The sequence below is a fragment of the Syntrophales bacterium genome (assembly GCA_035363115.1).
In the GTDB taxonomy this organism is placed as follows: domain Bacteria; phylum Desulfobacterota; class Syntrophia; order Syntrophales; family PHBD01; genus PHBD01.
The window spans coordinates 1-101545 of the sequence record DAOSEM010000012.1; the positions used below are offsets into that span (position 1 = coordinate 1).

At 60.2% G+C, this 101545-nt stretch carries 105 protein-coding genes and 2 tRNA genes; 42 read left to right on the top strand and 65 right to left on the bottom strand.

Annotation, left to right across the window (positions count from 1 at the left end):
- Positions 1 to 56: 56 nt before the first annotated feature.
- A complete protein-coding gene (locus PLO63_16660) occupies positions 57 to 950 on the bottom strand; it encodes an MBL fold metallo-hydrolase (GenBank protein HOI75774.1) in 894 nt (297 codons plus the stop codon).
- 294 nt (positions 951 to 1244) lie between these two features.
- Between PLO63_16660 and PLO63_16665 the strand changes: the two genes are divergently transcribed.
- The 4 genes from PLO63_16665 (at position 1245) to PLO63_16680 (ending at position 3558) form a co-directional block, all read left to right on the top strand.
- A complete protein-coding gene (locus tag PLO63_16665) occupies positions 1245 to 2141 on the top strand; it encodes a fused MFS/spermidine synthase (protein ID HOI75775.1) in 897 nt (298 codons plus the stop codon).
- Between the two features lie 46 nt (positions 2142 to 2187).
- Positions 2188 to 2814: a fused MFS/spermidine synthase gene (locus PLO63_16670; GenBank protein HOI75776.1), complete on the top strand. Its 627-nt coding sequence runs from the start codon at positions 2188 to 2190 to the stop codon at positions 2812 to 2814.
- 235 nt (positions 2815 to 3049) lie between these two features.
- Entirely contained in the window at positions 3050 to 3250 is a 201-nt protein-coding gene (locus PLO63_16675; protein HOI75777.1) for a cold-shock protein, read from the top strand.
- 101 nt (positions 3251 to 3351) lie between these two features.
- Entirely contained in the window at positions 3352 to 3558 is a 207-nt protein-coding gene (locus PLO63_16680; GenBank protein HOI75778.1) for a hypothetical protein, read from the top strand.
- 9 nt (positions 3559 to 3567) lie between these two features.
- Here the strand turns inward: PLO63_16680 and trpA are convergent, their stop codons facing one another.
- The 19 genes from trpA to PLO63_16775 all read right to left on the bottom strand — a co-directional run bounded on the left by trpA (position 3568) and on the right by PLO63_16775 (position 22403).
- Positions 3568 to 4404, bottom strand: a complete 837-nt coding sequence (gene trpA, locus PLO63_16685; protein HOI75779.1) for a tryptophan synthase subunit alpha — start codon at positions 4402 to 4404, stop codon at positions 3568 to 3570.
- Entirely contained in the window at positions 4391 to 5605 is a 1215-nt protein-coding gene (gene trpB, locus PLO63_16690; GenBank protein ID HOI75780.1) for a tryptophan synthase subunit beta, read from the bottom strand. The genes trpA and trpB overlap by 14 nt, the downstream gene beginning before the upstream one ends.
- Positions 5602 to 6318, bottom strand: a complete 717-nt coding sequence (locus PLO63_16695) for a phosphoribosylanthranilate isomerase (protein ID HOI75781.1) — start codon at positions 6316 to 6318, stop codon at positions 5602 to 5604. The genes trpB and PLO63_16695 overlap by 4 nt, the downstream gene beginning before the upstream one ends.
- Entirely contained in the window at positions 6315 to 7088 is a 774-nt protein-coding gene (trpC, locus tag PLO63_16700) for an indole-3-glycerol phosphate synthase TrpC (protein ID HOI75782.1), read from the bottom strand. The genes PLO63_16695 and trpC overlap by 4 nt, the downstream gene beginning before the upstream one ends.
- A gap of 8 nt (positions 7089 to 7096) precedes the next feature.
- Positions 7097 to 8107, bottom strand: coding sequence for an anthranilate phosphoribosyltransferase (gene trpD / locus PLO63_16705; protein HOI75783.1), 1011 nt, complete (start codon positions 8105 to 8107; stop codon positions 7097 to 7099).
- Positions 8101 to 8691, bottom strand: coding sequence for an aminodeoxychorismate/anthranilate synthase component II (locus tag PLO63_16710; GenBank protein HOI75784.1), 591 nt, complete (start codon positions 8689 to 8691; stop codon positions 8101 to 8103). The genes trpD and PLO63_16710 overlap by 7 nt, the downstream gene beginning before the upstream one ends.
- Positions 8688 to 10193, bottom strand: coding sequence for an anthranilate synthase component I (gene trpE, locus PLO63_16715; GenBank protein ID HOI75785.1), 1506 nt, complete (start codon positions 10191 to 10193; stop codon positions 8688 to 8690). Before trpE ends, PLO63_16710 begins: the two co-directional genes overlap by 4 nt.
- A gap of 600 nt (positions 10194 to 10793) precedes the next feature.
- Positions 10794 to 11555: a prephenate dehydrogenase/arogenate dehydrogenase family protein gene (locus PLO63_16720; GenBank protein ID HOI75786.1), complete on the bottom strand. Its 762-nt coding sequence runs from the start codon at positions 11553 to 11555 to the stop codon at positions 10794 to 10796.
- Complete coding sequence (aroC, locus tag PLO63_16725) at positions 11552 to 12607, bottom strand: chorismate synthase (GenBank protein HOI75787.1); 1056 nt, start codon at positions 12605 to 12607, stop codon at positions 11552 to 11554. Before aroC ends, PLO63_16720 begins: the two co-directional genes overlap by 4 nt.
- Positions 12608 to 12617: 10 nt before the next feature.
- Complete coding sequence (locus tag PLO63_16730) at positions 12618 to 13169, bottom strand: shikimate kinase (GenBank protein HOI75788.1); 552 nt, start codon at positions 13167 to 13169, stop codon at positions 12618 to 12620.
- The gene (gene aroA, locus PLO63_16735) at positions 13166 to 14431 is read right to left on the bottom strand and encodes a 3-phosphoshikimate 1-carboxyvinyltransferase (GenBank protein HOI75789.1); all 1266 of its coding nucleotides are present in this window, start codon (positions 14429 to 14431) and stop codon (positions 13166 to 13168) included. Before aroA ends, PLO63_16730 begins: the two co-directional genes overlap by 4 nt.
- The gene (gene aroE / locus PLO63_16740) at positions 14418 to 15236 is read right to left on the bottom strand and encodes a shikimate dehydrogenase (protein ID HOI75790.1); all 819 of its coding nucleotides are present in this window, start codon (positions 15234 to 15236) and stop codon (positions 14418 to 14420) included. The genes aroA and aroE overlap by 14 nt, the downstream gene beginning before the upstream one ends.
- Positions 15223 to 15927 (bottom strand): type I 3-dehydroquinate dehydratase, encoded by a 705-nt coding sequence (locus tag PLO63_16745; GenBank protein ID HOI75791.1) that lies wholly within the window; start codon positions 15925 to 15927, stop codon positions 15223 to 15225. The genes aroE and PLO63_16745 overlap by 14 nt, the downstream gene beginning before the upstream one ends.
- Positions 15924 to 17021 carry a prephenate dehydratase gene (gene pheA, locus PLO63_16750; GenBank protein HOI75792.1) on the bottom strand — a complete coding sequence of 366 codons (1098 nt, stop codon included), beginning with the start codon at positions 17019 to 17021 and terminating at the stop codon, positions 15924 to 15926. The genes PLO63_16745 and pheA overlap by 4 nt, the downstream gene beginning before the upstream one ends.
- Positions 17018 to 18112 (bottom strand): 3-dehydroquinate synthase, encoded by a 1095-nt coding sequence (gene aroB / locus PLO63_16755; protein ID HOI75793.1) that lies wholly within the window; start codon positions 18110 to 18112, stop codon positions 17018 to 17020. The genes pheA and aroB overlap by 4 nt, the downstream gene beginning before the upstream one ends.
- Complete coding sequence (gene aroF / locus PLO63_16760) at positions 18109 to 19143, bottom strand: 3-deoxy-7-phosphoheptulonate synthase (GenBank protein HOI75794.1); 1035 nt, start codon at positions 19141 to 19143, stop codon at positions 18109 to 18111. The genes aroB and aroF overlap by 4 nt, the downstream gene beginning before the upstream one ends.
- A gap of 366 nt (positions 19144 to 19509) precedes the next feature.
- On the bottom strand, positions 19510 to 21192 hold the full coding sequence (gene ade, locus PLO63_16765) for an adenine deaminase (GenBank protein ID HOI75795.1): 1683 nt from the start codon (positions 21190 to 21192) through the stop codon (positions 19510 to 19512).
- A 44-nt stretch (positions 21193 to 21236) separates the two neighbouring features.
- On the bottom strand, positions 21237 to 21563 hold the full coding sequence (locus PLO63_16770) for an SdpI family protein (protein ID HOI75796.1): 327 nt from the start codon (positions 21561 to 21563) through the stop codon (positions 21237 to 21239).
- Between the two features lie 48 nt (positions 21564 to 21611).
- The gene (locus PLO63_16775; protein HOI75797.1) at positions 21612 to 22403 is read right to left on the bottom strand and encodes a TPM domain-containing protein; all 792 of its coding nucleotides are present in this window, start codon (positions 22401 to 22403) and stop codon (positions 21612 to 21614) included.
- A gap of 414 nt (positions 22404 to 22817) precedes the next feature.
- Here PLO63_16775 and PLO63_16780 point away from each other — a divergent pair, with 414 nt between their 5' ends.
- From PLO63_16780 to PLO63_16790, 3 genes are all read left to right on the top strand, one after another.
- Positions 22818 to 23018 carry a cold-shock protein gene (locus PLO63_16780; protein ID HOI75798.1) on the top strand — a complete coding sequence of 67 codons (201 nt, stop codon included), beginning with the start codon at positions 22818 to 22820 and terminating at the stop codon, positions 23016 to 23018.
- A gap of 225 nt (positions 23019 to 23243) precedes the next feature.
- Complete coding sequence (locus PLO63_16785; protein ID HOI75799.1) at positions 23244 to 23948, top strand: AzlC family ABC transporter permease; 705 nt, start codon at positions 23244 to 23246, stop codon at positions 23946 to 23948.
- Positions 23933 to 24265, top strand: a complete 333-nt coding sequence (locus tag PLO63_16790) for an AzlD domain-containing protein (GenBank protein HOI75800.1) — start codon at positions 23933 to 23935, stop codon at positions 24263 to 24265. The genes PLO63_16785 and PLO63_16790 overlap by 16 nt, the downstream gene beginning before the upstream one ends.
- Positions 24266 to 24280: 15 nt before the next feature.
- Here the strand turns inward: PLO63_16790 and PLO63_16795 are convergent, their stop codons facing one another.
- On the bottom strand, positions 24281 to 24832 hold the full coding sequence (locus PLO63_16795) for a phospholipase D family protein (GenBank protein HOI75801.1): 552 nt from the start codon (positions 24830 to 24832) through the stop codon (positions 24281 to 24283).
- A gap of 164 nt (positions 24833 to 24996) precedes the next feature.
- Here PLO63_16795 and PLO63_16800 point away from each other — a divergent pair, with 164 nt between their 5' ends.
- Positions 24997 to 25245 (top strand): hypothetical protein, encoded by a 249-nt coding sequence (locus PLO63_16800; protein HOI75802.1) that lies wholly within the window; start codon positions 24997 to 24999, stop codon positions 25243 to 25245.
- 15 nt (positions 25246 to 25260) lie between these two features.
- Here PLO63_16800 and PLO63_16805 read toward each other — a convergent pair whose 3' ends face one another.
- On the bottom strand, positions 25261 to 25800 hold the full coding sequence (locus PLO63_16805; protein ID HOI75803.1) for a hypothetical protein: 540 nt from the start codon (positions 25798 to 25800) through the stop codon (positions 25261 to 25263).
- Between the two features lie 202 nt (positions 25801 to 26002).
- Between PLO63_16805 and PLO63_16810 the strand changes: the two genes are divergently transcribed.
- Positions 26003 to 26947, top strand: coding sequence for a DUF882 domain-containing protein (locus PLO63_16810; protein ID HOI75804.1), 945 nt, complete (start codon positions 26003 to 26005; stop codon positions 26945 to 26947).
- 99 nt (positions 26948 to 27046) lie between these two features.
- Here the strand turns inward: PLO63_16810 and PLO63_16815 are convergent, their stop codons facing one another.
- The 10 genes from PLO63_16815 to PLO63_16860 form a co-directional block, all read right to left on the bottom strand.
- Positions 27047 to 28450, bottom strand: coding sequence for an MATE family efflux transporter (locus PLO63_16815; protein HOI75805.1), 1404 nt, complete (start codon positions 28448 to 28450; stop codon positions 27047 to 27049).
- A 339-nt stretch (positions 28451 to 28789) separates the two neighbouring features.
- Positions 28790 to 29086: a putative quinol monooxygenase gene (locus PLO63_16820; protein ID HOI75806.1), complete on the bottom strand. Its 297-nt coding sequence runs from the start codon at positions 29084 to 29086 to the stop codon at positions 28790 to 28792.
- A gap of 25 nt (positions 29087 to 29111) precedes the next feature.
- A complete protein-coding gene (locus PLO63_16825; protein ID HOI75807.1) occupies positions 29112 to 29582 on the bottom strand; it encodes a hypothetical protein in 471 nt (156 codons plus the stop codon).
- 152 nt (positions 29583 to 29734) lie between these two features.
- Complete coding sequence (locus tag PLO63_16830) at positions 29735 to 30649, bottom strand: matrixin family metalloprotease (GenBank protein ID HOI75808.1); 915 nt, start codon at positions 30647 to 30649, stop codon at positions 29735 to 29737.
- A 39-nt stretch (positions 30650 to 30688) separates the two neighbouring features.
- Complete coding sequence (locus PLO63_16835) at positions 30689 to 33478, bottom strand: PAS domain S-box protein (protein ID HOI75809.1); 2790 nt, start codon at positions 33476 to 33478, stop codon at positions 30689 to 30691.
- A 79-nt stretch (positions 33479 to 33557) separates the two neighbouring features.
- A complete protein-coding gene (locus tag PLO63_16840) occupies positions 33558 to 34334 on the bottom strand; it encodes a crotonase/enoyl-CoA hydratase family protein (GenBank protein HOI75810.1) in 777 nt (258 codons plus the stop codon).
- Between the two features lie 17 nt (positions 34335 to 34351).
- Positions 34352 to 34627 carry a TIGR04076 family protein gene (locus PLO63_16845; GenBank protein ID HOI75811.1) on the bottom strand — a complete coding sequence of 92 codons (276 nt, stop codon included), beginning with the start codon at positions 34625 to 34627 and terminating at the stop codon, positions 34352 to 34354.
- Positions 34628 to 34706: 79 nt separating this feature from the next.
- Positions 34707 to 35117: a TM2 domain-containing protein gene (locus PLO63_16850; protein HOI75812.1), complete on the bottom strand. Its 411-nt coding sequence runs from the start codon at positions 35115 to 35117 to the stop codon at positions 34707 to 34709.
- Between the two features lie 136 nt (positions 35118 to 35253).
- On the bottom strand, positions 35254 to 36702 hold the full coding sequence (locus PLO63_16855; GenBank protein HOI75813.1) for an amidase: 1449 nt from the start codon (positions 36700 to 36702) through the stop codon (positions 35254 to 35256).
- Positions 36699 to 37268, bottom strand: a complete 570-nt coding sequence (locus tag PLO63_16860) for an isochorismatase family cysteine hydrolase (protein HOI75814.1) — start codon at positions 37266 to 37268, stop codon at positions 36699 to 36701. Before PLO63_16860 ends, PLO63_16855 begins: the two co-directional genes overlap by 4 nt.
- Before the next feature lie 137 nt (positions 37269 to 37405).
- On the opposite strand from PLO63_16860, the gene PLO63_16865 reads away from it, so the two are divergent.
- From PLO63_16865 to PLO63_16875, 3 genes are all read left to right on the top strand, one after another.
- Positions 37406 to 37669, top strand: coding sequence for a hypothetical protein (locus tag PLO63_16865; protein HOI75815.1), 264 nt, complete (start codon positions 37406 to 37408; stop codon positions 37667 to 37669).
- A 133-nt stretch (positions 37670 to 37802) separates the two neighbouring features.
- Positions 37803 to 38678: a DMT family transporter gene (locus PLO63_16870; GenBank protein HOI75816.1), complete on the top strand. Its 876-nt coding sequence runs from the start codon at positions 37803 to 37805 to the stop codon at positions 38676 to 38678.
- 165 nt (positions 38679 to 38843) lie between these two features.
- Positions 38844 to 39194, top strand: coding sequence for a hypothetical protein (locus PLO63_16875; protein HOI75817.1), 351 nt, complete (start codon positions 38844 to 38846; stop codon positions 39192 to 39194).
- A gap of 80 nt (positions 39195 to 39274) precedes the next feature.
- Here the strand turns inward: PLO63_16875 and PLO63_16880 are convergent, their stop codons facing one another.
- Entirely contained in the window at positions 39275 to 41068 is a 1794-nt protein-coding gene (locus tag PLO63_16880) for an AMP-binding protein (GenBank protein HOI75818.1), read from the bottom strand.
- A gap of 304 nt (positions 41069 to 41372) precedes the next feature.
- Here PLO63_16880 and PLO63_16885 point away from each other — a divergent pair, with 304 nt between their 5' ends.
- Positions 41373 to 43613 (top strand): hypothetical protein, encoded by a 2241-nt coding sequence (locus PLO63_16885; GenBank protein ID HOI75819.1) that lies wholly within the window; start codon positions 41373 to 41375, stop codon positions 43611 to 43613.
- A gap of 174 nt (positions 43614 to 43787) precedes the next feature.
- Here the strand turns inward: PLO63_16885 and PLO63_16890 are convergent, their stop codons facing one another.
- Complete coding sequence (locus tag PLO63_16890; protein HOI75820.1) at positions 43788 to 44243, bottom strand: hypothetical protein; 456 nt, start codon at positions 44241 to 44243, stop codon at positions 43788 to 43790.
- Between the two features lie 131 nt (positions 44244 to 44374).
- The gene (locus PLO63_16895; GenBank protein HOI75821.1) at positions 44375 to 44746 is read right to left on the bottom strand and encodes a hypothetical protein; all 372 of its coding nucleotides are present in this window, start codon (positions 44744 to 44746) and stop codon (positions 44375 to 44377) included.
- 202 nt (positions 44747 to 44948) lie between these two features.
- On the opposite strand from PLO63_16895, the gene PLO63_16900 reads away from it, so the two are divergent.
- The 3 genes from PLO63_16900 (at position 44949) to PLO63_16910 (ending at position 47582) form a co-directional block, all read left to right on the top strand.
- Positions 44949 to 45146 carry a DUF2892 domain-containing protein gene (locus tag PLO63_16900; protein ID HOI75822.1) on the top strand — a complete coding sequence of 66 codons (198 nt, stop codon included), beginning with the start codon at positions 44949 to 44951 and terminating at the stop codon, positions 45144 to 45146.
- An 892-nt stretch (positions 45147 to 46038) separates the two neighbouring features.
- Positions 46039 to 47262 (top strand): site-specific integrase, encoded by a 1224-nt coding sequence (locus PLO63_16905; GenBank protein HOI75823.1) that lies wholly within the window; start codon positions 46039 to 46041, stop codon positions 47260 to 47262.
- A gap of 38 nt (positions 47263 to 47300) precedes the next feature.
- Positions 47301 to 47582: a hypothetical protein gene (locus PLO63_16910; protein ID HOI75824.1), complete on the top strand. Its 282-nt coding sequence runs from the start codon at positions 47301 to 47303 to the stop codon at positions 47580 to 47582.
- Positions 47583 to 47636: 54 nt separating this feature from the next.
- Here the strand turns inward: PLO63_16910 and PLO63_16915 are convergent, their stop codons facing one another.
- The 15 genes from PLO63_16915 to PLO63_16985 all read right to left on the bottom strand — a co-directional run bounded on the left by PLO63_16915 (position 47637) and on the right by PLO63_16985 (position 61091).
- Positions 47637 to 49967, bottom strand: coding sequence for a hypothetical protein (locus PLO63_16915; GenBank protein ID HOI75825.1), 2331 nt, complete (start codon positions 49965 to 49967; stop codon positions 47637 to 47639).
- 31 nt (positions 49968 to 49998) lie between these two features.
- Complete coding sequence (locus PLO63_16920) at positions 49999 to 51354, bottom strand: DNA methyltransferase (protein HOI75826.1); 1356 nt, start codon at positions 51352 to 51354, stop codon at positions 49999 to 50001.
- A gap of 155 nt (positions 51355 to 51509) precedes the next feature.
- Positions 51510 to 51812 carry a hypothetical protein gene (locus tag PLO63_16925; GenBank protein HOI75827.1) on the bottom strand — a complete coding sequence of 101 codons (303 nt, stop codon included), beginning with the start codon at positions 51810 to 51812 and terminating at the stop codon, positions 51510 to 51512.
- Between the two features lie 274 nt (positions 51813 to 52086).
- A complete protein-coding gene (locus PLO63_16930) occupies positions 52087 to 52389 on the bottom strand; it encodes a hypothetical protein (protein ID HOI75828.1) in 303 nt (100 codons plus the stop codon).
- Positions 52386 to 52880: a hypothetical protein gene (locus tag PLO63_16935; protein ID HOI75829.1), complete on the bottom strand. Its 495-nt coding sequence runs from the start codon at positions 52878 to 52880 to the stop codon at positions 52386 to 52388. The genes PLO63_16930 and PLO63_16935 overlap by 4 nt, the downstream gene beginning before the upstream one ends.
- A gap of 3 nt (positions 52881 to 52883) precedes the next feature.
- A complete protein-coding gene (locus PLO63_16940; GenBank protein ID HOI75830.1) occupies positions 52884 to 54131 on the bottom strand; it encodes an AAA family ATPase in 1248 nt (415 codons plus the stop codon).
- On the bottom strand, positions 54128 to 54643 hold the full coding sequence (locus tag PLO63_16945; protein ID HOI75831.1) for a CHC2 zinc finger domain-containing protein: 516 nt from the start codon (positions 54641 to 54643) through the stop codon (positions 54128 to 54130). Before PLO63_16945 ends, PLO63_16940 begins: the two co-directional genes overlap by 4 nt.
- Positions 54633 to 54908, bottom strand: a complete 276-nt coding sequence (locus PLO63_16950; protein ID HOI75832.1) for a hypothetical protein — start codon at positions 54906 to 54908, stop codon at positions 54633 to 54635. The genes PLO63_16945 and PLO63_16950 overlap by 11 nt, the downstream gene beginning before the upstream one ends.
- A gap of 2 nt (positions 54909 to 54910) precedes the next feature.
- On the bottom strand, positions 54911 to 55123 hold the full coding sequence (locus tag PLO63_16955) for a hypothetical protein (GenBank protein ID HOI75833.1): 213 nt from the start codon (positions 55121 to 55123) through the stop codon (positions 54911 to 54913).
- Between the two features lie 770 nt (positions 55124 to 55893).
- The gene (locus PLO63_16960) at positions 55894 to 57564 is read right to left on the bottom strand and encodes a DUF6178 family protein (GenBank protein HOI75834.1); all 1671 of its coding nucleotides are present in this window, start codon (positions 57562 to 57564) and stop codon (positions 55894 to 55896) included.
- Between the two features lie 128 nt (positions 57565 to 57692).
- Entirely contained in the window at positions 57693 to 59321 is a 1629-nt protein-coding gene (gene groL / locus PLO63_16965; protein ID HOI75835.1) for a chaperonin GroEL, read from the bottom strand.
- Between the two features lie 20 nt (positions 59322 to 59341).
- A complete protein-coding gene (gene groES / locus PLO63_16970; protein ID HOI75836.1) occupies positions 59342 to 59632 on the bottom strand; it encodes a co-chaperone GroES in 291 nt (96 codons plus the stop codon).
- Between the two features lie 173 nt (positions 59633 to 59805).
- Positions 59806 to 60204: an Hsp20/alpha crystallin family protein gene (locus PLO63_16975; GenBank protein HOI75837.1), complete on the bottom strand. Its 399-nt coding sequence runs from the start codon at positions 60202 to 60204 to the stop codon at positions 59806 to 59808.
- A gap of 711 nt (positions 60205 to 60915) precedes the next feature.
- Positions 60916 to 60992 (bottom strand) — tRNA-Arg (locus tag PLO63_16980).
- A gap of 23 nt (positions 60993 to 61015) precedes the next feature.
- Positions 61016 to 61091 (bottom strand) — tRNA-Ala (locus PLO63_16985).
- A 154-nt stretch (positions 61092 to 61245) separates the two neighbouring features.
- Here PLO63_16985 and rpsT point away from each other — a divergent pair.
- Positions 61246 to 61515, top strand: coding sequence for a 30S ribosomal protein S20 (gene rpsT / locus PLO63_16990; GenBank protein ID HOI75838.1), 270 nt, complete (start codon positions 61246 to 61248; stop codon positions 61513 to 61515).
- A gap of 9 nt (positions 61516 to 61524) precedes the next feature.
- On the opposite strand, the gene lptE is transcribed toward rpsT, so the two are convergent.
- From lptE to PLO63_17065, 15 genes are all read right to left on the bottom strand, one after another.
- A complete protein-coding gene (gene lptE / locus PLO63_16995; GenBank protein HOI75839.1) occupies positions 61525 to 62058 on the bottom strand; it encodes an LPS assembly lipoprotein LptE in 534 nt (177 codons plus the stop codon).
- Positions 62059 to 62076: 18 nt separating this feature from the next.
- Positions 62077 to 64665 (bottom strand): leucine--tRNA ligase, encoded by a 2589-nt coding sequence (gene leuS / locus PLO63_17000; protein ID HOI75840.1) that lies wholly within the window; start codon positions 64663 to 64665, stop codon positions 62077 to 62079.
- A gap of 102 nt (positions 64666 to 64767) precedes the next feature.
- Positions 64768 to 65265, bottom strand: coding sequence for a transcription antitermination factor NusB (gene nusB, locus PLO63_17005; protein HOI75841.1), 498 nt, complete (start codon positions 65263 to 65265; stop codon positions 64768 to 64770).
- Positions 65266 to 65295: 30 nt separating this feature from the next.
- Positions 65296 to 65760, bottom strand: coding sequence for a 6,7-dimethyl-8-ribityllumazine synthase (gene ribE, locus PLO63_17010; protein HOI75842.1), 465 nt, complete (start codon positions 65758 to 65760; stop codon positions 65296 to 65298).
- Between the two features lie 203 nt (positions 65761 to 65963).
- Positions 65964 to 67169 carry a bifunctional 3,4-dihydroxy-2-butanone-4-phosphate synthase/GTP cyclohydrolase II gene (locus PLO63_17015; protein ID HOI75843.1) on the bottom strand — a complete coding sequence of 402 codons (1206 nt, stop codon included), beginning with the start codon at positions 67167 to 67169 and terminating at the stop codon, positions 65964 to 65966.
- Positions 67170 to 67172: 3 nt separating this feature from the next.
- Positions 67173 to 67823: a riboflavin synthase gene (locus PLO63_17020; GenBank protein HOI75844.1), complete on the bottom strand. Its 651-nt coding sequence runs from the start codon at positions 67821 to 67823 to the stop codon at positions 67173 to 67175.
- Between the two features lie 24 nt (positions 67824 to 67847).
- A complete protein-coding gene (nrdR, locus tag PLO63_17025) occupies positions 67848 to 68318 on the bottom strand; it encodes a transcriptional regulator NrdR (GenBank protein HOI75845.1) in 471 nt (156 codons plus the stop codon).
- Positions 68315 to 68770: a cytidine/deoxycytidylate deaminase family protein gene (locus PLO63_17030; GenBank protein ID HOI75846.1), complete on the bottom strand. Its 456-nt coding sequence runs from the start codon at positions 68768 to 68770 to the stop codon at positions 68315 to 68317. Before PLO63_17030 ends, nrdR begins: the two co-directional genes overlap by 4 nt.
- Positions 68767 to 70023 carry a serine hydroxymethyltransferase gene (gene glyA / locus PLO63_17035; GenBank protein ID HOI75847.1) on the bottom strand — a complete coding sequence of 419 codons (1257 nt, stop codon included), beginning with the start codon at positions 70021 to 70023 and terminating at the stop codon, positions 68767 to 68769. The genes PLO63_17030 and glyA overlap by 4 nt, the downstream gene beginning before the upstream one ends.
- A 29-nt stretch (positions 70024 to 70052) precedes the next feature.
- Positions 70053 to 70514, bottom strand: coding sequence for a ribose 5-phosphate isomerase B (gene rpiB / locus PLO63_17040; protein HOI75848.1), 462 nt, complete (start codon positions 70512 to 70514; stop codon positions 70053 to 70055).
- Complete coding sequence (gene fabF / locus PLO63_17045; GenBank protein ID HOI75849.1) at positions 70511 to 71758, bottom strand: beta-ketoacyl-ACP synthase II; 1248 nt, start codon at positions 71756 to 71758, stop codon at positions 70511 to 70513. Before fabF ends, rpiB begins: the two co-directional genes overlap by 4 nt.
- 26 nt (positions 71759 to 71784) lie before the next feature.
- Positions 71785 to 72021 (bottom strand): acyl carrier protein, encoded by a 237-nt coding sequence (acpP, locus tag PLO63_17050; protein HOI75850.1) that lies wholly within the window; start codon positions 72019 to 72021, stop codon positions 71785 to 71787.
- 15 nt (positions 72022 to 72036) lie between these two features.
- Positions 72037 to 73002 (bottom strand): ACP S-malonyltransferase, encoded by a 966-nt coding sequence (fabD, locus tag PLO63_17055; protein HOI75851.1) that lies wholly within the window; start codon positions 73000 to 73002, stop codon positions 72037 to 72039.
- 31 nt (positions 73003 to 73033) lie between these two features.
- Positions 73034 to 73219: a 50S ribosomal protein L32 gene (rpmF, locus tag PLO63_17060; GenBank protein ID HOI75852.1), complete on the bottom strand. Its 186-nt coding sequence runs from the start codon at positions 73217 to 73219 to the stop codon at positions 73034 to 73036.
- An 18-nt stretch (positions 73220 to 73237) separates the two neighbouring features.
- Positions 73238 to 73771: a DUF177 domain-containing protein gene (locus PLO63_17065; GenBank protein ID HOI75853.1), complete on the bottom strand. Its 534-nt coding sequence runs from the start codon at positions 73769 to 73771 to the stop codon at positions 73238 to 73240.
- 200 nt (positions 73772 to 73971) lie between these two features.
- On the opposite strand from PLO63_17065, the gene PLO63_17070 reads away from it, so the two are divergent.
- The 25 genes from PLO63_17070 to PLO63_17190 all read left to right on the top strand — a co-directional run bounded on the left by PLO63_17070 (position 73972) and on the right by PLO63_17190 (position 101370).
- Positions 73972 to 75156: a CaiB/BaiF CoA-transferase family protein gene (locus tag PLO63_17070; GenBank protein HOI75854.1), complete on the top strand. Its 1185-nt coding sequence runs from the start codon at positions 73972 to 73974 to the stop codon at positions 75154 to 75156.
- Positions 75157 to 75314: 158 nt separating this feature from the next.
- Positions 75315 to 75920, top strand: coding sequence for a TetR/AcrR family transcriptional regulator (locus PLO63_17075; GenBank protein HOI75855.1), 606 nt, complete (start codon positions 75315 to 75317; stop codon positions 75918 to 75920).
- On the top strand, positions 75921 to 77723 hold the full coding sequence (locus PLO63_17080; GenBank protein ID HOI75856.1) for an acyl-CoA dehydrogenase: 1803 nt from the start codon (positions 75921 to 75923) through the stop codon (positions 77721 to 77723).
- An 82-nt stretch (positions 77724 to 77805) separates the two neighbouring features.
- On the top strand, positions 77806 to 78264 hold the full coding sequence (locus tag PLO63_17085) for a MaoC/PaaZ C-terminal domain-containing protein (GenBank protein HOI75857.1): 459 nt from the start codon (positions 77806 to 77808) through the stop codon (positions 78262 to 78264).
- 10 nt (positions 78265 to 78274) lie between these two features.
- The gene (locus PLO63_17090) at positions 78275 to 79153 is read left to right on the top strand and encodes a SpoIIE family protein phosphatase (protein ID HOI75858.1); all 879 of its coding nucleotides are present in this window, start codon (positions 78275 to 78277) and stop codon (positions 79151 to 79153) included.
- 39 nt (positions 79154 to 79192) lie between these two features.
- A complete protein-coding gene (locus PLO63_17095; protein HOI75859.1) occupies positions 79193 to 80332 on the top strand; it encodes an acyl-CoA dehydrogenase family protein in 1140 nt (379 codons plus the stop codon).
- A 255-nt stretch (positions 80333 to 80587) separates the two neighbouring features.
- Positions 80588 to 81232 (top strand): PHP domain-containing protein, encoded by a 645-nt coding sequence (locus PLO63_17100; GenBank protein HOI75860.1) that lies wholly within the window; start codon positions 80588 to 80590, stop codon positions 81230 to 81232.
- 84 nt (positions 81233 to 81316) lie between these two features.
- Complete coding sequence (locus PLO63_17105) at positions 81317 to 82780, top strand: AMP-binding protein (protein HOI75861.1); 1464 nt, start codon at positions 81317 to 81319, stop codon at positions 82778 to 82780.
- Positions 82781 to 83027: 247 nt separating this feature from the next.
- Entirely contained in the window at positions 83028 to 84593 is a 1566-nt protein-coding gene (locus PLO63_17110; protein ID HOI75862.1) for a class I adenylate-forming enzyme family protein, read from the top strand.
- A 169-nt stretch (positions 84594 to 84762) separates the two neighbouring features.
- Entirely contained in the window at positions 84763 to 85650 is an 888-nt protein-coding gene (locus PLO63_17115) for a 3-hydroxyacyl-CoA dehydrogenase family protein (GenBank protein HOI75863.1), read from the top strand.
- Between the two features lie 102 nt (positions 85651 to 85752).
- Positions 85753 to 86538: an enoyl-CoA hydratase-related protein gene (locus PLO63_17120; GenBank protein ID HOI75864.1), complete on the top strand. Its 786-nt coding sequence runs from the start codon at positions 85753 to 85755 to the stop codon at positions 86536 to 86538.
- A 12-nt stretch (positions 86539 to 86550) separates the two neighbouring features.
- Positions 86551 to 87735 (top strand): thiolase family protein, encoded by a 1185-nt coding sequence (locus PLO63_17125; protein HOI75865.1) that lies wholly within the window; start codon positions 86551 to 86553, stop codon positions 87733 to 87735.
- 136 nt (positions 87736 to 87871) lie between these two features.
- A complete protein-coding gene (locus tag PLO63_17130; protein HOI75866.1) occupies positions 87872 to 89017 on the top strand; it encodes a hypothetical protein in 1146 nt (381 codons plus the stop codon).
- A gap of 16 nt (positions 89018 to 89033) precedes the next feature.
- Entirely contained in the window at positions 89034 to 90203 is a 1170-nt protein-coding gene (locus PLO63_17135) for a hypothetical protein (protein ID HOI75867.1), read from the top strand.
- 10 nt (positions 90204 to 90213) lie between these two features.
- A complete protein-coding gene (locus tag PLO63_17140) occupies positions 90214 to 90720 on the top strand; it encodes a Zn-ribbon domain-containing OB-fold protein (GenBank protein ID HOI75868.1) in 507 nt (168 codons plus the stop codon).
- 17 nt (positions 90721 to 90737) lie between these two features.
- The gene (locus tag PLO63_17145) at positions 90738 to 91193 is read left to right on the top strand and encodes a Zn-ribbon domain-containing OB-fold protein (GenBank protein ID HOI75869.1); all 456 of its coding nucleotides are present in this window, start codon (positions 90738 to 90740) and stop codon (positions 91191 to 91193) included.
- Between the two features lie 17 nt (positions 91194 to 91210).
- On the top strand, positions 91211 to 92233 hold the full coding sequence (locus PLO63_17150; GenBank protein HOI75870.1) for a hypothetical protein: 1023 nt from the start codon (positions 91211 to 91213) through the stop codon (positions 92231 to 92233).
- A gap of 33 nt (positions 92234 to 92266) precedes the next feature.
- A complete protein-coding gene (locus PLO63_17155) occupies positions 92267 to 93793 on the top strand; it encodes an NAD(P)/FAD-dependent oxidoreductase (GenBank protein ID HOI75871.1) in 1527 nt (508 codons plus the stop codon).
- 406 nt (positions 93794 to 94199) lie between these two features.
- Positions 94200 to 95423, top strand: coding sequence for a thiolase family protein (locus PLO63_17160; protein ID HOI75872.1), 1224 nt, complete (start codon positions 94200 to 94202; stop codon positions 95421 to 95423).
- 85 nt (positions 95424 to 95508) lie between these two features.
- Positions 95509 to 96369: a 3-keto-5-aminohexanoate cleavage protein gene (locus PLO63_17165; protein HOI75873.1), complete on the top strand. Its 861-nt coding sequence runs from the start codon at positions 95509 to 95511 to the stop codon at positions 96367 to 96369.
- Positions 96370 to 96373: 4 nt separating this feature from the next.
- Positions 96374 to 96829, top strand: a complete 456-nt coding sequence (locus tag PLO63_17170; protein HOI75874.1) for a Zn-ribbon domain-containing OB-fold protein — start codon at positions 96374 to 96376, stop codon at positions 96827 to 96829.
- 165 nt (positions 96830 to 96994) lie between these two features.
- Positions 96995 to 98137 (top strand): thiolase family protein, encoded by a 1143-nt coding sequence (locus PLO63_17175; protein ID HOI75875.1) that lies wholly within the window; start codon positions 96995 to 96997, stop codon positions 98135 to 98137.
- Positions 98138 to 98145: 8 nt separating this feature from the next.
- Positions 98146 to 99306, top strand: coding sequence for a hypothetical protein (locus tag PLO63_17180; protein HOI75876.1), 1161 nt, complete (start codon positions 98146 to 98148; stop codon positions 99304 to 99306).
- A gap of 16 nt (positions 99307 to 99322) precedes the next feature.
- Positions 99323 to 99802 carry a Zn-ribbon domain-containing OB-fold protein gene (locus PLO63_17185; GenBank protein ID HOI75877.1) on the top strand — a complete coding sequence of 160 codons (480 nt, stop codon included), beginning with the start codon at positions 99323 to 99325 and terminating at the stop codon, positions 99800 to 99802.
- Positions 99803 to 99828: 26 nt separating this feature from the next.
- Positions 99829 to 101370 carry an AMP-binding protein gene (locus tag PLO63_17190; GenBank protein HOI75878.1) on the top strand — a complete coding sequence of 514 codons (1542 nt, stop codon included), beginning with the start codon at positions 99829 to 99831 and terminating at the stop codon, positions 101368 to 101370.
- Positions 101371 to 101545: the final 175 nt, after the last annotated feature.

The window sequence follows — 101545 nt, forward strand, 5'->3', positions numbered from 1 at the left end:
GTTCCTCGAAAAAAGCCCCGATGGGTCCCAGCCCTCGGGGCTTTCGAGTCTCCGGACTATTTCCCCTCCGCCACAACCCGAACTTTTGCCTGGAGGTTGATGAGATAGGGCCTCTCTTCCTGGAGGTTCGCTCCCGTCTCCAGGTAATCCTCCCGGTGGATCCGCTGGACGACCGCCTCCCGATCCCCGCCGGCATCGTTCAGGTAACGTACGATGCGTTCCCGGAAGGCTTTTGTCCTTTCCAGCGAACGGGCCACGTACCCCCGGGCGTCCTCGCCGGTGAGCGTGTAGTAGTGGCTCATCATGATGAGGTCCAGATTCAGGACAAGGAGCTTTTCGAGGGAGGCGGTGTAATCCCGGTAGCTCGCCAGGAACTCCGGTTGAATTGTGAAGTTCTGATCGAAGACGCCGACGGCCTCGCCGGTGATGAGGGCCTTCAGCCGGGGAATGTAGTAGCAGACGGAATCCCGGGTGTGACCGGGGGTTGCGATCACCCGGAAGGCCATGCCGCCGCCGGGATCCACTTCGGCCCCGTCTTCCAGCGGGATGTTCACGTCCAAGGAATCAAAGGAGATGTCCTCCCCGCCGACCCGGTCGCGATACAGTTCCTCGCAGTCCCGGCTCAGGCTCCGGATCAGATCGATGGCGCTCGCCTTCCTCAGGGTCTCCGCCGCGAGGCGGTGCGCCCCTATCTTCAGGCCCGGGATGTGTCGCTTCAGGTAAGGACATGCACCGCAATGATCGAAATGGGCATGGGTCAGGTAAACGGAGCGAAGCCTCCCGGCGTCTCCCAGGCGCTCCTGAAGGGCGTTCCGGTAGGCCGGCCCCATGAAAGTCATGCCTGCGTCAAACAGAACGGGCGCCACCCCGGTCACCAGATAGGCCGGCAGGTGCGGCCCCCCGATGGCATACAGTCCGTCGGCCAGCAATCCCCTGCTCTCGATGATCATGATTCCCCCCTCGTCAAAGGCTACTTGCGGCGCCGGCAGTCCCTGAATCCGGCCGAAGAACGGCATACAGAATCAAACGCCGGAAAACGATGCTTTGCATAACATGATCAAACATGGTTTGCCACCGGCCCGCAGCCGGGCGACCTCCTTTTCCAGGCAGTCCCGCCGATGGCGGAGGATCCCATCGGGGCGTGAGTTTTTCCATGGGAACCGACAATGCCGCTTGACCCGGGCAACCGGATGGGCAATACAGGATTCTCAAAAAAAAGGAGACCAGGCCCTGCCGACCCTGCCATGAACAAATCTTTCCACAGGCCTTTCCTGTCCCGCATCGCCATCCTCCTCTTCATTCTCATCGGGACACCGCAGGCGGCCATCGCGGAAAGCGAGAAAACCCTCTATGAAGGGGATTCGATCTACAACCACATTACCATCCGTCAGGCCGGCACGAACCGCTGTATGATCTTCGGACGGCATCGGGACCAGCGTCAGACCTGCATGAGCATCCCGCGACCCGACGAATCCGTCTTCGAATACACGGCCATGATGTTCGTCGGGTTCCGGTTCCTGCCGGACACACGGAACGTCTGCCTGATCGGTCTGGGAGGAGGCTATATACCGACCGTCTTCCGCATGCACCTGCCCCAGGTGCGGCTCCAGTCCGTGGAGGTGGATCCGCTGGTGGTCCGGCTGGCAAAGGAACACTTTTCGTTTCAGCTCGCGGCCGGCCATGCCCTGTCCGTTACCGACGGCCGGCAATATCTTCGCAGAACGCCCGAGAAATTCGATCAGATCTGGATCGACGCCTTCAATTCCGATTACATCCCGGCACACATGACGACCCGTGAGTTCCTCGAACTCTGCCGCTCAAGGCTGTCGCAGAACGGGATCGTCGTCCAGAACGTCCATAATTCGAACCAGCTTTTCGACGCCCAGGTAACGACCTTCCGGAGCGTCTTCCGCTACGTCTATGTTTTCGAGGGAGCGAACAGCAGCAACTCCATCATCGTCGCCGCCCGGGAACCCCTTTATGCGCCGCCCAGGTTCTGCGGAGAACAGTGCAGAGGCCGGATCGGACCGATCGACCTGGTCCGGGAATCCCGGAAATTCAACCCCACTCCCGCGATCCGGAAGGAAAGGATCCTGACGGACGATTTCAATCCGGCCAATCTGCTTCTGAATAGGAAATAATCAGCGATCCGGGACGGCCGGAAGCTTCTTGCAGGAAGGATTCACCATGGTACTTGTCTACTTGGCGTTTGCATTGCTGCTGTTCATGTTCGGAGCGGTCATCATGAGCCTCGAAATCCTCTCTTCGAACCTGATGTCCCCGTATTTCGGGGGCTCCGTCTACATCTGGGGGAGCATCATCAGTTCCTTCATGGTCCACTTCTCGATCGGATATGTCCTCGGTGGATACCTGGCAAAACGGGCCTTCAAGGTATCCCTTTTCACATTTCTCCTTGCCGTCAGTGCGGTCTGGGTGCTTTTCATCCCACAGATGCACGCCCCCGCATGCAACTTCATCGCCGACCGGATCGTCGATGTCCGCGCGGGTTCCCTCGCAGCCATGAATATCCTCTTCTTCTTTCCCATCACGATCATGGCCATGGTATCCCCTTACATCATCGGGATCCTGACGCACTATCACCGTGATTCGAGCTGGACGGCAGGATTGGTCCTCTTCCTGTCAACCCTCGGCTCCTTCGTGGGGACGAATCTGACGGCCTTTTTCCTGATCGACTGGTTCCCCGTGTCGAGGATCGTCGCCGGGCTGGGCTGGATCTGCCTTGCCGCTTCCCTGCTGGTTTTGTCGTTCCGCCTGGACAGGAAACTCGGCCGTGCCTCCCGGATTCGTCTGTAAACGCAATTTTTATAAATTATGTCTTGACATCCTCGGAGGATCATATTACGGGGTCTGACAATTCATAGAACGTGTTCGTCAGGTACGGTTGTTCTGCCGACACGGAAAAAGTTGGATCGAAACAATTGAAGTGCAGAGGTTGGCCACCGTGCTCTTCTTGAGAGTCCAGGTGGCTTTTTATTCTGCCCTCGTTCCATCCGACTTTGGGAAAATTTGAGAAAGGAGGGTGCAAACGATGGCAGAAGGCAAGGTGAAGTGGTTCAACGAGCAGAAGGGCTTTGGGTTCATCGAGAAGGATGAAGGCGGCGATGTGTTTGTCCATTTCAGCGCGATTCAGGGTGCCGGCTTCAAGACACTGGTCGAGGGTCAGCGCGTGAGTTTCGATGTCACGCAGGGCAAGAAAGGCCCCGCAGCGGAAAACGTAAAGCCCCTGTAGGAATTTCCCGTAAACAAAGAAGCACTCCCGTGCCGGATGCGGTGTGAGAGTGCTTCTTCATTTTTATCGTTCCCGTGCGGAGCGACAGCCAGGGGGTATTCATGGTCCGATCCAAGTACACATTCCAGAAGCGGGAAAAGGAAAGGGCACGTCAGAAGAAACAGCAGGAAAAGGTTGCCCGCCGGATCGAAGCGAAGGAGTCCAAAGCTTTGGCTCGCGAAGAAAACCCATCGGAAGATCCCGACATCGCAGGGATCGTTCCCGGGCCACAGCCGCTGCCCGAGCAGTGGAACGACACTGATCAGTAGGCCGACGGTTTACTTTCCCTCCCCAACACCAGCCGGTTCCTTCCGCCGCTTTCCATCGATGGCCATCCGGATCTCCCGGGCATAGGATGCCGCTGTTTCGACAAGATCGTTTCGGCCCGCCTTCTCTGCGATCAGCCGGACCAGCGCACTGCCGACGACGATACCGTCGGCCAAGGGCGCGATTCCGGCGGCCTGCCCGGCCGTGGCAATGCCAAACCCGGCAACGATCGGCAGGTCCGTCTCCGCCCGGAACCTCTGCAGATCGCGACGGATGTCAGCCTGTATCGGCGTGCTTGTTCCCGTCACCCCTGTCACGGAGATGGCATAGACGAACCCCGACGCCCGGCGGAGAATATTTCTTGCCCGCGCCGCGTCGGTCGTGGGCGCAACGAGCGATATGAATGCCAGGCTCGCCGGATCACTGTACCTCCTCAACTCTCCGGACTCCTCGAAGGGAAGATCAACGACGAGAAGCCCGTCTACACCAGCGGCAGCGGCATCCCGGGCAAACCGCTCGACGCCGTAGCTCAAAATGGGATTGAAGTATCCGAACAGCACCACGGGAATGTCGGACCGCCGGCGCAGGGAGGCGATTCGTTCGAGAATGCCCGCCAGGGTGGTCCCCCGCATCAGCGCCCGCTGGGACGCCGCCTGGATGACGGGGCCATCGGCTGTGGGATCGGAAAAGGGAACCCCGATCTCGAGGATATCGACTCCAGCGGCCTCCAGGGCCAGGGCCAGTTTTTCCGTCGTCTCCAGGTCCGGATCTCCCGCCGTCAGGTAGGCCACGAAAACCTTCCGTCCCTCCGCTTTTCTTTGGGCAAACGCCCTTTCAATGCGTACCATGGTCGTCCTCCTTTCCCTGCTTCTTCGCCATGACCTCAGCATCCTTGTCTCCTCGGCCGGAGAGGTTTACGATCATGATTCGGTCCTTCCCCAGCGTCGGCGCCAGCGTCATGGCATAAGCGACGGCATGGGCGCTTTCCATGGCGGGGATGATGCCCTCGATCCGGGACAGCAAGGAGAAGGCCGCCATGGCTTCCCGGTCAGGGACGGCGACGTAACGGGCGCGGCCGCCGGCATGAAACGCGCTATGCTCGGGTCCCACGCCGGGATAATCGAGCCCCGCGGCAATGGAATGGGCGTCCCGCACCTGGCCGTAATCGTCCTGCAGCAGGAAGGTCTTGTTTCCGTGGAGGACGCCGATCCGGCCGGCGGTGATGCTGGCGGCATGCATCCCCGTCGCCAGGCCCAGCCCCGCCGCCTCGACGCCGACCATCTCAACGGATGGGTCGTTCCGGAACGGATAAAACAGCCCCATGGCGTTGCTCCCTCCACCGACACAGGCCACCAGCAGGTCCGGCAGCCGCCCCTCCTTCTCCAGGATCTGCCGTCTCGTCTCCCGTCCGATGGCGCTCTGGAAGTCGCGGACCATCATCGGGTAGGGGTGGGGACCCGCCGTCGTGCCGATGACGTAGAAGGTGTCCCGGACGGAGGCGGTCCAGTATCGCATGGCCTCGTTCATGGCGTCCTTCAGCGTCGCCGTCCCGGAGGAGACAGGAACCACCTCGGCCCCGAGGATCTTCATGCGGTAGACGTTGGGCGCCTGGCGGCGGATGTCCTCCTCGCCCATGAAGACGCGGCATTCCATGCCGAAGAGGGCCGCCACGGTGGCCGTGGCCACGCCGTGCTGGCCCGCCCCGGTCTCGGCGATGACCTTCCGCTTGCCCATGCGCCGGGCCAGGAGGGCCTGCCCCAGGGTGTTGTTGATCTTGTGCGAGCCCGTGTGGTTCAGGTCTTCCCGTTTCAGGTAGATCCGCGCACCGCCGAGGGATTCCGTCAGGCGGGAAGCGAAATAGAGGGGCGTCTCCCGGCCCGCGTAGTCCCTCTGCAGGATCCTGAATTCCCTCCGGAACTGCGCGTCACGCCGGGCCTCCCGATAGGCCGCTTCCAGCTCGTAAAGGGCCGGCATGAGGGTCTCCGCGGCATAGCGCCCCCCGAAGGGGCCGAAATGGCCGCGCCGGTCCGGCTGCCTGTTCGTCTTCATGGCTTGTCCTTTCTCATTTCGGGAACATCGACGCTCCCGCTGTCCGTCCCGGGAAGCAAACGACGGAAGATCGCCCGTCCACCTTCCTCCCCCGGCTCCCCGGCCTCCCGGACACTAGCGATGATCCGCCGCATCCGTTCATGGTCCTTGATTCCCGGGGCGGTCTCGATGCCGCTGTTGATGTCCACCGCCCTGGGCCGGACGGCGGCCAGGGCCTCCCGGATGTTGTCTTCCCGGAGCCCTCCGGCGAGGACGAGGGGAAAGGTCCGCCCCAGCGCCGCCGAACGGTTCCAGTCGGCGGTGCGGCCTGTCCCGCCGCGGCGGTTGGCATCCCCGCCGTCGGCCAGAAAAGCATACACCGGATAGGCACCCAGCACACTGATGTCCATGGATTCCCCGGGCCACACGGCCTTGATCAGCCGCTCCCGGGAAAACCGGCGACAGTATTCCGGCGGTTCGTCACCGTGGAGCTGGATCATGTCCAGGCCGCAGGTCCCGGCGACATCCTCCACGAACGCCGCGTCCTGATTCACGAAAACGCCAACCGTAACGATCCCCCCGGGCAGACCGGCCCGGATCCGCCGGGCCTGCTCCGGGGAAACGCAGCGGCTGCTCGGCGGATAGAAGATGAATCCCAGGGCGTCGGCGCCCGAACGGGCGGCGCACAGGGCGTCTTCCAGGCGCGTGATCCCGCAGATCTTGATCTCCGTCATCGTCCTGTCAGCTCCTTCAGTTTCGCCGCCTGATCAGGGGCCTTCATCAGGGCCTCGCCGATCAGAAAGGCGTGCACACCCGCAGCGAGAAGAAGCTCCACGTCTCCCCGGGTGTGGATGCCGCTCTCCCCGACGACCGTCACGCCCGCCGGCACCCGGGGCGCCAGCTCCAGCGTCGTAGCCAGGTCCGTCCGGAAGGTGTCGAGGTCGCGGTTGTTGATCCCCACGAGAACGGCCCCGGCGCGGAGGGCCAGGTCCAGCTCCTCGCCGCCGTGGACCTCCACGAGGGCGCTCATGCCCAGCGAGGCAGCCAGGGCGGCGTACTCCCGGAGCCGGCCTTCCTCCAGGATGCGGGCAATCAGGAGCACCGCGTCGGCCCCCAGGAGCCGCGCCTCGACGATCTGGTATTCGTCGATGACGAAGTCCTTGCGCAGGACGGGAAGGGTCGCCTCTCGCCGCACCTCCGAAAGATGGGCGCCGGCGCCCTCGAAAAAGGTTTCGTCCGTCAGGACCGAGATGGCGGCCGCCCCGCCTCTCTCATAGGCGGCGGCGATCTCCCGGGGCCGGAAATCCTCGCAGAGGCGGCCTTTGGACGGGGATGCCTGCTTGATCTCGCCGATGATCGCGCAGGGATACCTGCGCAGCGCCTCCCGGAAATCGCGAACGGGCGGAGCCCCGGGAAGGGAGCGCTCCAGGACCTCAAGGGGCGTCCGCGCCTTCGCGAGGGCCACTTCCCGCTTTTTCACCTCCACGATACGGTCGAGTATCACGGGACACCTCAGGCGTGGCTCATCTCGATCAGGGCCTGGAGCTTCTTCACGGCCGCGCCGCCGTCGATGCATTCCCGGGCGACGGCGGCTCCCTCCGTAACCGTCCCGGCCTTCCCGCCGGCGACGATGGCGAAGGCGGCGTTCAGCACCACCACGTCGCGGCAGGGACCGGCTTCCCCCGTCAGGACGGCCCGGACGATGCGGGCATTGGCCTCGGCGTCTCCGCCCACGAGGGATTCGGCGGGATAAACCTCCCCGATGACATCCAGCGGATTGAAGTTGTAGGTCCGGACGAGGCCGTCCTTCAATTCCGAGACCCTCGTCTCTCCCGTCACCGTAACTTCGTCGAGACCGTCCAGGCCGTGGACGACGAAGGCCCGCTTCGTCCCCAGGTTTTTCAGCACCCCCGCGAAGGTCTCCGTGAGGTGGGGATCGTAGACGCCGATGAGCTGGGCCGTCGCGCCTGCCGGGTTCGTCAGGGGGCCCAGCATGTTGAAGATGGTCCGGATTCCCGTCTCCCGGCGGGGACCGGCGGCGTACTTCATGGCCCCGTGCAGGCGGGGAGCGAAAAGAAACCCGATGCCGATCTCCTGGATGCATTCCTCGACGATGTCCGGCTCCGCCTCGATGTTGACGCCCAGGGCCTCCAGGACATCGGCGCTCCCACAGCCGCTGGATACGGCCCGGTTGCCGTGCTTGGCCACCGTCAGGCCCGCCGCGGCCGCGACAAACGCGGCCGTCGTGGAGATGTTGAAGGTGTTGCTCCCGTCGCCGCCGGTGCCGCAGGTATCGACGATGACGCCGGACCGGGCGTCGATGCGCGTCGCCTTCTGCCGCATCACCCGCGCCGCCCCGGTCACCTCCTCGACCGTCTCTCCCTTCATGCGAAGGGCCGTGATGAAGGCGCCGATCTGGGCGGGCGTCGCCTTGCCCTCCATGATGGCATCCATCGCGGACATCATCTCCCCTTCCCGCAGGTCCTCCCGCCGGACGACCTTGTTCAGCACCTGCTTCAGCATGACCGATCCTCCTTCCGCACGTAAGTTTCGAGGAAATTCCGGAGCATCCGCTTCCCGTTCGGCGTCAGGATCGACTCGGGGTGAAACTGGAGCCCCTCGACGGGATGCGTCTGGTGCCGGATTCCCATGATTTCACCTTCCTCCGTCTCGGCGCTGACGGCCAGGCAGTCCGGGAGGCTTCCCCGCTCGACGACGAGCGAGTGGTACCGCCCCGCCGTCACGGGATTGGGCATCCCCCGGAAGGTCGTCCTGCCGTCGTTCACGACGGGGGACGTCTTGCCGTGCATCACCCGCTCCGCCCGGACCACCCGGCCGCCGAAGGCCTGCCCGATGGCCTGGTGGCCGAGGCAGATGCCCAGGATGGGGATCTCTTCGTGGAAGCGCCGGACGACGTCGAGGGTGATGCCCGCCTCATCCGGGGAGCAGGGGCCGGGGGACAGGACGATGGCCTCCGGCGCCATGGCCTCGATCTCCTCCAGGGTGGTCTCGTCGTTCCGCCGGACGACCACGTCTTCTCCCAGCTGGCCCAGGTACTGGACCAGGTTGTAGGTAAACGAGTCGTAGTTATCGATCATCAGGATCATTTTGCACCTCCGTTCAGCAAAAAGCCGTTTTCCGCCAGGGCGACGGCCCGAAACATCCCCCCCGCCTTGTGCAGCGTTTCCTCGTATTCACTCCGGGGGTCGGAATCGGCGACGATGCCCGCGCCCGCCTGGACCGACAGCATCCCGTTTTCCAGCATCATTGTCCGGATGGTGATGCCCAGGTCCATGTTGCCCGTGTAGCTGATGTAGCCGACGGCGCCGCCGTAAGGCCCCCGCGGGTATTTCTCCAGCTCGTCGATGATCTCCATGGCCCGGACCTTCGGCGCCCCCGTCAGCGTTCCCGCCGGAAAGGCCGCCCTGAGGACGTCGAAGGCGTCCCGCCCGTCGTCCAGTTGGGCCTGGATGTCGGAGACCAGATGCATGACGTGGGAATAGCGCTCCACGGCCATCAGCTGGCTCACCTGGACGCTCCCCGTCCGGGCGATCCGCCCCAGGTCGTTCCGTCCCAGGTCGACGAGCATCACGTGCTCCGCCTTCTCCTTCGGGTCCTGGAGCAGTTCGTCCGCCAGGCGCCGGTCCTCCTGCTCCGTGGCGCCCCTTCTCCGCGTACCGGCGATGGGCTTCAACTCGGCGATGCCCTCCTCCAGGCGAACCATGACCTCCGGGGAGGAGCCGATCAGGTGGAAGCCGTCGATCTTCAGGAAAAAAAGGTATGGAGACGGGTTGACGTACCGCAGGGCCCGGTAGAGGTTGACGGGATCGACGGAACAGGGCCGTTCGAAGCGCTGGGAGAGGACGACCTGGATGATGTCGCCGGCGATGATGTATTCCTTCGCCCGGACGACCATGTCGCGGAATTCCTCCTCCGTGACGGTCCCTTCAAACGAGCCGCCTTCGCCCGCCCGTTCCTGCGGCGGAATGATGGGGGCCGGAGCGGCCTTGAGGCGTGCAATCAGCTCTTCGATCTTCCCGGCCGCCTCGTCGTAGGCCTGCCGGAGACCGGCGGCTCCGTCCGTCCGGGCGCAGGAGACGACCTTGAGGGTATGGCGCACGTTGTCGAAAACGAGCAGGGTGTCCGTAAGCAGGAAGGCTGCCTCGTCGGTTCCGCTTTCTCGCCGGGGACGGCGGTCCAGTTTCTTCTCGAAGAAGCGGATCATGCCATAGCCCAGGAACCCGACGGCCCCACCGAAGAAGCGGGGAAGCTCCGGGAGACTGACCGGCCGGTACCGCCCCAGGATCTCCTTCAGGACGCGCAGTGGATCCCCGTCATGCTCCAGGACCCGGCTCGCCCCGTTCTCCTCTACGTGCACTTCTCGCCCCCGGACCCGGAAGACGAGGCGCGGCGACAGGCCCAGGAAGGTGTACCGTCCCCACTTCTCCGACCCCTCGACACTCTCCAGGAGAAACACGTTCCGCTCCTCCCGCAGCTTGAGCAGGGCCGTGACGGGCGTCTCCGTGTCCGCCAGGAGCTCGCGGTACACGGGAATCAGGTTGCCTTCCCGGGCCAGAGCCCGGAACGTGTCGAAATCGGGGAAAATCATGTCTTCATATCCTCTCTGTCGAAATAAAAAAGGCCGCTTTGCGGGCGGCCTTTTCGTAATCCGGTGTGCGAAACAAAAAAGCCGCGGGATCCCGAGGGGACCCCGCGGCTCGTGCATACTATGTCAGTACATCAGCGGCGGACGGACCCCTCTCCTGTGGTCCACCACCACCAGCGATTCAAAGTTGTCATGCTACGCGAACGGTTCATGCTCTTTTCCTCTTTTTCGGTCTCCCTAACAGGACGCCCCCGGCGTCGTCAACCTTTTTTTGCCCTCTTCCCTGTCCAGAAACAGAAACGGATTTCAAATCTGCACCCCTTCTCTTGTATTCCTTTCATACCAAGCTGGATCACCTTTCCTGTTTTAAGGAGCGTATCGGCACGGGGGCGCGACCGGGGGTTTCCAGAGGAGCGATTAGGACTTTTTTCCCATCCCTCCAACCTGACAGATCGTCGAAGAGGGAACGCGGGAAAAAACGTCCGCGACGGCGGAAGCCCCCGTGGCAGCCCCCGCGCCGATGCGTTGAATGCAAAGGAAAGGGGGCCGGCCTGTCAGGAAAGAAAAGAAAAAGGAAGGGGAGCGGATTTGAAATCCGCCTTTCTACACTCCGCGGCGGAGCCGTTCTTCGAGCCCCTCCGCGTCCTCCTCCTCGACAAACCGCTTCAACTGCGCCACCGCCTTCTCGTACGCCGCGATCACCTCCCGGGCGGAGGGATTCTTCGTCACCAACTCGGCAAAAAGCCGCGGGGAGGGACCAAAGACCTTCTCCAGCAAGTCCTGCTTTGTCCGGAAGGCCGGGGTCGACATCCGCTCCAGCATCTCCGGGTCTTCCCCCAGGGTCTCCATGGCCAGTCCCATGGCCATCGTGTTCAGATGGGTGAGCCCCTGGACAACGGCCATGACCCGGTCGTGCCTCTCCGGCGTGGTCTCGACGACCCTCGCCCCGCTGCGCTCCAGGATCTCCCGGAGCCACGCCTTCCCGGATTTGCCGCGGCCGGGACAGAGAACGACGTTCTGTCCCTCAAGATCGACCGCATCGGGTCCGAAGAGGGGATGGCAACCGACGACTTCCGCCGCCGTGGCCGCCAGCATTTCCCGGACAGGCTCCTCCTTGAGGGAGGTCAGGTCCATCAGGAGAGCACCCGGCTTCAGGTGCGGACCGACCCGGCGGATCACCTCCGTCGTCACCGCCATGGGCACCGCCACGACGACAACCCTGCAGGCGGCCACCAGCTCCGGAAGGGGCATTCCCGAATCCCGCTCGGAGATGTGGACGTCATATCCGCGGCCGGCAAAAAAGCGGGCGAACCAGCGGCCCATCCCGCCTCCGCCTCCGACGATGCCCACCGCACGCTTCCTCATCGCCCGACCGCCCTCTGCCTCAGGAGGTGGTCCGCCAGGACGATGGAGACCATGGCCTCGCAGACCGGCAGGATCCTCGGGATAACGCACCCGTCGTGCCTTCCCCGGACGGCCAGTACGACCGGTTTCCCCGAGACATCCACGGTCTGCTGCTCCCTGCCGATGGAGGGGATCGGTTTGCAGGCCACCCGGATCACGATATCCTGGCCCGTCGAGATGCCCGCGAGGATCCCTCCGGCCCGGTTCGACTGGAACCCGTCCGGTCCCAGGGCATCGTTGCTCTCAGAGCCCTTCATCCGGGCCGCCTCGAACCCGGCGCCGATCTCCACGCCCTTGACGGTCCCGATGCTCATGAGGGCTCCGGCCAGGTCGGCGTCGAGCTTGTCGAAGACGGGTTCGCCGAGACCGGGAGGACACCCCTGGACGACCACCTCCACGACACCTCCCAGCGAATCCCCTTCTTTTCTCGCCTCCTCCAAGAGGTCTGCCATCCGGGCGGCCGCCTCCGGATCGGGACACCGGAGGTCATTCCGGTCCATCTCCCCGGGCCGGGTGTCCGCGGCGGTGATCCCCCCAAGCTCCCTCGTGAAGGCAAACACTCGGATTCCCGATCCCGCCAGGACCTTCGCGGCCACGGCCCCGGCGGCGACCCGGGCGGCGGTTTCCCGCCCGGAGGCGCGCCCGCCCCCCCGGTAGTCCCGGATGCCGTACTTCTGCAGGTACGCATAGTCGCCGTGCCCGGGCCGGAAGACGTCCCGAAGATGTTCGTAGTCATGCGACGCGGCGTCCCGGTTTCGGATCAGAAGCGCGATCGGGGTGCCCGTGGTCTTTCCCTCGAACACGCCGGAGAGGATCTCCACGCGGTCGTCTTCCCGGCGGGGCGATGACGATCGAACACGGCCCGGCCTGCGCCGGTCCAGCCACTCCTGGACGTCCTGCTCGTCGAGGGCAAGGCCCGGCGGGCACCCGTCCACGACGGCCCCGAGGGCGGGACCGTGGGATTCCCCCCAGGTCGTAACGCGGAATAAGACTCCGATGGTACTGCCGGCCATGATCCCCCCCTTAAACGCCCGATTGCGGACAGGCCGCCGGAACGGAAAGCCGCCGCACGACGTATTCTGCGATCATTTCTGTTACTTCGATGGTGGAGCGGTGGGATGTGTCGATGGCCAGGTCCGCCACAAGGCGATAGACGGGAAGACGCTCCCGGAGCAGCCGCTCCACTTCCTCCCGGACGCCGCCCTCCGTCAGCGGAGGCCGCTGTTCCGCCGTCTTTCCGTCGGCGTCCAGCCGCTCCAGGATGACATTCGTTCCGGCGGTGAGCCAGACGAAAAAACCGTCCGTTTCCAGGGCTTCCACGTTCGCCCGGTCCAGAACGGCCCCGCCCCCCAGCGCGACGACGCATCGCTCATCCGGCAGTTCCGCGATGACCCGGCGCTCGAGGGCCCGAAACTCCCCCCAGCCCCCGTCGTCCACGATCCGCCGGACGGTCCGCCCTGCTAGTTCCTCGATCCGCGCATCGGTATCGAAAAAAGGCAGTCCCAGCTGCTCCGCCAGCAGCCGGCCGACAGTGCTCTTGCCACAGCCCCGGTATCCCACGAGGACGATTCTCATGCGTTCAGGCCCTCCAGCATCTCCCAGAAACGGGGAAACGATTTGGCCACACACCGCTCGTCCCGGATCGCCATTCCCGGCACGGCCAGCCCCAGGACGGCAAAGCTCATGGCGATGCGGTGGTCGTTGTAGGTCTCGATCTCGGCGCCCCGGGGCCGCCCCCCCTCGATGACCAGGCCGTCGGGCCTCTCCTCGGCGGAGATGCCCGTCTTCCTCAACTCCGCCGCCAGGGCGGCCAGGCGGTCGCTTTCCTTCACCCGCAGGTGCGCGACCCCGGTAATCACCGTTCGTCCGGGCCGCAGGGCCGCAAGCACGGCCAGGGTCGGAACCATGTCGGGCATGTTCCCGAGATCGAAGACACGATCCCCGTTCGCAAGAGCCCCGCCTGCGACCTCCACCTCGCCTTCTCCGCGCCGGACCGTGCAGCCGAACTCCTCCAGGATGCCCAGGATTCCAATGTCTCCCTGCCGGGTACGGGGGTTGATGCGTTCCACCCGGACGGTTCCCCCCGTGACTGCGGCGGCCAGGAAGAAATAGGACGCACTGGAGACGTCCCCCTCTACAAAATAGGTTCCCCCGGCATAGCGCTGTCCATGGGGAACGACGAACGCGCGAGCATGTTCGCGATGGACCTCGACGCCGAACTGCCGCATGGTCTCCACGGTGACGTCCACATACGGGAGCGATGGGACATGCCCTTCCAGGACCACGGTCACGTCCCCGGAAGCGTAGGGGGCGCTGATGAGGAGGGACGAGACGTACTGGCTGCTGTCCAGATCCCTGAGCACAACCCGTCCGCCCGGAAGGCCGCGGCCCCGGACCGTGACGGGAGGGCACCCCCGGTCCCCTTCCGTTGCGATGTCGACGCCCAGCGCGACCAGAGCCTCCTGGAGGGGGCCAACAGGGCGCTCGCAAAGGCGGCGGTCCCCTGTCAGCGTGAAGGTCCCGTTCCCAAGGGCGACCACGGAGGTCAGGAGCCGCATGGCCGTTCCGTTGTTTCCCAGGAAAAGCGCACTCCCGGGGGGGGTAAGCGTCCCTCCCGTGCCTGTGACAACCAGGTCCTCCCCTTCCCATCGGATCCCGGCTCCGAGGGAGCGAAGGGCCTGCACGAGGCGCACGGAGTCCTCCGCGTCCAGGGCGTTCCGGAGAACGGACCGCCCCCCCGCCAGGGCGGCCATGATCAGGGCCCGCTGGGTGTAGCTCTTCGATCCCGGAGCCGCGACGACGGCCCGGAGAGGACCGGCGGGTTCAATGCGTTTCATCGTTTTCAAGCTCCTTTTCCACGATCCGCCGCATGGTCTCCCGGGGCGGCTCCAGGCCCGTCCAGAGGCGGATCTGCTCCGCCCCCTGGTTTACGAACATGCCGACCCCCGACCGGACGGAGCATCCCGCGGCCTCCGCCTCCCGGAGCAGCCGGGTCCGGAGGGGCCGGTAGACAAGGTCCACCACGCGGGGAATCCGCGCGAGCAGGGCCGCGTCCACCGGCGTATTCTTCACATCCGGCACCATCCCGACCGGGGTGGCGTTGATCAGGCACCCCGCATCGATCCTTCCCAGTTCCCCCGGCGAGCAGGACGTGCAGCCGAACGCCGCGGCCAGTGTCTCGCGGCCGCTTTCCGACCTCCCCGCCACGACGGGCCTTCCGCCTTCCAGGATGGCCGCATAGACGGCGGCGCGGGCCGCCCCGCCGGTCCCCAGGACCGCGACGGTTATTCCCCGCAGGTCCGTCCAGTCGTGAAGGTCCCTGGCCAGGCCGCGCCCGTCGGTGTTGTGACCTACCCAGCGGCCGTCCTCGCAACAGACCGTGTTGACTGCTCCCACCGCCAGGGCGTCGCCGGCCACCTCGTCGAGGTAAGGGATGATGGCTTTTTTGAAGGGAATGGTCACGGCGATCCCCTTCACGTCCGATTCCCGGAGATCCCGGAGGGCCGCTTCCAGGTCCGTCACGCAGAGGGCCTCGAAGCTGGCGTCGATCCCGAGTTCCCGGTATGCCCCATTGTGCATCTGCGGGGACAGGCTCTGGCGGACGGGGTTCCCGATCAGGACGAAGCGCTTACCGTTCCTCATCCGCCCATCCTCCTCCCAGCAGCCTCAGCATCCGCCGCATCTCCCCGACGGCCAACTGTCCCGGCGCGGTCTCTTCGCCTTCCTCCAGGGAGGCATACGTCAGAAAGGAACCCAGGAGCGGCGCCATGACCCTGCTGATCCGTCCCGCCTCGCCCATGCAGAAGGCGATCATCCGCTGCCCGCATTCCCGTGCCCGAGGCAAAAGGCTGAGAACCCGGAGGTTGTCTTCCGGACGCTTCGCGAAGGGAACCAGTTTGATCACCGGCACACCCTCGCGTATCAGGCTCTTCAGAAGGTCCGCCAGCGCTTCCTCTCCGGGGGTTCCCACCGGCAGGTGACAGGACAGGATCGCCTCTGTGGCGTGGCCGCCGTTCCCGGCGATGGAATCGAGGAGAGCCCTCCGCAGAGACGGCTCGGTCCTCGCTTCCACGTCCACATAGTCCGCCCCCAGGGCGGCGGCCTCCATGAGAAATGCGATCCGTTGGTCTTCCGGCCCCTCGAAGCGTCCTCCTTCCTCCCGATGCCGGTTCGTGACGACAATCTTTCCCGCCTTCGCGGCCAGGAGCCTCGGCAGGTCCGGATCGGCCATGCCGTCAAGCCGGAGCTCCACAATTCCGGCCATGGCATAGGCCCGCTCCATCTTTTTCAGGGCCGCCTCCGTCGAGGCGGCGTTCACGGGAATGCAGATCACGGCTGTTCGTCCCCCCGGGGATAGGACCCGAGAATCTTCAAAAAAGCGGTCTGCTTCGCCAGCTCTTCCAGGCACCGCTTCGGCTTGGCCTCCTCCCGGTGCCCGGCGAAATCAGCGAAGAAGAGGTATTCCCACATCCGGTCGCGTACCGGGTAGGACTCGATCCGGGTCAGGTTCACCCCCTCCGACGCAAAGGGTGCCAGGGTCTTGTGGAGCGCCCCGGGCTGGTGGGCCGTCCCGAAGAGGATGGAGGTCTTGTCGTGGCCCGTCGGTGCGGCGGCCTTTTCCGCCTTCCCCTTCGTTCCCAGGACCAGGAAGCGCGTCGTGTTCAGCGGGCTGTCCTCGATCCCCTCGGCCAGCAGGCGGAAATCTCCTGTGTCGGCGGCGAGGCGGCTCGCCACGGCGGCGCCCGCCGGGTCTTCCAGGACCTTTCGCGCGGCCGTGGCCGTGCTCTCCGTCTCCACGAGCACCGCCCGGGGCAGGTTCCTCCGGAGCCAGCCCCGGCACTGGGCCAGGGCCTGGGGATGGGAGTAGACCCGCTCGATCCGGTCCGTCTCCTCTCCCCCGGAGACGAGGCAGTGGCGGATTCGGCCGTAGACCTCCGCCCGGATCGTCAGCGGCGTGTTAAGCAGGCCGTCCAGGGTCGATTTGACGGATCCCTCGGCGGAATTCTCGACCGGGACGATGCCCCAGTCCGTCGTTCCCCGCTCCACCGCGTCGAAGACGGCGGCAATCGTCGCCTGGGGTCGGAGAAGGGCACCCTGCCCGAAATGGCCGAGGGCCGCCTGGTGGCTGAAGGAGGTCTCCGGCCCGAGGAAGGCCGCCGTGACGGGAGCCTGCAGGGCCCGGGAGGCAGAAAGGATCTCCCGGTAGATCGCCCGGAGGGCCTCGTCCGGCAGAGGGCCCTCGTTCATCTCCTCGACACAGCGGCAGACCTGGCTTTCCCGAGCCGGGTCGTAGATCTCCCATCCTTCGAGGCGCTTGAGACGGCCGATCTCCACGGCCAGGGACGCCCGCTCGTTCAGGAGGCGGACCATGGCGGCGTCCTTCTCCTTCACCAGGGCGCGCAGGGCCTGCAGGCTGCTCTTACTCATGCTCTCAGCGCCTCCACGGTCTCCGCCACGATGTTTTCCGGAACGCCCCCGTTCAGGAAGGGAATCCCGAGTTTCTTCAGGAGGACGAAATGGATCACCGTCCCCGTCTTCTTCTTGTCCGCTTTCAGGTGGCGAAGGATCCGCTCCCGGGGAATCCCGCCGGGAATCGCCGTGGGCAGTCCGGCGCCTTCCAGCACCGCCACGAGCCGCTGCCGATCCTCTGCCGGCAGGTATCCCAGCCTCTCCGACAGGGCGGCTCCCGCGACCATGCCGATGGACACGGACTCGCCGTGAGACAGGGCAAATTCCGACGCAGCCTCCACGGCGTGGCCGACGGTGTGGCCGAAATTCAGGATGCGGCGGAGCCCCTTTTCCTTCTCGTCGATCTCCACGATGCCCTTCTTGATCCGGCAGGAGGCGGCGATGACCTCTTCCAGCAGGGAGGAGTCCCTGTTTTCCGCGTTTCCCAGTCCTTCCGCCACCCGGTCCAGAAGCTCCGGCTGCTCGATGGCGCCGTACTTGACGATTTCCGCCATCCCGTCCCGGTATCCCCGCTCGGGCAGCGTGTCCAGAAAGGCTGTGTCGATGAACACGCCCAGGGGCTGGTAGAACGTCCCCAGGAGGTTCTTCCCCGCCGCGGTATCGACGCCGGTCTTCCCGCCGATGCTGCTGTCCACCTGGGCCATCAGCGTCGTCGGGACCTGGACGCAGGGAATCCCGCGCATGTAGATGGAGGCCAGGAATCCCGCCAGATCCCCCACGACCCCGCCCCCCAGGGCGATCAGGGCGGAGGAGCGGTCGGCGCCCAGGGCGGTCAGCCGCTCCGCCGTCTCCAGGACCGTCCGGATGTCCTTCGAGGCCTCTCCCGGCGGGATCGGAAGCCGGTCCACCTTCAGCCCCAGTCCTTTCAGAACCGCCGCCACCCGCTCGCCGTGCAGGGTGTTCACGGTTTCGTCGGTGACGATGACATACCGGCTGATGCCGGCGTTTTTGGCCAGGATCAGTCCCATCCGGTCGAGGATGTCCCGTCCGATGTGTACGTCGTAGGAATGCGACGTCTTGTGTTCGAGATGAACGCGGATCCGGTTCATTGCCGCACCCCCGACCCGTTCCCGTTGCTCATGAAGGAGGAGAGCCGCCGAATCTCCTCCATCAGCTCATAGAACGACTCCGGCCGGAGCGACTGGGGCCCGTCGCAGACGGCCTTCTCGGGCTCCGGGTGCATCTCTACGATCACCCCGTCGGCCCCGACGGCGACAGCGGCCCGGCAGAGGGGGATCACGTATTTGGCGTGGCCGGAGGCATGGCTCGGATCGACGATCACCGGCAGGTGGGTCAGCTCCTTGAGCACGGGGACGGCGCTGATGTCGAGGGTGTTCCGCGTGGCCGTCTCGAAGGTCCGGATCCCCCGCTCGCAGAGGATCACCTCCTCGTTCCCCTCCGCGAGGATGTACTCCGCCGACATGAGCAGCTCCTCGATGGTGGTCATCATTCCCCGCTTCAGGAGAACGGGCTTGCGAGCCTTGCCCACCTTTTTCAGGAGCGCGAAGTTCTGGACGTTCCGGGCCCCGACCTGCAGGATGTCGGTGTACTCTTCCACCAGGTCCACGTCGGCGGGGCTCATGACCTCCGTCACGACGGGAAGGCCCGTCCGCTCCCGGACCTTCTTCAGGAGCTTCAGCCCCTCCTTTTCCAAGCCCTGGAAGCTGTAGGGCGACGTCCGCGGCTTGTAGGCCCCGCCCCGGAGGATGTCCGCCCCGCCTTTTTGGGCGATGTATGCCGACTCCAGGAGCTGCTCCTCGCTCTCGACGGTGCAGGGACCGGCCATGACCACGAATTTCGGACCGCCCACGACGGCCTCGCCGATGCGGATCCGGGTGTTTTCGTCCCGGAACTCCCGGCTGGCCAGCTTGTAGGGTTTCAGGATCGGCACGATCTTCTCGACGCCGGGCAGGTATTCCGCCGACTTCAATTGGGCCTTGCCCCGGTCGTCCCCGATGGCGCCGATGATCGTTCTCTCCACGCCCCGGGACAGGTGCGTGTGATAACCGACCGATTCGACCCAGGCCGTGACGTGATCGATCTGTCCTTCCGTCGCATTTTTTTTCATCAGGATGATCATGGTTCGCTGCCTCCGTAATAAAAAAGGCCGTGGAGCGTCAACACCGCCACGGCCCAAACAAAAAAGCCATGGGCGGCGCCTTTCGGACTGCCCATGGCTTGTTTTGGCTTGATTCGGTTTTCCTTACCTCCTCCCAAGCGCCAGGCAGACCTGTGGGCCGAAATAATAAAAACCAAACCAGTAAGTCAGATTCAGTTTCGGCGCCATGTCGGTTCTGCCTTTTCCTTTCCTTCTTCGCTCAAGAGGGTGCGAGAAAAACACACGGCCAATCTTCTTGTCAAGAAAATATTTTCGGGGCATCGGTCAGGAGCCTGTCCCGGGCCTTACCCGCAAAGGATTTCGTGGAATCGGCCATGGACGCCCCGGTCAATCGGACGCTTCCCCCGTGAAGAGGTCCAGGAACCGGAAGGCCCGGCCGTCGAAGAGCCCCCGGTCGCTGAGCTTCAAGTCCGGAATCACCAGGAGCGCCAGGAAGGACTGGGTCATGAAGGGTGCCCGGAGCCGTGAGCCCATCTCTTTCGCGCGGCGCGTCAGGGCTTCATACTTGCGGGCCACGCCGTATCCGTCCTCCGTCGTCATGAGCCCTGCCACGGGGAGGGGAAGGACATCCCCGCCTTCTCCGTCGGCCAGGGAGAGCCCGCCCCGGCTCCGGATCACCAGGTTGGCCGCCCGGGCCATGGCCTCGTCGGTCACCCCCACCACGACGACGTTGTGGGAATCATGGGCCACCGAGGAGGCGATGGCGCCCCGCTTCAGCCCGAAATTCCTCACGAATCCCACGGCCGGCGGCGTGTCCTGGTAGCGGTTGACGACGGCAACCTTCAGGACGTCCTTTTCAGGATCCGCGACGGCATGCCCGCCGGCGACACGAACCCGCTCCCGGCTACGGCCGGTGATCACCTGGCCGTCCAGGGCGTCGATGACGTTGACGAAGGGGCCCCGGACCGGGACGGCGAAATCGCCCGGCTTTTTCTCCCCGGCCCGGAAATCGTTCATCGCCTCGACCGGCAGGGATTCGAGGAGACTCTTCCCTCTGGACGCCACCAGGCGCCCGTCCACATAGGTCTCGAGCACCCGGAAATCATCGCCCAGGCTGTCCAGGACGACCAGGTCGGCGGGATCGCCGGGCTGGAGGAGTCCCGCCTTGAGCCCATAATGGCGGACCGGGTGGAGGGTGGCGCACTTCAGGACCGTCATCCGGTCATAGCCCAGGCGGAAGGCCTTCCGCACCATGGCGTCCATGTGCCCCTCCGCCAGGTCGTCGGGGTGCCGGTCGTCACTGCAGAACATGCAGGAGGACGGACTTTCCGCCAGGAGCGGATGGAGGGTGTCGAAGTTGTTCGCCGCGGATCCCCAGCGAATCTGCACCTTCATCCCCAGCCGGACCTTCTGCCGCCCCTCCTCCAGCATGTACGTTTCATGATCCGTCGTGATGCCGGCGGATGCATATCTTTCCAGGTCCGCCCCCATCAGTCCCGGCGCGTGTCCGTCGATGGGCTTTCCCCGCCGCCTGGCCGCCTGAAGCTTGGCCATGACCTCCGGATCCCGGGCGATGACCCCGGGATAGTTCATGGCCTCGCTCAGGTACAGGACCTCGGGCATGTCCAGGAGCGTCTCTACCTCCTCAAGATCGAGGCGGGCCCCGGCGGTCTCGAATCCCGTGGCGGGCACACAGGGGGAGGCCCCGAAGTGAAACTTGAAGGGGACCCGGCGGCCGCTGTCGATCATGAACCGGACGCCGGCCACACCCAGGACGTTTGCGATTTCATGGGGATCCGAGACGGTGGCGGTGGTCCCGTGAACGACTGCCAGGCGGGCGAACTCCGAGGGAACCAGCATGGAACTCTCGATGTGGACGTGGGCGTCCACGAACCCCGGGACAAGATAGCGGTCGCAGGCCCCGCCCTCCCGGACGATCCCGGCGATCCGGCCGCCCCGGATGACGACCGTGCCGGGATAGATCTCGGAGCGGACAACATCGACGATGTTGCCGGAAAGAATGAGGTCTTCCTGTGCAGCCGCCGGTGAGGCAGTGGAATCATTGGGCATGGTCATCCTGTGAACCGGCTCCGGTGTCCATGAAAAGAATCACCCTACCGTTTTCGGGCATACAGGACGGTCAGCAGGATCGGAATGACGACGGATACAAAGCCGGCATTCGAGACCGCCATGACATTCTCGGGCCGAACGTACAGGCAGGCCATGCCGATCACGGCCAGGACGACCGACCAGATCATCATGGCGCCCGCCCCGTACCGGTTGATGGCGTACCAGTTCTCCTCGGACTCGAAGGCCTTGGCAAGTCGAAAGCCGTAGATCGAGTTCCGCTTTACCTTGCCGAGGTAAAGGGGAATCGAGATCAGGAACAGCAGGATGCCGACCGCGAGCAGCGTGATGGCGGCCTTTTCATGGATGGTCATCAGGGGTCTCCATCTTTCGCATGCCGACCGGGGCGGCTTGGCGATGCCTCAGTCGTCGGTGCTGCATTCCGCACCACCGCCACCGCTGTCGCCGCCGTCAAACCCGCCGCTGTCGCTGCTCCCCGAATCGCTGCCACCGGTGTCGCTGGAGCTGAAGCCGCTGCTCGTGCTCATCGGCTCGTAGCGGTCGTCCGAGCGGACCATGCGCCGCCCTCCCTTTTTGATCAGGACGATCAGCAGGACGATCAGGCCGATGACGCCGAAAAAAACAAGCGTGGCCACGACAAAGACCGAGTGCGGGCTGACCGGAGCCTTCTTCGGAGTCGGCTTCACGCCTCCGGACGCCTTCGCGTCCTCCTCGATCACCCGGGAGACGGCAAGAAGGGCGTTCTCCAACCCGGTCCCGTAATCCTTCTTCTTCAGGTGGGGGGCCACATCGCGGCGGAGGATCTCGCCGACCTTCCCGTCCGGGAGGATCCCCTCCACGCCGTAGCCCGTCTCGATGCGGATCTTCTTTTCCTTCACGGCGAAGAAGATGAGGACGCCCTTGTTTTCCCCCTTCTTCCCGATGCCCCAGGCGCGGTAGAGGCGGTTGACGTAATCGGACAGGTAATTTTCACCGATCGTCGGCATCGTGACGACCACGACGGACGTTCCCGTCGTATTCAGCACCTGCCTCGCCTTCGCCTCCATCCTCTGTACCACGTCCGGGGGAATGAGGTTGGCGAAGTCGTTGATCTGTCCCCGGTGGGCGGGGAATTCATCCGCCCCGGGAACGGAAGAGACAAACATCCCGAGGAGCAAAACGACGAGCACAAAAGGGAGAAGCCGCTTCTTCATGATCGCCCCTTTCCTGCCTTTCCGTGTGGCCCGGATGCCGCCGTATCCGGACCCGTGACATCGGCCTAAACGATCTAGACCATCTCCGGCTCGTGACACTCCGTCGCCACGGGGATCCCCTTCCCGTCATTGCAATGCACGCTGTATAGCGCAGCACGACCGAAGATGCCACCAAAACCAAATTCATAAAAAATATTCAATAATAAAGCTTGCATTCCTGCAACCGAACCGGTAGGGTGCCCCCCAGTCGATGTTCAGTATCTGTTTGTAGCTCACAAATTGCAGAAAAGTCGACCGCACAGACCACCGAGATGGAATGTGCGGTTTTCATATGCACAGACGGCTACCATCCGATCGGACCGGCAACAAATCAGATGGTTCCATCGAGGAACCAAACACAAAGGAGCGTTAAAGATGTCAGAAGGAAGAGTGAAGTGGTTCAATGATTCGAAGGGTTTTGGCTTCATCGAGCAAGACGGGGGGAAAGACGTTTTTGTGCATCATTCCGCCATCCAGGCAGAGGGCTTCAAGTCCCTGGCCGAGGGTGATCGGGTAAGCTTTGATGTTGTTGCCGGCCCCAAGGGTCCGGCAGCGGAAAATGTCCGCAAGCTGTAAGAACTGAGGTTTGCCTCGCATACAAAAGCTCCCCCATTCCGGGGGGGCTTTTTTGTTGTCCGGTCATCTGCTCGCCCCACACCGCGGTCAATCTTCCATTGACACTCCGGACCGATTCCCGTATCGTCAGTTGGATACAAATCTCCAATAATCCTGGGCGATTCGAACGGTCTACGGCAGCGCAACCATGTTCTTCCATGCTCCCGGACACACGGATTTCCTCCGATGAACGCTTCACGCCTTGAATTCCTGTCCGGCGTCCGCGCCCAGTTGCCGCTTCTTCTCGGCGTCGTGCCCTTCGGTTTGATCTACGGCGCCCTCGCTGTCCAGGTGGGCGTCCCCGCGTCGATCGCCCAGGCCATGTCGTCGGTGGTCTTCGCGGGGTCCGCTCAGTTCATTGCGGCACCGTTGATCGTCGCCTCCACGCCCGCCCTGATCCTCATCCTGACCGTCTTCGTCGTGAACCTGCGCCATCTGCTGTACAGCGCATCGGTTGCTCCATACCTTGAACACCTGTCGCCTTCCTGGAAGGTGCTCCTCTCCTATCTCCTGACCGACGAGGCCTACGCGGTCAGTATCGCCCATTTCCAAAAAGCGGGGGACGGAACAAACCGGCACTGGTTCCTCTTCGGCGCGGGCATCACTCTCTGGGCCTCGTGGCAGATCAGCACCGCCGTCGGAATCTTCATCGGCGCGCGGGTGCCCCCGGAGTGGTCCCTTGATTTCGCCCTGCCACTGACATTCATCGCGATTCTGGTTCCCATGGTGAAGCACCGGGCCCACGCGACAGCCGCCCTCGTGGCCGCCGCCGGTGGCGTTGCCGCCTTCGTGCTTCCGTTCAAACTGGCCTACATCATCGCCTCGCTGGGGGGTATTGCGGCGGGAATGGCTGTTTTCGCATGGATGGAGAGACGATGGACGGCACGTTGAACATCTGGGCGGCCATCGCCGCCTGCGGAATCGTCACGTTCCTGACGCGGCTTTCCTTCATCGCCGTGCACGGCCGCGTGCACATGCCGGAATGGTTCCAGCACATGCTGACCTTCGTGCCGGTTGCCGTCCTGTCGGCCATCGCGCTGCCCGAGATCGTGATCCACAACGGCTCGATCAACTGGTCTCCCCTGAATCCGAAGCTGCTCGGGCCGGCCTTGGCGGTCGCGGTGGCCTGGCGCACGAAAAACGTCTGGGGAACAATTGCGGCGGGAATGGCGGCCATGTGGGGGCTCCGCCTTCTCATCGGGGCCTGACCTGATTTCCCCAGGTTATCGCTGATAGAACTCAGAATGTCCCAGGTGGTGGTCGAAATTCTTCCGGTACAGGTCCGCCACTTCTTCCGACCGGATGATCTGAAGGTTCTCGGCGTTCTTCTCCTCCGCCGCCTTCGTGAAATTGAAGGAGCCGGTGATCACCCGTTTCCGGTCGATGATCATGATCTTGTTGTGGGCGATGGCATGGACGCTGTCGATGTAGACCGGGATCCCCGCATGGACCAGGAAGGTGGCGGAGGTGTATTCCCTTCCCTGCTGGCTCTTGTCCATAATCGCCACGACCCTCACGCCCCGCCGGTGGGCACTCACGAGCGCCCGGGCGATGGGAGCGGAGGTGAAGGAATAGGCCTGGATCAGGATCTCCGAGCGGGCATCCTCGATCTCCCGGATGATGGCCTGTGTGCACCCGCCGCGCGGCGAGAAATAGATGTCCATCGAGGGGATGTGCCGGAACGTGTCCGCCGCGACGGCGGCCGGGGTGAGGCAAACGATCATCAGGCATGAGACAAGGCAAATGGCTGTGATGGAATCGACGATCCTTCTCATACATGATACCTATGGAGTGGCAGAGGTTGTCTCGTTATAGCGAAAAAAAAGGGCGATGCAATGACAAAAGTCCCGGAGAAGACGCCGGCCGTACGTCGGCGAAAGGCTCCATCGCCACCAACCAGGAAGATGCCGGTAGGCAGGGTACAAAGGGGAGGCACATCATGAAGGCGTTAAAGGTTCTGAAGCTGGGACTGTCGGGCGTTCTCTTCGCCATCGGCCTGACCGGCTTCCTGATCGTCCTGAAACAGGGGGTCCTGATTTCCGGAGACGTGCCGGGGCACGAACCTCTCTACACGACCGGCTGGTCCCTCTTCTTCTTTCTGATGCTGGGGGTCCCGTGCCTCCTGGCGACCGTGTTCGGAGCGCTGCCCTGGATCGCCTGGCTGCGGGAAAAACGGCAGGGGAACTAGGTCGGATGGGTTCTTCTAATCCTGCGTGTGGCGAAAGTTGGAGGGAAAGTCGTACCGAAGGCAGAGCTGGACGAAGATCTCGAACGATCCGTAGTCGCTGAGAATGTTTCCGGTCTTGTCGGGGGGGAGCATCGCGAATCCACGGATCCCGGGATCGAGGTACCGGAACATCTGCGGGACGATCGGGACCTCGCCGACACGGGGCCTGTCGGTGAAGCAGAACAATCCGAAGGGATCATTCGAATCCCCGCCCCACAGTTTCGCGGACAGCGCCGGATGGCTGGCCTTTCCCAGGATGAAGGATGCGGAGACGATGGAATGGTCCCGGCAGCCAAGGAGAAGATCCCCCGCCGCCACGGCCTTCCATGTTGCCAGGCTGTCGCCTTCCGTTTCCCGCACCGCCCAGATGTAGCAGCTACCATCGGGGTAGATCCGCTTCAGGTCCCCGCGCAGCGCCTCCTCCTCGACCAGGGAAGACAGGGTCTCCAGGTCGCGCACGGCCCCCTTCGACAGGCCCGCCGGCTCCTCGATGGAAAACAGGAACACATTCGACATTTCCGGCTCTCCGTATGACGCCCGCCCCCTCCACGGGAAGACTCCCGCAGGGGCGATGCCTTTGGTATTCGGGAAGTTCCTTCGTTATAGCGGAAAGACAGGGTGTTGCAACGGGAAAATGCGGGCGGTTCCATGGATTTTGCGCCCGGGAGGTGATATGGGGTTCGGGTCCTGCATCTGTTTGGGGGAGGAGATCGGGTTGATGAACGTGCTGTTCAGGGTCATGGTGATTGGTCTTTGCCTTCTGCCCGTTGTCTCCGCGGCGGCAGCGGAAACCGGGGCGGGCCGCTTCTTTCTCGCGGGCGACGGGAAGGTTCACATCCGGAACGCCTGGAACGGAAAAGAGGCCCGTGCGGACCTCATCAAGCCAGACGGGTCCCTCAGCGAGGAAGGGTTCACCAGGATCGACGACGTATTCGGGTTCCCCACCCGGCAAAAGGGGGAGCACATCTCTCCCCGGCTCATTTTCATGCTGGACTACTTCTCCGACCGGGTGGCCCCGGGACAGGCAATCATGATGGTCTCAGGCTACAGGAGTCCGGAATACAACGAAAAGATCCGGAGCGCGGGCGCAAACGCCGCCCGGACCAGCCAGCACCTGGACGGGATGGCCCTCGATTTCTACATTGAGGGGGTCAACGGCAAGGAATTGTGGGAGATCATCAGGAGCCGCAATTGCTGCGGCGTGGGCCATTACGGGGGAAAGACCATTCATCTGGACTCCGCCAGGCCCCGGTTCTGGGAGGCATCCACCTCCAGGACGAGAACGAGGGAGAGCGAACACAACCGGAAGATCTACCTCTCCACGGACTACGACCGGTACCGGGCGGGTGAGCCCGTGCGGCTCTCCTTCTCGACCGTCAGCGATTTCGGCTTCGGGATCCGGCCCCTTGCAACCGTCGTCACGGATCCGAAAGGAGCGAAGACGGCCGCCACCGCGCAGGCAAGGCTGGGGAGCGTCCCGGAGAAGGACCGTTGCCTGCGGATCGATGACCGGAAGACCTCCCGGTTCATCCACCTCGATCTGCCACAGGACCTGCCTCCGGGAAGATACAGGATCAAAATCGACTTCTGCGACCGTCCCTTCAAGGAAATGCCCGCCACGGCCGCCTCGAACGAAATCGAGGTTCTCGAAACCCTTCCCTGATGCGCCCGCGGCTTCCCGGCACCTTCCACGGAACCGACCCGAAGAGGCTCCGCTGGTCCCTGCAAGAGGAAAAGCAGGGACGCGGACTGCTCCCGCCGCTCAGGCCCTGCCGGGTCCGCAGGCCCCGGAACCCGGTATTTCTCCCGCCGCCGACCAGCACTCCGCGCGGATTTTCCCTGCATGCATCTTCAGCACGATCAGTGTAAGCAGGAACGCCAGGACGTCCGACACCGGAAGGGCCAGCCAGACACCCTCGAGGCCGAAGGCCCGGGAGAGGAGAAACAGCAGTGGAATCAGGAACAGGACCTGCCGGGAGAGGGAGAGAAAAATGGAGATCTTCGCCTTGCCGATGGACTGGAACAGGTTGGACGTGACCATCTGAAAACCCACCAGGGGAAACATGACAAGGGCCATGCGCATGCCCGTCACGGACAGGTCGATCAGTTCCCCGTGGGTGGTAAAGGCGCGGGCGATCAGCCCGGGGACAAGCTCCCCCATGAGGAAGCCGGCGGTGGTGATGCAGGTCGCCGCGATGGAGGTGCTCCGGAACGCCTTGAAAACCCGCTCGCCCTGGCGGGCGCCGTAATTGTAGCCGACGATGGGCTGCATCCCCTGGTTGAGGCCGATCACGACCATGATGAAAAACATCACGATGCTGTTGATGATGCCGAAGGCCCCGACGGCATAGTCTCCCCCGTACATCACCAGCCTCAGGTTCAGGAGGATGATGATGAAGCAGGCGCAGAAGTGCAGCAGAAACGACGGCATGCCGACAGAGAGAATGTCTCTGACAATGTCCGCCCGGAGTCCCATGCGCCCGCGCTCGAAACGCACCTGGCTCTTCGCGTTCATGAAGTGGAAGACAACCCAGACGGTTCCCACGACCTGGGAAAGCACCGTCGCCAGGGCGGCGCCCCGGATGCCCCACCGGAAGACAAAGATGAAAAGCGGCGCCAGCGCCAGATTGATCCCGATGGTGACAAGCGTCGTCACCATGGCCTTCCGGGGATAGCCGGAAGACCGCATGATGCTGTTCAGCCCCCAGTATATATGGGTGAAAATGTTTCCGATCAGGATGATCTGCATGAACTCTCTCGCATAGGGAAGCGTATCCCGGCTGGCGCCGAAGAGGAACAGGATCCGGTCGAGGCAGACCAGGAAAACGGCGGAGAATACGAGGCTGATGATGACGTTCAGGACGAGGGCATTGCCCAGGATCAGGTTCGCCTCGTCCCCCCGTTTCTCTCCCAGGCGGATGGACACCATGGCGGAGGCGCCGATGCCGATCCACGCGCCGAATGCCACGGCCAGGTTCATGATGGGGAGGGTGATCGCAAGCCCGGAGATGGCCAGCGCGCCCACGCCCTGCCCGATGAACACACGGTCGATGATATTGTAGAGGGACGCCGCCACCATGGCGATGATGGCGGGGATGGAATACTGAAGCAGGAGACCGCCGATTTTTCCAGTTCCCAGGTCGTCCGCCGTTTTTCGATCCAGCATCGATAAAACCTGCTTCCTTCAGGGAGCGCCGCCCCTCCGTCCCGGATGTCCGGCTCCCCGTTATGCACCCTGTCCCTTTTCAGCAACGGCACAGCCTCAGCCGGGCCATAGAGCCGCCGTCCCCGGGACAAAACGATTTTCTCTTTTCCACACGGCTGTTTTCGCGGGAGAAGGGACGAATCCTTACCGCATCGGGTCTCGGGCGGGAACGGCAGGCGGAATCAAAGGATGCGTCGTCCCTGCGGGGGATGCGAATCCCGGCCCCGATCATGTGACCGGGACCGGGTCTTGAGTTGATTGAGCAGATTGTGAAAACGGTTCGCTGTCTTCCCTCTGCGTCTACAGAATGGAGGCCACCTCTTCCAGGATGCTCATCTCCATCCCGCCGTCGAGAAGGCCGGCAATCTGCTTGGAAAAGGCGGCAAAGTGGGGTGTGGATGAATGAACCGTCAAGGCATCGGCATCCCGGTAGCGCTCCACGACCACGATGATGTTGGGATTCGCCGTGTCCTTGTTGACCGTATAGGAAAGTGTACCCTCCTCCGTCTTCACGTCCTTCACCAGCCCCTTGAACATCTCCAGGGCCTCCTCCATCTTTCCTTCCTTAATTTTCAGTTTTGCAATGAGTCCAAGCACAATCCTTCTCCTTTCATCAATTCCATTATAAAGCGCCGCTCTCGATCTGCATGATCGAGGACTTGTTGACGAACAGTGTATGGTGCAGCTCGCCGTTTGTATCCCGGGCATTGATCAAGACGAGGAACGGGGCGGTGCCCGTGTATCGCAGCATGTCGAAAATATTATCGAACACTTGGAGATTGATCCGCCCCTGGATGATGACGTTCTTGATGATTTTGATCAGGACCTCGACGTACTCCGTGGCACCGCCCAGGGGATTCTGGGAAGAGTGCATCACATCCCGGGGAGCGGCCCAGATGATCCGATCCTTGTTGATGTAAACCCTTTCCTTTTTCCTGCCCGCATCGTCCGTCGCATCATCCAGCACGATGAAACGGGCGGTGTCATCGTTGAACAGCTCCGACAACCGGCTCTTGTTGTACAGCAATGCCTTGCCTTCGATGATTGTGCCGTCATGCATTCCAACAGACAGGTGTTCCTGGTATTGTGCCATTCTGTTCCTCCTTGCTGGATAACCGGGATCCCGATGGCGGGCTTTCTCCACATCCGCCGGCACGTGCCGGAATGATGCCAGGGTCCCCATACCCCAATGATGGAATCCTGTCAATAACCGACAAGTTAGCATCGAAGGGGAGGCCACTGGCCTTACCGGGCCTGGCACCTCGACTTCAGGGCGGCGATGTCGTCCGCCGTCAGTGCAGCCGCATCGGATCGGTTCAGCCGGTACATGACCGCCTCGGGATTGCTGCTGTGGTCCAGCCCCAGTGCATGGCCGAACTCATGGACAAGCAGCCGGACCAGCCGGGCCTCGTTGTCGTAGTGGTAGATCATGATGGACTGCCTGCCGTCCTTATTCTTGAAGTAGCCCTCCTGGAACTCACCTCCCAACCGGCTGCCTACGTCCCGGTACTGATCCACGTCCTGGTTCTGCCGGCCGACGACCTCATTGAAGCTCTGCACCATGCTGTTGAGCTCGTCCGCCGTCCGCCGGGCATTGTCCTGGCGGACCCGGAGGCTTTCTCCCATGGCGGCCAGTTCGGCTTTCTCCGCTGTCAGCCGGCCGCGCTGCGACTCAGGCGCACCGCCCTGCCGGTTCCACGATTCGACCTCCCTGTTGAAGGCATGAATCCGGGCGTTGTAGGCTTGGAGGTCGCCCTCCAGGGAGGCGCGGGTCCGCTCATACTCCGACTTCATGACTTCATAGCGCGTCTTCATGCCTTCCAGGGACTCTTTCGTTCCCGACATCCGTGTTTGGATCTGCTTCAGATGCTGCGTCGTCTCCTGGCGGTAGTCGTACACGAGGCTGATCCCGATGACCCCGTTGGGATCCTCGCGAAACAACTCCCGGGAGAGAGGCTGTCTCCAGACCGCGGCAGCCTTTCTGACGGCTCCCGCAAATTCCGCATGGGTGAGGCCGAACCGGCCGTCGACATGGACGATCCGGTAGGTCAGGGGCTTCCCGCACGGCACGGGCGTTCGCAGGGTGTACACAAACAGGACCACCGCAACCCCCAGCAGCAGGAAAACCACAAAATTCAATAACTTTTTGAAGCTCAACATATTCACGTCCCCGGACGTCTTTGATGAAAAGCGCACCCTTCATGCCTTCGGCGGCCCCAGAACCTCCCTGATCTTTCTTGCCAGAGCCTGCATTGTATAGGGCTTCCCGATGAAATTCAGGCTGCTCTCCAGAATGCCGTGATGGACGATCACGTTTTCCGTATATCCCGATGTGAACAGCACGTTCAACGCCGGCTTGAGCTTGAGCAGCCGTTCGGCGAGTTCCCGGCCGTTCATGCCCGGCATCACCACATCCGTCATGAGCATGGCAACATCGTCGGCGTGCTTCTCCATCAGCAGGAAGGCCTCGCCGCCGTTGGCCGCCGTCAGGACCCTGTACCCCAGATGTTCCAGCATGTTCAGGGCTACATCACGGACGTTTTCATCGTCTTCCACCAGCAGGATGGTCTCTTTTCCCTTGACCGGCTCAGCGGCATGGGTCTCCGCGACCAACCGCGCGGCCTCCTCCCCGACCAGTGGCAGGTAGATCTTGAAGGTGGTTCCCCGCCCCACCTCCGAATAGGCCTCGATGGCCCCTCCCGCCTGCTTCACGATGCCGAAGGTCGTGGCCAGTCCCAGGCCGGTTCCCTGTCCTTTGCGTTTCGTCGTAAAGAACGGCTCGAAGAGGTGCCGCTTCACGTCGTCGCTCATGCCATGCCCCGTATCGCTGACGGCCAGCAGAACGAACCGGCCGGGCCGCACCTCCGGATGACGGGAACAGTATTCCTCGTCGAGCTCGCAGTTCGATGTCTCTACGACCAGCCTGCCGCCTTCCGGCATGGCGTCGCGGGCGTTGACCGACAGGTTCACCAGGACCTGCTCGAACTGACCTGGGTCCACCTCGACGGAACCAAGCTCCTCCTGCAGAACGGTATCGAGCTCCACATCCTCTCCGATCACACGGGTCAGCATCTTCGCCAGGCTGCGGATCAGATCGTTGAGGTTCACGACCCTCGGCTCGATGATCTGCCGTCGTGAGAATGCAAGGAGTTGCCGGGTCAGGGCCGCTGCACTCTCGGCGGCCTTCTGGATCCCCTCAACCGTTCTGTACAGCGGGTCCAACGGCTTCAGCTTGACCCTGGCCAGCTCGACATACCCGGTGATGACCGTGAGGAGGTTGTTGAAGTCGTGCGCCACGCCACCCGCCAGCCGTCCCACCGCCTCCATCTTCATGGCCTGCTGGAGCTGCTCCTGGAGTTTCAGCTTCTCCAACTCCGCATTTTTCCTCTCCGTCACATCCCGGACATTCAACACGACGCCCCTGACCACGGGATCCTTGAGCAGATTGGTCGCCACGGACTCCACAACGGCCCAGTTTCCGTTTCTGTGCCGGAGCCGGTACTCCGCCCAGTGCGTGGAGCCGGTCTTCTGGGTCAGGGCGTTTTGGAAAAAGTCCATCGTCCGCGCCCGGTCTTCGGGGTGGACAATATCGAATGCCCTTGTGCCGGTCACTTGCTCGGCCTGATAACCGAGAACGCCTTCCACCGAGTCGCTGACGGAGGTAATCATCCCTTCCTCGTCCATCACGGCGATGATGTCGCTGGAGTTCTGCACGAGCCGCTTGAACCGCTCCTCGCTGCTCCGCAGGGCCTCCTCCGCCTGCCTCTGCCCGGAGAGATCCCGGGCGGCGATGATCCAGGCCTTCCCGCTCCGAAGCGTGATCGTCTTCCCGAACAGCTCCAGGGGAAAGACGGATTTGTCCTTCCGGACCCCCAGCGCCTCGGCATATGTTTCTTCCTGACCGAGCATCTTCACGGCGGGTGTCACCGACTCGGGCACCAGAAAATCGAGTACATTCCTTCCGACCGCCTCGTGAAGCCCGAAGCCGAACATCCTGCAGACGGCCTCGTTGGCCTCCAGGATGATGCCCCCCTGCTGGATGATGATTCCCTCCTGCGCCGCGTTGGCGAGGCGGCGGAACCGCTCCTCGCTTTCCTGGAGCTGCGCCTCCGCATGCTTGCGCTCGGTGATGTCATGGAGCACCCAGATGGACCCCTCACCCGGGTCCCGGGGATTGACGGCCTGCCCCGTAATGCTGCACAAAATGGGGGTCCCGTCCTTTTTCATCATGGGTGCTTCCGTTGCATATACACCGCCCCCGCCGATCCGGGCATATCCCTCTTCACCCACACGCCGGTAGTCCTCCGGATTCGAATAGAAGACGCCGGTATCCGCATTCTCCAGTTCGCCGGGTTCATAGCCGAACATCGACGCGAACGACGGATTGGTCCACTGCACTTTGCGATTCCTGGTGAAGCAGATGCCCATGCCGATTGTGTTGAGAATCGCCCGCTGCTCGTTGCTGAGCTGCCGGATCTGCTGCGTGCGGACCATCCGCTCGGTGATATCCAGACACTGGACGATCGCGTGGACGATCCGCCCCTGCGAATCCGGGACCGGAGATATCGTCGCTTCCAGGACTCTCTCGCCGGCGGCTTCCGGCTGAAGCGAACGGAGCTGCGCGCTGTCGTACCGGAGGGTGAAGCGGACGGTTTCCCCCTTTTCGAAGACGCTTCTCACCAGGGGCATCGCCCCCTGCCGCTCAACGATGCGGTCCTCGAAGACATTGTATTTCCCGACCAGCTCTTCGTCCGAGGCATGCAGCAGGTCCCGGCATGCCTGGTTCATCCGGATCATCGTCCCGTTTTCATCGGAGATCCAGATGGCGGAGGGACTGTTCTCGACGATGCCCTCCAGGACCGCCGCCGTGATCCGGAGTGTATCCATCGTCTGCCTCCGTTCCGTCTCCGCCTGCTCCAGCACGCGGATTTTCTGTTCCAGCGCTGCGATCTCCCGGTTCCGTTCCGCTGCTCTTTCGCCTTCGTTCATGATGCCCCCTCTCCGTCGGGACAAAAAGGCCTACCCGGCATGTCGGCCGGCCTTTCACAGCACGGGCTTGCACCACGTCTCAGAAACGGCCGTGCTTTCCGATTCCCTCGGAGAAGCGCTTCGCACCCTCCAGAACCTCCCCGCTGGCCAGCACGTCCATACCCTGGCGGAATTCCAGAATCATCGCCTCATCCATGGGAAGGTCGAATCCGCGGTACACGGCCAGCCGGTCGCTGCGCATGCAGATCCGGGGAAAAGAGGCAATCTGGGCAGCCAGCGCTTCCGCCTTCTCCCGGGCCTTGCCCGGTTCAACGAGCCGGTTGGCGAGTCCCATGGCAAAGGCCTCCTCCGCTCCCACCGGCCGTCCCGTGAGGATCATGTCCAGGGCACGGCTCATGCCGATCAGCCGGGGAAGGCGCTGGGTTCCGCCGTCGATCAGGGGAACGCCGTAGCGCCGGCAGAAGACCCCGAAATAGGCGTCCCGCTCGACGACCCGCAGGTCGCACCAGCAAGCCAGCTCCAGCCCTCCCGCCACGGCATGGCCCGATACGGCTGCGATGACGGGCTTCGTCATCGTCATGCGGCTGGGACCCAGCGGACCGGGTTTGGACATGTCCCATTCCAGGCTGTTGATTTTGTTCAGATCCCCGCTTGTTATAGCCTTGAGGTCCGCCCCGGCGCAGAAGTTTCCTCCCCGGCCCCAAAGGACGGCGGCGAGCAGGCTGTCGTCCCGCTCGAACTCCTCGAAGGCCGCAACGAGCTGCTCCGCCGTCTCCCGATCGACGGCATTCCGGCTCTCCGGCCGGTTGATGATGACCGTACAGACACTGTCTGTCTTTTCGACCTGCACTTTCACGGGTAAACCCTCCTTTGTCAGCGATCCAATCTCTTCAGTTCCATGGTTACCAGATTATAAGAGTCCGGACATTGCACTTGAATCGTATCGCCTTCCCACCAGGGGAGGCCTCCCCCGAACTGAAACGTCGAAAGGCTTGGGAAAATATCGTGGTAAAAAAATCCGCACAGCCCGCCCGGATTGTGACAACTGATTTCGAACACGTCTCCCGACTTGTGACCGGCGCTGCATTCCCCCTTGACGCTCAAAACCCTGGCGACGACCTTTTTCCCGATTCCCGGATCCGCTGCCATACGATCACCTCCCTTGTTTCCTGGAATGTCAGAAAACGAAACAGGAAAACCTTTGATTCTCAAATTTTGACAAGGCCGTTCAGGTTGGGTTATCCGAACGATTGATTACCGCGATCTGGTCGTTGAGGGTCCAGTAATCGTAGATGTACCCGATTCCCAGGAGTCCCAGCGTACAGAGATACAGGATGCCCGTGATCCACTTTCCCATGTACATGCGATGAATCCCGAGCACGCCGACAAATGTGAGCAGAATCCAGGCGACGTTGTAGTCGACCTTCCCCTCCAGGAACCGCAGGTTCGCCTTGCGCGCCATGGAAGGGATGAAGAAAACGTCGATGAGCCAGCCGATTCCCAGGAGGCCCAGGGTGCAGAACCAGATCGTCCCAGTGACGGGCTTTCCGAAATAGAACCGGTGGGATCCGGTGAAGCCGAAGATCCACAGGACATACCCGATGAATGGACTGTGAGGTTTCAGAACGCCTTCATTCATTGTCTCCCCCCTGATGGCGCCGGATCGAGGACCTGACGGGATCCGCGTCTGCTCCTCCTCCGCGCCCCTTCCTCGATAGCCTGGCGCCTCGGAGACAGGGTGCATCCTCTATGCACCGGAGTGAACAAAGACCGCTCTATCGCTTCGGCCGGACCCGGTCCATGGCCTGTTCGTATGCGTAGGCAAGCTGGAGGACGGTAAGGTCCGCCCCCGGTTTTCCGATGACCTGCAGGCCCATGGGGAGTCCGGTGTCATTGAAACCGACCGGCACGCTGATCGTCGGCAGTCCGGCCAGACTCGGCCCGATCACCACCTCCATCCAGCGGTGGTAGGTGTCCATCGTCCTTCCGGCGATTTCCTTCGGCCAGTGCACGCCGGCGTTGAACGGAAACACCTGGGCGCTGGGCAGGAGCAGGCATTCGTATTTCCGGAACAGGGCGTCGAGGGCCAGGTACCAGGCGCTCCGGTCGACGGTGGCCCGGTAGACCGCATCGCCCCTGATCTCCAGGCCGTTTTCCACCTCCCAGACGGCCTCCGGCTTCATCAGTGCCCTCCACTCGGGCACGCGGTAGAAGGGGCCGGCGATCCCCGCGAGGAGGAATCCCCTCAGGGTCAGCCATGTCTCCCACAGGCGCTCGGGAGAAAAAGCGGGAAGCGCCTCCTCCACGATGCAGCCGATGGCTTCGAAGGTTTTGATGGCCCCGCCGCACAGATCCAGGACGCCCGGCTCCATGGCCAGATAGCCGCCGACATCGCCCATCCAGGCCACCCGGACTCCCTTGAAATCCCTTTCCAGGGACCGGGTAAAAACATCCGGATTCTCCCGGATGGAAAGGGGGGCCCGGGAATCGAAACCGGCCTGCACGGACAGGAGCATGGCGAGATCCGAGACGTTCCGGGCCATGGGGCCCTCCGTTGCCAGCTGCTGGTAGAAGACGTCGAGGGTCGGGCCGTAGGGAACGCGGCCGAAAGAGGGGCGGAAGCCGAAGACGTCGTTGTAGGCCGCGGGGTTGCGCAGGGAACCCATCATGTCGCTGCCGTCGGCGACGGGGAGCATGTGCAGGGCCAGGGCGACCGCCGCGCCTCCGCTGCTTCCGCCCGCCGTTTTCGTCCGGTCGAAGGCGTTGAGGGTCGTGCCGAAGACCTCGTTGTAGGTCTGAGAGCCCAGGCCGAACTCCGAGGTGTTTGTTTTGCCGATGACAATCGCGCCGCTCCGCCTGGCCCGCTCGACGATGAAGGCGTCCTGAAGAGGGATGTTGTCTTTCAGGATCGGGGATCCAAGGGTGGTGGGAATGCCGGCTGTGAGGGCCAGATCCTTGGGAGCCTGGGGAAATCCGTGCATCCAGCCCAGGTATTCCCTCCGGGCGAGCTGCCGGTCCCGCTCGTCGGCCTGGTCGAGAAGCTCCTCGCGGTCCTGGAGAGAGACGATGGCGTTGACCTCCGAATTGAGGCGGTCGATCCGGTCGAGGAAGGCCTCCATGACTTCCCGGCAGGAGACCTGCTTTTCCCGGATGGCCCGCGACAGATCGACGGCGTCCATGGCCGTGATTCCCTCTCCCGTGTCCACAAGCGGTTTTCGGATCATGATGCCTGCCTCCACTCCGCCAGCAGGTCGTCCAGCTTCAGGATCCGGACCAGGGGATCCAGCGGCATCATTTTCAGCGCGGCAAGAAAGGTCTCGTGGATTTCCGGCCGATGGGCGGCGCAGCAGTCTTCAAGAATGACAGACCTGAAGTCGCAGGACAAACCGTCCATGGCCGTCATGTAGACGCATCCGGGCGTGGCGATGCCGGTGACGACGATCGTGTCCACCTTCCAGAGACGCAGCGTCATGTCCAGGTCCGTCTTGAAGAAGGCGCTCAGGCGCCGCTTTTCCAGGACGGTGTCCCCGGGCTCGGGCCCCAGTTCCTCGATGACCCGGACCCCGTCGGTACCCCGGATTGCATGGGGCTTCATCCGCCCGCTGAAGAGGAGGTCGCCCTCCAGGAAACTGTCATTGGCAAAGACGACGGGGATCCCCCGCGTGCGGCACTCCTTCAGCAAACGCTGGAGATTCGGGATGATCTTCATGAATTCGTTCGACCTGCCTGCCGACAGGTGCATCCCCACATTGTCCCTGATCATGTCGACGACGATGAGAGCGGGTTTCATGCCTGCATTCTCCATTGGGTTTTTCGGGAAAGAGATAGCACAGCAAGGCACTTCATTGCTATAGACGGTCGAAGGGCGGAGAGATCCGCATCCCGTACCCGTCCATCACACAACCGCTCTCCGGAGAAGGAACAGACATGCAGGCATACAGAATTTACAACCTGGTCATTGCCGCCGACGTAGACGAAGAAGCCCGCGAGTTTTACCGCCGGGAAATCGGCGGCACCCCTCCCGACGCGATGGAAGAACTGTCCCCTTCGGTGGATGTCCGCTGCAAAGACGGAACCGTGAAAACGATCCGGGACCGCATCAACGAAGAGATGGACGCCCGCAACGACTGGCTGAGAATGGGAATCCCCTGCGAACTCCACTGGCCCTTCCTCATCGGGGAGCTGCCGTGAATTGTTCTGCGGAATTGCGTCCCGAGGAAAATCGGAGGTGTGGATCGTTCCTCCCTTAGGATTTGATTTAATTTACATGGCATTCTAAGAGGGGCGATTCTTGGAGGAGGGCGGATTCCGGGATCGACAGCGTATGTCTGGTTACTTCAAGCTACTCTTCGCCTGCGTCATCTGGGGCACGGGCTGGACGACAGCCCGCTATTCGGTCGTTCACCTGGGGCCTTTTCTCACGGGAGAGTACCGGTTCATCCTTTCCTTCCTGTTCTCCCTGCCGTTCCTTTTCTTCCTGAAATCGTTCCGCTTCTCTTTCAGGACCGTTCTTTACATGATCCCCCTGGCCCTGACGGGCTATTACCTGAACAACCTGATGGCATACCTGGGCCTCAACTACACGACCGGAACAACGGCCTCGATCATCGTCATGACTAATCCGATGAACATCGCGGTGCTCTCGTACTTCATCCTCAAGGACAGGCTGAACGCGGCGGGCGTTCTTTCCATCCTCCTCTCCGTCGCGGGCGCCCTCATCGTCGTCGTCAAGGGAGACTTCATGTCCATCGTCACTATGGACGTGAACGTCGGGAACCTGCTCATCGTCGGCTGCGCCCTCAGCTGGTCCATCTACTCGATCCTGATCAAGATATTGGAAGACAAGGTGACGTCGGTCGAAAACATCACCTATGGCACCCTGTTTGCCGCCATCGGATTCCTTCCGTTCAGCCTTGAACCAGCCTCGGCGGGAAGCATCAGCGCTGCATTGGTTGCTGCGCTGATCTTTCTCTCCCTTTTCAATACGAACCTGGCCTTCTACTTCTGGAGCGAGGGCATCAAGGACGCCAACCCGAACTCCGCCGCCGTCTTTTTCGGGCTCATTCCCCTGTCCGCCGCCGTTACGGAAAACATCGTTTTCGGAGAGCGCATGGCCCTTTACCACGTCATCGGGGCGCTGCTCATCTTCCTGGGCATCCTCCTGTACGTGGTCACGAAGCGGAACGATATCAAGATGTAATCTTTTTTATTTTTCACAGGATAGTACGAGCCCCGATTTGCACATTGTTTGATAAACCGAAAGGGGGGCTTATTGAATATGACCATTTATCGAATGCATCATGGAATGAAACGTGTTACGTATCCTCGTCGTAAAGATGAAAGAAAATTATAAAGGAGAAAGAACATGGAGAAGATTGGTTTGGCGATTTTGATGGTTTTCATAATGGCAACATCTTCCTTTGCATGGGACCCATCTGGAACGTGGGGCATTGAAGGCCGTACCGATGCCAACTTGAAGGTAGATTGTAAAGGACATTCTTGTTCATGTACATTTCAGTCGGCCTATGGAAAATTCGAAGCAACCGGCTATGTAAGAGACAACAAACTGATCCTCGCTTATAATTATCTAACGGCAGTGAGCAGCAATAGTTATGGCTTTATAGTCTATGAACGAAAGGCTGATAACAGGATGGCAAAAAAGACTTATGATCTTAATGGAAAGTTAGTTGTCACCGACAATTGGTTCAGGAAATAAGAATCATTATTCCAATGGGAATAAAAAAGCCGTACCCCATGGCGGGTGTACGGCTTTTTTTCGGGTGTATCCGGAAGGTCTCAATAGAGAGCCAGAAGCGGTTCTCTATATTGTTTCAGGACATTGCTTCTTTTGAGCTTCATGGTCTGGGTCAGCATGCCGTTCGCGACCGTGAAGTCTTCCGCAACAAAAAGGAACTTCTGCGGCACTTCATAACCGCCGAATGACTTGCGCAAATACTCGATAATTTTTTTGGACAGATGGTCCTTTAACGCTTCGCTTTGGAGTGTCTCTTCCAGCGTGTCCTTGACCCACGCCTGGGTCTCGGGATCGGCTTTCAGGGCGGCAAAGTCGGGAACGACAACGGCCACGTTGAACTCTTTCCCCTCGCCATAGATGATGGTGTTGGCGACCCAGGGCATAAGCTTCATTTCATTTTCAATGCTTTCGGGATGCACATACTTGCCGTTGGCCAGCTTGTACTCGTCCTTGAAGCGGCCGGTAATATGCAGAAAGCCTTCCTCGTCGAACCAGCCGCGGTCTCCCGTGCGAATGCCCGCAAAGCCGTTCCACTGGTCCGGCATCATGACCTCTTCGTTGATCCTGGGCTTGTTGTAGTAGCCCATCATGACCTGGGGCCCGTAAACGCAAATCTCGCCGTCGAGGCTGCCCTCCTCCACGCGGGATTTGTCGATCACGACATTCGTGTGCTTGATGGGCCTGCCTACCGTTCCCAGCTTGTTGCCGAATTCGGTGCAGTTGAGGGTAATGCCGGCCGATGTCTCCGTCATGCCGTAGCAATCGTAGGTCGGCTGGCCGATATCCCGGAAGAAAAGGGCGATTTCCGGCTTTAGAAGTGCGCTGGCGCTCACGATGAATTTCAGATTGCCGCCGAAAATGGCACGGACCTTGGAAAAGACCAGTTCATCATAATCTTTGAATTCTTTTGTCTTCTCGGGCAGATCTCGGTTTTTGGCCGCTTCCGCCAGCGCCGCGTCAAAAAACTGCTTTTTCACGGGATCGGCACTCACGGTCTGCATGATGGCGTCGTAAATCCTGGTAATGATGCGTGGAACGGCGTTAATCGCCGTGGGCTTGGATTCCTGGACGTTCTGCATGAATTTTTCCAGCGATTCGACAAAGGCGATCCCGCCACCGCAGTAAAGATAATTGTGCAGGTCGCAGTTCTGTCCATAGACGTGCGCCCAGGGCAGGATCGAGATCACCTGCGACGTCTCGTTGAGCTCGAACGTATCGATGCTGGATCTGGCGGCCCAGGTCGCATTTCCATGGGAGAGCATGACGCCCTTGGGATCGCCCGTGGTGCCGGAGGTGAAAATGATGTGTGCGAGGTCCGACCAGTGGGGCTTTGCGGAAGGAGCGGGGTTCTGCCTCCCCATCTCCTCCAGGGCGGAAAGGCTGTTTTCCCCGTCGCCGTAAACAGTGAAAATGTTTTTCAGCGTACTGATCTCCTGCGGGAAGTCTTTGACTTTTTCATAAACGCTCTCGTCCCGGACAAACAGGAATTTGATCGCTGCATCGCTGATGATGTATTTCCAGATTTTCGGGAGCTCCTGCAGATACATGGGTACGAATACCCCGCCCAGCCCGTGGACCGCCTGCTCGCAGACAAACCACTCGACGCAGTTGTTGATGATGATGCCGACTTTGTCACCTTTGGACAAACCGAGTTTCGCAAGAGCACCGCGGAGGTGATCGACCCGGTTGGCAATCTGCCTGCGCGTCAGCCATTCATACTGTCCGGATTCCTGATTTTTGACGCCGAAAAATCGGATGTCCGGCCACTTGATTACGCTTTGTTCAAATAAATCGACCAAGTTGTTCGGGCTGTCATGAATTTCATCCGGGTTCATGTTCTCTCCTTTAAATCTGTATCGACGTAACTCTTCCGCCTTTTCAAAAACTTGCATTCTTCAAAAAGGCCACCCAATCCGCCTGAATAATCAGATGCTTGCCTGGTCAGTCCTTCAGAAATTTTTTAGGCTGATTCTATAAACACTGGTCATAAAGCAGTCAATTTGATATGTCGCTTCACGAAAAATAATGAATTATCCATAAATCATGGATTTGCCATTGTGCCGGCCCGTGGAGCAGCCGCCAATTCAATAATCACGCGAAAACGCCATAAGTCATTTATATAATGGGGGATTGCGAAACATGAATCAAACGGAGAAGGCGATATCCGCTATTTTGTCCACATTTCCAACGGCGGAATCTTTCGAATGGTTTTATCAAATGAGCGATAATTCAGAGATCTGTGATTCATTCATTTCGTTTGCCGTCCGAAACGGCGTCATCGACAGCCCGGACATGGAAAGCCTCGAACAGTTTATTCGTACCCATACGGACACCGCGGTGAAATTCAGGGTGCCCGAGAACATCAATTTCGAGGAGCTGCTGAATCGTAAAAAAGAGAGCCTGAACCTGAATCTGTCGCTGCGGGCCTTGTGCAACCGAATCAACACAATCCTGACATCGCACCGGATAGCCTTGCCACACGTCACCAATTCCATGCTCATACGACTGAAAAAAGAGCCCCTGGACACGCCGCACAAGCTGAATGTCCTGAGAAGCATTGCGTTCTGGCTGGGATATGAGCGGGCGGATATTGCCAAAAAGTGGAACTATGACGCTTTAACAAAACTGTTTCCCGAAAACCGCCGATCCCACAAATACAGCGAATACAGCGAAGGCGTCCGGATCGGCTTTTCCCTCACGAGCCGGGGTGAAGTCATTGATCATGAAATCATCGGGTGGCTGAAGAAAACGATCAAGAATTACATCCATGAGGAAATCGGCCACTTCCTTTATGGGAAATGGGGCAAAGTAAAAGCCTACGATATCACAACATTATATGTGGACTTCCCGAAAGAGAAGGAGGGCGGCAATCTCGAGCATTACAGGCAATGCCTGTGGAGCGCCGTCAGGCTGGCCCATCAGGTCGCCGTATGCTGGGCGCTTTCGAAATACGCCAGCAACAGCCGGTTTCTGTCCATGGCCATCGTCTCGGGAGATTACGCGACCCTGGACAAGCATCTCCTGCCGATCTTGAATGCCAAGCTGCCCGACGATCCGGTGATCCGCCTGTCGGACTATGCACGGCATGGCCTGCTCATCAACGATATCCGTGTCATCCTCTGCCAGAAACCCGCGGAAACCGGTTTATACAGCGGAGAATCGCTGCCCATCTGGTGGATAACCTCCCTGTGGACAACGCATTATTTCGATTTTGTGTCCGATCTGCTCCACGATGAGACGTTGCAAAATACCCCCGCTTCGATTGAAAAGCTGAACCAGTTGCTCTGGCCCACGGAAGACGCGGATTCCGCATCCTCCAAAATGACGGAGGATAATGCGATCACCACGTTCTTCAAATATCCCCACAATTCCATGCTGGGGGTTGAGATCGCGAAAACCCTCTATTATCGAAAACGTTATTCGGAAGCGGCGGAGATCCTCCGAATCGTTCTGTCGATTAACGCCAAGGACCTGGTTGCGCGGACACTGCGCATGATGGTGCTGAGAAGCATGGCGATCGATACGCCTTCGCACCGGACGGCGGCCGCCGTGTATCGCCAGGCCAGACAGGAAGCCGACAACGTCCTGGAATATTGCGACTGCCGGACGGAAGATTTCTATTGTGAATATGCCATCGTATTCATGACCGAAGCCTTGTCCACCGTCCGATACACACGGGCGCACCCGGAAGCCGTCTCCGATCCCAGAGAATTTCGAAAAATCAAACATGCCGTCTTTAAGGCGCTGGACCAGGCAAAGCATCTTTTTGAAAAGGGAATATCCATCTCCTCTTCCGCAACCCGCTCTTCCTATTTATTGAAAAGCGCCATTATGGTTCAGGCGATCTTGAGAAGCGATGACGAGCTGTTTATCAACCCGGACAAGCCGCTCGCCGCCGCCCTCGAAGTCGGCCAGCAGGATTCCATGGATGTGCAGTGGCAGGTCGGCCTGCGCCGCGCTGAGCTGCCCGTGCAGAAGCAGGATGAGCTGGTTGTAAAGCTGACAATCCAAAAAGGCGCCATTCATGATGTTTCAAGCGGCCTGTTCAGTTATCGGCCGACAACCCAATTCTGCAATGCCGTCGTGTTGTGGGATTTCTTCACGGTACACACGGTACAGACGGCAAAACTGGTTCGGGAAAAACTGGAGAATGCCATAACCATTGCCCGGCGGGCACAGCAGGAAAATGTCTGCATCTATTCGTTTACCCGCTCTTACGGCGAGATGGTTACGGCTCAGGAATACATTGAGCACATGCAACGGGCGTTGAAAATGATCGATGAAGAAGTCGGCGGGGATTTGAGTGGTCGTGAAGATTCGGAAATCATTGTGGGACCGGCACGGGACAAACCGCCCAAGCTCTTTACCCTCAATTTTTAACCGGTCGGATCACGCTGTGTCTCCCGGGCGGACAGGAATTCCAATACATCGCGTTTTTCAGGGCCAACTGCTTACTTTGCTTTCCGACAAAAAAGCGGCTGAAGAGCAACCTCCAGCCGCTTGAAAATCAGAACCATATGAAATCGAGGATACTGAAGTCCCCCCGCTTTCTATTTATTTCACGCAGTTTTTGTTGCCGTCATAACGGAAGCCGGCCTTTTCATCACAGCGGACGCAATTGTCCTTTCCATTGTACTTCGAATAATGGAACCCGGCTTTCTCATCACATCGGACACAGTAATCTTTTCCATTGTACTTCGTATAACGGAAGCCCGCCTTCTCATCACAGCGGACGCAGTAATCTTTCCCGTTGTACTTCGTATAATGAAAACCCGCCCTCTCATCACAACGGACGCAATAGTCTTTTCCATTATACTTCGTGAAATGGAAGCCATCCTTGGTACTGCAAAAATTCTTGGGACCGGGATTTGAGATGCCGGGATTGGCAATCCCTGGATTGGCTATGCCGGGATTTGCCAACCCGGGGTTTGCAACACTGCCGGCGAGAGCCAAGGTGGCCGATAAACACAGCGACACCGTTAAAAAAATGACCATTGCGATTCGATTCATGCCTTTCCTCCTTAATCGTAAGCTATTATTTTTTCCCCACGCAACCCTAAGGTGGTGGGACTCACGATCCATGGACAAAATGCGATCCGGCACAACCAGAAAACCAGACGCCTTGGGAAGCATTTCCCGATTTAATATCGACGTTGAGGACGCCTTTGCGTATCGTGACGCTCCCGATAAATGTCCCTCCGGAGTTGTGCAAATTCGTGTTCAAGGCGGGTCATTTCCTGGTGGTTGAACCCGTCTTGCCCTGCCCGGTCCATGTGGGCCCTGATTCGGTTCAGCTCGTTTCGTAAACGACTCGCCTCGGGAGGTGTGAGCGAACCATCGCGCACGCCCGCATTGATCTTTGAATGTGCGTCATGGATCTCCCCTCTGAGATGATGCCATCTCTCCCGCTGTTTTTGATCCTGATGACGACCCGGCTGGGCATTGGCAATACAGGATGAGAAGCAAAACAGGACGAAAACCATGACTGCGCATACATTCCAGAATTTCTTCATGTTCCTCCTCCCGCCTTCTGGGTTGACATCTTTGTTTTTCATTGTTCCCGCCGATAGGTTATAAGGGAATTCATTCTATAATTAAACAGAAAATACCGTCCAGGCATGCAAATATCACAACTCGATCATTGATCACGATCTGAGCTACGCCGGCAATTTATTAAGGGAATTTTGGCTGAAAAATACTCGGGAGGAAATGCGCATGGAACGAAACGTTGGAACGATTGACAGGGTCATCCGGCTCGTTATCGCCATTGTTCTCATCGCAGCCAATGCCGCGGGCTGGATCACGGGAATTACCGGTCTTGTCCTTGCCGTAATTGCCGGGATGCTTCTCTCGAGCGTTGCGTCGGGATACTGTCCTCTCTACACGAGGCTTGGAAACAAAAAGTCAATATGACCCAATATGATCTTCTGCAAATATTGTTGCTCACGAAAAGATAAGAATTAGCCTTCTCGCCAATGTATTCAGATATTAAGATGTCAGCGTTGACAACGCTGTGCTCATTCAATGCGATTGATCGTCTTTATCGCCATGGAAATAGATATCCAGAGACATCTGCTGGACTTTTCGGCACGTATTTGCCCAATCCAAGAAAACGTTTTTCCCTTCTACGGGAAGCACAGGGACCTGAGCGACATACATTCTGATCATACGCTCCATTTGCTCCTGTATAATGGTTAATGAATTAAAAGTATTGCTAAATGCCATCTTGTTAATCTGAAGCTGTCTCGAGATCATGTCCTGGTCCATTATCCACATCCTCCTTCGCGATTGATAGAATGGCAATTTGCTTTATTGTCTGCTTTTACATGATCCATGCCAACAGAGACGCTTGATTGATCGTCAGTCAACGATTTAATTATTGCCTGGGGCAAGTAACGGCGCCACGCGAGACATCAAGTCCTGTCTGCTCTCATCGCATTGATAATATTTATGATTTTTAAATAGATAAGGGCTGTTTCCGATGTTATGTCGAATGGAGCGAAACGGAATTATTAAAACAAGATATCAAGGAGAGATTTGACGGTGATGTCAATGGTGTGACGTTTAAATAAATGGTGCCCCCGGAGTGACTCGAACACTCGGCACCCGGATTAGGAATCCTTTCTATCTGCCAGCACCATGTAGCACCTTGTACAATTTATCCATTGACATATAAAGAGTTTTCTTCTACTGTACCCTCACGATTTGGCATCTTGAAGATCGATATTTCAGCCGAAAAGTGGGGAGAGGGTGGGGAGAGCCAGAGTAACGGATTTCCCACATGGTACCCCAGGAAGGAGACACCATGCCAGTCCAATGGAAGAAAACAAATTTCCCCGGGGTCAGGTATTATGAGCACCCTACCCGAAAGAACGGAATTCAGCGGGACCGATATTTTGCGATCCGTTACCAAGCAAAAGGGCAGCGGAAAGAGGAAGGTCTGGGATGGGCTACTGAAGACTGGACGCTTGAAAAGGCAGCCCTTGAACTTGCGAGATTGAAGGAAGCGGCAAGGAAGGGTGATGGGCCGGTTCGTCTCTCAGAAGCACGTGAACTGGCTGAGCGTGAACGGCAGGAAGCCGAGGCCGAAAGGGAACGAAAAGCACGTGAGGCTGTAACTTTTGGGGAATACTTCAACAGAGTCTATAAGCCGCAAGCGGAAGCCGACAAGAAACCCGAAAGTTACAAAAGAGAAGATCAATTGTTTACCCTTTGGATCGAGCCGGTGATCGGAGGAGTCGCTTTGTCCGAAATTGCCCCCTTCCATCTTGAGCGACTCAAGAAGAGCATGACCGATGCTGGCAGGAGCCCCAGGAGCATTGAATATGCCCTGGCTGTAGTCCGACAGGTTTTTCGTTCAGCACAACGAAACGGCCTCTTCCAGGGAGAGAGCCCGACAACGAAGGTCAAATGGCCAAAGACTGACAATGCACGGATGCGTTACCTATCTGCCGAAGAAGCACATCGACTTCTGGAAGCCCTGAAGGAGAAGAGTGTTGATGTGCATGACATCACCCTTTTGGGCCTCCATTGCGGTTTGAGATTCGGGGAGATCGCGGCCCTAACTTGGGCTGATGTGGATATGGGAAAGGGCCTCCTTACCATCCGCGACGCAAAGGCAGGATCCCGCTTTGCACGATTGACAGAGACTGCGAAGGAAATGCTCAAGAACAGACCGAGGAAGAATGGAACGGATCTTATCTTTCAAGGCCGGGGCGGACAGAGGATGAAAAAAATATCACACACCTTCTGGCGTGTGCTTGATAATCTGGGACTGAATGATGGTTGTCAGGATCAGAAATTACGACTGTCCTTCCACAGCACGAGACACACTTTTGGAACCCTCCTATACGAGCAGACTCAAGACCTGTACGTCGTTCAGAAGATGATGGGGCACGCGACAAGCACTATGACTGCCCGATACGCGAAGATGACAGAAAACCGCTTGAAGGAAGCCACAGAGGCCATCGAAAAGGCCTTGGAACCGAAGAAATCGGCTGAAGTTGTTAATTTTGGCAACACGCAGTAATCAATCAAGTGGTATAATCAAGGCTATAGGAGGTACGTATGGCAAGGGTCGCCGTAATCGTTGTTTCCGTAATTTTGATCTTAACCGGTTGTGTGCATGATCGCTGGCGTTCCAGCGAATTTACGGTACCCGAGGGGAAGACTCAGGCCGATTATGAGGCCGCGAAAGCCGACTGCAAGCATAAAGTAGAGAACGCCATCAGCAAGGGTGAGATGATTCTGACGGGTGCTGTCATTTATAACCGGAACATGGGCAGACTATATCAGTCTTGTATGGAAGGGAAGGGCTTCCCTTGCAAAGGCAATGATTGCTATTATTAATTATTACCTTATTAACACCACCGCCGGAAATAGAAATCTATACTAACTATCAGTTTACATTTTCCCCACTTCTTTCTCTTTTCCCAGTTGGAAAATTATCGGTATGATAGTAATTGCAAGCCCCTTCGACGCTTGTGCGATGCTGTTAAATATTGTCTCCACATCATCAGTTGACTCACCGTTGTCAGCAATATCATCTTTTTCGCTAATTGCCCGTTGGCTTTGACGAAGCATTCCGAGAGCAAGAAAGTACAACCCCCATTTGAACCAACTCTTCAATAGGTCTGGATCGAGAGTCCGACGACGAAACATTTCGTTTCGTAGGTGAATATTGTCCATGTTAATATAGATATCGATAGATTCTTCATCACCATGCTTAAGTTTAAGGGCCGATGTTTCGTTGAAATCGTGAATTGCCCACTTGTCCTGATGAACAGGGATTGGAGGGTTGAATTCATTTTCAGAGGCACCAGAGGGTGGGGGCTTTGTTCCGGGTTTTGCTGGCGGTGCTTCTTGTTCAACTTGCATCAAAAAACTTGATTCAAAAGGGCTCACCCGTGATATATCAGAAACGTACACAGTTACGCGGAGTTGATCACTAGGGCTGCAGGTTCTTGGAGGAGCAAATCTTAACGTCGCTCTTCCATTCCAAAGATGAACAGATCCAACACGATTAGGTGCCCCTCTTATCTCGAGCCTCCCGGGATCGGTCGTCCTCGAGAAGTAGTCATTGTTTGCATCTGTCTCAAAATCGATACGACACGTACGGTTAACAGGGCATTTCTTCGTCACTCCGCCTTTGGGTTCATTTGCTATTCTAAAAAAGGTTGGAAAATGTTTGCCTATGAATGGTTCCGGTTCAGGTATTGGCCCTATTGGTGTTTTAATCTTTTGTCCTTTACCGAACAAATTAGCAAGAGTTGGGTCGCTCTTAATTAGTGCTTTAAATATTTCCGAAGAATCTTCTTGGACTTCAGTCGCCAGACTTGACTGTCGTCGTCTTGCATTGAGTTCTTTCAAGCCGGCGTGATCTTTCAAATACTCTATAATAGAATCCTCCAATATTATTCTTTCCGGTATCTGACGCATTCGATCACGTGACGCAAGGAACAGATCCTCACGTACCCTTTTATCGAGTGCAGTACAATCAACAATTACTAACATATCTTTTGCTACATAATCCATTCTGGTCCGGCGTTCAATGTAGTCGCTTTCACGTGAACTATGGAGTTGCCCGTTTACAGTATAGAATATTCCGCCGACAAATCTTTGGTCAGTTCCTGTAGGTGAGCGGTCAATTCTTTCTTTAACAACAACAAGACGAACCTGAACTGTCCCCAAATCAGGTACTTCCATTGGACCACCTGTATCGAAGCCAGGCTCAATAAGATCCCTTCTATCCGCCAAGACGGAACACAGTCCAGCCATGGTAGTGTCGTAAGAGTGGGCTTTGTATCCTGCTCTTCTTTCTTGGAGTCGAATGGGAATTCCTGGCTCCATGAGATGTCTTTCTAATTCATACCGAAGATCCAATGTAATGGGGCCTTTTAAGCGTCCAGGAATCTTATAATCCCACAACTTTATACATGTACCAGCAGTAAGAAAATCTTCATATAGTTGCGGATACCGGCTCCCGGGTAGAACGGGGATCTCGTCACTTTCAAAAGACAGGACATTTCCTTCTGGGGCCAAATAAACATACATTGTATGTGGTTGTGTTGGACCAGGATCAAGTCGCCGGATTATCGTAAATCCCCACCGATTTCCAAGTATTGGTGTTCTTGCTGGCAGATCCGGTTGACGCTTTGAAATAATCAATTGGAAACTATGTCTTCCCGAAAACTGTAGCACTCCCGTCCCTCCCATGTTGAACGTTCCCTGAACAAATGGGACGGCAGTTTTGTTTTGTTTTAGAAGAGATAAGAAAGTTTCTGGAAAGTCGTCTGGCGACTGCCCCTCGCCATTGTCAATAATAAGAAAAGCTGGATTCTTCTTGGTACCACACGCAACAAGTCGAATGCGTTCGGCATACTGTGTTCGAACACTCGCATCTAAATTTTGTACTCGTCCATCACGTATTCCAAGAAAACGCTTAACGGCCTCCTGCATGGTCGTTGGTGCTTCTGTTCCTTTTGGATCTATACCTAACTTAATGCATTCTGCTGTCAATATTGCATCTATTGAATTAACTAACTTTTCCACTAATGAGGCAACCGGCGAACTCTGCTGATTCCCAACAATTCCACGATTATTGGCGGTGTCACCATATGGCCGCCAAATTGTTCGATCATCCCATAAGCCGCATTCCTGAAGAATGAACACAACTTCCTCTTCAGTTTCCGCTCTTAATAAATTGAGACAAAAATCTCTCGGTTGTAACTTCATCTGCGTTGACCTCCCCTTAATAATCAGGAATCTACTGGCAAGGACGATGCAGTAACACAAACTCGTGACTGTTTATTTGATTAGATTTCACTTCAACATACCACTTACGATGAGGGACAATCCTTTTTATTATGCCATCTGTTGAATTGGGTTTCATGACCTCTTCAAAACCTGCCATCTCCATTGTAGACCGGAAACGCGGCAACTGTTGTTTCGGGTCTGAAAATCCAACAACTTGTGCCACAATAGTAGATGGAGTTATAATACTTTTAAGTGACTTAAAAACAGTATATAATTTAGTGAAATAGTGACCATCGGGTCTCTTGCGTGATCCAAAAGTATAATGGCTTTCTCCTGCTCCATCAGTCAGTTGAAGGATTTGATACGGTAAAGAAGTTTCTTTTCTTCCTAATAGTTGCCAGCGGTGATAGAGTACATGTACACATGGATAAGGTGGTGATGTAAGTATTAAGGATACAGGGGGCAGTGGATCCAAGACCACATGATCTGGTAGATTTTCCGCATCTGACTCAAAAACTTTGAAGTTCTGACGAAAACCTCCTGGCCATTTATATTTCCTACAGACTTTAGAGTATACTTTCATCTGTTTCAAAACTTCCTTTGAAACAATACGAATTTTTTGAATTAAATCCCATGGTGAAGGGAACACACGACGACAATCGTAACAGAGTTGTCCGACACGAAGAACCGTAAATAAGGCAAGTCGACGGGCACCAGGATTCTCCAAACAAAGTGCCTTTGTTCTCAAGAATAGTAGAAGCGATTCTGTCAATTGCGAGAATTCTGTTGTATTTGGTGTCGATAATAAAACAGCAACATACTGAGAATGTAGGATATTACTAATCAACGAAGAACTCCACATCTGGTATTCATGTAGAGCCTTATTATCAGCAGGCCACGCTTTCGCTCGAGTTACAAAACAAGCAAGTGGATTCAGATCAGAGCAAATTACTCGTCGACCTGTCGAGAGGGCTTCGATAGCAGTTGTCCCACCGCCAACGAAGGGATCGAGAACAAGATCACCGGGTCGTGTTAATCCAAGGATTAAAGCACGTGCTAACTGTGGTGACATACGTGCGGGATATCGATAAAGCGGGTGTGTCAGGCTTGTGGCAGAATCTCGTGACTCTGCCGCTTCAAGAAACGACTGCCAAGGTAATGTTTCCGAATCAGTATATTTCTGATCCTCATCAGTTAAAGTATTCATTGTTTTCCGAAAACATCCATTTAAGAAGATTACTACGGGCCATAGTAATTCTGATGGCCCTTTACTTTTAAAACAAGGGTTGGTGCTGATAATTTGATGGTTCTTTGTAGACTGAAAAGCAGGATAAAAATGAGGATTGCAGAGAAGCCGCAGGAACAATCATAACTCTTCCCTCATTCACATGATGGAGAGCACGGTCCAGAATTGGAGACCTAAAAAACTTTTTTTATTCGTTAAGGAAATATTTATGGACTGTCAAGAGGAATATTCAATGTAATGTAATGAAGCAACAAGAAATTTTAGAGAATTATAATTCATGCTTTAATTTGTTTTCTTTCATGAAATTTACTTTTCCGGCTCCGCATCATAGCCGCGTGTTCGCGGAGCCGCTGTTTTCTTTCCGGCATTTTTTCCAAATTCTCATGCACGAGCAACATCCAGCGAACAAGCTCGTGCTTGATACCGAGAGGCCTTCCATTGACCCCGTACCGCACCGGCAGCCCCCTGGTGTCGTACCAACGTCGTGCCGTGCGTCCACTCTTCCCCAGCACCGCCCCGATCGCCTTCCACCCGTGCACGAAGACCTGCTCGTCTTTCAAGACGTCGTCAATGTTCATAGTAATGCCTCCTAAATGCCACTGATTTCCGCGACTCCTTGTTGCCATCTATCCGGCCAGCCGTGTTGATGATACCTCTTTCAGCGGATCCTGCCTGAGGAAACTTCAGTCAGGTCTCTTGAGGGCACTTGATGATTTCATGCAGATCCCAGACTACGATTTCGGCCTCTGAATTACTCGCGTCGACCGCAGACGGGTGATCCGTCGTTCCCTCCGGTGATCGTTAAAAATAGACGCCGAAAACCCCTCTCACGGCCGGTTTTCGGGGCCGATTTCAAGCCGCCAGCCGAATCCCGACCCGATTCGGGTTGGCCCCCATGCGGAAGGGGTGGAGGGAGCAGGATGTCGACATGCATTCCCGCACGAAGTCGGCTCTTCCGCCCTGGCACTCCAGGCAGAACTCCCGGATCCGCCGGACCGACGGGCGGCCATGACCAAGCCGGTACGGATGTAAAGGACAGGACATGAAGCCCATTTCGCCTGCCGACTCATCACCGTCGCACCCGGCAACCGCCCTTACGTTGCCGCCGCAACACCCTGCACAGTACCGCCCGATCGCATCCAACGGACTCGTCATTTGGCCTCCTTCTTCTTGGATTCGCTTATTGCCCCACGTGCTTGCATGCACGAGGCTTCCCACTCATCAACGGCCTCCCTGAATTCCGCCAGGGAGGCTTCCCCGGTTACTACCCTGCCCTGCAACTCCTCGATCCGACGCTCGGCCTGTGACGTGATGTCGTTGACCCTAAAGGAACTGCCCCTGTACCCACCGACCACACGGTCCCTGGCGGATAGCATCGAGGAATCCATGACGATCAGCAGAGAACTCCTCGCGGCCTCGACCGAACCCTGCCGGAATGGATTCACCCATACGCATTCATTCGAGCCGACGACTCTCAAGTGCTCCAGTACTTGCTGCTTATTCTCCTTCAACGCCCTAATGAGAGGGGCAGCCCGAATAGGGTCCGGCTCTCCTTGGCCTTTGTAATTTGCCCGCACCTTGCTCCCGGCAACGCTCAAGTCATAACCGAGGCTCCGCAGTCCCTCGATGATCAGTTTCGCCGTCATGCTTCAGACCTCGAATGACCGGATGTCAGCACCCGAGGGTTGTTTCGCAGTTTCGCCAAGGGGGGGTGCAAAACTGCCAAACTCTTTCTGGACAAGGGGTTCATAGGGTATCGCTGGGTTAGTTTGGCCATCCCCGTTCGGTTCAGCAACGGCAGTTTCGCAGTTTTCCGCTCTATATAGGGAAGCAAAACTGCCAAACTGGATCGGAACGATCCGCTGGGCGTTCTTCGTCCCCAATTTCTCGATCGCCCAGTACCGACCCTGCCCCTGCCCGATCAGTCTCATGACCTTCTTCTCCGATACCCCCAAAGCGGCAGCCCCCCTCCGGGCAAGTTCGGTCTTCAAAAGCGACCCCTGCTCGAGGAGGATGTTGAGAATGACCTTGAGGTTCATCTCCTGTGGATCCGGGGCAAGATCGAAGCCCCGGTCAGGATTCAATGTAAGGTACACGGCGTAGGGCTCAAACCGCGTCTTTTCACACCACCCGAAGCGGTAGACCGTGTCGGGGTCATCATCGTCATCCTGGACGACCTCGTCCGGCCCTCCGTTATTCTTCTTCACCTTGGTCAGCCCGAGCAGATGATCAGCCTGGTCGGCAATGGATGTGGAACCCTTGTAGCGGTCGCTGTTCTTCGAGGTATGATGCAGGACGACGATCGTGAAGCCGAGATCCCGCAGTTCCTTGAGTCTCCCCATGATGTCGCCCATGTCCCGCGAGTCGTTTTCATCCCGGCGTTGCGAAGCCCGGAGCGTATCGAAGATGAGCAACGCCCCCGGCGGCAGGGCCTTGTAACGCTCCCATTCCGGAGAGTCGAGCCTCGGTGCTCCGAGGAGTTCATGGTTGGCCCTCCAGAATAAGAAGTTCTCGGCGGGTCCCAACTTCTTTGTCCGCTGATTGAGAACGGGAAGCGGGTTCTCGAAGTCGACGTAAACAACCGGGGTCTTGACCGTCTTCAGCCCGAGCCAGGGGATTCCCCCGCTAATACAACGAGCAATGTCCATTGCGAGCCATGTTTTCCCGATCCCCCCCTTCCCGAAGAGGACCGTGATCGCCCCCTTCGGAATGAGCCGGTCGAGGATGTAATCAACATTGATTTCCATCGCCCGGATGTCATTCCAGGGCTCCAGACAAGATTCTATATCGAGCGGCTGGTCGGCCTTCGGCCCGGCGGGACTCCTCTCCTCGAGGCTTCGTGTTTCCCGGCGGTTCTTCATGTCCTCGTACAATTGATCAGCGAGATTGAAGGTCATCCCCCAGTAACCTCCTTACACAATTGATATTTTTCCTCATCACTCCCATTCTGAAGAATATCCAGGTGATGATCGACGAGAGGAAGCAAGTGATAGTCGTCGGCATATTCCTCCATTTCCTCAATCGTCTGGAAGCGACCCTGAAGGATAAACAGATCTTGGTGGTATCGCGTCAATTTGTCGCGGTACAACCGCTCCCACTCTCGGAAACGCCGCACGAGTTCCGACTTGGTCTTCCTGACCGGGTCCATCTTCGGTTCCTTGCCAGGGGCCATCCCCAGGAAAGCAATGGCATCGCGGAAGGAGAGGCCGTGAAGCCTCTGAACGAATGAGATGACATCTCCCTTTTCTCCACATCCGTAGCAGAGGTATCGCTGGCGATCCGGGTCGACCACGAACGAGGGGACCCTGTCTTCGTGGAAGGGACAACAGGCCCAGAATTTGCGGCTCTTTTGATGCACCTCCACACCGAGCGATTTGATTACCCCCAAGAGGTCCGGCTTATTCTCCATCACCGGCCCCCAGAGGTCTTTTCCGCTCGATCGGCTTCATGCGTTCTCGTAGCCACTCGATCACCGAGGCTCGAGGGTAGCCCGTGACCTTCCCTGTCGTGATCCGCTCTTCGGGACCCAACCCCTTCACGTCGAGATTCGACATCGTGCGGGGGCTGACTCCGACCCACTCCTTGAAGCGAGGATGGTTGCGGTAAAGAACAGGAGGAAGGACGACTTCGAGGTCGGCAAGAACTGCGTCAACCATCTTGGTCGGATTAGCCATGACTACACCTCCAAGCCATCCAGCAGTTCCAGGGCCTCTTTCGGAACCGTTCCCCGGACACGCTGGACGTGGTCCACTAGGGCCTTCACCTGTTTGACCGTTAGAAAGCCACGCTGGGGACTTCGCGGGACAATACCCCTGGCCTGCAGGGCATACAGGTGGCTCGGATAGAGATAGAATTTTGTTAGGGTTTCACCGACGGGAAATCGTTGCATAGACTCCTCCTGTGTGTTTTTCCCCAGGGAGAGTCCTGCAAGGTGGAGGGATATTCACTTGACATCCTCTGTGCGTCTGTTGCAGAAGTGTCAATACAGCCCCGAAACCATCCTCCAGCCGCCAAGCATAGTATGGTTTCGGACCCTCGACCCCGGGTCCTCCGACCTGGGGTTTTCTTTTTTTTTATTCATACAACACTCAACCTCCATAATCAAGGGGAAAAACGCTCTATACCGTTGATATTACTGGTGTATAATTGACACCATGCTTTCGCACAAAGCCAATAATCGCGACAAATACGCATACACGTTTTACACAAAAAACCTCCCGTCCATCCCGAATCGAAAAAAAAAATTTTTTTTGGTGGAACCCCAGCATCAAAACCTTGTTGATCACTCCAAGATTTCAATAACTTGGTTGAGATGAGCCCAGTTTTTCTGTTTTGCTTCCCTATAGGGAAGAGAAACTGAAAATCCCGGCATTCATGCAAGGAGCACCTGACAAAAGAGTGTTTCGGCCGCAATGGGGTATGAAAATTTGAGCAGGCAGGGGCAACCGAAGCTTGACACCCCATTCCGGGAAAACGCTATAGAATCGAGTGGTTGCAAAGAATGGTCGGTCCGGTTTCGCACTGTCAAAGTTGGGGGGCAATCAGCCTGGGGAGATCGAAAAAGATCTATGTATCTTTATTGATGGGTTATTGGTGGGTCTTTGATGGGTTATTCTTCTTGACCGAGTCATTGCATCCAACATGGATTCAAAGAATCGATTATGTAATTCCGAGAAATCGAGAGTACCGGGCGTCCAGGCTGTCGGCGGGGACATGTTCATACTCTGTTCGGAATTCTTCCCAGGTTACGGAAAGGGCTTCCCGCAACGCGTCTTGAGCATCGGCGTTCAAGTTGTAAGCCCCTGTCAGGAAGTCGGCAACAAACATTTCGCCGTACCCGGGCATATGATAGGGTGGTCCCGCGTCGCCGCGGCGGATGATTCGAAAGAACTGCTCAGCATCCACTCGCGAGAGGGGGGTGGTGGAGACCTCTATTCCCAGGATTCGGCGAGCCCATCGGTTGAACAAAAGCGGATGGTACGTCTGGACTCCGCTGTTGACAAAATCTCCTTCCAGCCTCGCAATGATCCTATCCAGCTCCTGCAATTGGCGGAGGACGCGGCGGGCTTGGTTCAAGTCGTCCATTGTCTGGAAATCTCGGTATGGTTCCTGTGCTCCCTGATTGACGAAGAATCGGGGCCGGGGAGCAAGAAGGCCGTTCAGGATTTCCTCTCGGGGGCTGCCCCAGAAGTCGTTGCCGAACCCCTGTCGAATGAACCAGCTTTCCCGTCGCCAACAGTTTGCATCCCGGTGTAACCGGGCTGCAAATCCATATCCGACTCGGAATATCGTCTGCATGGGATTGTTCCATAGCAATTCCACAGCGGATTCCGCTCTCTCGCCACAGATATACTCCAGTGCGATATTCAGGAACCCCGCCGCTTTTCGCATGGTCGTTTCAAGATCGGAGGGATCATCGATTTCCGGGAAGCCCTCGGCAGCGATCAACTGGTTGCACAATCCTGATAATTCCACGAGAATCCTGTCGAAAAACAATGGATCGTTGATCTTGGAAAAGGCTGCGGAGAGAAGACTCCGTCCTTCCCCCAAATGAACAAGCGGGAATCGGGGGACGAGGCTCCCCGTATCCTCGTCGGCGATCCGCCCGGGAAGCAGCGGGGGGGATTTCCCTTCAAGAACCCCTGGTTCGAGGGGGGAATAGACCGCGATTGCTTCTTCCTGGGGGAGAAATCCGTATTCGGCAATTCGTCCGTTTCTGAGCCTGTATAATTCTTCCTCTGCCTCGGCGGGGAGCAGGGAGGCGAGGGAGGAAAGTGTTTCCTGCATGCGTTCAGGATCGTCAGCAGCTAAGAACCGGAGCAGACGTTCGACGTTTTCCTCGTCCTCCTCCCGGAACGTCCGGAAGAAAAACGTTCCATCCAGTGAGAGGAAACCGGGTGGGGGCACTACATCAGCCGTTTCGTCTACGACCAGAACTTCCGTTGTCCGGTACAGCAAAAGGCGAAGCAGATCTTCACCATCGTCCATAAGCAGAGAAGACAGCTTTTGAGGATCTGCCTCAGCCAATCGGTTCAGCCAGATGAGGGCCTTTCCCGGGTCGATCTGGTCTTTCCGCCAGATTTCCAGATCCAGAATGTATTGTACCTGGTTTTCTGTGGCAAGGGCCAGGACCGGAAGGCTGTCTTCCGTACCGATTCGCTTGATGACCCAGAAGAAATCATCATCGGAGAGCTCCCGGACCAAATTTTTAGGTTGCGGATCATCAAGGATGCTCTGAAGGAGGACACCGCCGCTGAGCGAGAGGGTTTCACGGCTGGCTGGGATGGCTTTGTCCAGCTTCCTCTTGGAGGTCGACAATGAAAGATTCATGGTGAGCCTGAGGATATCTTGGAATCGAGGAAGGATGTTTCATAATCGGAATCAGGGCAGGCCGGTCCTGCTCCTGTCGTCAAACCAGGAAGCAGGACCGGCTGTTCCGTATTTGAAAAACCGATATTTTAATCGAATTCGCCCATGTCCGGCGGCATGCCGGGTACAGCAGGCGTCTTCTTTTGCGGTTTGTCTGCTATCATCGCCTCCGTCGTCAACATAAGAGAAGCAACGGAAGCAGCGTTCTGAAGGGCGAAACGGGCAACCTTGGTTGGATCGATGATCCCGGCCTCGAACATGTCAACGTACTGTTCGGAGTCGGCGTCGAAACCATAAGAGCCTTTTCCTTCCCGGACCTTCTCAACAACGATAGAACCTTCACAACCCGCATTTGCTGCGATCTGGCGGAGCGGTTCCTCCAGGGCACGACGCACAATATCGAGACCATGCTTCTGTTCCTCTGGAAGTGTTGCATTCTCCAAGGCTTTGAGCGAACGGATGAAGGCGACACCGCCTCCCGGAATGATGCCCTCTTCGACGGCCGCCCTGGTTGCATTCAAGGCGTCCTCGACACGAGCCTTCTTTTCCTTCATCTCTACTTCCGTTGCTGCCCCGACTTTGATCACGGCAACACCGCCGATGATCTTGGCCAGACGCTCCTGAAGCTTTTCCCGATCATAGTCCGATTTCGTGTCCTCGATCTCCGCCCGGATCTGCTTCACCCGGCCTTCGATGTCGGCACGATCACCCGCACCGTCAACAATGGTGGTGTTGTCCTTATCGATGGTGACCTTCTTGCAAGTCCCGAGATCGGCCAGCCCCACGTTTTCCAGTTTGACGCCAAGGTCTTCCGAGATGAGCCTGCCACCGGTCAGGATTGCAATGTCCTGAAGCATGGCCTTTCGCCTGTCACCGAAACCGGGGGCCTTGACGGCTGCGCATTTCAGCGTTCCTCGCATCTTGTTGACAACCAGCGTTGCCAGGGCTTCACCCTCGATATCCTCCGCAACGATCAGGACGGGCTTTCCTGTTTTGGCGATTTGCTCGAGAATGGAAACAAGGTCCTTCATGCTGCTGATCTTCTTTTCATGCAGCAGGATGTAAGGGTCTTCCAGGTTGACTTCCATCTTCTCCGGATCTGTGACGAAATAGGGGGAAATGTAGCCCCGATCGAACTGCATACCATCGACGACTTCCAGGACGGTTTCCATTCCCTTCGCTTCTTCGACGGTGATCACACCCTCCTTCCCGACCTTCTCCATCGCTTCGGCGATCAGATTGCCGATGGTGCTGTCATTGTTCGCGGAGATGGTTCCAATCTGGCCGATTTCTTTCTTGCCGTCTACGGTTTTGGATATCTTCTTCAGTTCGTCGACAACCAGGGATACCCCCTTGTCGATACCAAGTTTCAGTGCCATGGGGTTCATGCCGGAAACGACGAGCTTGGACCCCTCCCGGTAGATCGCCTGGGCCAAAACTGTTGCGGTCGTGGTTCCATCACCCGCCTTGTCGGATGTCTTGGAAGCCACTTCCTTGACCATCTGAGCGCCCATATTTTCAAACTTGTCTTCCAGTTCTATCTCCTTGGCCACGGTTACGCCGTCCTTTGTAACCAGTGGGGCACCCCAGGATTTGTTGATGATGACGTTTCGTCCTTTCGGCCCCAGGGTTACCTTGACCGCGTTTGCCAATGTATCCAGGCCCTTCATGATCTTGGCCCGGGCTTCCATGTTGTATTTGATTTCTTTCGCAGGCATGCTTTTTCTACCTCCTTCCGCTACGACTCAATGACGCCGAGGATGTCTTCTTCCTTCATGATCAGGTACTCTTGTCCATCCATCTTGAAATCCGTACCGGCCCAGCGGGCCATCAGGACCCGGTCACCCTCTTTCAGTTCCATTGGAATCCGTTTCCCCTCCTTGTCCAATCGTCCCGGTCCCACGGCAATTACCTTTCCTTCCTGGGGTTTCTCCTTGGCCGTGTCAGGGATGATGATCCCGCCGGCGGTTTTCTCTTCCGCCTCGACGCGAGCCACGACGATCCGATCATGCAGCGGTACAACCTTCATTCCTGTAACCTCCTGTTTGAAAAAAATTCCGGACAGGAACACCGCTCCGCCTGTAGTCTGGTTTTGGAGGACTCACGAGGCGGGAGGGGATCCCACCCATGTTACTAAATCATGGTATCCCCCGCCGGGGAGGCAGGGGATACCGTATCTACACGGAGTAGGCTGAAATGGACCTACTCTGTCTTGATCTCGATCTTTTTCATCTTCGCTTTGGCCTCTTCCAGTCGGGGAAGGCTGATGGTAAGAACCCCGTTCTTGAAACGGGCGTCCGCCTGCTCGGCATTGAGACCCTCGGGAAGCGGGATCACTCGGACGAAGGAGCCGTAGCTGCTCTCCCTGTGCCAGTAATCCTTCCCCTTGTCTTCCTTCTCCTCTTTCTTCTCACCGCGGATCGTCAGAGCGTTGTCGGTGAGATTCACTTCCACGTCCTTCTCGTCCAGACCAGGGAGTTCCGCCTTGATGCTGACCTGTTTTTCATCCTCCATCACATCAATGGAGGGAGAAAACGCCCCGAAGGCCGACCTGCCGTCCGTGGGGGCAAGGTCAAAGCCCCGGAAAAAGTTGTCGAACATCTGGTTCATCTCCCGCTGAAGGGCGAAGAAGGGGTGATCGTCTGTTCGGGCGATCGGCGATTCGCTTCTTCGCCATACGCTTGGCAAAAGACTCCTAAACATGGATTTTTCCTCCTTTCCCTTTTTTTTGTTTTCTGACAACTCTTTGATATTGTTGTCATATCCAATTCTGTGCGAAAAATAATCATGAGGTTTAAAAATGTCAAGGGGGCGGATTTTCAAAATGGGATCTTGTGGCTGGCACTCATCAGAGATCTGAATTAAAAACTTTTTTCATGGATACCCTTGTATACGCTCGGCACCACTTTCGGATATTGTCCGTGTGGGTAATCCAGCCTGTCCGGACCCGAACGTTTCCGCCATCGAACCAGGGAAGAGGGATCAAAGTGTAATCTATCCCTTCTGTTTCCTTCCCCGGCCCTCACCACCGCATCCCGGAAATACCCAAGGGTCTCCTGCTGAAAGACCTTATTGAAATCAGTTTTTCAGTTTTTCTCCCCTATAAGATGGAAAAACTGCAAAACTGGTTGGATGGGTGGGTGGGACCCCCGTCAACGACAAGGGCCAGGGGGCTTGTTCCCACCCCCCCATAGGGGGGGCCTTGGGCATTTTTTGAAGGCAATGGGCCCTGAAGTGGGGAGAGTGTGGGGAGAGAAAGACTAACAAGAGGCAGGGGACTACAGACAGCGATCTGCAACCCCTTGAAATAAATGGTGCCCCCGGAGTGACTCGAACACTCGGCACCCGGATTAGGAATCCGGTGCTCTATCCGCCTGAGCTACGGGGGCAAACAAAGAAGTGGAAAAAGAAATGGTGGAGATGAGGGGGATCGAACCCCTGACCTCGGCATTGCGAACGCCGCGCTCTCCCAGTTGAGCTACATCCCCACGTCTTGGTCGGATTGGTTTGTTGCGGAGGGCACCATATCCAATCGGCAACATCAAGTCAAGCGATTGTTGACGACTTTTGGCACTTTAACCTTGACAGGGAGGGGCATTTCGGATAAATGTCTCAACCTTAATTTCCCAAGGAGGAAGGCAGTTGGCCACACACGTATCCGCGATCAAGAGAAGCAAGCAGAATGAGAAACGGCGCCTTCGGAACGCCATGGTGAAGTCCAGTGTCAAGACGTCGGTCAAGCAGGTCCTCGGGGCCGTGGACAGCAAGGACAAGGAAGCGTCCCTGGCCGCGCTGAACGAAGCGATCCCGGCGATCCAGAAGGCCGCCGCCAAGGGCGCCTTTCACAAGAAGACCGCTTCCCGCAAGGTCTCCCGCCTGACCAAGAAGGTCAACACGATTCAAGCAAAGTAACCCGGCCTTTCAGAAACCGGACAGGATCATGGAATAAGCCCTCTCGGCTGAGTCACTGGCCAGCTTGATGAGGGCTTCCTTTCTGTTGCGCTCGGTTACCGAAAGGCTCGTCGGGCTCACCTTGTAGTCTCCCGTCAGGCTGAAGTCGCTGTTCGCCCAGAGAACCTTCCCCGTCTCCCTCTCCTCAAAGGACAGGTCCACGATTGCAGTCCAGCGCTCTTCCGACGCCAGGTTTCCCGCGGTATAGGCCAGGGGCGTCCGGATAAGGGTCTTGATATTGCCCTTCAGGACGGCATCCGCCTGGGCCGCCTGGTCGACGACCTGGAAGCGCCCACCCTGGATGATCCGGTCGATGAAGGCCGACCGGAACGTGCTCTCCACATTGGGCTCGGTGGTGGCATTCCCGAAGGTTGTGACGTGGACCCGTTTGATGGCCGGATCGACGCCGTCGCCGCCGGTGCCCACGAAATGATAGCCGCAGGCCCACAGGGATGTCAGGGCCAGCACGATGAGCCAGAAGATCTGCCGTCTCGAAAGCCGCATGGTCGCCAATCCTCCCCGTCAGCCCTTGATCACGATGTTGACGAGCTTGCGGGGAACATAGACCTCCTTGACCACCTGCTTCCCCTCGATCATCTTGGCGATTTTCTCGTCCGCCCGGGCGAGCGCCTTGATCTTGTCCTCCTCCTCGTCGGCCGGCACGGTGATGCGGCTGCGGACCTTGCCGTTGACCTGGAGCACGACGGTAATCTCCTCCTCGGAAGCCACTTCCCGGTCCCACGCCGGCCAGGTCATGTCAGCCAGGGGCGTCTTCTGGCCGAGCGTTTCCCACAGCTCCTCGGTGATGTGGGGAACGATGGGGGCCATCATGAGAAGCACCGCCTCCACGGCCTCCCGGACCACCGAGAGGGCCTGCGTATCGCTCTTGTCCGGCCTGTTGAGCAGGTACAGGGCGTTCACCAGCTCCATGACGGCGCTGATGGCGGTATTGAAGCGGAAGCGGTCTTCCAGGTCGGCCGTGACCTTGCGGATCGTCTGATGAGTCTTCCGGCGGAGGTTTTTCAGGTCTCCGTCCAGGGGCGTCTTCCCGTCGAAGGGGGCCACGTCCCGGATGTCTTCCAGGTATTCCTCCATGACGATCCGCCAGATGCGGCTGAGGAAGCGGAAAGAGCCTTCCACGCCCTGGTCGCTCCATTCCAGGTCCTTCTCCGGCGGCGACGCGAACAGGCAGAAGGCCCGGGCCGTGTCGGCGCCGTATTTCTTGACGAGGTAGTCGGGATCGACGATGTTCCTCAGCGATTTCGACATCTTCTCCGTTTTCCCGATGATGACGTCGCGGTTGCAGGAAGCACATTTCCCGTCCTTGACTTCTTCCGGGAAGAGGAAGCCGTGCTCGGGGCATTTCATCGTTTCCTTGCAGACCATGCCCTGCGTGAGCAGGTTCGCGAAGGGCTCGTCCACGCCGATGACACCGAAGTCCCGGAGCATCCGCGTATAGAAGCGGGAATAGAGAAGGTGCAGGATCGCATGCTCGATCCCGCCGATGTACTGGTCCACGGGCATCCAGTAGTCCAGGGCCTTCCGGTCCAGGCCGGGCTTGACGTCGTGGACGGCACAGCAGAACCGGTCGAAATACCAGGAGGATTCCACGAAGGTGTCCATTGTGTCGGTCTCGCGCCGGGCGGGGCCGCTGCAGCCGGGACAGGTCGTCTCGGCGAAGGCCTTGTGCCGCGCCAGGGGCGAGCCGCCCTCTCCGGTCAGCTCCACGTCCATCGGCAGGACCACCGGGAGGTCTTTCTCGGGGACCGGCACGGTGCCGCACTTCTCGCAGTAGATCATGGGAATCGGAGCGCCCCAGTAGCGCTGGCGCGAAATTCCCCAGTCGCGGAGGCGGTACTGGATGGTCCGCTGGCCCCGCTTCAGGGAGATCAGGTGGTCCGCGATGGCGTCCAGGGCTTTCATGTTCTCCATCCCGTTGAACGGTCCGGAGTTCACGAGGATCCCCTCGTCGACGTAGGCCTCCGTCATGGTCTGGACGTTGAGCGCCCGGTTCGGCGGCTGGATGACCACGATGAGCGGAAGGTTGTACTTCTTGGCAAACTCGAAGTCGCGCTGGTCGTGGGTCGGCACCGCCATGACGCAACCCGTGCCGTAGTCGGCCAGGACGAAGTTGGCGGCAAAGATGGGCATCTTCTTGTGGGTCACGGGGTTCAGGCAGTACGACTCCAGAAAGACGCCTTCCTTCTCATAATAGTCGGAGGTGCGGAGGTTCTTGTCCTGCCGCTTGATCTTCTCGACGAACTCCTGGACCTCCTTCTCGCACTCCTTGCCTTTCGCCAGCTCCAGGACCAGGGGGTGCTCCGCGGCGACCAGCATGAACGTGGCCCCGTAAATGGTGTCCTGCCGGGTGGTGAAGACCTTGATCTCGCCGTTGCCGTCGGCCATGGGAAAGATCATCTCGAAGCCGTGGCTCTTGCCGATCCAGTTGCGCTGCATGGTAAGAACCCGCTCGGGCCAGCCGGACAGCCGGTCGCAGCCTTCCAGGAGCTCCTCCACGTAGGCGGTGATCCGGAAGAACCACTGGTCCAGGGTCTTCTCCACCACCTCGGTGGAGCAGCGCCAGCACAGCCCCGCCTCCACCTGCTCGTTGGCCAGGACCGTCTGGCACTTGGAGCACCAGTTCACCGAGGAGGTCTTCTTGTAGGCAAGGCCCTTTTCGTACATCCACAGGAAGAAGAGCTGCTCCCACTTGTAGTAGAAGGGCTCGCAGGTGGAGATCTCCCGGTCCCAGTCGTAGCTGAAGCCCATACGCTTGAGCTGCTTCTTCATGTTGGCGATGTTGTCGTTCGTCCAGACGGCGGGATGGATGCCCCGCTCGATGGCGGCGTTCTCGGCGGGCATGCCGAAGGCGTCCCAGCCCATGGGGTGCAGGACATTGAACCCCCTCATCCGCTTGTAGCGGGACACGACGTCGCCGATGGCGTAGTTGCGGACGTGGCCGATGTGGATCCGGCCGGATGGATAGGGAAACATCTCCAGGAGGTAGTACTTCTTCCGCGAGGGGTCCTCATGGACGTGGAACGTCTTGTTCTCCTCCCACTTCGTCTGCCATTTCTCTTCGATTTCCCAGGGGTTGTACTTGATGTTCATGGCGGGCTCCCTTAGCGTAGAGATGTTGTCCCTCCGTAACACAACGGGTCTGTTCTTTCAACAGGATTGGGGAAAAACGGGCTGTTGCGGGGCGGCAAACCCTCAGTCCGGGCTCGACTCCGGACCGGGCGGCTCTTCCCCGCCGGACGGTTCCGTACCGGGCTGGGGTTCCGGGGGCTTTGGCTCTCGTCCGAAGCGGCCGTGCAGGGCGTCGAGGATGCCGTTGATGAAGGCCCCCGAGTTTTCGGATCCGAAGAGCTTTCCCAGGTCGATGGCCTCGTTGAGGGCCACCTTGGGGGGAATGTCCGGGCAGAACCGGAGCTCGTAGACGGCCATCCGGAGGATGGCCTTGTCGACCTTGGACATGCGGGGAAGGGACCAGTGCTCGGAGCAGCTCCCGATGAGCCCGTCGATCTCGTCCCGCCGCTCCCACGTCCCGGTCACCAGGTCCGCGGTGAATTCGCGTGCGTCCGCCGGCATCTCCGAACGGTCGAAGTTCTGCCAGTAGTGTTCAAGAGCTTCCCAGGGGTCCCGTTCCTGGACATCGAGGCCGTAAAGGATCTGTACGGCCGCTTCCCGGGCCTTTCTTCTGACTTGCATGGGTATTGATGCCGCCTTCCGGCGGGCCTTTCAGATTTTCCGGAAGAGGTCGACCATCTCGATGGCCGTCATGGCCGCATCCCAGCCCTTGTTGCCCGACTTCGAGCCGGCACGCTCGATGGCCTGCTCGATCGTGTCGGTCGTGAGGACTCCAAAGGCGACGGGAACTTCCGTCTCCAGCCCGACCATGGCGATTCCCTTGGTCGTCTCGGCGCTGATGTACTCGAAGTGGGGCGTGGCCCCCCGGATGACCGCCCCCAGGCAGATCACGGCATCGAACCGGCCGCTCTTGGCTATCTTCTTCGCCGCCAGCGGCAGCTCGAAGGCCCCCGGGACCTTGTAGACCTGGATGTCCTTCTCGTCGGCGCCGGCCCGGACGAGGGCGTCTAGGGCTCCCTCGATGAGGCGGCCGCAGATGAAGTCGTTGAAGCGGCTGGCGATGATCCCGAACCGCATTCCCTTGGCAACGATCTTTCCTTCCACCGTTTTCGGCATGGCTTTTCTCCATTCCCGTCCAGGGCCGTTGAAAAACGGCTGCCTGCTGCATTTCCCTCTTCCTTCGCCACTCGACGTACGAAACGAAATGACTCGCGGCTCAGGATTTCGGGCGTCTTGCATCCAACCCTTTTTGAACAGCCCGGGGCAAAGGTCTTGTCCTCTCCAAGAGGGGACGGGTTTCCATCCGTCCCCGAATCCGTCTACACACCGTTGAGCATGTGCCCCATCTTCTTCTTTTTCACCGCCAGGTACCGGATACTGCTGTCCGTCGGCTCGATCTCGATGGGGACCCGCTCGGTGATGGTGATGCCGTATCCCTCCAGGCCGACCACCTTGCGGGGATTGTTCGTCATGAGCCGCATCTTGCGGACTCCCTGGTCCGCGAGGATCTGGGCGCCGATGCCGTAGTCCCGGAGGTCCGCCTTGAACCCCAGATCGAGATTCGCCTCCACGGTGTCGCGGCCCTGTTCCTGCAGCTCGTAGGCCTTGATCTTGTTCACCAGGCCGATGCCCCGGCCTTCCTGGTGCATGTAGACGATCACGCCCTTGCCTTCTTCCTCCACCATTTTCATGGCCGTCTGGAGCTGATCGCCACAGTCGCAGCGGAGGGACCCGAAGATGTCGCCGGTGGCGCACTCGGAGTGCACCCGGACGAGGACCTCGTCTTCCGGCGTGATCTCACCCTTGACGAGGGCGATGTGGAGGATGTCGTCCACGTCGTTCTCATAGATGGTGATGCGGAAATCGCCGCCGAACTTCGTCGGCAGCATGGCCGAGGCGGAGCGGTGGATGAGCCGTTCGTGCTGCATGCGGAACTCGATCAAGTCCGCGATGGTGATGATCTTGAGCCGGTGCTCCGCGGCGAAGATTTCCAGGTCGGGCATGCGGGCCATCGTCCCGTCATCCTTCATGACCTCACAGATGACGCCGGAAGGCTTGAGTCCCGCCAGGCGGGCCAGGTCGACGGAACCCTCCGTCTGGCCCGTTCGTACGAGGACGCCGCCCTTGCGGGCCCGGATCGGGAAAATGTGGCCCGGGCTGACCAGGTCCTCCGGCCGGGCGCTGTCGTCCACGGCCGCCCGGATGGTAGTGGCCCGGTCGGCCGCCGAGATCCCCGTGGACACCCCGTGCTTCGCCTCGATGGAGACGGTGAAGGCCGTGCCGAAGCGGGACCGGTTGTCCCGCACCATGGGGTACAGGTGGAGCCGGTCGGCGTGGTCTTCCGTCAGGGTCAGGCAGATGAGGCCCCTTCCATAGCGGGCCATGAAATTGACGGCCTCCGGCGTGGCGAACTGGGCCGCCATGCAGAGATCGCCCTCGTTTTCGCGGTCCTCGTCGTCGACGAGGATGACCATCCGGCCATTCCGGATGTCTTCCAATGCTTCCTTGATCGAACTGACAGCCATGTCTCAATGTCCCTTGCCGAAGCCGTGCTCCGCCAGGAAGGCCAGGTCGATCCCCCGGCCGCCCTTTCCTCCCGGCAGAAGCTTCTCGATGTATTTGCCCAGAATGTCCGTCTCGATGTTCACGGCGTCGGCCACTTTCCGGAATCCCAGGGTGGTCTGCCCCGCCGTGTGGGGGATGACGTTAACATAGAAACGGTTATTTTCACAACGGTTTACCGTCAGGCTGATGCCGTCCACCGCGACGGAGCCTTTTTCGACGATGTACTTCGCCAACTCCCCGGGAATCTCGAAGCCGAAGACGATCGAGGTGCCCCGGTCGGTCTTCTCGACGATCCGCCCCACGGCATCCACGTGGCCCAGGACGAGGTGCCCGCCGAGGAAATCCGTCAGGCGCAGGGCCTTCTCCAGGTTCACCCGCGCCCCCGTCCGGAGTCCCTTCAGGGTCGTCCGCTCCAGGGTCTCCGCCGAGACGTCGGCGGAGAAGCGGTTCCCGTCCCGTGTCGTCACCGTGAGGCAGGCCCCGTTGACGGCGATGCTGTCGCCGGTCTTGATGTCCGAAAGATCCAGGGCGGAATCCACTTCCAGCCGACCCTCGGGACCCTTCTTCGCAAGCCCCCGGACGGTGCCGAACCCCTGGATGATCCCCGTGAACATGATCCGCAATCCCCGGCCTTCCGGCTATTTCTGATTCTTCTTGTTGACCTGGAGGAAGTCCTGCAACTCCTCCATGAAGTCCCCAACGTCCTTGAAGGACCGGTACACCGAGGCGAACCGAACGTAGGCCACGCCGTCGAGCTCTTTCAGCTCCCGCATGACCTGCTCCCCGATGTCCGTCGAGGGGATCTCCTTTCCCTGGTACTCCTGGCAGGCCTGCTCGATCCGCTCGATGATCGCCTCGATCGCCTCCGTGGGGATGGGCCGCTTCTCGCAGGCCTTCTTGATGCCGTTTTTGATCTTCAGCATGTCGAAGGGCTCCCGGCGGCCGTCCTTCTTGACCACCACCGGCAGGACTTCCTCGACGTACTCGTAGGTCGTAAAGCGCTTTCCGCAGCCCAGGCATTCCCTGCGGCGGCGGATGGAGTTGCTGTCCTTGCTCACCCGGGAATCGATGACCTTGTTTTCCGCGTTTCCGCAGAACGGGCATTTCATGTTCTGGACACCTCGATGCCCGCCTCCTGGAGCATCTCCGCCGCCAGGCCGTCCTGGTAGCCGTCGCGGATGACGATCCGGATGATCCCCGCGTTGATGATCATCTTCGCGCAGATCACACAGGGCTGGTTCGTGCAGTACAGGGTCGCTCCCCGGACGCTGACGCCATGGAGGGCCGCCTGGATGATGGCGTTCTGCTCCGCGTGCAGCCCCCGGCACAACTCGTGGCGCTCCCCCGAGGGGACATTCATCTCCAGCCGGAGACAGCCCCGGTCGAGGCAGTGGGCCATCCCGGAGGGGGCGCCGTTGTACCCCGTGGACAGGATCCGCCGGTCCCGGACCAGGGCCGCCCCGACCTTGCGCCGCACACAGGTGGAGCGCCGGGCGACGACCCCGACGATGTCCATGAAGTACTCGTCCCAGGAGGGACGCTTCGCCCCGTCTTCCGTCATGACCCCGCCCGGATCCGCTCCGCGTAGAGAGGGAACCGCTCGCAGAGGGCCGAGACATCCGCCCGGACCTCCGCCACCAGGGCCTCGTTTGCGGGATCCCGGAGGACCCGGGCGATCCAGCCCGCGATGAGGCGCATCTCGTCTTCCTTCATCCCCCGGGTCGTCAGGGCCGGCGTGCCGATCCGGATCCCGCTGGTCACCATGGGACCCCTCGTGTCGAAGGGGATGCCGTTCTTGTTGACGGTGATGCCGGCCCGGTCGAGGACTTCCTGGGCGTCCCTGCCGGTTACGCCCGCTTCCGTCAGGTCCACCAGCATCAGGTGGTTGTCGGTTCCACCGGAGACAAGGCGGAAGCCTTCCTTCATGAGCGTATCGGCGACGGCCTTCGCGTTCTTCACGATCTGCGCCTGGTAGTCCCGGAAGGCCGGCTGCAGCGCCTCCTGGAAGGCTACGGCCTTCGCCGCGATGACGTGCATCAGCGGCCCCCCCTGCATGCCCGGAAAGACCCGGCTGTTCAAGGCCTGGGCGAAGTCCTGGCGGCACATGACGAGTCCGCCGCGGGGGCCCCGGAGGGTCTTGTGGGTCGTCGAGGTGACGAACTCGCAGACGGAAATCGGCGAGGGGTGCAGCCCCACGGCCACGAGGCCCGCGATGTGGGCGATGTCGGCCATGATGAAGGCCCCGACCGAGTCGGCGACCCGCCGGAAGGCCTCGAAGTCGATGGTCCGGGGATAAGCGCTGGCGCCGACGACGATCAGCTTCGGCTTGTGCTTCTTCGCCTGGTCCTCCACCTCGTTGAAGTCGATGGTTTCCGTGTCCTTCCGGACACCGTAGGCCACGACGTTGTACAGTTTCCCGGAGAAGTTGGCGGGGCTGCCGTGGGAGAGGTGCCCGCCGTGGGAGAGGTTCATGCCCAGAACCGTGTCGCCCGGCTGGAGGGTGGCGAAGTAGACGGCCATGTTCGCCTGGGTGCCCGAGTGGGGCTGGACGTTCGCGTGGTCGGCGCCGAAGAGCTTCTTGCAGCGCTCGATGGCCAGCGTTTCGGCCACGTCCACGTACTCGCATCCGCCGTAGTAGCGCTTCGCAGGGTAGCCCTCGGCGTACTTGTTCGTCATGATGCTGCCCTGAGCCTCCAGAACGGCCTCGCTGACGAAGTTCTCCGAGGCGATCATCTCCAGTTTGCCGGCCTGCCGGACCGTCTCCTGCAGAATGGCGTCGGCGATCTCCGGATCGGTCTTTTTCAGGTTCGTCATGGGTTCCGTCTTCCTCCCGTTCTCGTGGTTTATTTGAGGTGCAGGGTTTCCTCGATCCCGCGGATCTTGTCAAGGCGCTGCGCGTGGCGCCCCCCTTCGAATTCCGTCAGGAGCCATGTCCGGACGATGCGCCGGGCCGTCTCCGGATCGGTCTTGCGTCCCGCCAGAACGAGGACGTTGCTGTCGTTATGGAGGCGGCTCATGCGGGCCGTCTCCTCGTCCAGGCACAGGGCCGCCCGGACACCGGGATACCGGTTGGCGGCAATGGCCATGCCGATGCCGGAGCCGCAGACGAGGATCCCCCGGGGAAACCGGCCCGCCGCGACGGCCTCCGCCACGGCGCGGGCGAAGTCGGGGTAATCCACGGGCTCCGGGCCGTTCGTGCCGGCGTCCGTTACGGGGATGTTCCCCTTGACCAGGATCGCCTTGACGGCTTCCTTCAGGTCGTAACCAGCGTGGTCGGCGCCGAGAATGAGGGGCTGCATGTTCATGGTGCAAACTTTCGCAGGACAATCACGGCGTTGGCCCCTCCGAACCCGAAGGTGCTTGACAGGGCCGTCCGGATCTCCTGACGGCGGGCCTTGTTCGGCACATAGTCCAGGTCGCACGCCGGGTCGGGATTGTCCAGGTTGATGGTTGGAGGCAGGATTCCCTCCTCCAACGCCTTGGCCGTAAAGATCGCCTCGACTCCGCCGGTGGCCCCGAGCAGGTGCCCCGTCATCGATTTCGTCGAGCTGACGGCGATTTTCCTGCTGTGCTCTCCGAAGACGTCTTTGACGGCCTCTGTTTCATAGACGTCGTTCAGGGGTGTGGAGGTCCCGTGGGCATTGATGTAATCAATGTCTTCCGGCCGGAGCCCGGCGTCGCGGATGGCCTCCCGCATGCACCGGGCCGCTCCCGCGTGTCCCGGCGGGGGCGCCGCCAGGTGAAAGGCGTCCGCCGTGGAGCCGTAACCAACGATTTCAGCATGGATCGGGGCGCCCCGGTCGAGGGCCCGGTTCATCTCCTCCAGGACGACGAGTCCGCATCCTTCGGAAATGACGAATCCGTCTCGATCCCGGTCAAAAGGACGGCTGGCCTTTTCCGGCTCGTCGTTGCGGAGCGACATGGCCCGCATGACGTTGAAACCGCCGATCCCCAAGGGCGTGACGGCCGCCTCGGCACCGCCGGCAAGCATGACATCCGCCCAGCCGCCGGCAATGATCCGATAGGAGTCCCCGATGGCGTGGTTCCCGGCGGAGCAGGCGGTGGTGGTGCAGTTGATGGGTCCCCGGAGGCTGTACCGAATGGACACGTGACCCGCCGCAAGGTTGCCCAGGGCCGCCGGAAGCGCGAACGGGGAGATCTTCCGGGGGCCTCCCCGGTCGAAGGCCTCCTTCGCGGTCTCCATGCTGGAGAGGCCTCCGATGGCCGATCCAATGATCGTTCCGGCCCGGTCTCCCCCGGCCGTGTCCCCCGTCAGCGCCGCGTCGGCCATGGCCATGTCGGAGGCGGCGAGTGCATAAATGATGAAGAGGTCGAGGCGGCGGAGCCACTTCGGATCAACAAAGGCCAGCGGATCGAAGTTCTTCACCTCGCCGGCAATCCTGGTCTGGTGGCTCGTGGTGTCGAACCGGGTGATGGGTCCGATGCCGGACCGGCCTGCGCAGATGTTTTCCCAGGCCTCCCGGGCGGAGTTGCCCACGGGGGTGACGGCCCCCAGGCCCGTGATGACAACCCTTCTCCTGTTCGTCATGAAATCCGCCTGCGGTCGATGATTGATCAGGAAACACCCTTGCTCTTGAGGAAGTCGATGGCGTCCTGGATGGTGCGGATTTTTTCCAGTTCGTTATCGGCGATGGTGATGCCGAAGTTTTCTTCCATCTCCATGATCAGTTCCACCAGGTCCAGGGAGTCGGCGCCGAGGTCCTCGATGAAGGCTGCCTCGGGAACACACTCCTCGCGCGTTACGCCGAGTTGCTCCATGATGATGTTGATGACCTTTTCCTCCAGTGTCATGAACCGTTTCCTCCTTCAGGATTGCAGTTTCGGCTCCATCTCCTCCGCGAAGAGCGCCGCGGTTTTCCTCAGGGAATCCGCGTTCTCCACGCTCAGCAGGCGGAACCTCCGGTCGATGCGTTTGATGAGGGCCGACAGGGTGCGCTTGGGCCCCATCTCCAGGATCGTATCCAACCCCAGGTCGGCCATTTTTTCGATGGTCTCTTTCCATCGGACCGGCTGGACGATCTGCCGGCACAGAAGATCCCTGGCTGTTTCGCGGGTATAGAAGACGCCGGGATCGCAGTTCGGGATGACGGGCACGGCAAACTCCCCGAAGGGGATCCCCTCCAGGTCCTCCCGGAGGCGCTCCGAGGCCGGGGCAAGCAGGCTGCAGTGGCAGGGAACGCTGATGGGCAGCTTCACCGCCTGGGCTCCGCCGGTCCGCCGAATCTCTTCCACTGCCCGCTCCACCGCCGCGGAATGCCCGGAAACGACGGTCTGACCGGGAGCGTTGTGGATGGCCAGGGTAACCTCCTCCCCGTCGGAGCAAACCCTGTTGCAGGCTTCCCGTACGTCATCCTCTCCGGGTCCCAGGATCGCCGCCATGGCCCCTTCCCCCAGGGGAACGGCGTCCTGGTGGTATCTGGCCCGGGCCCGGACGAGGGGGAAAAGGTGTTCCAGGGACAGGGCGCCGGCGGCATAGAGGGCCGCGTATTCTCCCAGGCTGTGGCCGGCCAGGACTTCGGGAGCCAGCGGCACCTCGCGGCGGAAAGCTTCGTAGATGGCGATTTCCAGCGTCAGAACAACCGTCTGGGTGTTGACCGTAAGGTCCAGAGCTTCCCGGGGTCCCTCGAAACAGAGGGAGGCCACATCGAAGCCAAGGATGTCCCGGACCCGGTCGAAGACTTCGCGGGCGGCGGCGTACTCGCGGTACAGGTCGCTGCCCATTCCCACATACTGCGATCCCTGTCCGGGAAAAACCAGTCCCAGTCGGAACATGGACGGCCCTCTCCTGAACGGCCGGCTCGGACTACGACAGTTTTTCCGCCGGCACGACCTCGCGGCCCTTGTAGGTGCCGCAATTGGGGCAAACGCGGTGGGGAAGTTTCGGCTCGCCGCACTGCGGGCAGGCGGACGCCTGGGCCGGGGTCAGGAAATCGTGGGATCTTCGCTTGTTCCGGCGGGTTTTGGAGTGTCGCTTGACTGGGTTTGGCATGACCGATGTTCCTCGTTTTCAAGAATTTTTCAACTTCAGTTTTTTCAGCACGGCGAGGCGCTCGTCCCCCCCGCGGGGGGGGCATGTACAGGCCTCCCGGTTCAGGTTGGCCCCGCAGGAACCGCACAATCCCCGGCAGTCGTCCCGGCAGAGCATCTTCATCGGAACCTGAAGCATGATCTGCTCGTAGATCACCGGGTCCAGATCGATGATCTCCTCCCGGTAATACACACAATCCAGGTCATCCCGGGACAGCTCTTTTTCCTCCGCGTGTATATCCGGTTCGGGCAGAAAGATATAGCGGAATTCGCACTGGATTGGCAACCGTGCTTTTTCCAGGCAGCGGCAGCACTCGCCCTGAACCTCCGTTACCAGGGAGCCCTCCACGTAAATCGCCTCACGGACCTTCTTGAGGGTGCAGGAGACCTGGACTCCGCCGACCGTGAACCCCAACGGCCCGCTTCCGCCCGGCAACTCCTCCAGCCAGCCCTCCCCTTTATGAAAGGAACAGGCTCTGCCTTCCTCGGGAATCTGTCCGATGGGGATTTGCATGGAAACACCTCATCCGGAAGAAAGGGCTGAATAAAGGACAAAACCCGTACCTTGTCAAGCAATTTCTCGGCGGAGGATCCGTGAAAAAAATCCCTTGACAAGGCAGCGGGATCTCGTTAATCGTCTTGTGACTGACTGGTCAGTCACTTTTTGCCACATCACAGGATCATCCTGTAAAGTCAAAGGGAAAGGAGAGAATGATGAAACCTTTGAAAGGCGTGAAGGTAATCGATTTCACCAGTTCCATCTCGGGGCCGTACTGTGGCGCCCTTCTGGCGGACTACGGCGCAGAAGTCTACAAGCTGGAGCGGCCGGGCCGGGGAGAGGACTCGCGGCTGTTCCCCCCCCAGAAAGATGGCGTACCCCTGGGCTTCGTCAGCATCAACCGGGCCAAAAAAGGACTCTCGATCGACCTGAACAAGCCGGAGGGACAGGAGCTCTTCCGCAAGCTGGCCGCAAAAGTGGATGTTATCCTTGAGAATTACACCCCTGGCACGATGAAGCGCTGGAACATCGACTACGAGACCATCAAGGCCATCAACCCCAAGATCGTGTACTGCTCCATCTCCGGATTCGGCCAGTTCGGCCCCCTCTCCCCCCTGCCGGGTTACGACGCGGTCATCCAGGCCATGAGCGGCATGATGATGTCCACGGGCTTCCCCGACGGCGCCCCCACGAGAACCGGCAATGCCGCCGTGGATTACCTCAGCGGGACCTTCGGAGCCCTTGGAATCGTGATGGGCGTCCTCCAGGCCCGGACGACGGGCCAGGGCATGCACGTGGACGTCGCCATGCTCGACTGCGTCCTCAACACCCAGGACGTTCCGTTCCTCAGCCCGATGAACCTGGGCAAGGAAGTGCAGCGCTTCGGCAACCGCCTCGCCTACGTCACCCCCTTCGACACCTTCAAGACGAAGGACGGCTGGCTCATGATCGCCACGGCGAACAACAACAACTTCGGCGCCCTCGCCAAGGTGATGGGACGCGAGGACCTGATGGAAGACCCGAAATTCGCCGACAACTATCAGCGCTGCGTGAACGAGGCCGCGCTCCGGGAGATCATTGTCGGCTGGACGGTTCAGCATGGGACCATGGAACTGCTCGGCATGCTGATGAAAAACGGCGTGCCCTGCTCGCCCATCCAGAATGCGGGCGACATGCTGAAAAATCCGCATTCCGAGGCCCGCGGCCTGGTCGCGGAAGTGACCCACTCCAGCGGCCTCAAGGTGAAGGTCCCCGGTGTGGCCATCAAGATCGACGGCCAGATCCTCCCCGTCGAGGGAGCGTCCCCGGACGTCGGCCAGCACAATGCGGAAGTCTTCGGCGAGCTCTTGGGAATGGGAGAGGCGGAGCTTGCGCCTCTGAAAGAAAAGGGTATCATCTGACGGACGGAAGCACCCATGACGACCAATCGGCGGGAAAAGCGCTTTTGATTCCGGGCCGTAACGTCCGGCCGCCGCGGATGAAAGATCCCGCGGCGGTACCGGACCGCCGGCCCCGCCCGTCGTCGACCAATCCGCTTCCGTACAAGGAGGAAACCGATATGGCGGAGAAGACGCAGACCAAACGCGACACCATCCTGGAAGCCGCCGTCCGGGTCTTCGCCGAGAAGGGGTACTACTCCAGCCGGACCCTGGACATCTCGACGGAGGCCGGGGTGGCCTATGGCTCCCTCTACCACTACTTCTCCAGCAAGGACGACATCCTCCTTTCGATCTTCCGGGAGCGGTGGCAGGTGCTCCTCGAGAAGATGGCCGAGATCAATCAGGCCGTCTCCGATCCAAGCGAGAAAATCCTGGCCATCATCGACTTCATCTTCCGGAGCTATCAGCACAATTCGGACATGATGAAAGTGCTCATCATGGACGTGCCCCGCCACTCGCAGTTCTACTCGCCGGAAAACTGGAAAGTATACAACGCCTTCCTGAAAAACCTGGCGGACGTCTTCCGTGAGGGACAGGAGCAGGGCATTTACTGCAGGGAGATCTCACCCCTGATTGCATCCTATATAATTTACGGGGCCGTGGACATGACGATCCGTCAGTACGTCTACAACCCCGAATTCAACCATGAGGAATTCCCCATCGAACAGGCCAAGGAACAGATCGTTTCAGTAATCAAGCAGGGGCTTTCCAAGAGGGAGGTTTGAATGGGCCAGAACTTTTACAAGCGGGACGACCGGGATCTTCGGTTCGTCCTTTATGAGCAGCTGGGAATCGAGCGGCTCCTCGAGCTGGAGGCCTACCGGGATTTCACCCGGGAGGACTTCGACATGATTCTCTCGCAGGCGCAGAAGATCGCCGCCGACGTCATGGCGCCGACGTTCCAGGACGGGGACCGGGAGGGAGCCCGGTTCGAGGGCGGCCGGGTCACGGCACCCAAATCATTCCATGAAGTCTGGAAGGTGTTCCAGGAGGGCGGCTGGTTCGCCCTCGCCACGAAGCAGGATTTCGGCGGCCAGGGCCTCCCCCTGGTCATCGCCGAGGCGGCCCAGGAATTCTTCATGGCCGCCAATTTCGCCTTCGGCTGCTACGCCGGCATGGGACCCGGCAACGGGGCGATGATCGAGAAGTACGGAACGCCGGAGCTCAAGGACCGCTTCCTGTGGAAGATGTACGACGGGACGTGGAGCGGCTCCATGTGCCTCACCGAGCCGGCGGTCGGCTCCGACGCCCACATGGTCTCGACGAAGGCAACGCCGGACGGGGACCTGTACAGGATCCAGGGTACGAAGATCTTCATCACCTCCGGCGAGCACGACCTGGTGGAAAACATCATCCACCTCGTCATCGCCCGGATCGAGGGGGCCCCGGCGGGCGCCAAGGGCGTATCCCTCTTCGCGGTGCCCAAGATCTGGGTGAACGAGGACGGCTCCCTCGGAGAGCCCAACGACGTGTCCTGCATCGGCATCGAGCACAAGATGGGCCTCAACGGCTCGGCCACCTGCGTCATGAACTTCGGCGAGAACGGGAACTGCCGCGGCTACCTGATCGGCCAGGCCGGCATGGGCCTGGCCTACATGTTCGACATGGTGAACCTGGCCCGGATGGCCGTGGGCCTGGAGTCGGTGGCCTTCGGGACGAACATCTACGCCAACGTCCTGGCCTACGCCAGGGAGCGCATCCAGGGTGTGCCCTTCGGCAGGAAGGGAGAGCGGGTGCGGATCGTGGAGCACGCGGACGTCCGGCGGATGCTGATGAACATCAAGTCCATAACGGAAGGCATGCGGGCCCTGGTCTTCAAGGCCTACTACATGGAGGACCTGTCCAAGTCGGCGGCCACGGAAGAGGAGCGAAAGACCGCCCTGGGCAGGCTGGAGTTCCTGACACCCCTGGTGAAGGCCTACGGCTCCGACCGGATCTTCGAGCTGGGCCGGGAAGGCATCCAGATCCTCGGCGGCTACGGCTTCACCAAGGAGTACCCGGTAGAGCAGTACACCCGGGACTGCAAGATCCTCTCCATCTGGGACGGCACGAACTACATCCAGTCGGTGGACCTCATTGGCCGGAAGCTGAACATGGAAGGCGGAAAGGTCTTCCGGGACTGGATGGACGAAGTCATGGACCTGATCCGGAAGGGGCAGAAGGTGGGTGTTCTCTCCGGCGAATTCACCCTCCTGGAGGAGGCCCTCGAGACGGTCATGGAGCTGGCCCTGCTCTACGGCTCCTTCCTCAAGGAAGGGAACGTGGACCTGGTTCCCCTGACCTCCACCCGCTTCCTCGACTGTGTCGCCGAGGTCGCCATTGCCCATCTGCTCCTGGAGCAGGCCCTCATCGCCAGGGACAAGCTCCAGGCCGGGGACCTCAGTGAAGTGGACCGGGCCTTCTATGAAGGAAAAGCGCACACCGCGGCCTACTATGCAAACAACCTCCTCCCCCAGGTCTTCGGGCGGGCCCGCATCATCCGGCTCCGGGACGACTCGGCCGTCCGCATCCCGGAAGACAGCTTGTAGGAGGAAGAGGAAAAGGGATATAAAGGCCGATGCCCTTTATATCCCGGATAAGGGGAGACACCATTTCAAGAGAGGAGAAGTCATGGACAAGCTGTTTTTGGAAGATTACGCAGTTGGAGAAGTTCTGAAATCGCCCGCCCGCACCATCACCGAGACGGACATCACGTTCTTTGCCATGCTGACGGGGGACTGGCACCCCATTCATACCAACGTCGAGTTCGCCAAGAAGGCGTTTTTCGGCGAGCGGATCGCCCACGGCATGCTGAGCCTGTGCATCGGCAGCGCCCTCATCTTCCGGCTCGGCCAGTACGTCGCCCTGCCCAAGTCTTTCATCGCCTTTTACGGAATGGATTCGGTCCGGTTCACCGGCCCCGTCAAGATCGGGGACACGATCCACTGCGAAGTCACCGTGGATAAAATCGACATGAAGGACGACAAGACGGGCGTCATCGTCTCGAAGAACGCCATCAAGAACCAGCGGGGCGAAGATGTCGTGATCTATACGACGAGGGCCCTCTGCGGGAGAAAACCGAAAGGCTGAGCAGGGTACCTTGCAAGACCCGGGCTATCTTTTTAATCATCACCGCCGTTCGGTCCGCCGCCCCGGTCTTCTCGGGGCGCGGATCCGGGCGGGATCGACGGGATCGTCGCCGGCTGCGGGAGTCGGCGACGGAATCCTGATTTACCCCGACAAGGGCTTCTTCGCCGTCGGGGACGGATCCGACCGGAATCCCCGGGCGGTCCGGCGGATCATGGAAGGCTTCAATACGATCCTGGACGGGCTTCCGGATCTGCGGGCTGACCGGGTTCTCCGGGAGGACGAAGCGGCCATCCTCCGGGAACGTGTGCTCCTGGCTGCAGCAATGCTGATCCGGGATCTTTACCCGTCCGACGGCTGCACCTTTACGGGAGTCCTGCTCTTCCGGATGGAAACGGGCCTTCAGGGCCTGTTGTTTCACGCGGGCGACAGCCTGCTGTACCGGATCGACATGGAAAACGGCACGGTGCGGAGGCTGACGGAAAACAACTTCTGGTTCGTCGGCCGGGCCGACCGGTTTTCGCAGGTCGAGGAAATTTCCCTGGACGCCTCGTCCCGCCTGGTCTTCGCCACGGACGGCTTCGCCACCCTGCTCCCGTCGGGGGAGGACGACGCCGGGGAGCTCGGCGAGGTCTGCAGGCGGCATCCCGTGGAAGAGCTCCCGGACATCCTGTTCGAGCGGTACGACCGGCCCGGGCAGGTCCTGGACGATGCGGCGGTCCTCTGTCTTTCCCCCTCCGGAGGGACGGGCGACGGCCCCCCCTTCATCCTCGGGGGAACCAGCGCCGCGGAAGAGCAGCGGAGAACAAGGGATTTCGAGGGGCATCCTCCGGGAGACGGCTACACAATCCACGTTCCGGGCACCGGAGACGGCCACCCGGCCATATACTGAACGGAATCAAGAGGATTCCAGAAGCAAAAGGACAGATCCATGTACAACGACTATTTCGGTGAATCACACGACATGCTGAGGGACAGCGTCCGGCGGTTCGTCGCCCGGGAGATCGCGCCACACCTCGAAAAGTGGGAAGAGGAGGGGATCATCCCCCTGGAGCTGTACAAGAAGGCCGGGGACGCCGGTTTTATCGGGCTCGGCTATCCCGAGGAATACGGCGGAACGCCGGGAGACATCTTTCACCAGGTGGCCTACACGGAGGAGATCATGCGCTGCGGCGCCGTCGGCCTCCCGTCGAGCCTCGGCTCCAGCGCCATCGCCGTGCCCCCCATCCTGGCCCTGGGCACGGAAGAGCAAAAGCAGAAGTTTGTCCCCCCGGTCCTGGCGGGCGACAAGATCGCCGTCCTGGGCGTGACGGAGCCGAGCGGCGGCTCCGACGTGGCGAACCTCCTCACCCGGGCCGTCCGGAAAGGCGACAAGTACATCGTCAACGGCTCGAAGACCTTCATCACCAGCGGCAGCCGGGCGGACTATGTAACCACCGCCGTCCGGACCGGCGGACCGGGCCACGGCGGCATCAGCCTCCTCATCATCGAAAAGGGGACGCCCGGATTCACCTGCTCGAAGAAGCTCGAGAAGATGGGCTGGTGGTCCTCCGACACGGCGGAGCTGAGCTTCGACGACTGCGAGGTCCCGGCGGAGAACCTCCTGGGAGTCGAAAACAAGGGGTTTGTCGGGATCATGGTGAATTTCCAGAAGGAGCGCCTCTACCTCTCGGTGGAAGCCCACGCCGTGGCGGAGATGGCCCTCGAAGAATCGATCAAGTACGCCAAGGAGCGGATCGCCTTCGGCAAGCCCCTGACGGGCTTCCAGGTGACGCGCCACAAGCTCGCTGAGATGGCGACCCAGGTGGAGGCGGCCAAGCAGATGAGCTACAGCGTCGCCGCCCGGCTCGCCAACGGCCTGCCCGCCTACAAGGAGGCCTGCATGGCGAAGAACTTCGCCACGAAGGTCTGCGACCGGGTGGTCTACGACGCCGTCCAGATCCACGGCGGCTATGGCTACTGCCGGGAATACCTGGTGGAGCGGCTCTACCGCGACTCCCGCCTGTTCGCCATCGGCGGCGGGACGTACGAGATCATGAATGAAGTGATCAGCAAACAAATGGGTTTATAATGGGACGGGCTGTTGAAAAAGGGCTGTCTGCGGCGTTGCCCTGATCCCGTGCCACTCGACTCGTACAAGATTATGAATGAAGCGATCAGCAAGCAGATCAGTTTATGAACGAGAGAAAGGGCTGTTCAAAAATGCCCGGAGGCAAGGCCCCCGATATCCTGAACCATGAGTCGTACTTTTTCGGTACGTCGAATGGCGAAGGATGAGGGAAACGCAGCATACGGGTATTTTTCAACGGCCCGCGGAATTGTTCACATGGAGATGGATCTTCACATCCATACCAATAGATACTCCGGTTGCAGCAACCTGCCCCCGTCGGGCCTTCTCCGGAAGGCCCGGGAAGCGGGTCTGGACGGCATCGTCCTGACGGAGCACGGGATCCGCTGGTCCGACGACAACCTTCAGGAGCTCGTCGAAACCAGCGGCGTGAAGGACCTGCTCGTCCTGGCAGGCCAGGAGGTGGCCTGCTACACCCGGCGCGGGGAATTCCAGGGGGAATTTCTGCTGTTCGGATATCCCCGCAGCCTCGGATCGAGCCGTTCCCTGGAGACGATCCTCGAACTGGTTCACGGGGAGGGAGGCGTCGTCATCGCGGCCCACCCCTTCAAGAAAATCGTATCCTCCAACAGCGATTTCTACGGCGCCGGGTTCCGGGTCTACGACTACGACCTGGACGGACTGGAGGTGGCCCATCCCTCCTACGACCGCGAAAGCGCCACCCTGGCGGAGGAGGCTATGAAAAAGCGGAACCTGGCCGGCATCGGCTGCAGCGACGCCCATGACTTGAGGAGCGTCGGCCTCTGCCGGACGGTGTTTCCGGACCCCATCAGCGACATGGAGGGCCTCTGCGAAGCAATCCGGGCCCGCCGTGTCACCGCACGGTGCCTGAAGGCCGTGTAAAGCCATTCATCCCGTTTCTGGAAGCGATGTTCTTTGTGCCCACAGACATGACTGACCAGTCAATCTAAATAAGGAGGAGAAAGCATGTCGAAAGCGTTCAAAGCACCGCGGAACCGAGAAGAGATCATGGCCTGGATCGACAGTATTCCCCTGTACAAAGGGGACCAGCCGCTGGACCTCGCCTTCAAGAGCAGGGAGGAGATCCGGAGCGCCCAGGACGCCAACCTGGTCGCCCAGATGGAGAGGCTGGAGAAGCAGAGCCCCTTCTATCGGGAGAAGTTCAAGGAGTGGGGCGTCGATCCCCAGTCGATCAAGAGCGTCGACGACCTGGAAAAGATCCCCGTCACGAGCAAGGCCGACTACATGAAGGACCGGGGCGAATCCTTCAAGCTGGACATGGATTTCGCCAAGATCATGGATTACATCCTCTACGAGATCACGTACACCACCGGGACGACCACGGGGCTTCCCTCCCGTTTCTACAACACGACCTACGACATGTTCCTGCAGACCTGGATGTTCCGGATCGGCTGCAAGATCTGTTACCTCGAGCCCGACGACATCCTCATGAACCTCTTCCCGTTCCACTTCATTCCCCACATCGGATACTACAAGACGGTCCACTTCGCCTCCGCCGTGGGGATGACGATGTGCTGGGGCTTCACCGGCGCGCCCCTGCCCGGATTCCCCTACAGCATTCATCGCTCCATGCAGCAGGCCATCGAGGATATCGAGAAGAAGAAGGTCAACGCCCTCTCGGGGATCGCCTCCTACATCCGGCGGCTCATCATGACCGCGGAGGAGCAGGGGCGCGATCTCTCCCGGATCAACAAGATCCAGGCCCTGGGCGAGGCGGTGCCCAAGGGGATGCGGGACGACATGCGCAAGCGCCTCCAGAAGATGGGGGCCGGCGAGGTCTTCATCAGCAACGCCTTCGGGTTCACCGAGAGCCAGACGGCCTTCCAGGAGTGCGCGGAGCTGGGCGGGGCCCACTGCGGGGTGCCCCAGATGTACTATTTCGAGGCCGTGGACGAGAACGGGAAGCGCAAACCCGACGGGGAGCCGGGGCTCCTGTGCATCACCCACCTGGATCGCCGGGGCACCTGCCTGCTGCGCTATCTCGTGGGCGACATCGTCGCCATCACGAACGAGCCTTGCCCCATTTGCGGCCGCAACGACCAGCGGATCGTGACGACCGTGGGCAGCACCTACGGCACCCGGACCAGCGAGCTCATGAAGGTCAAGGGGACCCTCATCAACCCGGAGACCATGCGGGACGCCGTGGCCAACACGCCGGGCGTCATCGAGTACCAGTTCATCGTCACCAAGGAAAAGGCCGACGATCCCTACTCCATGGACCTCCTGATCCTGAAGGTCGGGGCCGACGAGGGCGTGGACAAGGCCAAAATGGAAGTGGAGCTGAAGGAAAAAGTCAAGCGGGCCGTGGAGCTGACACCGAAGGTGGAGTTCGTGCCGTTCGCGGAGATCTTCAATCCGGGCCAGACCCTGAAGGCCACCCGGATCGTCGACCAGCGGCCCAAGGAATAAAAGGCGACGCCATCGCCTCCCTTCCCCGACCGACGGGGGAAGCGGACGACCGGTTTCCGGCGCCACCGCTTCCCCTCGAGGCGCGGGGTACACGCGGGGGAAAGCGGATGGGAAAAGCGGCGCCGGCGGAAAAGATCCTTCCCGGCGGGCGGGTTGCTCCACAACAGGAGCGCCCGTCCGCACCGGGACGATAAGGGGAAACCAACCGACATCCATGCAGGGAGCCAGACAAAAGGAGGGCAAAACCATGGTGCTGGGAGATTTTCTCAAGAAATACGCTGCGGAACGTCCAAACCGGGAAGCCGTTGTCTTCCAGGACCGGCGATTTACGTTCCGGGATTATGACGAACAGACGGACCGCGTCGCCGCGGGGCTCCTCAGGCTCGGGGTCCGGAAGGGAGACCGGGTCGGCATCTACATCCCCAACTGGCCGGAAAATGTCTTTCTCTACCTCGGAGCGGCAAAGATCGGCGCCGTGGCGGTCCCCGTGAGCTGGCGCTTCACGCCCCAGGAGGTCCGCTTCGTCATCGATGACGCCGGGATCTCCGTCCTCGCCATGACGGCGGGATTCCTGGGATTGGACTTCCTGCAGAGCCTGGCCTCCGTCCGGAGCGAGCTCTCCACCCTCCGGCAGGTCGTGATCCTGGAGCGAGACAAGGCCGCGGCCGGAATGATTCCGTACGATGATTTCCTCTCCGATCCGGGACCGGATCTGACGAAGGCGAAATCGGCCGTACAGCCGGACGATCCGACCCTGTTCATCTACACGTCCGGAACCACCGGCGTGCCCAAGGCCTCTGTCCTGACCCACCGGAATCTGATCTCCTATACCGACGGCCAGATCGCCAGCACCGGCTTCTCCGGAGACCACCGGCTCCTCCTGAACATCCCGCTGAACCACGTCGGCGGCGCCGTCATGGCCGTCATCGCCTGTCTGAACGCGGGCAATACCCTCGTCATGATGGACATGTTCAACCCCGAGGAGACCCTCAAGATCATTGAAAAGGAGAAGATCACCGTCATCGGCCAGGTGCCGGCCCAGTACGCCCTGGAGCTCCTGAACCCGAACGTGGAGAAATACAGCCTGCAGTCCATCCAGGTGGCCATCGTCTCCAGCCAGCCCTGCCCGTCGGAGCTGATCCTGGCGATCCGGGGAAAGATGGGCGTCATGCCCCGGAATGCTTACGGGCTCACCGAGGTAAGCGGCGCCGTCACCTTCACCCACCCGGACCACGGCGAGGAGAAGCTGAAATACGCCGTCGGCCGGGCCATCCCGGGGGTGGACCTCGTCATCATGGACGAGCGGAACACCATCCTCTCCCGGGGCGAGGTGGGCGAGATCGCCATCAAGGGCGATCCCGTCATGAAGGGCTACTGGAGGCGTCCCGACGAGGACCGGCGGGTATTCGACGACAAGGGATACTTCCACACAGGCGACATGGGCCGCATCGAAGAGGACGGCTCCCTCGTCATCGTGGGCCGGAAGAAGGAAATGTTCATCCGCGGAGGTGAGAACGTCTACCCGCCGGAGGTGGAGGAGGCCCTGGCGAAGCATCCCGACGTCCTGATGAGCGCCGTCGTCGGGAGGCCCGATCCCGTCATGGGCGAGGTGGGCCGCGCCTACATCATGCCGAAGCCGGGGACGAACCCGACGGCCGAGGGCATCCGGGAGTTCCTCAAGGACAGGCTGGCGAACTACAAGATCCCCGAGGACGTCATTTTCCGGGCCCAGCTCCCCCTCACCCTGCTGGGCAAGGTGAAGAAGCTCGACCTCTACGAAGAAATCAAAAAGGAGTTTAAAAAGCCGGCCTGATCCACAAAAAACGAGATTTTTGCGCCATTCTTCTTGGATGAAAGGGAGGGAAGGACCGGTCTCCACCCCTCCGGAGCCGCCTTCCGCCCTTCATCCGCAGGGGGCGCCTGAAACAGCCCGTTCCACCCGAGCGGACGGGAACGGATAACCAAAGAAAGGAGTCATCATCATGGAAGTAAAAAATTTCACCGTTCTGGGAGCCGGAACCATGGGCCACGGCATCGCCCAGGCCGCCGTCCAGGCGGGTTTTGACGCAGTCCTCTACGATGTCAGCACGGAGTTCGTCGAGAAGGGAGCCGCCCGGATCCAGAAGAGCCTCGCCAAGCGGGTCGCAAAGGGGAAACTGGCGGAAGACCAGATGAAGGCCATCCTGGGCCGCCTGAAAACCTCCACGGACCTGGCAGAGGCCGTGAAGGATGCCGACTTCGTCGTCGAGGCCGTCCCGGAGAACCTGGACCTGAAGAAGAAGATCTTCGCGGAGCTGGATAAACTCTGCAAGCCCGAAACGATCCTGGCCACAAACACCTCCGTCCTGTCGGTCACGGCCGTCGCGGGGGCGACCAACCGGAAGGACCAGGTCGTGGGAACCCACTTCTTCAATCCCGCCGCGGTGATGAAGCTCGTCGAGATCATCTGCCCTGTCGGCGTGGCGGACAAGACCGTGGAGATCGCCATGGATACGATGAAGCGCCTGGGAAAGACCCCGATCAAGGTCAAGGACACACCCGGGTTCATCGTGAACCGCCTGCTGGGCCCCCTTTACATGACGGCCGCCCAGATGGTCCTCGAGGGGACCGCCACGGCGGAGGACATCGACACGGCCATGAAGCTGGGTGCGGGACACCCCATGGGGCCCTGCGAGCTGGCTGACTTCGGTGGCTTCGACGTCATCCAGATGGCCCAGGATTCGGTCTTCGAGTACACCCATTCCGAGGCGGACAAGCTGAACATCCTGTACCGCAAGATGATCGAGGCCGGCCGCCTGGGATTCAAGAACGGCAAGGGCTTCTATGACTACCTGCCGGACGGGACGAAGAAACCCTTCAAGGTTTTCTGAACCGGATCCGTCCCGTTCCACGGGCAAGACGGACGCTTCCCCGGGACCGTTGCCGGAACGGATGAAGGCGATCTATCAAACAAGGAAAGAAAGGATCATTCCATGGAGTACAAAGACATCATTGTAACGAAGGACGGGGCCGTGGCGACGATCGCCATCAACCGGCCGGAAGTGCTCAACGCCATCCGGGACAACACCATGTTCGAGATCCAGGATGCGTTGAACGGAATCGAGAAGGACGACGCCATCCGAGTGGTTGTGCTTACCGGCACAGGCGACAAGGCCTTCGTCGCGGGAGGAGACATCTCCATCATGGCCAAGGGAGCCGGCTACCTGGACGTCATCCACGGCCTCCCGGCGGGGCAGCAGATCACCTGGAACATCGAACACTTCCAGAAACCCGTCATCGCCCGGATCAACGGCATCGCCCTGGGCGGAGGAACGGAGCTGGCCCTGTGCTGCGACATCCGCGTCGCCGCCGACACGGCCATCATGGGCGTTCCGGAGATCAACCTGGGCATCATCCCCGGCTACGGCGGAACCCAGCGCCTCGCCCGGACCTGCGGCGTGGGCATGGCCAAGAAGCTGGTCCTGACAGGCGAGCACATCAAGGCCGAGGAGGCCTACCGTATCGGCCTGGTGGACATGCTGGTCCCGAAGGCGGAACTGGACGACGCCGTGGCAAAGCTGGCGAAGCGCATTGCCTCCAAAAGCCCCATCGCCCTGGCCATGGGCAAGGAAGCCATCAATATGGGCATCCAGGCGGATCTTCGGACAGGACTTTCCATTGAGGCGCGCTGCTTCTGCATGTGTTTCGGGTCACAGGACCGCGTCGAGGGCATGAACGCCTTCCTGGAGAAGAGGAAGCCCGCCTTCACGGGCAAGTAAGGAGGTTTGGACATGAGAGAAGTATACATCGTCGACGGCGTCCGGACGCCCATCGGCCGGATGGGCGGCGCCCTCTCCGGGTTCCGCCCCGAGGAACTGGCCGCCTTCGCCCTCAAGGGGCTCATCGAAAAAACGAAGATCGACCCGGCCATCGTGGAGGACGTCCTCATCGGCCACGCCTGCACGAACAACGCCGCCGTCAACATCGGCCGCTGGGCGGTCCTGAAGGCGGGATTCCCCGTCACCGTAACAGCCCAGACGGTGGAGCGGCAGTGCGGCTCAGCCCTGCAGACCGTCAATTCCGCCGCCATGGCCATCCTGGCGGGCTTCGGCGACACCTACATCGCCGGCGGGTGTGAAAGCTGGAGCAACGCGCCGTACCTGATGGAGCGCCAGAAGGTCCCCTTCTCCCTGGCGCCCAACGCCTTCATCACCAAGGAAGTGGGCCCGACGCCGGAGACGAACGCCCCCATGGGAATCGTGGCGGAGATCCTGGCGGAGGAGTGGGGCGTCTCCCGGGAGGAGCAGGATGCATTCGGCCTGAGGAGCCAGACTCTGGCGATCAAGGCCATCGAGGCGGGGTATTTCAAGGAAGAGATCGTACCCGTCACGATCCCCCAGCGGAAGGGCGATCCCGTCATCTTCGACCGGGACGAGCATCCCCGGGCGACGACGCTGGAGAAGCTGGCATCGCTCAAGCCGGTCTTCAAGAAAGGCGGTACCGTCACCGCCGGGAGCTCCTCGGGCATGAACGACGGGGGCGTGGCCCTCCTTCTCATGGCTAAGGAAAAATGCGAATCCCTGGGGCTCAAGCCCCTGGGCCGCTTCGTTACCTGTGCCCTGGCCGGCGTGGAGCCCAAGTACATGGGGATCGGACCGGCCTATGCCATTCCGAAGGCCCTGGACCGGGCCGGCTTGAAACTGGCGGACATGGACATCGTGGAATGCAACGAGGCCTTCGCCTCCCAGACCCTGGCCGTGATGAAGGAGCTGAAGAAAAACGGCCATGCCGTCGACCCGGAAAAGTGGAACCCCTACGGGGGCGCCATCGCCTTCGGACACCCCAACGGCATGAGCGGCGGCCGCCTGAGCCTGGCGGTTCTCCATCACCTGCAGAGGACCGGCGGGCGCTACGGGCTGGCCACCCTCTGCATCGGCGGAGGCCAGGGAATCGCGACGATTTTCGAGCGGCTATAGAGAAAGACCATCCATCTTTTCCCCCGGTGCGCCCGTGAACGCGCGCGCACCGGGGCATCTTTGCACGACCGGCGTTCCGGCGCCGTCTCCGCCGCTCCGGCAGAGACACGGCAGGCCGCCGGTGAAGGAGGCAGGCATGACCGAACGAGTCGCCATTGTGGGCGTGGCCCAGACCCGCTTCGCGCCGAAGCGGTCCGACGTCAACTACGGAGAGATGGCCTACGAGGCCATCTCCCAGGTTCTCAAGGACACGGGACTGGCCCTGCCCGGGGACATAGACAGCGCCATCAGCTGTTCTCACGACATCTGGGACGGCCAGACCATCTCGGACATCGGCATCACCGACGTCATCGGCGGACATCTCCGGGCGGAGGAAAAGATGGCCATGGACGGCTCGACGGCCGTCTTCTACGGGGCCGTCGGAATTCTCTCCGGGGAATATTCCTGTACGCTGATCATGGCCCACACCAAGATGTCCCAGACCAACCGCAACATCGTCAACAACGTCGCTTTCGACCCCATCTACACAAGGATGCTCGGATTCGACTTCACCTCCGCCGCGGCCCTCCAGGCCCGGCGATACATGTACAAGTACGGCATCACACGGGAGGACGCGGCCCGGGTCGTCGTGAAGAACCTGGCCAACGCGAAGCTCAATCCTTTTGCCTCGCAGTCCGGCGACCTTACCGTCGCGGACGTCCTCTCCTCTCCCGCCGTGGCCCCGCCGCTGCACAAGCTCGACATCGCGCCGGACACCGACGGAGCGGTAGCCCTGATCCTCGCCTCGGAGGAGAAGGCCCGGAAGATCACCGACAAGCCCGTCTGGATTCTCGGTATCGGGACCTGTTACGACGCCCATTACCTGGGCGACCGGGACCTGGCGGACAATTTCGCCCTGGAAAAGGCCGCTGGCCGCGCCTACGCCATGGCCGGCATCAAGAATCCCCGGCGTTCGGTGGATCTGGCGGAAGTGGGCGACGAGTTCTCCTACCAGGAACTGCTCTGGCTGGAAGGACTCGGCCTCTGCGACCGCGGGGATGCCGGGCGGTTCACCGCCTCCGGGGCTACCGCCATTGGCGGGAAGCTTCCGGTCAATGCCTCGGGAGGTCTCCTGTCGGGGGTTCCCGCCAACGTGGCGGGACTGAACCGGGTGGCGGAAGCGGTTCTCCAGCTCCGCGGAGAAGCGGGAGAGCGCCAGGTTAAAGGTGCGAACATCGCTGTCGCCCAGGGACACACGGGGTTCTGCGGCCAGCACCAGTGCGTCGTCGTACTCGGCAACTGAAGGACGGAGGTAAGCCATGAAACGAAATGTAGCCATCATCGGCGGCGGCCAGACCTGCCATGCAGCGCGCCGCCACGATGTGGACCAGGCGGAAATGGTCAATGAGGCGGTCCGCGCCGCGCTGAAGGACGCCCGCATGACCATGGACGAGATCGACCTGGTCATCCTGGGTAATATGGAGTTCTTCGAAGGCGTCCACCTGACGGACTGCTGGCTTGTTCACGGGACGGGAGCCTACGGGAAACAGGGCGTCAAGATCACCACGGGCGGGACCGTGGGCGCCACGGCCGTCTGCGCCGGGGCCCATCACGTGGCCAGCGGCCTTTTCGACAAGGTCCTCTGCATCGGCTTTGAAAAACAGGAGGAAGGCGATACGGGGGCCATCCTGAGCGGCGTCGCCAATCCCCTCTGGGGCCGCTCCATGGCCGGTGCGGCCGTGGGCTACTTCGCCATGATGGGATCCTCCTACATCGCCAACTGGGGCGCCACGGAAGAGCATTCCGCCATGGTGGCCGTCAAGGCCCGGCAGAATGCACGGAAGAACAAGTATGCCCACCTGAAACTCGACATCACCATCGAGGACGCCCTCAACTCCCGGATGCTGGCCTGGCCCATCCGGATGCTTGACATGTGCCCCGCCTCCAACGGCGCCTGTGCCATGATCCTGGCGGACGAGAAGACGGCAAAAGCCCGCTGCAAAAAACCCGTCTGGATCCGGGCCATGGAAACGGCCCACAACGAGCAGTTCGAGCTCGATTGGCGGGACGTGAAGACGGAGCGCCTGATCTTCTCGAGGGCCGCTGCCGGCCGCCTCTACCGGAAGCTCGGTGTGGACGACCCGGCGAAGTACTTCGATGTCTTCGAGATCTACGAGCCGGCGACCTGGGCGGAGCTGATCTGGTACGAGGACCTGGGCCTCTGCGGACCCGGCGAGGGATTCCGGCTCATCGAGCAGGGCAAGACGAACATCGACGGACCGATTCCCGTCAATCCCTCCGGCGGCGTCCTGTCGACGAACTGCATCGGCGCGTCCGCCATGCTCCGCGTCTGGGAGGCGGCCCTGCAGATCCGGGGAGACGCCGGGGAGCATCAGGTGCCCAGGGACGTGCGCCGGGCCATGACGACGGCCTACGGCGGCACGAACTGGACGGTCATGACCGCCCTGTCCAAGACGCTGGAAGATTAAGGAGGATACCATGGCGACAAAAGACAAAGAATGGATCTCCATCCCCATGACGGTGGATGTGCCATACCGATTCGCGGCGGGGGGGTACCTGACCAAGTGCCTGACGGAGCTCCGGGACAATGGAAAGATTTTCGCAGTCGAGTGCCCGAAGTGCAAGCGGGTTCAGCTGCCGCCGCGGGTCGTCTGCGCGGAATGCCACGTGAAAAATGAAAAGTGGGTCGAGCTGCCCCACGAGGGGACCCTGATGAACTTCACCATCATGTACCTTCCCCTGACGGACCCCACCACCGGCAAGCCCCATGAGCCTCCCTTCGTCTACGGCTCCGTCCGGCTGGACGGCGCCACGTCGGTCCTGGACCACATGGTGGAGGTCGAGCCCGACATGGACAAGGTCTGGGTGGGCATGCGCTGCCGGCTGGTCCTCCGCCCAAAGGAAGAGCGGATCGGTGACCTGAGCGACATCCGCTACATCGAGCCCCTGCCGGGGCAGAAGAAGCCCCAACCGAAATCGCGATGAAGGGGAGGAATGACAAGATGGAAAACAAGACGGAATACAAACCCTTCGAAGTGGACCAGCACCTGACGGCCCATGGAAACTACTGGGCAGGCAAGGCGGGGAGCCGTTTTTTCACATCCCTCCGGGACCGGAAAAAGCTTCTCGGGTCGCCCTGCAAGGCCTGCAACAAGGTCTTCTGGCCCCCCCGGTCCGTGTGCACGTTCTGCTTCGGCGAGTTGAAGGACATGGTCGAGATCGGCCCCCTGGGGACCGTGGAGACCTTCACCCTCGTGACCTACGCCGAGCCGATCCAGCCGCGGACGGCGCCGTTCATCTATGCGGTCATCCGGCTCGACGGCGCCGACACGGGCATGGCTCATTTCCTCGACGAGGTCGAGTTCGGCAATGTCCACATCGGCATGCGGGTTCAGCCCGTGTTCGCGAAAGACCGCAAGGGGAACATCCTCGACATTCAATACTTCAAACCCCTCTGAGAAACGGAGAGAAGACCATGGAAGAAAAAGAAAAGCGGTGTTTCCTGGCGTCCTTCGACGGCGTTCCCGGAGCGGAGCGGAATCCCGCGAACTATCAGCGCCGGGACGATGCCAGCCACATCTACACGGAAGGCGACTACTATGAATGGTGGTACGTGGACTGCTCCTTCGACAACGGCTACCACATGGTGCTCACGTACCACTACCGGAACCAGTTCATGAACCCCATCATTCCCACCACCCAGCTGATGATCTACCGGCCCGACGGCACGCAGACGGCGCGCTACGCCGTGTGGAAGCCCGAAGAGACCTATGCCGGTCCCGACTGGTGCGACGTCCGCATGGGCGACAGCTGGCTCAAGGACCTGGGCGGCGGCCGCTACGAGCTGTCCATGATCATCAACAAGATAGGCGCAAGGCTCGTTCTCAAGAACGTCGTCCCCGGCTGGAAGCTGGGAACGGGATTCAACTACAAGAACGAGGAGACGGGGAAGGTGGCCGGCTGGGTCGTTCCCGTTCCCTACGCGGAGGTCGAGGGCGAGCTGTACATGAAGGAAGGGACGATCCCCGTGAAGGGGGCCGCCTACCACGACCACAACTGGGGGAACGCCCGGATGCACGAGATCTGCTCGTCCTGGTACTGGGGCCGCGTCCACAACGGCGACTACTGCCTCGACTACGGGTGGGTGCTGCCGCGGGACCCCGAGGCTCCCGTCTTCGCGCCCCTGCTCATCGCCCGGGGCAATGAGATCGTTCTCTCAACGAACATCATGCACACGGAGCTCGGGAACTTCACGAAGGATCCCAAGATCGGGCAGGAGTACGCAAAGAGTCTCGTGATCACAACGGACAACCTGGGCGTGAAGATGAAACTGGCCATCGACACGACCCGTCTCGTGGAGACGATGCAGCTTCCCAAGGCGGCCGCCTGGGACCAGTATTATTTCCGGTTCCTCGGCGACTATACGATGGATATCGAGATCGACGGAAAGAAGGACTCCGTCAAGGGGGAGCTGCTCCACGAATTCATGGTCCTGTAACAAGCCATACCGCATAGAAAGGAAAAGAAAGTCATGACATCCGCAAAGAAATACGACGCCATCGTGATCGGCGCAGGGGTCGGAGGGCTCTCCGTGGCCACCCTGCTCGCCAAGGAAGGCAAAAAGGTCCTCGTTCTCGAGCAGCTCGACCGGCCGGGGGGACGGGCCCTCTCCATCCAGGGGAAGGAAATCGCCGACAAGGGGCTCGACTGGTACAAAAAGGTCCTGGCCTCCCAGTTCACCTACATCGCGGACTCCGATCCGGCGATCGAGAAGATCCTGGCGGACCGCATGCTCGACGGCTACACCCTCGACATCGGCTATCACGCCATCAGCGCCAACGGGGCCGGCTACATGCTGGACTTCGAGGACCTGATCGGGGGGCTCCCCGAGGTGGCAAAACACGGGGCCATGTACGGAAACTACTTCAAGGGAACACTCTACCGCGACGTCGCCGGGACCTTCGTCGATCCACAGCTCAAGAAGATCGGCAAGGAGATGAAAATCCCCTTCCTGGCCTTCTATTACGAGGCCTACGGCCTCCCGGAAGAGGAAATCGACCGCCTGGAGAAGGTCTCCTTCCAGCAATGGGCCGAGGAAAAAGGCATCACGAAAAGCGACATCCTCTTCGACCACCTGCACTCCGTGGGGACCCTCTTCTCAACGATCAACGACCCGAAGGACATCTCCATGGGGGACATCTTCCGCTACTTCAAGCACGCTTTCGGCCCCAAGCTGACCCGGAACGTCCTGGGCTGGGTCGGCGGGTTCGTCGGCAACGGCACCATGGAGTGGTCCAAGGCCATCGTTGAGAAGCTCAAGGGGTTCGGCGGCGAGATCCGCTACCAGTCCAAGGTCCTCGAGATCAAGGTGGACGGCGGCAAGGTAACCGGCGTCCGGGTCGAGACCCCCGCCGGGGAAGAGACGTTCCTGGCCGACACGGTGGTCAGCAACATCCCCGCCCAGCACACCTTCAAGGTCATCGACCGGAAGTACTTCCCCGAGGCCTGGTCGACGAAGGTCGAGTCCATGTACGGATACGGCAGCTACGCCCCCTACATGGGTCTCAACAAGCTCGTCATGCCCGAGGAAGAGGCGAAGATGGGCCTCAAGAACACCTGCATCCTTCCGAAATCGGAGGGCTTCGACTACGACGTGTACATCTGCTGGAACATCCAGTCCGCCGTGGATCCGTCCGTGGCGCCGGCCGGGAAATACCTGTACACGGCCTACCTGCCCCTGACGGAGAAGGAGTCCCGGAATCCGGAACTGGTGAAGAAGATCGTCGCACGGCTTCCGGAGTTCATGGAGGAGATCTACCCCGGCTTCAAAAAGAGCATCGACTGGAAGCTCGACCTGGTCTGCTGGAAGCTGGAAGGCGTCGCCAAGAGCATCAACCAGGCGGGGACCCAGAAGGTGCCCGTCCGGTCAGAGCACGTAAAGGGTCTCTTCTTCGCCGGCGATACCGCCAAGGGCTACGGCGTGGCCATGGACTGCGCCATCGCCTCGGGCGTGATCTGTGCGGGGGAGATTCTGGGCAAGGACTTCGGCATCCGTTGAGATTGGCCTTGAAAAAGGCCGGATGCTGCGTCGCGCGGCACCCTCGTCGTTGCGACGTACGAAGAAATGTACGTCAAAACAAAGCGTTGGGCGCGGGGGCTGCCACGGGGATTCCCGCTGTCGCGGACGCTTTTCCCGTGATGCGTCATCAACAACCAGAGAGGCTTGAGGGATGGGAAAAACGTCCTGATTGCTCCTCTGGGAACCCCCGGTCGCGCCCCCGCGAACGTCGGTCGGGGAGAGGGGGCTTCCCGGAGCGCGAAGATAGAAAAATAGGTCAGATTTATTTTTGCGCTGCAAAAAAAAGATCTGACCTATTTTCCGCCCGGTTGCGCACCCGCGCCGGAGACCATCCGTTAACAAAAGGCTGTCCATAAATATAGAACAGAAAGGATCCTCAAGAACCATGCAACCAAACGACGTTGTCATTGTCAGCGCGGTTCGGACGCCCTTCGGGCGGTTCGACGGCGTTCTGCGCTCTATTTTGAGCATCGACCTGGGGGTCAAGGTGCTCCAGGAAGTCGTCCGCCGGATCGGCCTCGACCCGGCGAAGGTGGACGAGGTGTATTACGGAACCTGCATTCCCGCGGAATACGCCATTTACACGAACGTACCGGCCCGGCAGATCACGCTCCTGGCCGGGTTTCCGGAGAGCAACATCTCCCTGACCATCGACCGGGCCTGCTGCTCCTCCATGACGGGGATGCGCCTGGGCTATCGGGCCATCAAGTCCGGGGACGCGGAGGTGGTGATCGCCTCGGGTGCGGAGAACATGGGGAACGTTCCCCTGATCGCCAGCGCGGCCAAGGCGCGTTGGGGAAGCCGCCTGGGGCACATCGAGCTGGAGGACGTCCTGTTCGAGCTGGGGTACGGCCGGAAGGGATTCGCCCCCGTGGCCACCGACGCGGGGCACGTCTCCCTGGAGTACGGGGTGACCCGGGAGATGCAGGACGAGTGGGCCGTGGCCAGCCACCGGAAGTACTTCCAGGCGTATGCCTCCGGGAAGTACAAGGTCGGTGAGGAGCTGATGCCCCTGGAGATTCCCCAGAAGGGCAAGGCTTCGCTGGTGATGGACCGGGACGAATCGCCCCGGGAAAACCTGAATCTGGAGAAGATGTCCGCCCTCAAGCCCGTCTACGGGAGCCCGACGGTCACCGCCGGCAACGCCCCGGGGCTCAACTCCGGCGCCTCGGCGATCGTGCTGATGTCTCGCCGGAAGGCCGATTCCCTGGGACTGGAGGTCCTGGGGGAGGTGGTGGCATGCGAGGCCGCGGCGGGGACGCCGAAGTACATGGCCAACGTGCCGGCCCAGGCGATCGAAAAGATGTTCGCCCGGACGGGGAACCGGATCGACGACGTGGACGTGATCGAGATCAACGAGGCCTTCGCCGCGGTCACGCTGGTGTCGCTGCGTCTCCTGGCCGGGAAGGACCCGGAGAAGGAGAAGGCCCTGCAGGCGAAGGCGAACGTCAACGGCGGGGCCATTGCCATCGGGCATCCTGTCGGGGCCAGCGGCGCCCGGATCGCCATGACGATGATGTACGAGCTCCGGCGTCGCGGCGGCGGCCTCGGCGTGGCGGCTATTTGCGGCGGCCTGTCCCAGGGAGAGGCGCTCTTGCTCAAGGTGTAACGTACGGTTCCAGCGGCCGGCCCCGCATCGCCGATGCGGGGCGCCGCCGGATCGCAGAATATCGATAGAAGGAACGGGAGTCTTTATGAACAGAAAAGTAATCGTAACCTGTGCGCTCGTCGGATCGTCGACGCGCAAGAACCAGAACCCCAACACGCCCTACTCGCCGGAGGAGCTGGCCGACGCGGCGGAGCTGGCCTACAGGGCGGGCGCAGCCATGGTGCACGTCCACGCCGTGGAGGACGACGGCGCTAATTCCATCCGGATTGAGCGGATCAAGGAAAGCCACGACGCCATCAAGGCGCGGGTCCCGGAGCTGATCGTCAACATGACCTCGGCCCTCGGCCCGGGGGCGACGCCGGAACTGCGTCTCGAGCAGATGGAAGCGGTGCGGCCCGAGATGTCCTCCCTCAACATGGCCACCATGAACTTTGCCGCCGTGAACCGGAAGACCGGTGAAGTCCTCGTGGACTACACGTTTGAAAACTCCCTCATCATGGTGGCCAAATTCGCCGCCCGGATGAAGGAGATCGGAACCAAGCCGGAAATCGAGGTCTACTCCTCGTCAGGAATCGACAACTACCACGCCATCGCCGGCGGCGGCTCCTTCACGGAGCCCGTCAACTTCAACTTTGTGTGGGGGGTCTGCGGGGGGAATTCCTTCCGGCCGGGCACCTTCATCGCCATGGCCTCCTCCCTGCCGCCGGGAGCCAACTTTACCACCTGCGGCGTCGGAAACGACGAATGGCCGGCCATCACCCAGTCGATTCTCTGCGGCGGCCACGTTCGCGTAGGCCTGGAGGACAACATCCGGATGCCCGATGGGGCGCTGGCCAAAGGCAACTACGAGCTCGTGGAGCATGCGGTCCGCATCGTCCGGGCCCTGGGCCACGAACCGGCCACGCCGGACGAGGCGCGGGCGATCATGGGAACCATCAAGAGGTGAAAACATGTCTGAATGGTTGAAGGAAGTGGAGCCCCTGACGCTGAAGGGGCAGATCTCGGTGCCGTATTCCTGGTGGACCGGGGAGACGGCGGGTCGGTTTCTCAAGACGCTCCGGGACGAGCGGAAGATCCTGGGGACGCGGTGCGGGTCCTGCGGCAAGGTGTACGTTCCGGCGCGGAAGAGCTGCAGCCGCTGCTTTGTGGACATGGACGAGTGGGTGGAGGTCGGCGGCGAGGGGGTCATCGAGGCCTTCACGGTCGTCCGGTACGGCCACCCGGTGCAGCCGGTGGAGACGCCGTTCGCCTATGCCCTGATCAAGCTGGACGGGTCGGACGTGGGATTTCTGCACCTGATCAAGAAAGACCTGGAGAAGATCGGGATCGGGAAGCGGGTGAAGGCGGTCTTCAGGGAAGAGCGGACGGCCCACATCCTCGACATCGATTCATTTGAACTGACGTAAGAGGCCACTCAAAAATGCCCGGCGGCGAGGCCCCCGAGTCCCGAGGCGCGAGGCGTATTCATGAACGTACGCCGCAGCAATGGAGGGCGAGGGAAACGCAGCAGAGGGGCATTTTTCAGCGGCATCGCTGATACTCAGGCGGAAAAGACAGAGCGAGGGACAAACATGGAGAAAACGGCAATCGTCGGCGTAGCGCAGACGAAGTACGAGCGGAGGAAGAAGGACCGGATCTTCGCGGACATGGTATTCGACGTGACGCGGGGGGCGCTGGAGGATGCGGGTCTGACGATCGACGACATCGACAGCGTGGTGACGGTTTCGAACGATTTTTACGACGGCCGGACGATTTCGGGGATGGCCGTCGGGGACGCCTCGGGCGGGCAGGACAAGAACATCTCGACGGTGTCGGGGGACGGGACGTTCGGGGCATTTTACGGGTTGATGCGGGTGTTGTCGGGGTACAAGGCGACGATCGTGGTGGCGCACTACAAGGGGAGCGAGGGGAGCGTACCGGTCACGACAAACGGGATGTTCGACCCGATCTTCCAGCGTCACCTGGGGATCGACGCGATTTCCTCGGCGGCGCTGCAGGCGAGCGCGTACATGAGGCGGTACGGGATCACCGAGGAGGAGATCGCGGCGGTGTCTGTGAAGAACCACGGGAACGCGCGGAACAATCCGTTTGCGCAGCTGCCGCTGTCGATCACGGTGGAGGACGTGCTGCGGTCGCGGAAGATCGCGGATCCGCTGAAGCTTTTGGACTGCTGCCCGGTGAGCGACGGGGCGGCGGCGGTCATCATCGCGAACGAGGCGGTGGCGGCGAAGGCGAAGTCGAAGCCGGTGTGGATCAAGGGCGTGGCGCACTGCTGCGAGGACTACCTTCTGGGGGACCGGGACCTGGCGGACCCGGTGGCGCTGAAGGAGGCGGCGAAGCGGGCGTACGCCATGGCGGGGATCGCGAATCCGCTGGAGGAGATCGACGTGGCGGAGGTCCTGGAGCCGTTCGGCTACATGGAGCCCTTGTGGCTGGAGGGTCTCGGGATTTGCGGGGCCGGGGCCGGCGCGAAGCTGGCGGTCCGGGGCGTGACGGCGATGGGCGGGAAGCTGCCGGTGAATCCGTCGGGCGGCGCGCTGTCGGCGAACCCGATCCTGGTGGCGGGCCTGGCCCGCCTGATCGAGGCGTCGCTGCAGGTTCGGGGCGAGGCGGGAGCGCGGCAGGTACCGGGCGCGGAGACGGCGCTGGCGCAGGGGTATCACGGACCCTGCGGGCAGAGCCAGTGCGTGTGGATCGTCAGCGGGAAGCAGTGAGGTGAGCCATGGGAAGAAGAGTAGCGATCGTAGGAACGGGACAGACCTATCACAAGAGCCACCGTCCGGACGTGACGTCGAAGGAGATGATCAAGGAGGCGGTGGACGCGGCGCTTCTGGATGCGGGGATCACGATCCGGGAGATTGACGCCATCGTGATCGGGAACATGGATCACTTCGAGTCGATCAACGCGGTGGACACATACAGCGTGGAGGGCTCCGGGGCGTATATGAAACCGGTCATGAAGGTTTCGACGGGCGGGACGACGGGCGCGACGGTGGCGATTGCGGCGTATTACCACGTGGCGTCGGGACTGTTCGACCGGGTGCTGGCGATCGGATTCGAGAAGAACTCGGAGAGCGACACGACGGGTGCGATCATCACGTGTTCGGACGCGATCTGGGACCGGTTTTCGTATTCCGGGGCGATCCCGAGCCTGGCGACGGAGGCGACGGCGTACATGGAGCAGTACGGGGCGCGGCAGGAGGACGCGGCCCTGGTTGGGGAGCGGGACCGGAACCACGCGATGAACAATCCGTACGCGCACCTGCGTCGGCCGCTGACGGTGTCGGACATCATGGCGTCGCCGATGCTGGCGTACCCGATCAAGCTGGGGGACATCTGCCCTCGGAGCGACGGGGCGTGCGCCTGCGTGCTGGCGTCGGACGGGACGGCCGAGAAGATGACGAAGACGCCGGCGTGGTTCAAGGCGGCGGCGGTTCGTCACACGTACACGTGGTTCGGGGACTCGACGGACTACACGAAGGGCCTGGTGTCGATGCAGCGGGCGGCGCAGGACGCGTATAGCCAGGCGGGGATCACCAATCCCGTGGAGGAGATCGACGTGGCGGAGCTGTACCTTCCCTACACGTGGGCGGGGCTGAAGTGGATCGAGGACATCGGGTTCTGCGGCCGCGGGGAGGCCCCGAAGTTTGTGGGGGAGGGGAACACGCACATGGGCGGGAAGCTGCCGGTCAACCCCTCGGGGGGCGTGATCTCGACGAACTGCATTGGTGCGACGGCGCTGCTCCGGGTGGCCGAGGCGGCGATTCAGGTGATGGGCAAGGGCGGCCAGCGTCAGGTTCCGGACGTCCGGAACGCGCTGGCGACGGGCTTCGGAGGCTGCTTCTGGTCGGACGTGGTCATCCTGAGCTCGGAGAAGCCGTAAGGATAGAGGAGGAGCCATGTCAACGGAAAACAAAGCGAGCGAGCCGCTCCAGGTGATGTTTACCCATGCGATGCCGTACGAGTGGTCGATCGGGCTGTACGGGAGCGTATTTTTCCAGGAGATCAGGAAGAACCGGCGGTTCACGGGGATCAGGTGCCCCGGCTGCGGGCTGGTGTACGTGCCTCCGCGGCGGGTGTGCGGACCGTGCTTCCGGGAGCTGACGGAGCTGGTTCCGCTGTCGGACACGGGGGTGATCACGGCCTTTTCGGTGGTGAACTACCCGTTCATCGACCCGAACACGGGGAAGCAGCGTCCGATCCCGTACACCTACGGGTACATCCAGCTGGACGGGGCGGACAACATTTTTTCGCACCTGATCAACGAGACGGACCTGGAGAAGATCAAGGTGGGCATGAAGGTCCGGGCGGTCTTCAAGGACCCCGCGGAGATGCAGGGAAACATCCAGGACGTCAAGTACTTCGACATCATACGCTGATCTGAAAAAAGGAGGATCATCATCCCATGAACATGGCGGCGTATCTGATCGACGGCATCAATAAGTTCGGAGAATACGAACAGTTCATCCACATTGCGAACGACAGGCGGACGACCCTCACGAACACGGAGATCGACCGGCGGTCGCGGGCACTGGCAACGGGCCTCCAGAAGGCCGGCATCGAAAAGGGAGACATCGTGGGGGTCATGGTCAGCAACATCCTCGAGGTCCCGGAGCTCATGAACGGCATCATGCGCATGGGCGCCGCGTACCTGCCCATCATCTTCATGCTGACCCCCAAGGAGATCCGCTACATCCTGGAAGACTCCCAGGCCCGGATCCTCATCACGGAAAAAAACATGTGGCCGAAGATGAAGGAGGCCCTCGAAGGGAACGCCTTCGTGAAGCAGATCATCGTCATCGGCGCCGGGCCGGGGGACGACCTGCCGGAGAATTTCATTCCCTACGAGGTCTTCGTCGCCAACGACGGCTCCCTGGGAGACGTCCGGGACCTGTCGCCCGACGACCTGGGCATCCTGATGTACACCTCCGGCTCCACGGGGTTTCCCAAGGGTGTCATGCTGACCCACGGGAATCTGATCGGGAACATGCTCCAGGGATTCAAGGTGTGGCCTTACGAGGAGCGCAAGGAAGTGTCGTACGCCTGCGTCCCCATGAACCACATCTACGGCTGCCTGGGGTACCACGAGGCCTGCTACTTCGGCGGGAAGCTCATCCTGGTTCCCCCCTTCGACCCGGTCAAGGTCCTCGAGCACATGACCGAGTTCAAGGTGTCCGTGACGGGCCTGGTGCCGACCATGATCATCCTGATGATGATGGTCTTCGATCCGGCCAGGCATAACCTGAAGAGCATGAAATACTGCGTCAGTGCCGGGGCACCCCTGGCGGAGGAGACCCTGCTCAAGGCCCAGGAGATGTTCGGCATCAAGATCTACCACGGGTACGGCTGCACGGAGGCGGGACCCACCATCGCCCGCCAGCCGAGGGAGGGGAAGTTCAAGCCGGGCTCCGTCGGCCCGGCGCTCCCCGGCGTGGAAATGAGGCTGGTGGACGACGACGGCAAGGATGTGCCCCGGGGAGAGACCGGCGAGATCATCATCAAGGGTCCCGGCGTGACGAAGGGGTACTGGAACAAGCCGAAGGAGACGGCGGAAGCGCTCCGCGACGGATGGCTCCATACCGGCGACCTGGGTCGCCTGGACGAGGATGGAGAGCTCTTCATCGTCGGCCGCAAGAAGGACCTGATCATCAAGGGCGGGGAGAACATCGACCCGGGCGTCTCGGAAAACGTCCTGGCGAAGCACCCGGCGGTCATGATGGTCGCCACCGTCGGCATCCCCGACGCCAAGTACGGAGAGGAGGTCGGCTCAGCGGTGGTCCTCAAGCCGGGGCAGCAGGCGACCGAAGAGGAGATCCTGGCCTACGCGAAGGAGCACCTCCACCCGTTCGTGGCACCGAAACGGATCTTCTTCATGCCCTCCTTTCCCATGACGGGAACGGGCAAAGTCCTCAAGCGGGAAATCAAGGAGATGGTGAAAACCATGTAGAAACGGCGGCATCCCCGGCGGACGGCGCTGAAAGGCCGCAGGGGACGCCTTGAATGACGGAACGAGAACAGAAAGGAAATGCGAACCATGATCAAGAAGCTTTGTGTGATCGGCGCGGGCACCATGGGGGCGGGGATCGCCCAGGTGGCCGTCGAGAAGGGCGTCGAGGTGACGA

Excerpts from the sequence above, each read along its gene's own strand:
- glyA (HOI75847.1), bottom strand. The coding sequence starts at position 70,023 with ATGACGAACCTGAAAAAGACCGATCCGGAGATCGCCGACGCCATTCTG.
- PLO63_16870 (HOI75816.1), top strand. The coding sequence starts at position 37,803 with ATGTCTGGTTACTTCAAGCTACTCTTCGCCTGCGTCATCTGGGGCACG.
- PLO63_16770 (HOI75796.1), bottom strand. The coding sequence starts at position 21,563 with ATGACCATCCATGAAAAGGCCGCCATCACGCTGCTCGCGGTCGGCATC.
- PLO63_16775 (HOI75797.1), bottom strand. The coding sequence starts at position 22,403 with ATGAAGAAGCGGCTTCTCCCTTTTGTGCTCGTCGTTTTGCTCCTCGGG.
- PLO63_16855 (HOI75813.1), bottom strand. The coding sequence starts at position 36,702 with ATGATCCGAAAACCGCTTGTGGACACGGGAGAGGGAATCACGGCCATG.
- PLO63_17065 (HOI75853.1), bottom strand. The coding sequence starts at position 73,771 with ATGCAAATCCCCATCGGACAGATTCCCGAGGAAGGCAGAGCCTGTTCC.
- acpP (HOI75850.1), bottom strand. The coding sequence starts at position 72,021 with ATGACACTGGAGGAAAAGGTCATCAACATCATCATGGAGCAACTCGGC.
- PLO63_17100 (HOI75860.1), top strand. The coding sequence starts at position 80,588 with ATGGAGATGGATCTTCACATCCATACCAATAGATACTCCGGTTGCAGC.
- PLO63_17130 (HOI75866.1), top strand. The coding sequence starts at position 87,872 with ATGACCGAACGAGTCGCCATTGTGGGCGTGGCCCAGACCCGCTTCGCG.
- PLO63_16940 (HOI75830.1), bottom strand. The coding sequence starts at position 54,131 with ATGACCTTCAATCTCGCTGATCAATTGTACGAGGACATGAAGAACCGC.
- PLO63_16945 (HOI75831.1), bottom strand. The coding sequence starts at position 54,643 with ATGGAGAATAAGCCGGACCTCTTGGGGGTAATCAAATCGCTCGGTGTG.
- aroA (HOI75789.1), bottom strand. The coding sequence starts at position 14,431 with ATGAAACGCATTGAACCCGCCGGTCCTCTCCGGGCCGTCGTCGCGGCT.
- pheA (HOI75792.1), bottom strand. The coding sequence starts at position 17,021 with ATGAGTAAGAGCAGCCTGCAGGCCCTGCGCGCCCTGGTGAAGGAGAAG.
- PLO63_16975 (HOI75837.1), bottom strand. The coding sequence starts at position 60,204 with ATGTTCGACAACTTTTTCCGGGGCTTTGACCTTGCCCCCACGGACGGC.
- PLO63_16860 (HOI75814.1), bottom strand. The coding sequence starts at position 37,268 with ATGAAACCCGCTCTCATCGTCGTCGACATGATCAGGGACAATGTGGGG.
- PLO63_17150 (HOI75870.1), top strand. The coding sequence starts at position 91,211 with ATGGAAGAAAAAGAAAAGCGGTGTTTCCTGGCGTCCTTCGACGGCGTT.
- aroE (HOI75790.1), bottom strand. The coding sequence starts at position 15,236 with ATGAGGAACGGTAAGCGCTTCGTCCTGATCGGGAACCCCGTCCGCCAG.
- trpE (HOI75785.1), bottom strand. The coding sequence starts at position 10,193 with ATGATTTTCCCCGATTTCGACACGTTCCGGGCTCTGGCCCGGGAAGGC.
- PLO63_17155 (HOI75871.1), top strand. The coding sequence starts at position 92,267 with ATGACATCCGCAAAGAAATACGACGCCATCGTGATCGGCGCAGGGGTC.
- PLO63_16865 (HOI75815.1), top strand. The coding sequence starts at position 37,406 with ATGCAGGCATACAGAATTTACAACCTGGTCATTGCCGCCGACGTAGAC.
- PLO63_17180 (HOI75876.1), top strand. The coding sequence starts at position 98,146 with ATGGGAAGAAGAGTAGCGATCGTAGGAACGGGACAGACCTATCACAAG.
- PLO63_17020 (HOI75844.1), bottom strand. The coding sequence starts at position 67,823 with ATGTTCACGGGGATCATCCAGGGGTTCGGCACCGTCCGGGGGCTTGCG.
- PLO63_16890 (HOI75820.1), bottom strand. The coding sequence starts at position 44,243 with ATGAATCGAATCGCAATGGTCATTTTTTTAACGGTGTCGCTGTGTTTA.
- PLO63_17120 (HOI75864.1), top strand. The coding sequence starts at position 85,753 with ATGGAGTACAAAGACATCATTGTAACGAAGGACGGGGCCGTGGCGACG.
- PLO63_17115 (HOI75863.1), top strand. The coding sequence starts at position 84,763 with ATGGAAGTAAAAAATTTCACCGTTCTGGGAGCCGGAACCATGGGCCAC.
- PLO63_16780 (HOI75798.1), top strand. The coding sequence starts at position 22,818 with ATGTCAGAAGGAAGAGTGAAGTGGTTCAATGATTCGAAGGGTTTTGGC.
- fabD (HOI75851.1), bottom strand. The coding sequence starts at position 73,002 with ATGTTCCGACTGGGACTGGTTTTTCCCGGACAGGGATCGCAGTATGTG.
- groL (HOI75835.1), bottom strand. The coding sequence starts at position 59,321 with ATGCCTGCGAAAGAAATCAAATACAACATGGAAGCCCGGGCCAAGATC.
- PLO63_17160 (HOI75872.1), top strand. The coding sequence starts at position 94,200 with ATGCAACCAAACGACGTTGTCATTGTCAGCGCGGTTCGGACGCCCTTC.
- PLO63_16825 (HOI75807.1), bottom strand. The coding sequence starts at position 29,582 with ATGGCACAATACCAGGAACACCTGTCTGTTGGAATGCATGACGGCACA.
- aroB (HOI75793.1), bottom strand. The coding sequence starts at position 18,112 with ATGAACCGGATCCGCGTTCATCTCGAACACAAGACGTCGCATTCCTAC.
- groES (HOI75836.1), bottom strand. The coding sequence starts at position 59,632 with ATGAAGGTTGTACCGCTGCATGATCGGATCGTCGTGGCTCGCGTCGAG.
- PLO63_16660 (HOI75774.1), bottom strand. The coding sequence starts at position 950 with ATGATCATCGAGAGCAGGGGATTGCTGGCCGACGGACTGTATGCCATC.
- PLO63_16665 (HOI75775.1), top strand. The coding sequence starts at position 1,245 with ATGAACAAATCTTTCCACAGGCCTTTCCTGTCCCGCATCGCCATCCTC.
- PLO63_16930 (HOI75828.1), bottom strand. The coding sequence starts at position 52,389 with ATGACGAGTCCGTTGGATGCGATCGGGCGGTACTGTGCAGGGTGTTGC.
- aroF (HOI75794.1), bottom strand. The coding sequence starts at position 19,143 with ATGATCATCCTGATGAAAAAAAATGCGACGGAAGGACAGATCGATCAC.
- ribE (HOI75842.1), bottom strand. The coding sequence starts at position 65,760 with ATGCCGAAAACGGTGGAAGGAAAGATCGTTGCCAAGGGAATGCGGTTC.
- PLO63_16900 (HOI75822.1), top strand. The coding sequence starts at position 44,949 with ATGGAACGAAACGTTGGAACGATTGACAGGGTCATCCGGCTCGTTATC.
- trpB (HOI75780.1), bottom strand. The coding sequence starts at position 5,605 with ATGAAGACGAACAGGCAGCCGGACCGGCGCGGCCATTTCGGCCCCTTC.
- PLO63_17145 (HOI75869.1), top strand. The coding sequence starts at position 90,738 with ATGGAAAACAAGACGGAATACAAACCCTTCGAAGTGGACCAGCACCTG.
- rpmF (HOI75852.1), bottom strand. The coding sequence starts at position 73,219 with ATGCCAAACCCAGTCAAGCGACACTCCAAAACCCGCCGGAACAAGCGA.
- PLO63_17080 (HOI75856.1), top strand. The coding sequence starts at position 75,921 with ATGGGCCAGAACTTTTACAAGCGGGACGACCGGGATCTTCGGTTCGTC.
- PLO63_16955 (HOI75833.1), bottom strand. The coding sequence starts at position 55,123 with ATGCAACGATTTCCCGTCGGTGAAACCCTAACAAAATTCTATCTCTAT.
- PLO63_17175 (HOI75875.1), top strand. The coding sequence starts at position 96,995 with ATGGAGAAAACGGCAATCGTCGGCGTAGCGCAGACGAAGTACGAGCGG.
- PLO63_17110 (HOI75862.1), top strand. The coding sequence starts at position 83,028 with ATGGTGCTGGGAGATTTTCTCAAGAAATACGCTGCGGAACGTCCAAAC.
- PLO63_17170 (HOI75874.1), top strand. The coding sequence starts at position 96,374 with ATGTCTGAATGGTTGAAGGAAGTGGAGCCCCTGACGCTGAAGGGGCAG.
- PLO63_17190 (HOI75878.1), top strand. The coding sequence starts at position 99,829 with ATGAACATGGCGGCGTATCTGATCGACGGCATCAATAAGTTCGGAGAA.
- PLO63_16905 (HOI75823.1), top strand. The coding sequence starts at position 46,039 with ATGCCAGTCCAATGGAAGAAAACAAATTTCCCCGGGGTCAGGTATTAT.
- PLO63_16895 (HOI75821.1), bottom strand. The coding sequence starts at position 44,746 with ATGAAGAAATTCTGGAATGTATGCGCAGTCATGGTTTTCGTCCTGTTT.
- PLO63_17140 (HOI75868.1), top strand. The coding sequence starts at position 90,214 with ATGGCGACAAAAGACAAAGAATGGATCTCCATCCCCATGACGGTGGAT.
- PLO63_16850 (HOI75812.1), bottom strand. The coding sequence starts at position 35,117 with ATGAATGAAGGCGTTCTGAAACCTCACAGTCCATTCATCGGGTATGTC.
- PLO63_17070 (HOI75854.1), top strand. The coding sequence starts at position 73,972 with ATGAAACCTTTGAAAGGCGTGAAGGTAATCGATTTCACCAGTTCCATC.
- PLO63_17125 (HOI75865.1), top strand. The coding sequence starts at position 86,551 with ATGAGAGAAGTATACATCGTCGACGGCGTCCGGACGCCCATCGGCCGG.
- PLO63_17015 (HOI75843.1), bottom strand. The coding sequence starts at position 67,169 with ATGGCTGTCAGTTCGATCAAGGAAGCATTGGAAGACATCCGGAATGGC.
- PLO63_17135 (HOI75867.1), top strand. The coding sequence starts at position 89,034 with ATGAAACGAAATGTAGCCATCATCGGCGGCGGCCAGACCTGCCATGCA.
- PLO63_16910 (HOI75824.1), top strand. The coding sequence starts at position 47,301 with ATGGCAAGGGTCGCCGTAATCGTTGTTTCCGTAATTTTGATCTTAACC.
- PLO63_16805 (HOI75803.1), bottom strand. The coding sequence starts at position 25,800 with ATGTCGAATGTGTTCCTGTTTTCCATCGAGGAGCCGGCGGGCCTGTCG.
- PLO63_16830 (HOI75808.1), bottom strand. The coding sequence starts at position 30,649 with ATGTTGAGCTTCAAAAAGTTATTGAATTTTGTGGTTTTCCTGCTGCTG.
- PLO63_16785 (HOI75799.1), top strand. The coding sequence starts at position 23,244 with ATGAACGCTTCACGCCTTGAATTCCTGTCCGGCGTCCGCGCCCAGTTG.
- PLO63_17105 (HOI75861.1), top strand. The coding sequence starts at position 81,317 with ATGTCGAAAGCGTTCAAAGCACCGCGGAACCGAGAAGAGATCATGGCC.
- PLO63_16925 (HOI75827.1), bottom strand. The coding sequence starts at position 51,812 with ATGAACATTGACGACGTCTTGAAAGACGAGCAGGTCTTCGTGCACGGG.
- PLO63_16675 (HOI75777.1), top strand. The coding sequence starts at position 3,050 with ATGGCAGAAGGCAAGGTGAAGTGGTTCAACGAGCAGAAGGGCTTTGGG.
- PLO63_16950 (HOI75832.1), bottom strand. The coding sequence starts at position 54,908 with ATGGCTAATCCGACCAAGATGGTTGACGCAGTTCTTGCCGACCTCGAA.
- PLO63_16720 (HOI75786.1), bottom strand. The coding sequence starts at position 11,555 with ATGAGGAAGCGTGCGGTGGGCATCGTCGGAGGCGGAGGCGGGATGGGC.
- PLO63_17165 (HOI75873.1), top strand. The coding sequence starts at position 95,509 with ATGAACAGAAAAGTAATCGTAACCTGTGCGCTCGTCGGATCGTCGACG.
- PLO63_16960 (HOI75834.1), bottom strand. The coding sequence starts at position 57,564 with ATGAATCTTTCATTGTCGACCTCCAAGAGGAAGCTGGACAAAGCCATC.
- PLO63_16680 (HOI75778.1), top strand. The coding sequence starts at position 3,352 with ATGGTCCGATCCAAGTACACATTCCAGAAGCGGGAAAAGGAAAGGGCA.
- PLO63_16730 (HOI75788.1), bottom strand. The coding sequence starts at position 13,169 with ATGAGAATCGTCCTCGTGGGATACCGGGGCTGTGGCAAGAGCACTGTC.
- nusB (HOI75841.1), bottom strand. The coding sequence starts at position 65,265 with ATGCAAGTCAGAAGAAAGGCCCGGGAAGCGGCCGTACAGATCCTTTAC.
- lptE (HOI75839.1), bottom strand. The coding sequence starts at position 62,058 with ATGCGGCTTTCGAGACGGCAGATCTTCTGGCTCATCGTGCTGGCCCTG.
- rpiB (HOI75848.1), bottom strand. The coding sequence starts at position 70,514 with ATGAACATGCAGCCCCTCATTCTCGGCGCCGACCACGCTGGTTACGAC.
- PLO63_16795 (HOI75801.1), bottom strand. The coding sequence starts at position 24,832 with ATGAGAAGGATCGTCGATTCCATCACAGCCATTTGCCTTGTCTCATGC.
- PLO63_16915 (HOI75825.1), bottom strand. The coding sequence starts at position 49,967 with ATGAAGTTACAACCGAGAGATTTTTGTCTCAATTTATTAAGAGCGGAA.
- PLO63_17075 (HOI75855.1), top strand. The coding sequence starts at position 75,315 with ATGGCGGAGAAGACGCAGACCAAACGCGACACCATCCTGGAAGCCGCC.
- aroC (HOI75787.1), bottom strand. The coding sequence starts at position 12,607 with ATGGCCGGCAGTACCATCGGAGTCTTATTCCGCGTTACGACCTGGGGG.
- ade (HOI75795.1), bottom strand. The coding sequence starts at position 21,192 with ATGCCCAATGATTCCACTGCCTCACCGGCGGCTGCACAGGAAGACCTC.
- PLO63_17085 (HOI75857.1), top strand. The coding sequence starts at position 77,806 with ATGGACAAGCTGTTTTTGGAAGATTACGCAGTTGGAGAAGTTCTGAAA.
- PLO63_16710 (HOI75784.1), bottom strand. The coding sequence starts at position 8,691 with ATGATCCTGATGATCGATAACTACGACTCGTTTACCTACAACCTGGTC.
- PLO63_16875 (HOI75817.1), top strand. The coding sequence starts at position 38,844 with ATGGAGAAGATTGGTTTGGCGATTTTGATGGTTTTCATAATGGCAACA.
- fabF (HOI75849.1), bottom strand. The coding sequence starts at position 71,758 with ATGACGAACAGGAGAAGGGTTGTCATCACGGGCCTGGGGGCCGTCACC.
- nrdR (HOI75845.1), bottom strand. The coding sequence starts at position 68,318 with ATGAAATGCCCGTTCTGCGGAAACGCGGAAAACAAGGTCATCGATTCC.
- trpA (HOI75779.1), bottom strand. The coding sequence starts at position 4,404 with ATGGTACGCATTGAAAGGGCGTTTGCCCAAAGAAAAGCGGAGGGACGG.
- PLO63_16695 (HOI75781.1), bottom strand. The coding sequence starts at position 6,318 with ATGACGGAGATCAAGATCTGCGGGATCACGCGCCTGGAAGACGCCCTG.
- trpD (HOI75783.1), bottom strand. The coding sequence starts at position 8,107 with ATGCTGAAGCAGGTGCTGAACAAGGTCGTCCGGCGGGAGGACCTGCGG.
- PLO63_16885 (HOI75819.1), top strand. The coding sequence starts at position 41,373 with ATGAATCAAACGGAGAAGGCGATATCCGCTATTTTGTCCACATTTCCA.
- PLO63_16880 (HOI75818.1), bottom strand. The coding sequence starts at position 41,068 with ATGAACCCGGATGAAATTCATGACAGCCCGAACAACTTGGTCGATTTA.
- PLO63_16815 (HOI75805.1), bottom strand. The coding sequence starts at position 28,450 with ATGCTGGATCGAAAAACGGCGGACGACCTGGGAACTGGAAAAATCGGC.
- PLO63_16790 (HOI75800.1), top strand. The coding sequence starts at position 23,933 with ATGGACGGCACGTTGAACATCTGGGCGGCCATCGCCGCCTGCGGAATC.
- PLO63_16845 (HOI75811.1), bottom strand. The coding sequence starts at position 34,627 with ATGGCAGCGGATCCGGGAATCGGGAAAAAGGTCGTCGCCAGGGTTTTG.
- PLO63_16810 (HOI75804.1), top strand. The coding sequence starts at position 26,003 with ATGAACGTGCTGTTCAGGGTCATGGTGATTGGTCTTTGCCTTCTGCCC.
- PLO63_16835 (HOI75809.1), bottom strand. The coding sequence starts at position 33,478 with ATGAACGAAGGCGAAAGAGCAGCGGAACGGAACCGGGAGATCGCAGCG.
- PLO63_17185 (HOI75877.1), top strand. The coding sequence starts at position 99,323 with ATGTCAACGGAAAACAAAGCGAGCGAGCCGCTCCAGGTGATGTTTACC.
- PLO63_17095 (HOI75859.1), top strand. The coding sequence starts at position 79,193 with ATGTACAACGACTATTTCGGTGAATCACACGACATGCTGAGGGACAGC.
- PLO63_16800 (HOI75802.1), top strand. The coding sequence starts at position 24,997 with ATGAAGGCGTTAAAGGTTCTGAAGCTGGGACTGTCGGGCGTTCTCTTC.
- PLO63_17030 (HOI75846.1), bottom strand. The coding sequence starts at position 68,770 with ATGACGGAAGACGGGGCGAAGCGTCCCTCCTGGGACGAGTACTTCATG.
- PLO63_16935 (HOI75829.1), bottom strand. The coding sequence starts at position 52,880 with ATGACGGCGAAACTGATCATCGAGGGACTGCGGAGCCTCGGTTATGAC.
- leuS (HOI75840.1), bottom strand. The coding sequence starts at position 64,665 with ATGAACATCAAGTACAACCCCTGGGAAATCGAAGAGAAATGGCAGACG.
- PLO63_16670 (HOI75776.1), top strand. The coding sequence starts at position 2,188 with ATGGTACTTGTCTACTTGGCGTTTGCATTGCTGCTGTTCATGTTCGGA.